Genomic DNA, 90,442 nt, shown 5'->3' with positions numbered 1-90,442 from the left:
AAGGCATCACCCAGCGGCTTCACGCTCTCGCCGAGTTCCGGATAGAAATGGCCGAGTACGATGCCGAGGGCGATGGCGGCAAGCACCTGCACGTAGGGCTTGGCGTAGAAGGCCTTGCGGGGCGCGGGACTCGCGCTGCGGACTTGTGGAGCTAACACCGTTTCTCTCCCTGACCGGATAGGGGGCGGGCTCTTCCTCCCTTCCCAGGCTTCTCCCATCGCGGCGCTCCGGTCGAACGCTGCTGCCATCTCGGGCGCAAGTGCCGTGCCAAATGGAGATCTGCGCCAATCATGCCTTTTCCCGATTTCTGTCATCTCGCGCCAGCGGCTATGTGCGGGTTTCCGCACTATCTGCCTTCACAATGGGCGGAATTCCGCACTAAGGTTCGCCAACGGTCGGGTCTGAACAAATCTCTGGCAGAAGACGGGATTGATAAGGGTAACTTGCAGTTCGCCTTTTGATGTTCCCTGGCAGATCGGCCGCCGGTCGACCTCTCTGGCGTGCGGTTTTGCTCGCACTTCTTGGTGGGACACTCGGTTTTGTCGTCTTCGCGACGGGCCGCATTGCACCAGAGCGGAGTATTCCCTACGCGACCGTGCTCTTGCCGCGCTCCTGCGGCAGCCGGAGTTTGGAAGGGGACGCCGAGAAGCAGAGACCGATTCCACTGACCCGCGACGGTGCGGTTCGGGAGATGCTTACAGTCCGAAGCACTGCCAAGGGAGCCGCGCTTACAAGCTTCGCGCCATCACTTCTACGTCATCACACTGAGGGAATGGCGGTTGCAGCGAGCAACGCCAGCGAGCCGATCAGCGTCGTCGGGCTGCTTACTACTTCAAGGCGATTGGTGAATGGCACAGCCATGCAACACGCTCTGCACGGTCAGCGCGCGCCAGGCACCGCAGAGATGCCGGGGGAGACATTTCTGCCGTTCGACATCAATCTGCTCGAAAATAAATGATGGAATTCTATCATTGGCGCCGAGTTTCTTTTCACAAATGAAAGAAAGCTCGATTGACTAGCAACCCTCATTCCAGTCTGCTCAATCAACGTGCGGTTGCGTCCGGCAGAAGCCTGGAACGGCGGCGCACTTCAGGAAGGAGAGTCAAGCCATGCTTCCGGTACCGCCTCGCTTTGCACCCTACACGACGGCGCCCCGATTTGATGTTCGGGCATTTTTCGCGCTTGCCCGTGACCAGGGCCTGAACCGCGCCCAACTCCGCGACCATCTTTTCAGCAATCCTGTTGCAGGCGGCATGCCGGCTGCGGAAGTCCGGTCTGCCGCCACCGAAGTCGCCGTCTCGATTATCTCTATCAACGCCTTGCAACGCTTCAATGCGTGGCCTCCCGCGCGCAAGCCAACTCGCCGATCACGCCGCGGCCGGCGGGGAGAAGACGCTGGTGCTGGTCAACGACGGCTCGGGCGACAATGCCATTTGCCGAGAGCGTTTACGCGCCGGACGACGTCGCAGGCGCAAATGCCGCGAGCATTGATTTCGCGGCGCGAGATCGAGGATGATATGCTAGACTTAGACAATACTCGCGAATCCGAACAAAGTGCCGGGGAGACACCGTCATGCTGCACATCGCTTCAGGACGCGAAAAGGGCTAACTCAAAGCCCGAGACGAACAACGCGGTCCCAATTGTGCCGTCACACGAGAGCGCGCTTACCGGGGTCTTCGAAATATCGAAAGTACTCGCCGCCCCCTCCCGGCTCGAAGTCACGTTGGCCAAGGTCGTCGATCTTCTGCGATCGTTTGTGCAGATGCGGTGCGGCATCATCTCTCTCCTCGACGGTGATGGCCAACTGGACATCACCGTAGGCGCCGGCTGGAGCGAGAGCTGCGATGAGCGCTGCCGGATGTACCTGCCGCGGAAGGCAATCGACCAGATTGTGACGACGGACACGCCCCTCGTCGCCGAGAACATAGCGGTGCATTCGGCCTTCAGTGCCGCCGACACGGACGTGCTCGGGGCCTCCGACACCATACGAGTGTCGTTCATCGGTGTTCCCATTCGCGTCGATGCGAACGTCGTGGGCACGCTGACCATCGACCGCGTGCTGGACGATGGGTCAAGATCTTGGCTCGATTACAACCTCCGTCTGCTACGCGTGATCGCCAACCTGGTGGGACAGACAGTGAAGTTGCATCGCTCATTCGCGTGCGACCGCGAGCAACCGATGGCGGAGAAGGAGCGGCTGCAAAAGCAATCCCGCGAGCTCAAGCATCCTGCGCGGGAGCGCAAGAAGGTTTACGTCAAGGGAATTATTGGCGACAGTCCGGCGCTACGCGGTCTGCTCGAGAAGGTCGCGGTGGTAGCCGAGGCGAAGATTACGGTTCTGTTGCGAGGCGAATCCGGTACCGGGAAGGAACTGATCGCCAAGGCCATTCACGAGTTGTCGCCGCGCGCCAAGCGGCCCTTCATCAAGCTCAATTGCGCGGCGCTGCCTGAGACAGTCCTGGAATCCGAATTGTTCGGTCATGAGAAGGGTGCCTTCACCAGCGCGTTCAATTCGCGCAAGGGGCGCTTTGAGCTCGCCGACAAGGGGACGTTGTTCCTGGACGAGATCGGCGAGATCTCGGCCTCGTTCCAGGCAAAGTTACTGCGCGTGCTGCAAGAGCAGGAGTTCGAGCGCGTCGGCGGCAACCAGACCATTAAGGTCGATGTTCGCGTGATTGCCGCCACGAACAAGAACCTGGAAGAGGCGGTTGCAAGGAACGAGTTCCGCGCCGACCTCTATTACCGCATCAGCGTGGTTCCCTTGCTGGTGCCGGCGTTACGCGAAAGGCGCAGTGATATTCCGCTCCTCGCGGCTGAGTTTCTCAAGAATTTCAACGATGAGAACGGCCGTACGCTGACCTTCGATCCGAGTGCGATTGAAGTACTGACGAACTGTGATTTTCCCGGCAACATTCGCGAGCTCGAAAATTGCGTGCACCGGACAGCGATCATGGCGGCGGGACCATCAATCGGGAGAAACGACTTTTCCTGCTGCCACGGCCAGTGCTTTTCCGTGGCGCTGTGCAAGAGCCGATCGGGCAAGATCGCGCAGCAACCGGAGCCGATCGTGACCACACCGCCGGCTGCGGCCGCTGGTTCTACCGCCGTTGCAATCCCGCCTGCCGTCGCTGGGCAGCCACCTCTAGCGTCTGCCGGCGCAGCCTACTCAGATGGTGCGAGGATGACCGATGCCGAGCGTGTCATCGCGGCCATGGAAAGATGTGGCTGGGTGCAGGCAAAGGCGGCGCGCCTGCTTGGACTGACGCCGCGCCAGATTGGCTACGTGCTGAGGAAATACGGCATCGAGATCAAGCGTCTGTGAAAGGACGACTGAGGCGAATAGCTGGGACAAATCAAGCGTTGGTGGTTTGGCGGGCCTTGGCCCGATGACGAGTGGATGCACCCCCCCCCCGCGTCGGCGCCAATTCGATCCGATGGAGGGCAGCCCGCCGGACCTCACGGCAGTCGGCGTCCCTAACAAAGGTGGCGTGAAGCAGCGCTGTGATCGCCGCTTTGTCGGCCATGTCGCTCTCGACCATCAGCTCATGCCGGATGCCCTCTGCGACTGGAAACGGAGAAGAATATGTCCGATGCAAAAATGCAAAGTGTGCTTTCGTCACTTTCGCAAGTGGCGAGACAGTTAGAGGCTCTGCCATCCGACCGACCAGCGCCGGATACAAGTTGCGTCAAACTAAACACGAATGAGAACCCATTTCCGTTGCCGACAATCATAATGCAAAGTGCGATTGCGGCTCTCGAACGGCAGTATCTATATCCAGAAGACGACAACATCAGCTTGAGGGAAGCAGCCGCCAATGCCTACGGCGTCTCCAAGGATCAGGTGATTGCCGGTAACGGATCGTCTGAACTGCTCGGGCTCATCTACAGAGCTTTCCTTGCCCCGGGCGACAGCGTGGCGATGATGTCGCCAGGTTTTTCGTTCAACCGCAAACTTGCCATGTTGCAGGGCGCTCAATTTCTCGAAATCGGATGCGGCGAAGCTCATTCCTTGCCGGTTGAGCAATTGCTTTTCGGCCCTGCAAAAGACGCCAAGTTCATTCTGTTGGCCAATCCGAACAATCCCACCGGAACGTTTGTTCCGGTGGCCGATATCGAACGCCTCCTAGCACAATCGGACCGCTTGATCGTCCTGGATGAGGCCTACGTCGACTTTGCACCTGACAATGGTCTGCGCCTCATCGATCGTTATTCGAACCTTCTGGTCTTAAGAACGTTTTCGAAAAGCTATGCCACCGCCGGCGTTCGCGTCGGTTTCGGTTTCGGTCACCCCGAAATTATTGGCAGGCTGCGCAACATCCAGAACGTCTTCAACATGAATGTGATTGGGCATGCGGTTGGTATCAGCATCCTTGCTCATCGCGACGCTTATGCAGACAACCACAAACACATCAAGCGTGAACGACAGCGGGTCACCTTGGCGCTGTTGCAACTTGGATTTTCAGTAGCACCATCCCATGCAAATTTCGTGTTAGCCCGTGCGCCAGCGGGACAGGACGGCTCATGGTGGCAGGCAGCCTTGGAAAGGCAAAAGATACTTGTGGCCTTTTTTCCTGATAAAGGTTTGGAAAATTACATCCGCGTCAGCATCGGCACAAAAGAACAGATGGATGCATTCCTTGCAGCCGCGAGAGATATTTCTGGAAGCTTAAAGATGCCAAGGTCCAGACGTTGGGCAGCATCAGGCTCTGCTTCCGCGCTACGCGGGCGATAATCCGAGCGATCACACACCTCTATATCTTTGAATTGCTTGATCATCGCAAGCAAGAGAACTTCCTGCGTTAAACTTGGAGAAATCGAGTGAGAAACGCCTTTCCTTCAACCCTGACCTTCGGCATCTTCGATCACCTGGACGAGGACGGCCGCGATATGGCCCGACAATACGCGGATCGCCTGATGCTGGCAGAGGCGTGCGATCACCTCGGTTTCTATGCATATCATCTGGCAGAGCATCACTGTACCCCGCATGGGAGAGGCCCATCGCCGAATCTGTTCTTATCGAGCGTCGCCCAGCGCACCCAGCGCCTTCGTGTCGGCCCGTTGGTAATGCTACTTGCCCTTTATCATCCGCTGCGTGCGTTCGAAGAGATCTGTATGCTTGACCAATTGAGTGGTGGCAGGCTCGAACTCGGTATAGGACGCGGCTCTTTTCCCACCGAATTGGGTTACTTCGGGATTGGTGCGGACGCGGCGCCAGGCCAGTATGCGGAAGCCAGCGAGATCCTTATTAATGCGATGAAGGGCGGCACGCTATCTTATCAAGGCCGCCATTTTGAACTGAATGGCGTTCCTTTGACGCTAAGACCTCATCAGCGGCCGCATCCGCCGACCTGGATCGCCACCAATCGACCCGAGCCGGCAAGCTGGGCCGCGGCTAATGGCGCAAATATCGCGTGTGTGGGACCTTCCTCTTCCGTTCGCAGAACTACTGATGCCTTCCGCGCCGGTCGAGAGCACAAAACCGAGGCGGACGAGCGAGCACCATTTCTTGGATTGCTCCGAATGGTAGTGATTGGGCGTTCTGAAGCAGATGCGTATTCGCTGGCGGCACCTGCTTACGAACGATGGCTTAAGAGCTTCAAATTCCTTTACGACCTCAATGCCATCCCGACTCCACCAAACCTGCCGCTGACCTTCGATGCAGCAATCGAGAGTGAATTGTGCGTAGTAGGATCGGCAGCTTCTGTGCGAAAAGCTCTGTTTGGTCAGTTGGAAGAGGCAGGTGCCAACTACCTTCTTTGTCAACTGGCATTTGGGGATCTGCCGCTAGATGCTTCCCTATACACCGCAACGACGATTCAATCCGAAATCATGGCTCAAGTCGGCTGACCATGAAATTTGCTGTCTGATTGGAGATCAAAATCGTTGTCGAAGCGCTCCATGGCGTTCCCTGTGCAGTCTGGGGACGACCCTGCGTATAATGCCGGGATTGATATGGTCATTGGGATGTTCGAGCGTGGTGTGGGAAAGGGGACGGGAAGGCAGCCGTCGCCCAGGCGCTGGAATCCACATACACCGATCACTTTCCGTTCTATCGTCAGGCGCACATCTGAAGCGGCAAGGAACAACTCGACCGCTGGACACTTGCCGACTGGGTCGTTAGTGCCGCCTAACACCACGGGATACGATCTGACGAGGAAACATGATACGCAGTCAAAAAGAGAAGATGCTCGCAGGCGAGTTGTATAATGCGGCGGATCCGGAGATCCAAGCTGACCTGCTGGCCACTGGGGCTTGGCTGAAGCGGTACAATGATACATTGGGCCAAACCGCCGAGCAGTGGCATGCGCTCTTGTCCGAGCGGCTAGCAGAGGTTGGGCCCGGAGCGGTCATCCGTCCGCCCTTTTACTGCGACTACGGCTTCAACATCCGGATCGGAGCCAGCGTCTACCTCAACTTCAATTGCGTCATCCTTGACGTAGTAGAAGTGACGATTGGCGAATTGACGGCAATCGGGCCTGCAGTGCAGATCTATACCGCCGATCATCCACATGATCCTGAGCAGCGGCAGGCTGGGCTGCAGGTCGGGCGTTCTGTCCGCATTGGCAGCCGTGTCTGGATCGGCGGTGGTGCAATCATTCTCCCGGGCGTCACGATTGGCGATGATGCGGTCGTGGGCGCTGGCAGCGTGGTCACGCGAGATGTTCCCGCAGGGGCAAAGGTCGTGGGAAGTCCGGCTCGGGTGGCCATGACGACCTTGCTGAGGACATAAGGAAGCGCTTCAACGTCGTTGAACTTTATGCCGCGAACTATGAGAGCGAGCCACAGCGCGATCACAGAGCAAACGAAGCCTGCTTGCAGCAGTTCCATCGCTGCGCTGTTCCTCAGCACGTGCGGCGACACTTGCTTGGACGCCAATGATGGACATCTCTCGCTGGCGACGCGCACCTGCTTGGCCAGGAGCGTCTGGACGCTGTCGGCGCTCAGCCGGCCTCGGTGCACGTTGGGGAACAACGCGCTCGCGCCGTGGCGTGCTGTCGCTTGAGCCATGCCTTGTGGGCGCCTGTGCTGCCTGCTTCATCGTTGGTGGCGGCCTCAGCGTCCGACGGCACGCCTGAAAGTCGATGGACAGTACCTCAGACAAGTCCGGCGAGACATCAGGTCTGGGAGGCGCCTGAAACGGTCGTATCGGGTTCCTCTTCGGGAATGTCGTCAAAGGAGGCGTAGTTGAGATTGTAAAGTTTGGAATAGAGCCCCCCAAGGGCCATTAGTTGGTCGTGGTTGCCGGTCCCAATGACTTGGCCATCCTGAAGCAGGATGATGCGGTCGGCACCCCGGATCGTGGCAAGGCGGTGGGCGATGACGAGGCCAGTGCGGCCTTCAAGCAGTTTTATCAGAGCCTTCTGAATCAGCATTTCCGTGTAGCTGTCGATGTTGGCGGTGGCCTCGTCGAGCACGAGGATCTTGGCGTCGGCAACGAGAGCACGGGCGAAACTGATAAGCTGGCGCTGGCCGAGAGAAAGGTTGCTGCCCCGTTCGCCGAGTTGGGCTTCATACCCGTTGGCAAGGCTCATGATGAAGTCGTGGGCGCCGACCGCCTTGGCGGCCTCGATCACCTTGTCGCGCGTGGCTTCCATCTTATGGTAGCGAATGTTCTCGAAGACCGTCCCGGTGAACAGGAACGGCTCCTGCAGCACCATGGCGACTTGGCGGCCGAGCGATTCCTGGGTGAGATCGCGCACATCATGTCCGCCGACCAGCACCTGGCCCTGCTGGACGTCATAGAAACGGTGGACGAGGGCCATCGCGCTCGACTTACCAGAACCCGTCGGCCCGACCAAGGCGACCGTCTCGCCGGGATTGGCCCGGAAGGAGACATTTTTCAGCACAGGATGGTTGGGATTGTAGCCGAAGGTGACGTTCCTGAATTCGACCGAGCCGTTCATTTCGGGCGAAAGCGCCCTCGCGTCCGGTCTGTCCTGGACGTCGATCTTGACGTCGAGCACATCGGTCAGGCGCTTTCCGGAGGCCATTGCGCGCTGCATGATCGAATACTGCAGAGTGAGCGAGCGGATAGGATCAAAGAAGCGCTGGATGTAGAATAGGAAGGCGACCAACACGCCGACGTCGATGCGGACATTCAGGACCATAGAGCCGCCGACGACGATGACGAGAGCCATCGCGAGACCGGTGAGGCTGTCGACGATCGGCACCATGACCTGTGCATATTTGGAAGCAATCAGGTGAGTCCTGAGATTGGCAAGGGCCTTGTCGTCATAGAGAATGAAATTGACCTGCTGGCGGTCCATGGACTGAACGGTGCGCACGCCGTGAATGGCTTCGGCCAGCGCGCCGTTGGCGACCGAATTGGTCTCGTGCGCAGCCATGAAGGCGTCGCGCGCACGCGGCAGCCAGAAGATGCGGACGATGAACAGGATCGGCAGGACCGAGAGCGTCAGGAGGCCGAGGCGGAAGTCGAGCCACAGCATCACGAAAACGATGCCGAAGAGAAGCGCAATATCGCCTACGGAATATAATGAGTTTTCGAGGAACTCGTGCATGGAGTTGACGTCGCCTTGCAGACGGGACATCAGGCGTCCAACCTCGGTCTTGTCCATGAAGGAGAGCGAAACCCTCTGCAGACGGGCGAACATGGCGCGGCGTATGTCGAAGAGGACATTCTCGGCCGTTTTCCCCACCACGGTTTCCTGTGTGTAGCCGGCGCCGAAATTGACCAAAATCGCGAGAAGCAACGCGCCGGACGCCGCCAGTAGGGCGGAGCGATCGATGCCTCCCTGAGTCATACTGTGGTCGATCGCGTAGCTGATGATCAATGGGATGAGAAGCTGCGTGCCGGTGAAGATCAGCAATGCGGAAACCGAGATGAATAGCTTGGCCTTGTAGGGACGCGCGAAAGCCCAAATGCGCCGGATCACGTTCTGGTCGAAAGCCCGGCCGAACATCTCCTCTTCGATACGGTGCGAGCCGACAACCGCGCGGGGAGGGCGTCTGCCGTCGTCACGGACGTTATTGCGTTCGGTTTCGAGTTCGTCGGCGTCCTCTTGGGCCATCAGCGCCCGTCCCCATACTCGATCATCATGTCATCACTCGGAGCGTATCTGCAGATCGTAAAGGGCCTTGTAGCGTTCTCGCTTCGCCAAAAGCTCTTCATGGGTGCCGCGCTCGACGATCTCGCCGTTGTCAATAAAGAGGATCTGGTCGGCGTGCATGAGCGAGCTCAGCCGGTGGGCGATGATGATTGTCACCCGCTCCTTAGCGAACCGCCGCATCGCCGCGCGGATGCGCTGCTCGGTGGCGGCATCGATCGCGGCGGTCGAGTCGTCGAAAACGACGACCGACGGGCGCAGCATCGTGGTGCGCGCAATCGTGAGACGCTGGCGCTGGCCGCCCGAGAGAGAGATGCCGCGTTCGCCCACGACCGTCTCGTAGCCTGCTGGTAGGCCTAGGATGTAGTTGTGCAGTTGGGCGGATTCGCTAGCGCGCTCAATCCGCTGTTCCTTCGCCCAGGGATCGCCATAAGCGATGTTGTTCTCGATCGTGGTGGTGAACAGGAATGCATCCTGCTGTACGACCGCGACCGCCTTGCGAAGAGTTGCTAGGGTGACCTTGCGAATGTCCTGCCCGTCAAAGGTGATGGCGCCCCCGGTGACGTCGTAGAAGCGGGGGATCAGGTGAGCCATCGTCGATTTGCCCGAACCCGGCGGACCGACGATCGCGATTGTCTCACCCCTACGGGCCTCAAAGTTGATGTTCTTCACAATCGCCCGGTTTTCGGTGCTGGGATATGCAAAGGAGACATTGTCGAAGCGCAGAGTGCCTTCGCTGATCTCGAGCGGTCTGGCGTCGGGAGCATCCCTGATTGTAATATCCTGGTCGAGGAGACCGAAAAGGCGCGAACCGCAAGTGGAAGCGCGGGCGAATGCATTGACCATCAGGCCAATCTGGCGCACGGGCATTTGCAGGATCGTCATGAAGGTCAGGAACGTGGCGAGCGTCCCGACGCTGATCTCGCCGGCGATGATTTTGTTGCCACCGATCCAGAGGACCAATCCCATGGCGAAAAAGAAGGACAAGGTCATCGCCGACGTGTTGGGCACGTAGATGTCAACGCGGTCGTGGGCGAGGTCGAGCGCGTTCTTCGAGGCGCGATCGAACTTCAGCATCTCATAAGCCTGTGCCGCAAAAGCGCGGACGACGCGGATGCCTCCGAGATTTTCCTCCATCACGCGGCTTAAGACCGAAAGCCGCTCCTGCAGATCGAGCCAGGTGGCTCGCAGCCTAAGCTGTGTGACGGACGAGCGCCAGCCGACGAAAGGTACGAAGCTAAGCGCAAGAAGACCGAGCACCGGGTCGGTGGAGATCAGCATGTAGGCGCCGATCCCGATCAGCATGGTGAGCAGCAGGGCGCGAACCAGGGCGGTGGAAAAATACATCCGCACGCCTTCGAGATCGAGCAGGCCGATGGTGATCAGATCGCCTGAATGCACCTGGTCGTGAAAGGAAAAGCTGAGACGCTGGATCTTCTCGTAGCAGGCGAGGCGCAGTTCATATGCGATGTGATGCCCGACCGCTTCGGCAAAATAGTTCTGCATCATCGTGAAAAGGCCGCGCAGCGCGCTGACCGCGAGCAGCAGGAGAGCCGAGATCCAGAGCGCTTGTTCTGCCGCGGCCCCCGTGGCACCGCCCCGAATGGCTATCTGGGTCTGGTCGACGGCCTCGCCGAGAAGCTTGGGAATGAGCAACTGGAGGATTACCGCTACCAGTGTCGAGCCGATGGCGAAGGCGACCTGCCACGGGTGCTGCAAATTCATACGGGTAATGCGCAGCAGCGTGCTCAAGCCCCGGCCACCCCACCTGCTTCCAAATGCGTGAACGAATTCAGAGGCTTCGTCGCGCTGCCAATAGCATCATTGCTCACGGGTGTGTTCCAGACTGAATTGCGCTTTCTGTACTCGCCGGGACGACTCACCATGAAACGCGCCCCCCACGTTCAATCCTGGCCACCATCTGCAGCAGTGCCTGCTGCGACGAGCCGAGCCGCGGCTACACCTGCCGGCATGTCAATGACCGTGATTGCGCTTTCTGCAAGGAAACGACGTTCGTTTTTGGTGAGCGTTGCCGCATCGATTACCGCAAAATGTGATCCTTCCGAGCGCTTCATGATCTGTCTGGCGTAGGTGCGCAGCATCTGATCGTTGAAGCGGCAGCCGACGAACAAGAAGCCACGGTTGATGCGCCGTTCCTTCACCACGTCAGGGATCGGCGTCTGGATGTCGATTTCGGTTAGGACTTCGACATAGTCGGAATCCGCGACGAGGAAATTTGCGGCCGGCCTAACACTGCCGTGAGGCGTATAGAGAATCGTCTTTGCCGCTGGCCCTGGGTCGAGTTCGTTCCCGGACAAGTCGTAGGTTTTGGTCCAAATGTTACCGATTTCGTTCGCCCGCGTGACGCCTTGTATCTCGATGACGTCCGCTCGGCCGGCCTCTGTGAGGGCGGTTCGCATGGCGCCGTCGTACCAGCTGTCGATGATGAGGGAGAGCGGCAGCTTTGCGAGCCAGGCGTGGAGGACGGTCGGCGCCGCCGGCGCTGCGAATATCTCCGCCATCCACGCTTGAAGCGTCCGGCGGTGCCGGCGCTGTTCGATGAACTGTGCGACCGACCACATATTGGTGCGAATCTTGGAAGGGGCTGGCGCGCGCGTGTTGAGCGCCGCGGCGACGGCTTCCGGGCTGTTCGGTACAGGCGTTTCCGCGGAGCTGAGCCTGAGGAGACCCGGACCGAGATATGGGATCACCGCATCGGCCGCGAGCGCTTCGTTCAGCAGGTCAAGCAGCTTTTCGGCAAAACTGTCCTGGAGGACGACGAGGTGGCGCGGGGTCAGGATCGTGTTCATGCTCGTTTCCTCTCGACGCCCTTATCAACCGGCAGCATCAGTCCTCGTCAGAAAGCTTCCTTGCCTCGACGGTGATCGGCAGACGCGTATGCCGCGGAAGGTCGGGTAGGAGGAGCCGCCAGCCGTTCCTGAGTGTTACGACCCCGCCCCACAAGTCTTCGTTCTCGAGCTTGATGATCGGCTCTTCGAGATCCTTCTTGGGGACATACGCCGACAAGCCGGCATCGGTCCTGCGGATCATTACTTTCATCTTGCTGCTCCTCGATTTGCAGTGCTTTCGGCCCCGCAGGGAGCCTCGACTTTGTCGAGGCTCATAAGTTCACGCGCTCGCATGCCGACGATCGTGCCGCGATCGACCCATTCGACCGCATAGATGAAGAACTGCTGGAGAAAGGTGCCAATGTCGCGCACATAACCCTCGTCGCCCTTCCGCACGAGGTTTTCGCCGATCTCCCTGCCAGGATAGGTGCCGTCATTCTTTATGTGGCGTGTGGCACGGACCCGCTCACCCGGCATAAATCGTGGAGGCTTGCGGATTTCGACCTCCTGTTCGCGTCCGAGCCACATGGCCGTTCCTTCTTTTCTCGAGGCTGCAGGTTGTGGAGTTCCAGGTGCCCCCGGAGGCGGGCCCGGCCGTGTCGGTACCGAATTCAGGCAGGAACGCAGGTCTTCGGCACCGGACATACCGAGGCGCATTGCTGCGTGTCGAAGGCCTCCTTGCATTCGGTGCACTTGTCCGGATCGATCACGTACCTCTCGCCCTTGAACTTGATCGCGACGGAGGGACATTCGAACTCGCAGGCGCCGCATTGGGTGCATTGGGATGCGATGATCTTGAAAGCCATTTTAACTCCTGGTTCGATTGGAATGAGACGGCTCAGGCCGTCGCCGCCAGCGGCTGGATCCCAAACTCGGCGGCGTAAAGCGCGCTGATTGCGGTCTCGATGTAGTCATGGCCATAAGCGTCGGTTGCTCGGATTCCAGCTTCCGCGAGCTGATCCTTGGGGCAATTTCCGATCTTGGCGCACAATACGACGTCTATGCCTTCCAACGCAGCGATAACGCCGTCGAGGGTGGCGTTATCGCCCCGGCCGCCGAGACAATACTGCTCGACCTTGCGATGCCCGACGAAGCTGATCCCTCTCGGCGAGACTTCATAAACCTGGAGTTCCTTCGCATGGCCGAAGTGTTCGTTGACGCGGCCGCCGCCCCTGGTGGCCACGGCGACGAGAAGGGACTTGCCGGAACCCGCTGTCTTGACCATTCCGATCGCCTCGCTCCTAGCCGCCACATGATCATGGCGCTCGCGCGCGACCACCTCTTGATAGGCTTCGCGCCTGCTGGAATCGTAGGTGACCTCGCCGGGAATGCTGTCGAGCGAGAATTCCTGGCCACGATCCTCGCCGAGCAGGCCGACCGCATCGGCCCGGCACTGCCGGCAGTGGCGCATCAATTTGGCGCCGCCTTCGAGACGATCCTGAAGAGTCTTCATCTCCATTGCATTTGGGCCGCGCTGCCCGATCAGGCCGAAGTGGGTACCGTGCGCCGGGTCGGAAATCAGCGGCATGACGTTATGCAGGAACGCGCCGCGCTCCTTGACCCATCTATTCACCTCGATCAGATGCTCGTCGTTCACGCCGGGGATCATCACCGAATTGATTTTGGTGAGGACGCCGCGCGCGGTCAGCATCTCCAGGCCCAGCATCTGCCGCTCGTGCAGGATCCGGGCGGCTTCGATGCCGACGTAGCGGCGATGGTCGTAAAAGATCCAAGGATAAATCTTTGCGCCGACTTCAGGGTCGACCATGTTGATGGTGATCGTCACGTGATCGACATTCATGTCGACGAGCTCGGCGACATGATCCGGCAGCGCCAGACCATTGGTGGAGATGCACAGCTTGATGTCGGGAATTTCCCCGGCAACTCGTTCGAACGTTGCCTTTGTCTTTTTCCAGTCGTAACAGGCATCGCCCGGTCCGGCGATGCCGAGTACGGAAAGCTGCGGCACCTCGTTGGCGACCGCGATCACCTTGCGTAGCGCCTGGTCGGGTGTCAGCTTTTCCGAAACGACCCCAGGCCGACTTTCGTTGGCGCAGTCATATTTGCGATTGCAGTAGTTGCACTGGACGTTGCAAGCCGGGGCGACCGCGACGTGCATGCGCGCGAAATAGTGATGCGCTTCTTCCGAAAAGCAGGGGTGATCCTTGATCTTCTCCCAGACAGCCGGATCGATGTCGTCCGGCTTTCCCGACAAGCCGCAGGTTGAAGATGCGCAGCCACCGGATTTCGCGGTCGCCAGCAACTGGTCGAAGGATGTCGTGCTGGTCAGGCCCTCAAGCGAAATTATCGGTGCGGACATCGAACGGCTCCGTTGCTGGTAACGTCGCAGTTCAAGGCGCAAGAGCTATGCCAGCTCAAAAGGCGGTTTTAGTTCACCAATTGGCTTTCCGTGTCGGATTCTGTCGGTTAGCTCCGGCACAATTTTGTCCGGCTTCCGACAGTGCACAAGCGAACCGCGTCGCGAAGGGAACCGCTTCTTGGGCACGCAGAATGTGAGGAAGACTACTCCGGCCTGACGTTTGACGTCATCAGGACGCCTAGAATTTCTTCACCTCGATACCATGCCGGCGCAGAGCGTAGCCGATCTGCCGCGGCGTGAGGCCGAGGATACGAGCCGCCTTGGCCTGCACCCAGCCGGCCTTCTCCATCGCGTCGGTCAGGCGGTCGCGTTCCGTCAGATGCGGGCCGATTGCGGGGCAAGCGGGATTGTTCGGATCGACGGCCGTGAGGGGCGATATCTCGCCTTCCGGGGCACCAATGCGCCGAACCGGCATCGTGTCAGGCTGGGAGAGCTCGTCGATGGCATTGCCGCCATGCGAACGGTCGGCTCCTTTCCAAAGGAGCGACGAAAGGCACTGGCTGTTCTTGCAGGCGAAATCCGATGGAGTGATCGTCTTTGAACGCGCAAGTGTAGCCGTCCTTTGCACGCAGTTTTCCAGCTCGCGGACATTGCCAGGGAAATAGCATTGCGAGATCAGATCAAGCGCCGATGGCGCGAAGGCGAGCTCGCGATGGTTCTCCTTGTTGAACCGGTCGAGGAAGGCGTTCGCAAGGCGTGGAATATCGCCGGCTCGCTCTCTGAGCGGGGGCAGGATGATTGGCACAACATTGATGCGGTAATATAGGTCGGCCCTGAACTCCCCCTTTACGACAGCCGTCTCGAGATCCTTGTTGGTGGCGCATATGAGCCGGACATCGACCTGAAGCGTTCTCGTGCCGCCCACTCGCTCCAGTTCGCCTTCCTGCAGGACGCGCAACAGCTTGGCTTGAAAGGCAGGCGAAATCTCGCCGATTTCATCAAGTAGCAGCGTTCCGCCATTTGCCAATTCGAATCGGCCGGCGCGCTGGGAGATAGCCCCGGTGAAGGCGCCCTTTTCGTGTCCAAACAGCTCGGATTCCAGAACGCTTTCAGACAGTGCGGCGCAGTTCAATTTGACGAAAGCCTTCTTGCCCCGAGGTGAAAGCTTATGGATGGCCTGGGCAAAGAATTCCTTGCCGGTGCCGCTTTCGCCCCGCAGAAGCACGGTGGAATTGGTCCTTGCCACGACCTTTACGGTTTCGAGCACCTGCTTGAGTGCAGGACTTTCTCCGATGATCCCGTCGATTTTGACATGCCGATGCCCGGCTGGGTCGGTACTCTTCTCGTCGGGCCATTTCTCCGGTCTCCGCTGCTCCTCGATGAACCGCTGTCGATCCATACTCAGGATGCGATGGAGACGAATGGTGCGGCCGACGAGGTCGGCGACCATGGTTAGGAAGCGTACGTCCTCGTCGCAGGGGGAGCTGGTCACGCCGTCACCGACACGGTCGATCGACAATGCCCCAAGGATCTCGTGCTCAGCCTTTACCGGGATACCGATGAAGGTAATTGGGACGGTGCCGCCGCTCGAAGACGGTTGAAGGTCAGCCTGAAATAGGTCGGACTTGCTAACATCCGGTATGACGAGCGGTGCCCCCGTAGCGACGATCTGGTCTATCGCGGCTTGCGGTATGACGCGGCCAATTCCTGATTGAAGTGGGTAGGAGCTGTCGGCGGTTGCAGTAATCTCCGGCTCCATTTTAGCGTCCAGGACGACGATTGTTCCATGACGCATTTGCACAAATGAGGAGAGGGTATTCACGACATTCGCAATCGTGATCTCAAGCCGGGTGGGGGCGGTCAGGATCTTCGATATCTCGTAGATTCCTCTGAGCGAGATATCCGCTTCGTGAATGGAGTTGATCCGTGGTTCAGGCAGGATGTTCCGAGGTCCTACCTCATCGACCCGATTTCGCAGCACGTGAGCCATGCAAACACCTCAGGGGTTGTCGTCCAGGGTGTGCTCCTCCCAAGCGCCGGTTTGTATTCGAATTCCGAAACCCACACTATTCACTAGCTTCTTTCTAATGTGAGAGGTCATTCTAGCAGCGGCTGACGTGCACGATTCACGCTTTTGAAACGATGCGTGCGCCGGTCATCCGAACTTGAAGAGGACACCGAAGCCGCCGCGTGGATAGTCCCACTCGATCTCGCCACTGGTCTCGCACAATATCCGGCAGGTGCCGCACTCCATGCAGCCGTCCGGGGTGATCTCCACTTGACCCTTGTCGTTCAGCTCATAGCATTTCGCCGGGCAGACGTGGGTCAGCGCGAGCAAGTTCGCGCTTGGCCTCTCGTGCGGTCGCACTTTGATATGCGGACGGCCAGGATCGACCAGGTAGCGGTTCTGGAAAAGCTTGTCCTCGACACGTGACTTCGTCACTGCGATCGTCATCTCGTCTCCCCCTCAGCGCCACGCGAATGCCAGGCGGACCGCGTCGCTGACCAGCCCCCAGCGCGAGCGCGCCTTGATGAAGGCGGCCGTGGTCGCCTTTTCCTTCTCGATCTTCGGCGTGCCGTCGACACGCATGAAGTTCTGCGCGGCTTGCGACATCAACCGGGGATAGGTCGTGAAGAAATTGCAGGAATTGGTGTGGAGCAAGGCCGGCATGTCTTTGTATTTCCTCAGGTCCTTGACCACGAAGGACTTGTCCAGCATGGCTTTGTAGAGGGCGAGGTTGCGTTTGGTCATAGGACCGTTGCGGCTCTTGAGCTTGACGATTGCCTCAGCCGCGATGCGGCCGGAGGTCATGGCGAGGTTCGAACCCTCGCGGTGAACGGCATTGTTCAGTTGCGCGGCATCGCCGACCACGACCCAACCATCGCCGAAGAGCTGCGGAATCGCCTTGTAGCCGCCTTCGGGAATGAGATGCGCGGCATATTCTTTCACCTCCGAGCCAGCGATCAGGGGCCGGATCGAAGGATGGTTTTTTAAGGCATCGAGCAGGACGTAAGGGCTCTCCATCATCACGGCGAAATCGGAGACGAGGCAGCCGATGCCCAGTGAGATCGACTCCTTGTTCGTGTAGAGGAAGCCGAGCCCGGCCATGCCGCGGGAGGTCGTGCCCACCGCCTCGATCACGCAGCCTTCATCGCCCTTGAGGCCGAACCGCTGCTCAATGACCTCTTCGGGCAGGAAATGCATTTCCTTGACAGCGAGCGCCACGGTTTGCGGCTTCGGCATCTCGCGCAGGCCGGCCCGCGTGCCAAGCAGCCCGGACACACCTTCTGCGAGCACGACCACGTCGGCGAAGATCGCTCCGCCGGCCCGGTCTGTGCGGACACCGACCACCCTGTCCTTGGCATCACGGACGAGTTCCGTCACGGTCGTCTCGCACAGAACCGTCGCGCCGGCCTCGCGCACCTTGCGCGAAAACCATTTATCGAACTGGGCACGGATGATCGTATAGCGGTTGGGCTTCGCCTCATTGAAGTCGTCCGACCGATAGTGAATCCCGGTGTGGGACGTTTCGTCCATCACCCAAAGCCGCTGTTCAACCAAATGCCGCTCGAGAGGTGCGTCATCCCGGAAATCCGGGATGATCTTCTCCAGCATGTTCGCATACATGATGGCACCCTGGACATTCTTGGAGCCGGGATATTCACCGCGCTCCAACTGCAGCACCTTCAGCCCGTGGCTTGCCATGGTGTAAGCAGCTGCGTTCCCGGACATGCCGGCTCCGATGACAATGGCGTCGAATTTTTCCTCGATCATGTCCATCTCCCTTAGCTCGCAAGCTTATCGCGATTGTGCGGCGACAGCCGCCGGGTGAAGGCTTCCGTCAGCGCGGGCAGGAAGCGGATCGCATCGGTGACGATCCCGAGGTGGGCGAAATCGAAAATCGGCGCGTTCGGGTCGGCGTTGATGGCCACGATGAGATCGGCCCCCTCGACGCCAACCCGGTGCTGGATCGCGCCGGAAATCCCCGCCGCTATGTAAAGCTTCGGCCGGATGGTCTTGCCAGTTTGGCCGATCTGCCGATCAGCCGACACCCAGCCCTTCTGGACCAGCGGGCGCGAACAGCCATATTCGGCGCCGATCGCTCGCGCGAGATTCTTCACAAGCTGCAAGTTCTCCGCCGCGCCGAGACCGAGACCTCCCGCAACCACGACGTCGGCATAGGCGAGATTGGCCGTTGCCGACTGGCTATCCGGCAGGAAACCGAGGACTTTGGTGACGATCTCGTCCTCGGTTATCGACAGCTTGTGCTGGATGACACGCCCAACCGGCTTATCCGCCCGCTGCGGCATGGGCATGACCCTCGGTCGCACTGTCGCCATCTGCGGCCGATAGTTGAGCGTATAGATCGTGCATAACAAGGAACCGCCGAAAGTCGGACGGGTCGCGGCGAGCGAACCGTCGGTATCCACGTCAAGTTCGGTGCAGTCGGCCGTGAGCCCTGTCTGCAAAGTCGTCGCCACGGAGCCGGCAAGATCCCTGCCGAGTGTGGTCGCACCGAGAAGAAGGATCTCGGGTTTGTGGGTAGCGACCAGATCCGTCATCGCCTTGGTGTAAGGCTCGTTCCGATAGTCGGCAAGCAGTGGCGCCTCGACGATGTAGACAATGTCGGCGCCATAAGCGAAGGCTTCGGCAATGGCGTTCCCGATGGCCTCTCCAGGCGGGCCGAGCACGACGCCAGCAAGCTGGACCTCAAGCTTGTCGGCCAGCTTGCGACCTTCGCCGAGCAGCTCGAATGATACCGAATGGACATGGCCGCGTTCGAGCTCGATGAAGACCCAGACGTGCCGGTAGTCCTTGAAATGGTCGGGCAGTTCCTTCTTTATGCCGGCACGGCCGGCGGCAGGGCGAGGGGTTTCTCGGTTCACGGTCGACATTGTCTGCTCCTGGTCCTCACGCGCCGCTGTTGAAGGCGAGCTCATGTTCCAGCGCCGGCTGGCGGGTGAAGATTGCGGCCATGAGTTCGTCAGCGGTATCGCGCAACGTCTTCTCTGCGGTGTCGATTTGCACCGCCTTTTCCGCCCGCGCAGCAGGAGCGAAAACGCGCTTGACGACCGTCGGCGAGCCGCGCAGGCCGCATCTGGTAAGGTCCTCAATGCCGGCGTCGGCCGCACTCCACTTCAAGACCCCGCTGCGCGCGGCGCCCAGGGCGTCCTCGATCGAGCCCCGGCGGATCTCGTTTGTGCCTTCCAGCATGGTGATGAGGCAAGGGAGCCTGCTCTTCAGCATCTGCGTGCCGCCTTCGGAGCGGCGCTCGACCTTGATCTCGCGCGCAGCGAGATCGATAGAGGCGATCTTCGCGACATAGGTGAGTTGCAAGAGATCAAGGCGCTTGGCTATGCCGGGCCCGACCTGGGCGGTGTCGCCATCGATCGTCTGCTTCCCGGCGAAGACGATGTCTGGCGCGCCGTACGTCTCGCCAACCTTTGCGATTGCCTGAGAAAGAGCGAAGGAAGTCGCCAGCGTGTCGGAGCCGGCAAAATAGCGGTCGGTCAAGAGCACCGCGCGGTCGGCGCCGTAACCTAGCGCCTTGCGCAGCGCGTCCTCTGCCATGGGCGGACCCATAGTGAGCACGGTGACCTCGCCACCATAGGCGTCGCGCAGTCTGAGTGCTTCTTCGAGGGCGAACAGGTCGTAAGGGTTGATGATGGTCGGCACACCCTGGCGCATGATCGTGTTCGTCACCGGATGGACCCGTATCTGTGCCGAGTCCGGCACCTGCTTGATGCAGATTACGATGTGCATTGGCGGTTTCTCCAGGCTCCTATCCGGATGCGGGCTTGGCAGTTCATCTCCTTGGTTGCATCATTCGTGCCAACTGTTTTGCGTGCTCCTTTTTCCAGAAATTCGATTGGTTGCTTCTGAGGGCGCCGTCGTGATGTTCGGATTTGTCGGCTTCTCGACATTGTCGCGTCGCAACCGTGTCGCGCTCATTCCTTTCCGAACCGCTTCAGTACGGAGTCGAACGGGACGAAGGCGCGGCCCGGCGTGGCTGGTTTGTTCGGATCGTGATCTTTGAGCACCTTGAAGACCCGGTGCTTGAGCGGCGAGGAAATCGCGAAGTCCTCGTAGGCGCGTTCCAGCGTGGCGCGCACCCGCGCGGCGATCACCTGGTCGGGCAGACCGGAGAAATCTTCTTCGGCAAGGTATTGGCCCACGCGCTTCATGATATGAAGCCGTGAGACATTCAGCACCTTCGGGTCATAGGAGACGCCAAGGACTGCGAAGAACTCCTCCGCAGCCGACAGGCCCTTCAGTCGTGCCAGGATGTCGGTGACATCGATGGGGCGGCTGTCAGCGGAACAATTCATTGCATTCTCCCTGGTCGGAAAACTGTGGTGTCGGTGCGTTCGTCGCAGGGCTGACCTGCGCGCAATCGGCGGTTGGAGGAATGAAATGGGATGAACCAGCGAGGCATGCCTCGGTGGTCATTTTATCGTAGAGTTCGACCAATTGAGTTGCAGTGACGGTCGATTTGATCTCGGCCGCCTTGCGGCGGACGCGGGCAACCATAGCGGCTGCCAGATCCGGGTCGAGATCGCGGCCGCTTTCGCTTAGCACATGGGCAATTGCCGTGGCGCCGGAATGCTTGCCGATGACGATACGCCGGCAGCGGCCCACGAGAGCCGGATCGAGCCCCTGATAGCTACGCGAGTCCTTCAGCAGCCCTGCGACGTGAATGCCGGATTCGTGGGTGAAAACATCGGCGCCGACGACCGGCTTGATGACTGCTGTCGGCCGGCGGGCGGCCCGCGCCACATGGGCGGCGAGGTCGGGCAATGCGGTCAGGTCGATGCCGGTATCTGCGCCGTCGAGGACGGCCATCGCGGTGGCTACTTCTTCCAGCGCGGCATTGCCGGCGCGCTCGCCGAGCCCAAGGACGGTGACGGAGGCATGGCGCGCACCGGCGCGGATGGCGGCCAGCGTGTTGGCGGTAGCGAGCCCGAGATCGTTGTGGCCATGAAATTCGAGGTCGATCGGAGACTGCGCCGCGACCCGGGCGACAATTTCGAAGGTCGAAAATGGGTCGAGAACGCCGACCGTGTCGGCCAGCCTGACGCGGCTTGCGCCGGCGCGCGCGGCCGTCTCGATGACGCGCGCGAGATGATCCCGATCGGCCCGCGAGGCGTCCTCGCAGCCCACGGCAACGAAAAAGCCGCGGGCGGCTGCGCGCCCGACCATATGCTCGATGATCTGGAGCGCTGCCGTCTGATCGAGGCCGAGCTTGGCGGCGAGTTGGATGTCCGATGCAGGCAGCGACAGGTTGACGGCGGGGACGCCGGTCTCGATTGCTGCCTCGAGATCCTGCGACGTCATCCGGCACCAGGCGGTGAGCCGAACCGGGAGACGCCTCGCGACCGCGGCGCGAATTGCTTCGATCTCATCGGCGCCCATGGCCGGCGTGCCGATCTCGATCTCCGGGACGCCGGCTGCGGCAAGAGACTCGGCCAGCTCCAGCTTTTCCGCCGTCGCAAAGGCGACGCCGGGAGCCTGCTCGCCATCGCGCAACGTCGTATCGTTGAGAAAGACCTGACGGTTCATGAGCGACTATCGGTTCTTCCGGCGCCGGGGCATAGACCCGATTGAAGGTCTTCGGCACTTAGCGTGCCGGTCCCAGAATTGCGAACGCCACGCAGCCTCTCCACGATTGCGGGCAAGACCTCGAGCACCCGGTCGACATCCTCTTCGCCGTTGTCGCGCGCGAAGGAAAAGCGGACTACCCCATGTGGCATTTTCATCGCCCTCAAGACATGGCTCGGCTCAAGGCAGCCGGAGCTACAGGCGGAGCCGGCCGAACAGGCGATGCCCACGCGGCTGAGGAGAGTTGGGATTGCATCGCCTTGGATATATTCGAAGGCGATGTTTGCGGTGTTCGGCAACCTCTCCAGCGGATCGCCGGTGACGAAGGTGTTCGGGATGCGCTGGAGAACCCCGTTCTCAAGGCGGTCGCGGAGCCACTTTACCCGTGTGGTCTCGTCGTTCATGAATTTCGAGGCGAGTTCTGCCGCCACGCCGAGCCCGACTATACCGGGCGTGTTCTCGGTGCCCGCGCGCCGGTCGTACTCTTGCTGCCCCCCCTTGATCAGCGAGCAGAAGCGTATGCCACGCTTTACATAAAGTGCTCCGATCCCTTTCGGGCCATGCAGCTTGTGGCCGGAAAGCGACAGCATGTCGATTGCGGTCGATTTCAGGTCCATTGGAAGCTTGCCGACCGCCTGCACGGCATCGGTATGAAAAAGGGCGCCAACTTCCTTGGCCATCTCAGCAAGTTGGGCCACGGGGAAGATCGTCCCGGTCTCGTTGTTCGCCCACATGATCGAGACGATTGCCACCTGTGGGGTGAGGGTGGCCCTGTACGCGTCGAGGTCGAGGCGGCCATGGCGATCCACTGGAATTCTGTGCACCTTGACGCCGCGCGTCTTCTCAAGATGCGCGCAGAGCATCAGCACGGCCGGATGCTCGACGGCGGAAGTCACGATCTCTGTTCGGTTAGGCATCTCCTCGAGCGCCGAAAGAATCGCTGCATTGTCGCTTTCCGTCCCGCCCGAGGTGAAAGTGATCTCATCGTCGAATTCCGCGCCGATCAGCGCTTGCAACTGCCGACGTCCCTTGCTCACCGCCGCACCAACTGAGGCGCCAAAACCGTGCGTCGACGAAGGGTTGCCGAACTGATTCGTAAAGAACGGCAACATCGCTTGAACGACCTCCGGATCGACCCGTGTCGTCGCGTTGTTGTCAAGATAGACAGTCCTCATGCGTGCGATCCTCAGTTGGCCGGAACGATGCGAAGAGCGAGGCCGCTCGCATTGAGCCTCCGGCTCATGCCGTTGCTGGTGACGCAGGCGCCCTGGCAGACGCCGACGGTTTGACGTAGGCTTGGTCGCCGCCGACATTCAAAATGCCCGCGCCAGCGTCTTCGATCAGTCAAATTTGCTGCAGCGCCGCTGCGGCCGAAGGTCTGGAATGCTGCGGCTTTGAACGTTTCCGTCACGGGATCGGTGCTGATCATTTTAAGCATTGCCGCAGGCGATCGCGCCGACCGAACAGGCTGCATTGGCCGTTTCCAGAACGCCGGCATTCTTCGGCCTGAAGGAGTATTCCTTGACCTTGTCGCTATAGTCCAACATGGCCTTCTCGATATCTGGGGCGATCAACTGAAGGACTTGCCGCAGCCGCACTTCCCCCGCGCGTTGGGGTTGTCGAAGACAAAGCCGGAGGATTCGAGTCCGGTGACGAAATCGACGGTCGTGCCGGCGACATGGGGTTGAGAGCCTGCGTCCACGAACATTTTGACCCCGTCGGTCTCGATGATCGCGTCGCCCTCGCGCGAGACGCTCTCCAGGCCCATTGAGTATTTGAAGCCGGCGCAGCCGCCGGCCTGGACCATGATGCGAAAGCCTTCCGCCGGCTCGCTGGCGCGGGAAAGAGCGGTCTTGACGGCCGCAACGGCGTTGTCGGTGAGCGTAATCATGGTTCGATTTCTCCTCATTCGGTTACGGTTTGCGGATCACCCCGCATGGACCGTGCCAATGGAAAAAACCGTTTCAAAACAGCGCGATCTCTCTAACACTGCGATGAATCTTTGTGCGCCATTGCTGGGAAGACGTCGGGCAGCCGACAAGTACTGTCGGGTTTGTCGAGTCCGCGACACGGGACTTCTCGGCCTGAGTTCCTGCTCCACTCTGACGTAAACCATTGAATAGCATGCACAAGATTTTTCTGACCTTGCTTCGGCGCAATTGGCACGACTTTTGAGGCTCCCTTTGGCGAGGCGGCAACAACCGCCGGCCGATAATCGTCCCGTGGGCGTCTTCTCGCGACGGATGGAACGAAGGAAGGAAAGCAACATGTCAGGTCTGGGTCAGATCCGCTTTCTATGGGAAAGCAGCACCGCCCGAGGAATCCGATTGCCCCATCGGCCGATTGGCGTCGACACCCACAATCGTTCACCACCCCCTGGTGGCCATTGACCGACTTGAGATGGGATTCGACCGGCATTTGCCGGTCAGTGTCATTGCGTTTCGCCGTCAAGCAGCACGCCCGGTTTCAAGGGGACGCCGACGGCGATGCGCACGCTCTCCAGCAACACCCTATTCCTGGGCGAGCACGCGATGGGGGAGTCGAGCATTTCGGCGCGCTCTGTCGGCTGAAGATCACCAGGCAGGGCAGCTGATCCTCAACAAGCGGGCGGATCAGTGACGCAAGTGTGCAGACAGAAGGCAGGCAGGTGGACGTCATGGACCAGCGCGTGAAACCCTCCCCGGCCGAAATCCGGCGGGCGCGGGAAGACATGCCGAATATACGCGAGCACGATCTCGCCGCCCAGTTGGGCATTTCGGAAGCGGAACTGGTCGCGGCGCATTGCGGTTCGGCGTGGTGCGCATCGAGCCGCGCGTCAATGACCTGCTGACCGGCCTCGAAGCGGTGGGCGAGGTGATGGCGCTGACCTGCAATGAAAGTGCCGTGCACGAGAAGATCGGCGTCTACGACAAGGTGCTCACCGGTAACCACCATGCCATGGTGCTCGGCGACGACATCGACCTGCGCATCTTCCCGAAAGTGTGGGCGTATGGCTTCGCCGTCGAGAAGCGCGATGGCGGCGACATCCGCCGCAGCCTGCAATTCTTCGATGCCACCGGCAAGGCGGTGCACAGGGTGCATCTCAGGCCCGCCTCCAACCTCTATGCCTACGAGAAGCTGGTGGCGGAACTCGAATCCTCAAACCAGGAGCCGATCGTGTCGGTTAAGGCGAGCGGAGTCGACGATGACGCTGCGATTCCGGACCAAGCCGCCATGGTCGAGGACCTGCGCGAGCAGTGGAGCGGGCTGACCGACGTGCATCAGTTCTTCGACATGTTGAAGACGCTGAACCTCAGCCGCTGCCAGGCGATGCGCCTGGTCGGCCAGGATTACGCCTGGCTGCTCCACAATGATGCTGTTGGCGCCATGTTCGAACACGCGGCCGATGGCGAGATGCCGATCATGTGCTTTGTCGGCAATCGTGGCTGCATCCAGATCCATTCCGGCCCGATCAAGTCGGTCAAGCCGATCGGGTCCAGGATCAATGTCCTCGACGAGACCTTCCACCTGCATCTCAGGACCCACCACATCCGCGAGGTCTGGGCCGTGCGCAAGCCGACCAGGGACGGCCACGTCACGTCACTCGAAGGCTATGGCGCCGACGGCAAGATGATCGTCCAGTTCTTCGGCACGCGCCAGGAAGGCGAACGCGAGCGCGGCGACTGGCGGTTCCTGGTCGAGAACCTGCCGCGCATCCCCAACCCGTCCGCCGCATGAGGTAAGTCCAATGCGTATTGCTTTTCATTTCCACTCAGTGCTCGCGCCGATGCTCGGCGTTCTGCTGTCCGCCGCTTCGCCCGCCGAGGCCAATGAGGGCGTAGCTGTTTTTTCCGATCCGTCACGGATCGCTGGATCGGCGGCTCCATCACCGAGATCGTCTACGCTTGGCGAGGAAAGTCATCTCATCGCTCGCAATTGGACGAGCTACTATCCGAAAGCCGCGCTGAAGGTGACCGATGTCGCCTATATGCGTCAGCTGTCGGCGCAGCGTGTTCTGTCGGTCAATCCGTCCAACATGTTGGCCTTGCACGGCAGCGGCGCGAAGGAAGCGGCCGATCTGTTGGCGAAATCGAAGGGGCCCTTCATCGAGCTGCCGGGGCACCACCGCCATAAAGGCATCCTTGAAAGATCCGCGTCGGAGGAAGGCAAGAGCGCCTCACACGGATCAGGAATGGGATCGACTTGGATCAAGAGGGGCTTTCGCCAGCGATACAAGGCCGCAAGGCTAGGTCTATGCTTCGCTCAAGCAGCGCCCCCAAAGTACTGACCTTGCTTGTGATCTGTACGAGGGTCCGGAGGCGCCACAGAGACGTCAGAGGCCACCCATCCGGCGATGGTGCTGTCGCCAGATCAAGAGCTGTTCTCACAAACAGGTCAAGTGCGAACAGAGGATGACGAAAAGGAGACGTTCATGACTGAAGCAACACTCGTTACAGGCAGCGGTGACGTGTCAAGCATCGCGGCTGTCCACCAATCGCCATCAATTGACGACAAACCCGCCACAGGCGCTCCGCACGGATACGCCCAAGAGGACGGGTTCATCCAAGACGCCTTGCGTCGAACCGCAGTCGCGGAACGATTCGATCTTTCTCTTGTGCTCGCGAGGTACCGGCGACAGCACGGCTTCTCACAAGCCGTCGCAGAGGACCATAGACGCGAACTCGTCCGTTTCTTGGCACTCTTCGCGACCGCCCGACAGTATGGCCGCTCATACGGGATGATGGGCGCAGTCGATGAATTGTGGCACATGTTCATCATCTTCACTAGAGACTACGCTCGATTTTGCGAAGAGGTGGCGGGCAGGTTCCTGCACCATATTCCCGAACCCGATGGCGTAGCTACGCAGGGTACCATCGACCGGTACCTCGCCTTCCTGGGGGACTACACAACGGTCTACGGGCAAGAGCCGCCCCCAGCGTATTGGCCCAACCCGAAGCGCTCACCCCACAACACAGATGCTTCCTGCGACGGCTGCAGCGGCTGCAACGCAGCATGCGTTAGCTGAAGCAACACTTTTTAGAAGGAGTGCGTCGAATTGCTCGGCCCCAGATCGGCCGAGCCTCTCGGCCGAATACTCAGCTGAGAACGAGGGGCACCGTGCATGGACCGCGTCAGCGCTGCTTCGCGATGTTCTTGCTACCCTTCCTGGAGCGACGAAGCTCGATTTGCCTCCAGGACTGTCGAGGGGATAGCGGAGTATAAGCATGGAGCGCCCGAGCTTTTTGAAGGCCTCGCATTTAAGCGCCTTTTACTCCAGCCTGTGGACGGGCCTGAACGAGGCGAATACCACGGCCGCCGTCGCCTTGCCCACCCACGCTGGCGGCTGTAGTAGTGTGCGTCGTTCTGTAAAAGCGTCATGGTGGGAGCGGGATCCTTTGCGATGAACCTGGCTCATGCCAGGTGAAGTCGGTGACGGTGCGAAGGCTGAGGATGAGCATCGAGCGTCCTCTCACCGTCATCAGCATGACATCACGTTCTGCGATGGTTGCTGAAGCGGCCTTCTCACGAAATTGAGCCGTTCAAAAAATTCGAGGGATTTGATGAACGCCACCACATTCAGCAGCCCCATTTTCGTGAAGGACGGGAATTGCATTGTGCGAGAAATTGTCAGCGTCGATGGCGCCATTGATTTTCTCGAAGAATGGCCCGAAAGTCGTCGAGATTTGATCCACAAGACTGCACTCAAAGCGTGCTACGATGCGCACGACGGTTACAAGCCGGTCAGCGTGGTCCGTCAGGCGTTCATCAGCTTCGCCAGGCGGGCTTGCATACTGGAAGACCCGGCTGCTGTAATGCGTTGGATCTCACCCCCTAAATCGGGCAGTGGAACGGAAGCGCTATAGGCTCATTCGATCAGCGGTGCCGCACCAGGTCGAAAATCCGCGAAACAGGGCAACCCGCGGCGGGCAGACTGTCCCGATCTATATCCGACGTCGGCAAACTTGGCCGAGAGGCGTTTTTTGGCGCGCCGGGAGTTGGGTGGAGGAAAAGGGATCGCCTGAAGGAAGTGCACGGCGTTGCCGATTGGCATCATATGGGCAGCTATGCCGGATGCAGCGGCACGCTCGACGGCGTTCGCGCTTGGGGCAACCAAGGCGACCAAGGCCGAAATCGAAGACTTCATCGGAAAGCACCGAAGCTAATCGTCGTCTCCGCCTTTGATCGCGATGAGACCGGCGACCTTCAGCCTGTCTTTGGGCCAGCCGAGCAGCAGACCGAGGATCGAGCCATAGGGACGGCGAAGGGCTAGCTGGGACATGCTGGCGTCATTGCTGGGTCGCGTGATGCCAACCCTTCCAGGCGAATAAGGGGACCCACAACACTCTTTGTCGGTGGCTACGTGTCGGACATGCAGTGACCGGCTGACCGTTGCTCGCTAGTCAGATGGCAAAAACATCTTCTCCTCCTTGGCAGCGGCCTTGAATGCCTTACGGGCTTCTTGCGTAGGCATCTCACCCTCAAGAGCGGCCATACAAACGCGCACCGCGTAATCCCACTTAGGCCCCTTGTTGCTCCACTTTAGGAGCTGCTCGGCGGCACCCTCGACGTGGCTGACCCCAAACCGAACTCCGGGGCGGTGGGTCCTAACGTAGACGGGAGGGTTGAACCAATGGAGAGCCATGAGGCTACTCTCGGCTGTCAAAGGCAACGAACAGGCCGCGGACGGTTGCAACCGTCACGACAACCTCGGTTGGTTCTTCGTCGCTTTCCAGCAGATATGGTGCAGCATCGCGAGCTTCTTTCATTGTAGCTTTGACCGATACAATGTCCTCATGATCCGCCCTGTCGAGAAGTAAGGCAACCACCTGCTCTGCCGTAGAAATTGGGCCGGCTTTACGGATGACGCTCATGCTACCCTCGTACCCAAAGGCGCCAACGGAATTCGATATTGCGCGTCTCGCGACAAGACATCAATCGATGATTGAAACCGTACGAAACCGGTCAAGGCGACCCAGCCCAGATATGCAGGGGGTGCTTGGTCGGAACTTTGATCGACGGGAGCCTAAATTAAATCCAGTGTCACCAAATAAGTTTTTAATGTTGAGTCTCTTCCAATCGCCGCGTCCTCAATTCACAATACACCGCTATTCTGGAAATTACCGCTCCTCAGGGATTTTCCAGATTGAAGTTTTGCGTTTCGTCATTGTAGGCAAACACTTCCCCATAGCGGCCCCAACTGATGATAGCCCTCAGCGTCTTTTCGGCTGCGTCCGGCGACATGTGGTCCTCGAGCTCGTCCGAGAACCGGCTCCAGGGCGCCCGGTGGGTTGGCCTCTCGTCCAGGATACGGCGTATGTGCGCGGCGAGAGCCACATAGGTCAGCAGGTGCTTTGCAAAGAGCTGCTTGCGTTCGTCGACGTCGGCTTGGGCGAAGCGCTTGCCTTCCGGGATCAGCCGGATGTCTCCCCCGACCAGTTCGGCGAACCGGAGCATCTGAAGCGTTTCGGCGACCGGGAACAGATCGTCGATCTCCATGTGCAGCGATGCCGCAATGACGGGAAGGTCGGCCTCCCCGGCGTAGGGCGCGCCGGCGACCGCTTCGAGCAAGCCGGACAGCAGGTTCGATGACACCCGCGGCAGGATGGTCCCGATGCCGGCCCCCGGAAACCGCTCGGCTCGCGTGCCCGACCCTTCCGCGGGGGGCTTGGCCGTCATCTCGACATAGATACGCTCCACGAGGTCGCGAAAACCAGGATCAAGACGATCGCGGGGCTGCGGCAGGTCGACCCTGATATCGTTGAGTATGCGTCCCGGATTGCTGCCGAAGACGAGAATCCGATCGCACATCAGAACCGCTTCCTCGATGTTGTGGGTGACCAGGATCACGCCCTTGATGGGAAGCTGCCCCTCCGACCAGAGGTCGAGGAAGTCGGTGCGCAGAGTCTCGGCGGTCAGCACGTCGAGCGCCGAGAACGGCTCGTCCATGAGGAGGATGTTGGGATTAACGACGAGCGCGCGGGCGAAACCGACGCGTTGGCGCATACCCCCCGACAACTCTCGCGGATAAGCTGATTCGAAGCCGTCGAGCCCGATCAGGTCAATGGCTTCGAGCGATCGGCGATGGATCTCCTCTCTTGGCAGGCCAAGCGCCTCGAGCCCGATTTCGACATTTTCGTGCACCGTCAGCCAGGGGAACAGCGCGAAACTCTGAAAGACCATGGCGATGCCGGAAGGGGGTTCGGTCACGGCCTGCCCCAGATAGCTGATCGAGCCGGCTGCGGGAAATGAAAGCCCCGCGATCAGTCTGAGCAGCGTCGACTTGCCAGATCCCGACCGGCCGAGCAGGCCGACGATTTCGCCTTCCTGAAGCTTCAGGTCGACTCCCTCGAGGACGAGCAGTTCGCCACCGTCAGGCTTGGGGAAAGATTTACGAACGGCCTGAATGTCGAGCAGTGGTGCAGTGTCCATGACGATCTCCCTTCAACCCAGCCGGAACTTGCGTGCGGCGTAGCGATAGAGCGGACGCCAGAACGCACGGTTGATGACGACGACGAAGGTGCTCATCACAGCGATGCCGAGCACGATGCGATGAAAGTCGCCCGCCTCGGTCGCCTCGGCGATATAGGCGCCGAGGCCGTGCGCCTTGAGCGTGGTATCGCCCCAGCTCGCGAACTCGGCGACGATGCTAGCGTTCCACGAACCGCCCGAGGCGGTAATGGCGCCGGTCATGTAGAATGGGAACACCGCCGGCAGTGCGATGCGGCGCCACCAGAGCCAGCCGCGGATGCGTAGGCTGGAGCCGATATCGCGCAGCTCGCTGGGGATCATCGAGGCGCCGGCGACAACATTGAACAGGATATACCACTGGGTGCCGAGGATCATGAGCGGGCTCAGCCAGACATCCGGATCGAGGTTCAGGGCGACGATGGCCCCAACAGCGAGCGGGAACATCAGATTGGCGGGGAAGGCTGCCATGAACTGGGCAATCGGCTGGGCAATCCGGGCGGCTTCGGGACGCAGGCCCACCCACACCCCGATTGGCACCCAGATGACACTGGCAAGGGCGATTAGAACGAAGACACGCACCATGGTCGCAAGGCCCAGGAGGGCAGCGGTTGCGACCTCCGAAAGCGTGACGCCGGTCAATATGAAGTCGGTGATCTTCCAGATGGCCGCACCCGTGACCAGCACAATCACCACGTACCACAGGCGGTCGAGCACGCGCGCGGTGCCCTCGGTCGCCTGGATGGCGCCAGCCCTGCCGATCGATACTGGAAAAGCCCTGTACGTCCAGCGCCACGACGCGGCCAGCGGCGCGGTCGCGAGTGACACGAGGCGGGAACGGCGCAACGTCGTCAGGACCCAGGAGCGTGGTGCGGCTGCGCCTGTCTCCTGTTCGAAGCGGAACCGGTCAGACCAGGCGACCAGAGGCCGAAACAGAAGCTGGTCGTAGATCAGAATTACCACGAGCATGGCGCCAATCGCCCAGCCGATGGCACCGAGCTCCCGCCGCTGGATGGCCAGCGCGATGTAGGAGCCGATTCCGGGCAGCGTGACGGTTGTGTCGCCGACGGTGATCGCCTCGGAGGCCACCACAAAGAACCATCCGCCCGACATCGACATCATCATGTTCCAGACGAGCGCGGGCATGGCGAATGGCGCCTCAAGTTTCCAGAAGCGCATCCAGGGATTGAGGCGGAAGGACCGCGAGGCTTCGGAGAGTTCCGAAGGGACGGTGCGCAGCGACTGGTAGAAGCTGAATGCCATGTTCCAGGCCTGGCTGGTGAAGATGGCGAAGATGGCGGCGAACTCTGCGCCCAGAACGCGTCCGGGCGTCAGCGACGTGAAGAAAACAACGGTGACCGAGATGAAGCCGAGAATCGGCACCGACTGGAGGATGTCCAGCAAGGGAACCAGGACGAGCTCGGCGCGGCGGCTCTTGGCCGCCCATGTCGCATAGGTGAAAGTGAAGAGAAGCGACAGCCCCATTGCCGCGAGCATGCGCAGCGAGGTGCGGAGCGCGTATTCCGGCAAGGCGGACGGGTCGAGACTGATCTGGACCAAGCCCGGCTCTGGCAGAGGCTGCACCAGCGCGCGGCTCCCCTCTGCCAGCAGGACCAGGGCGCCGAGCACAAGCAGAACTGCGACAATGTCCCAGATCGTCAGGGGACGTCGGCGCGACCCTTTAGGAATGTGGGTGAGCGGAGAGGTCATCGTGCCTCTCCCGCTGGTTTTCGCAGCTTCGATGGCAAGGGGCGGAGGGGACCCTGCGGTTCCGTGCAGAGAGAATCCGCCCACGGATTGGTGATATTCGTGATCATGCCCGGTCACACCCTGGTGCGGCAGGAGGCGCCGGGCGGAGGTCAAGACCTAGTCCCGGGTCGCCAGCAATAAAGGGAGCCCGCAACTCGCACCGTGAATCGCAAAGCCGCCCTGCCGCAACCGAAACGCACTAAAGCGGCGGCCGTGGAAGCCCTCTAACGTCCGACCGCTGTTCCCTGTCGCGGTAGTTGAGAAGGTTGACTAGATCGTCGGCTTCGTCGATGGACATGTCGATCAAAGGGACGCCTACCTCGACAACCGGCTGCCCGGTGAACACGTCGATGATGTCCCACGAGCCTTCGGGCGTCTTCTCAATGTCGTATCGTCGGGTCATGGGTGATTTCGAGAGCAGGATTTAGCGCGGTAGCCGCTTAACGTTCGAGTTTGGGACTGGCGCTGCTGGCCTGAGCTAAGTAGTGAACTAAGAGGGCTCGGCATTGTCGGGGCGACTTCCCTTTTGAAGTCGACAGATGATCTACCAACACGAACTACCCTCCTCCCAGCATGTGTCCAGCCCGATAGCGAGAATCGGCACCTTTGCGTGATCCATCCGACCGAGGTGAGGTCGACCCGGTCGCGGCAATCGCTGGCGCTGTCCTGGGTGTTACATGCCAGGACGCCTCGTTTACCGCGCGGCCGCCGACCATCGCCACCCACTAGCTCCTCGATCGAAAGGTTGTCCAGGAGACCCCGTCGACGCCGGTGCCAACACACTGTCCAGTTGCTCCGGCGTGTCGACCTCGATCTTGACCATTTGTCCACGCAATAGCACTCCCGCGGTCCATAGGCATATTGGCCTTTGGAAATAGCCCTACTCCCCTTCGCCAATTGGGTGTACTTGGATGGAGATGACACCGCGCTCAGGCATGGATGTGATCAACGCACCGACAATGATGGCCAATGCCGCGAGCATTCCTGGACCCGTCAGCCATTCGCCGAAGAACACCGCTGCGAAGAGGGCGGAAAAGAACGGCTCGCTCGATTCGATGACCTGCGTCTTGTAAGCCTCGATATGCTGAAGGGCGAGGATTGTGCAGTAGAAACCGCAGAACGACGGGATAATCCCCAGCGATAGCAAGGTTGGAAGCGTGTTCGCTGACGGGATTGGCGCGCCGCTCCAGGCATAGGGAACAGCGAGCATGACAAAGCCATAAGCCAGGAACCACCAGAAGGTTTCTAGCGACGAGCGAAGCTTGAAGAACTTCCAAGCGAAAATAAAGCTGGCGTAGCCTAGCCCTGCAATAAGGGCGAGGCTGACGCCGATAATGCTTCCAGCCATCATGCCGTCGCCGGCGATCAGGAAGTAGCCTCCAAGGACAACCATGGTCATGGCGAACGCCTTTCGCGTGGTCACCCTTTCCTTAAGTATGAGGATGTCGAGCGCGATTGCACCAAGGCCGCCAGTAAAAACAAGGATGGCAACAAGTGGGAGCGGCGCGTAGGCGAAAGCTTGGGTTTCGAAATGATAAAGCGTGAAGATGCCAAGCGTAGAGCAGACGGCGATCTTCCATGATCCGGTGAAAGCGGCGAGGAGTCGAACCAAGCCCCCAGACCTCAAAAGGATGACGATCGAGAGTAGCGAAAGCGCAATGCCGCAACGCCAGAATGCGACCGCAGTGGGGTCGAGCCCTTCATTAAAGGCGGACCGTGAAAGCACCCCGACGGTTCCATTGGACAGAGCTGCGAGGAGGGCGAAACCGGCTCCAAGGATCGACGACAGATAAGCATTCTTCATGGCTGTAACTTTGTTCCTATCATGTGCAAGCGGCAGGCTTCGCCGAATGCACGGAAGATCTCGACGCTGAGTGGATCCTCTTTGTGAAACCATTCAGGATGCCATTGCACGGCGGCGGCAAACGTCGCCGCGTCCTTTACGGATACGGCTTCGATGACGCCGTCCACGCATCGCGCATCAACCTCAAGGCCATCAGCCAAACGCGCGATCCCCTGCCGATGCAGGGTGTTGACCAGGACTGGATTCTGTTGCGAGTGACGGATGCACTGGGCGATGTAACCGTGGCCTTCGGCTAGGACTGCATGCGAGCGGGCGTATTGAAGGTCGCGCGGGATTGCAAGGTTTTCCACATGGGTGATCAGACCTTCACCTTCCGAAAGGTCACTTGAGAGGGTGCCACCAAGCGCAACATTGAGTTCCTGCAACCCACGGCAGATCCCTAACAGCGGAATGCCCGACGATAGAGCAATCTTGATCGCAGCAATGCTTGTCCGGTCCCGGTCGAGATCGAGCGTCTCTGGACAAGCTTCTGGCCCCCCATAAAGTGAGGGCGAGACATTCGACTCCGCCCCGGTCAGCAGCACCCCATTGAGGACCGAAAGGCAGGCTCGCAAATTCTCTTGCTCAAGTCCCCCTGGGATTACGAGCGGTAAAACACGCGCGGTCGAACGCAGGGCTTCGAGATAACGGACGCGCACGGTCTCATAGCCGACGCCGTCCACTGTCTGGCGGTTGGAAACGACACCAACGATCGCCGGACTGCTGTCTACCATCGCGACCACAATCAGGCGCCCTCAAGGGCTTGCCGGAGATCGGCGATGATATCGTCAATATGCTCAAGTCCGACGGAGATCCGGATTGTTCCATCGCGAACCCCGGCAGCAAGGCGCGCCTCGCGCGGGACCGAAGCATGTGTTGTCGAGGCTGGATGTGTGGCGAGCGTTCTCGCGTCGCCAATATTTGAGACGTGGTAGGCGAGTCGCAAGCGCTCGATAAAACGGCCCCCGGCCTCGATGCCTCCAGCGATCTCGAACACGATCATGGGGCCGCCATGATCGCCCATGTTCTGCACGGCGCGCTGCCGTTCAGCCGTTCCGCCAAAAGGCGGATAGGTCACGTCGACAACACCAGGATGCGCCTTGAGATAGTCGGCGAGCTGCCGGGCATTGGAGCAATGTCGTGGCATTCGCAGAGGTAGCGTTTCCAAGCCTTGGATGCAGAGAAAAGATGCGAACGGCGACGGGCAGGGTCCAAAGTCGCGCATGAGCGTGTTGCGCATCTTGAGCAGAAACGGGCTGGCCCCATAGGGGCCTGGCAGACCGCGCGCCGCATCGAGCCAGAGGATGTTGCCATGGGAGACATCAGGACGCGTCATCAACGGAAAGCGCTCGGAATAAGCAGCCCAGTCGAAGGTGCCGCCGTCGACGACAATGCCGCCAATCGTGGTGCCGTGGCCGCAAATATATTTGGAAGTGGACTGCACGGTTAGATGTGCGCCAAGCTTAAGAGGGCATGAAATGAGGGGGGTCATCGTGTTGTCGATGATCAGCGGAATCCCGACTTCATGCGCGATCGCCCCCACTTCGACGATCGGGAAGGGGCTGAGCTTCGGATTGGGAAGCCCTTCCGCAAACCAACAGCGCGTGCGGTGGTCCGAGGCTTCGCGGAAGCGCTCGGGATCGCTCGGATCGACGAAGCGCGTTTCAATCCCAAGCCGCTGAAACGTGCTGGCGAGCAGATTGATTGTCCCGCCATACAGGTGCGCGGAGCTCACGATATTGTCCCCGGTAACGGCAATGTTCAGGATCGCAAGCATTATCGCGGCCTGTCCCGAGGAGGTTGCCAAGGCGGCGACGCCACCCTCGAGAGCCGCGACACGTTGTTCGAATATATCCGTCGTCGGGTTCATCAACCGCGAATAGGTGCGCCCCTGCCGGCGGAGATCGAAGACGTCCGATGCGTGGTCAATGGATTCGAACGCATAGGCGTTCGAGAGATAGATCGGGACAGTCGTCGCCAGGGTCGCCGGATCACAGCGATAGCCCCCATGCAGAACTGTCGTTTCCGCATGAAGGGCCGGCGTTGGCTCCAATCGTGTTGCAGGGCCATCTTTTTGGATTTTGGTCAACTTCGAGTGCTCCGGAGACACATTCTTCTCGATGGTAGCGTTCAGGCCCGCAATCCCACGCTTGCGGCGAAGCGCTTCCGGTTCTGATCGCGGATCAGCTTCAGGATCGAAGGCTCGCCATTTGGGCCAGACTGGAAGATCCCGCCCGCTTCGGAACAGTGCGCCGCATAGACGGGGTCCCTCATGCGGATCGCATGTGCTTCGGGCAAGCGCCAGAGCGGGGTCGCTGGATCGAGATGATGATCGAGATGATAGTTGTCGCCGTTGATCGCGGTCAGCCACTTCTCGATATGACGGCTGCGGCGATTCCGGGTCATTTCCAGATCCACGGTTCGGCGGTCAATGGAGCTGCAATGCTCAGACATCTCGATGAACCAGCCGATGATGTGAAACGAGGTGAGGTACGGAACAACCCAGAGAAGGACAAGCTCCTGGAAGGAGCCGTAGGCCAGAGCTAGCGTTACGACACAAGCCCAGAACGCGTAAAAGCCCCAGCAATCGAACACGTAACGCCATGTCTCTTCGCGTTTCACCCGCGTTGAGCTCTCCTTGCGAGAGAGGGTGTCTAGGATCATCCGGTATCTGTTGCGGAGCAGATACTTCAGATATGCGTAGGTTTTCGATCCAAGCAGCGGCAAGATGATGATCTTCCAAACGAAGGAGCGGTCCGTTTGGGGTGTGAAGACACCTTCCGCGATGAAAAACCCGAGGTCAGGATCGGCATCTGCTCTCCCGAGGTAGGGGTGATGGCTGTGGACGTGGGACTCCTTGTAGGCGAAGTGGCGTTGAAACAGGGGCCAAGCCGTCAGCAGCGTGCCGAGCAGGAAGTTCAGCCCACGATTCTTTGTCAGCACACCGTGCGCACAATCGTGCAAAATGGTGGAGATGCCTCGCTGACGCGCTCCGATGACTATCACAGCCAGGGGATAGAACCACCAGCTTGCTCCGATGACCAGCCACGCGAAGGCGGCGATCACCGCATAGTCCTTTATGATGTAAAGAGGCCCATGCCAATTGTCAGTCTCAAGTGCCTTGATCTCGTGAGTAATGGATCGATCGAAGCGGTAGTGGATGTAGCGCCTTGGTGCTTCGATGCCGTGATACTGGGGCTGTACATGAGCGTTCATGAAAACACCTTTTGCCGAGAATTGCAGGGCCACTCGGCGGTATAGTCGCCGACGAAGCGGTCAATGAGATCAGCTTTGACGTTTGGCATGACAATCGCATGAGCACAGTTGCCATGACATGCGAGCTGGTATTCGTTAACGAGCCTCTCGGACGGTTTCGGAAACACAACCGTCAAGGAGCACGGATTGAGCAATACCGGTACACTGGCTGAGCGTAGTGCTCCCGCAAAGCCATCCGCACGCTCGATGCAGGTTCGGGCAAAATGACGGAAACCGGCGATACCGAGGCGCGTCAGCCGGTTCCATATCGCGAGAACGGCGTGGCCGTTTCGCGATCCCATCAAGGTAGTATCATCAGAGCGCAAGTAGCTCACGGTGGAGGCCACTCGACGGACATGTTCGCGTCGGACTACGAGGACGCCGCAGGGCATCGGCGTGCCGATCATCTTGTGACCCGAGGTTGACATACTATCGATGCCGTGCCGGAAGGAGGGACGGATACCACTCGGTAAGCCATCGACGAAGGGAAGGACCATTGCATTCAGGGCGCCATCGACGTGGACGAAGCGCCGACTGGGATCGATCCCGACTTGGTCCAGAACGCTGATGCAGGACGCGATATCATCGTGCGCCCCTTTCATGGTCGTTCCACAGGTCAATGCGAGAATGACGCAGCGATGGCGATTTGCCTGGACAACCTCCCGCAAAGCATCCGGACAGATGGCGCCGGTATGGTCGGCCTCGCACGTCAAAGCCTCGACCCGGAGGATTTTCGCCGCCTTTGGAACCGAATAATGCGCCTCTGTGGAGTGTATCAGAACCGGATTACCAAGAGTCTCTCGCGCAAGATATAGGGCCCACAGATTGCCCTCAGTTCCGCTCGCACCCACAGCTCCCCAGTATTCTTCTGGATCGGCACATTCCCAGACCCGAGCGAACCAGTCGACCACCTCGCGCTCTACGCCACAGACCTCAGTCGCATAGTGTGAACCGACATAAGGGTCTCCCAAGTTATTGATAAAAAACTTTCCGAACTGAGAGATTGGCCAAGCATCAAAGTCGAGATTGTACGGATATCCCAAGTGTTTTGCGCGCCTATCGGCGAATTTATTGCTAAGTTTATCCAGAGTCGCATTGATAACGGCCGGTGTACTGAGACGAGTGTCCAATATATCGCACGTAATCTTCACGCATATGCTCCGCTATAGCCGCCCAGGGAAACGGCAGGCAGGGTGACTCAAGACCCGCTCCTATCAGCCCGCCGCCACCCCGCCTCCGGCTCGGCGTCACTGATCCGGTAGGCCGGGTGGCGACTTCGGCGAGATAGCTGTCCACGGCCGTTGGGGCATCGGTGCTCCGGGAACGACGGAATTGTCACCACGACGAGAATATCGGTTCGGCAACTCCTGACGCCTCGCGACGAGGAAGCCTCAAAAATCATGCCGACATCGCACTAAGAAGCTCAAAAAGAGCGTTCCCTGTATTATTCAATGACTTAACTAGGTGCGGGAGGTCGAATAGTCCTGCGTCGCGGACCCGACAAAGCGACCGTAAATGTCGGTTGTCAGACGTTGTCCTGGGAATGCTGAATAGGTGCTTATTAACGGCGGCGAGCGAGGCATCGGTTTCGAGCAGCCGTTGCGGCCACAGTCTTCCAGTCGGTCAAGGGGCGGTCCAGACCCCACCTTGATCGCGCACAGCACCCTTTCCATTTCGACAATTGCGGCGGCACCAAGCGCGAAGGCTATTGGTTCCGCGCCAAGAACGCGATCTCGCCTGCCGCCTCCGTGGGGGTTTCTACCGCAAACCTACTTGTGTCCGAAGCTGAACAAGAATGTCGCAAGCCCGGCCAAAAGGTCGCTAGGGCCGGGCCACCGCTTATCGAGCAAGCTGTGTAACGCAGACGGAGCGCCGAGTCGGCACGCAACTTGCTTCGATGATTTCGACGCGCGAGATCGGCCTCGCCGTCGTTACGCTCGGCGGCGGCGCACGGCCGGAAGACAGCTTCGACCATTGGTCGGCATCACCCGGATGCTCGCCTGTCGGCGCCGCTGACGGCCAGCGCCGCGAAGCCGCCTATGGTGAGCATCCCTGCATTCCCTTGCGCGTGATCATAGAGGTCTTCCGAGTATTTGCTGGCTTCGAAGCCAAGACGCAACGGCTCAGGGCACTTGTCCGACGCGCCCTGTCCAAACGACAATCTTAGAAGGTGGCTTCGCTGCGACTAGCCGCCAAGGAGGATGGCAGCATGACAAAGATCGCCTTCATCGGACTCGGTTCGATGGGCGGGCCCATGGCCCGAAATCTTCTCAAGCGCAGCTTTGAAGTTCAGGGCTTCGATATCGCCGCAAAGAGCCTCGCGGATCTACAAGCGGCGGGAGGCACGCCGGCCGCGTCGGCTGCCGGAGCCTGCGCGGGTGCGAATTTTGTCTTGCTTATGGTGGTCGATGCGACGCAGGCGCAAACGGTGCTCTTCACCGATGGAGCGCTTGCGGCAGCGCCTTCTGACGCGACCGTCTGTCTGATGGCGACCTGTCCGCCGAAATCGGTCGAATCTATCGCCGCGCGCGTTACCGCGACCGGGCGAGGATTCATCGACGCGCCGGTCTCGGGCGGCACTGCTGGGGCAATAGCCGGGACGCTGACGATCATGGCGGCTGCGCCGCAGAGCATCTTCGAGCCAGCCCAGCCGATCTTCAAGGGGATGGGGTGACAAGGTCTTCCACATAGGCGAGCGCCCCGGGCAGGGGGCAGTCGTCAACCAGCTCCTCTGCGGCGTTCACATCCGCTGTAGCGGCCGAGGCCTTTTCGCTCGCTGAGAAGGCGGGTGTCGACGCTGCGGGCATGCTCGACATTCTATCGGGCACATCAGCCTCGAGTTGGATGCTGAAAGATCGCGGGCCGCGCATGATCATGGACAACCCGGAGGCCTTCACCACAGTCGATATTTTCGTCAAGGATCTCGGCATCGTGCTCGAGGCGGGCCGAGAAACCAAGGCGGCGCTGCCGTTCGCCGCTCTAGCCCACCAGCTCTTCCTTTCCGTTTCCGGCCGCGGCGACGGCCAAGTCGACGACAGCCAGGTGATCCGCGCCTATCGCGCGTTCAACGGTGAGTAAGAGCGATCAATCAGCCCGGTACAGCCGTTCGTCTGTACGCAGCCTCGGGCTGGGAGAAGGGTCAGGTCGAGAACAAGGTCGGGCTGGTGCGCTTCTTCACGCCGTGGCTGCGCTTCAACACCCACGAGAAGCTGAACGCCTGCCTGCATGACAAGTGTATCGCCTACGCCAAGACGCATAGTTACGTAGAGCAGCCGGAACGTACGATCTCGAACGTGTTCGAGGAGTGGCGCGGCAAGCTGGTTGAATACCGCAGTTCCTTCGACGGGTTCCATACGATGCCGGTCTCGATCTAAAAGGCCGGCGAGGCGCCGGTGCTGGGTCATGCCCGATCGGAAAGCCGCGGAAGAGACAGTAGCCGCGATCCAGGCGGCTATGCGATTGGCGAGACGAAGCCTGCAACCGCCAAAGTAAACGTGCGCAGGATCGCGCCGCGCGGCTGATGCGATTGCATCTCTCGCCGCACAGCGCTGAGGGCTTCGTCTGTCAGGCGGTCTAGGTTTCGCGCTTCGGGCCGAGCACGAACACTGTCAGGACGGCGAGGAACGTGGCAGCCGCGCTGTAGGCAAAGACGCTAGCAACGCCGGCATTATCCACCAGTAGTCCGCCGAAAATCGCGCCGGCTGCGATGGCCAACTGGAACGTTACGGTCATTAGCGCACCGGCGCTTTCGGCCTGCTCGGGAGCGGCGCGCAGCACCATCCACGTCTGTAACCCCACCGGCACCGCGCCGAAGGCAAAGCCCCATACGGCAACCGCAATAGCCGAGGCCGAGGCCGATGCTCCCACCGTCAGCAGCGAGACAGCGGCTATCGCTATGAGCAGGGGCGGCAGAGCCGCGACTGCCTTGAGGCTGTGCTTGCCCAGGAATGCGCCGGCCAAATTACCGAAGAAACCGCCGATGCCAGAAGCGAGCAAGACCAGCGAGATCGTCTCGATATCGAGCGCGGGAACCTTCTCGAGAAAGGCACGGATGTAGGTGAAGCTGGCGAAGTGCCCAGAAGCGACCAGCAGGACGACCAAATACGCGATCCTGGTCGTTGGATTCTTGGCCGCATCCAGCAGACTGCGGAATGTAGCCACTTCAATCGGAGGCAGCGTCGGAATGGTTATGAGTTGGACCAGCAATGTAATGGCATTAACGAATACGGCGATCATGAAGGCGGCTCGCCATCCCCAGATCTCTCCGACATAAGCGCCGACAGGAGGCGCGCAAACGATAGCGACGGAAACGCCGGTGATGATGATCGACATGGCGCGCGGCAGGAGGTGACTTGGAACGAGCCGCATCGCCAGCGCTGCCGAAATCGACCAGAAGCCTCCGAGCGCTATGCCGAGCACGACACGTGCCGTCAGGAAAACTGGCAGTGACCAGGCGACCTCCGCCAGAACGTTGGACAGGATCTGCAGCAGCGTCATCGCCCATATGACGATCTTGCGGTCCAGGCGCCTTGTAATGATGGCCATCGTCGGCGCCGAGATCGCCCCGGCGATTGCGGTCGCTGTCAGCGCCTGGCCAGCCGCACCCTTGGTGATACCGAGATCATGCGCGAGTGGCGTCAGCACGCTGGCAGGCAGAAACTCTGCCGTCACCAGTCCGAAGGTGCCCAATGCAAGCGAAATGACCGCACCCCATGCGGGACAAGACCCTTGATCGGGCTTTTCTGGGTCGTGCAGAGCAGCGTCCGTGAAGCCTGTCGCCGATTCGGCCATGAATAAGCTCTTCAGTTTGAATGCGCTGCAACATGGGGGTGGATGGGTCGACCCGCATTAAAGCCAGAAGCGCCGCCTTTCCCGGCGGCGCTCAGCGACATGTTGTGACAGTGCGGCGTGCAATATCGATGCCGTTTCCTTGGGTCGGAGACGCTGTCGTCGAGGACGGGACAATGTCCTGACGTTCGGCGGGAACGCTCGGTCACCAGAACCGAGAAATGTCCGAAGCTGAACAAGAATGTCGCAAGCCCGACCAAAAGGCCGCCAAGGCTCGGCCACCGTTACCGGGCAAGTGGTGCAACGCAAACGGTGCGCTAACCGGCACGCAACTTGCTCCGACAGTTTTGTCAGGGTGGCGAGCAGTGCGTGATGGAGCTCAGCGGATTGACCAATCTGTACGGCGCCTGATCCGGGACGTGTCCCGTGCTGGCAACCGACCTTGTGACCAGCCGTGCGATCCAATCGAGCGCAAGAACGCCTGACGTTCAGGAGAAACCAAATGACGATTAATGCGGTTCCAGATCATGTCCCGCCCGAAATGGTGAGGGACTTCAGTCTGTTTACGTCGCCTGGCATGGCGCCGACGCCCAACGGAGATCCGCACGCAGCTGTCGCTTGCGTCCATGCCGGGCCGCCGATCTTTTATTCGCCCTACAACACGCGCGATGGCCGGGGTACCTGGGTCATCACTCGCGCCGCAGACCAGCGCCGTGTGCTGCAGGACGCCGAAACCTTTTCCAGCCATCGCAGCATCTTCTCATCCGCGCTGGGCGAAAACTGGCCGATGATCCCGCTTGAACTCGATCCACCGGCCCATGGCGTCTTTCGCTCACTGCTCAATCCGCTGCTTTCGCCAAAGCGGTTGGTGGTATTGGAGCCGAAGGTCCGCGAGCGAGCGATCACGCTGATCCTTAGGATCGCCGCATCGGGCACAAGCTGCGACGTCATGAAGGATTTTGCCTTTCCTTTCACGGTCAGCATCTTCCTTCGCCTTCTGGGGCTTCCGGATCACCGACTCGATACATTTGTCGGCTGGGCGAAAGATCTGCTCCACGGCGACAATGTGAAGCGACCGGCGGCGGCCCGGACGATTGTGGCCTTCATCGACGAACTTGCAACCAAGCGCCGCAAGGAACCGGTCGACGATTTCATGACTTTCATCGTCCAGGCACAGGTCGAGGGCCGCCGGCTGACCGAGGAGGAAGTCCGTGGTATCGGCGTACTCGTGTTCATTGCGGGCCTCGACACGGTCGCGGCAGCTATAGGCTTTGGCTTGGCTTATCTCGCGCGCAACATCAAAGATCAAGATTTGCTGCGGCGCGAACCGGACCGGATCGTGCTCGCAGCCGAAGAATTGCTGCGCGCCTATCCAAGCGTTCAGATAATCCGAGTGGCAACCAAAGATATAGACTTCGAAGGCGCGCCGATCCGCAAGGGGGACTATGTTTCCTGCGCCGCGATGATTGCCAATCGTGACCCAGCGGAATTCGAATGCCCCAACACGGTCGATCTGGCGCGAGAGGACAACCGCCACGCCGCCTTTGGCTTTGGTCCCCATCGTTGCCTTGGCTCACACCTTGCCCGGCGGGAGATTGTCATTGGCCTGGAGGAGTGGCTGGCGCGCATCCCGGCTTTCCGGATCCAGAACGCTACGGCACCCATTACCTCCGGCGGCCATCTATTCGGGATCGAAAATCTGATCCTGGACTGGTCCTGACCAAGCCCGTCTCGAGCCGGGGCACAGACATTGGAGGTAGCGCTATGCGCATTATTGTTCACAAAGCCAAATGCCAGGGTCACGCGCGATGCTCGGCGCAAGCGCCGGACGTCTTCAAGCTTGATGACGAGGGCTACATCCTGCCCGGTGACATTGAGGTTGCGGAGGGGGAGCAACTGCTTGCGTCACGCGGTGCGCGATCCTGCCCCGAACGTGCGCTAGAACTCGACCCTACACCCGCTGCGCGGGTTGTACCGGACGCCATTGAACCCAGAGTCTGGCGGGCTTGAATGGGGATCGACCCTGTGGCCGCATACTGAAAGACGGCAGGCGGCCTCTGTCCCACCTCCTCCTCGTCGAACTGCGCAGGAGGCATCTGCGGCGTCGAGGTGCTCCCATGATGCGCGACCGGCGGGCGGGGCTTTGCGAAACATCTTTTCCCTATCAGCGAACTTGCGGCAGAGACGATGGACCAGGCAAAAATTAACGAATTACTCGACCGTGAGGCGATCCGCGACTGCCTCTATCGATACTGCCGGGGGATAGACCGCGCGGATGCGGCGGCGTTGCGCAGCGTGTACTGGCCCGATGCGCATGACACTCACGGGCCCTATTGCGGCTCGGCAGAAGGCTTCATCCGGTTTGCGCTCGGTGTCTTCAAGACCGAGCCTCGCAACATCCATCAGATCACGAACATCCTGATCGAATTCATCAGCTCGGCAACGGCCGCGGTCGAGAGCTATTTCACCGCGCTGCAACACGGACCTGACAAAGACGGAGAAGTACGCCAGACGCTCCTCTGCGGCCGCTACTGCGATCTGTTTCAGAAGAGGGAAGGGGAATGGCGGATTGCCGAACGGACGGTGGTCTACGATTGGCTCGAGGAGCAGATCCCACCAGCGGTCCTTGAGGCAGAACGGTTCGGCCCGCGACAGCCGATTGGAGCACCTCATCCGCACGATCCGGTCTACGCGCTCGGGAAGCGTCGCATTCCTTTTTCGCCATGATGCCTTCAGAGATTTCGAAGGGAGATCCGCGTCGGCCGAGGGGACAAGAGACTATGACAACTTTGCAATGTTACAGCGCGCCCGGCGAGAGCCTGCCCGGTGAAGATGCGGCCGGTAGGATTGCCTTTCCGCCCGCGAAGGCTTGACCGTGACAGCGATCAGCTCTGTCGCCACGAGCCTGCTGACGACGCCGGTGTGCATCGATTTGCGGGATTCCGGCAGAGCCGTTCATCAAGGTAAGCGCCTGTCCTCGGCGGGTCCCTCACCAGCTTCGACTGCCAAATCGAGAGTTGGACCGCTGCCGAAACGCACGACGTCTATCTGGGGTCGCAACTGTCTGTCACCCGGGCGTGCTGCTTTACCTCATTCCGCCGCCCAACGGGTGACGGGCTGAGATCGCTGAGGCTCGTCGCGGAGAAGCTCATGAAGCAGGCAGGACGCATCGTCATCATTACAGGCGCCGCAGGCGGGATCGGCCGAGCCCTGGTCGATATTCTTGCCGGGGACGGACACACTGTTGTTGCGGTGGACCTTCCGGGCAGCGGCGTCGTTGAATTGGCTCGTGGTCTCGGCTACCCGCATCTCGGCCTCGAGTGCGATGTCTCGCGAGAGGAGGATATTCTCGCGCTTTACGGCCGGGTCGAAGCACAGTTCGCTGAGATCGGCGTCCTCATCAACAACGCAGCGGTGGGACCCACCATGGCTGCGACTGTCGACACCGGCGTCGACGCCTTCCGACGCCGCCTGGCAGTAAACCTAATTGGGCCGTTCGTCATGGCTCGCGAAGCGGCGAGACGCATGAGGCGAGGCGGTGCCATCGTCAACGTCGCTTCCATGGCAGGCATGGTCGGCAATCCCAGGCGCAATGCCTACGCAGCCTCGAAGGCAGGCCTGATCTCGTTGACGAGGTCGCTTGCATGCGAGTGGGCGTCTCGTGGCATCCGCGTGACGGCGGTAGCGCCGGGCTACGTGCGCACGCCGATGGTCGCAGAACTGGAACGCGCGGGCAAAGTGGACCTCGCCGCGGTGCGCCGCCGTGTGCCGATGGGGCGCTTGGCGCGGCCCGACGAGATCGCCCGCCCCGTGCGTTTTCTGGCCAGCACGCAGGCGCGCTACATCACAGGATCGGTGCTCGCGGTCGACGGCGGCTGGATGTCATTCAACCAGCCGGGGGATGCGCACCCACCGGTGGATGGGACGCCCCGAGCCGAACTCTCTTGTCCGGCCGAACGCACCAACGCGCGAATCGTGCTCGTCACGGGCGGCGCGAACGGCATAGGCGCGGCCGTCGTTCGCCGCTTTGCCGCCAACGGCGATACCGTCGTGATTGCTGATAGAGATGGCGCTGCAGCGGCAGAGCTCGCTGGATTGCTCGACGGCAGGACCCCGGCCAAATCCGTGGACGTGGCCGTTGAGAGCGAGGTGGTGGCGCTGTTCGAGGAGCTGCGGGGACGTTTCGGGCGCATCGATGTCCTTGTCAACGGTGCCTCGGGGATCGAACAAGCACCGGAACAGATCGAACACGTTCTGGAGGTCAATCTCACCGGAGCCTTCACCTGTGCGCGCGAGGCGATCAAGGCGATGGGCCCTGGCGGCGTGATCCTCAACCTCGGATCGATCAACAGCTTTCTGCCGTTCGCGCCGCGCCATGCCTACGGCGCCTCCAAGGCGGGGATGGACATTCTGACCCGATGCATGGCCGCCGAACTCGGACCGGTGGGGATTCGAACAGCCACCGTCGCTCCCGGCTACATCCGCACGCCTGCACTTGCTCAGTTGGCGAAAGCCGGCCGCATCGACTCGACAGCAATCGGACGACGCATCCCTACGAGCACGACGGGACGGCCAGAAGACGTCGCAGATGCAGCGTTCTTCCTTGCTTCGTCTGACGCCTCATACATCAACGGCTCGATCCTCTACGTGGACGGCGGCTGGACCTCGTTCGGTGATGCGGGAAACGCCTGTGAACTCTATGACGAATGTTTTGCGGAGGCCGTGGGTTGATTATCGACCAATCGCCAGCCGACGGGCTGCGGCTCATCGAAGCCGAGGACGTCCAGGGCTTCAGGCTTCGGCTGCGCGCGCGCCCGCAACGCTTCCTGCAATCGAGCATGTCATCTTCGGCCATGACGAAAACGTCCTCATCGCGGTCGAAGCGGTTCCAACCGCTCGGGGCGGGCCTGCAACCGCCGAATGGCGAGCGGTTTGCCGCAAGACTACGCCGCCGCCAAGGGCTGGATCGACGCTGCGGCCAATGCCTTCTGTGCGCATGCCGGGCGCTGCCCCCTGACCGGCAAACTCCCTCTGTAAACAAGGAAGCACCATGGAATTCGCGACCTTCATCCTGGCCGCCCAGCGCGGCTATCATCAATCGTCCGATAGCGTCATCCGCAACTCCATTGAACAGGCTGTTGTGTCCGAGCAGGCTGGCTTCGATACCGCGTGGTTCGCGGAGCACCACTTCAACAATTACAGCCTGATTCCCTCGCCCTTGATGATGGTGGCGCACTGCGCCGGCGTGACGAGCACCATTCGTCTTGGCACCGCCGTCTGTGTGCTGCCGCTATATCAACCGCAGCGCCTGCTTTCCGAGATCGGCTTCGCCGACATCGTTGCGAACGGCCGTCTCGAGCTCGGCGTCGGCTTGGGATACCAGCAATTCGAGTTCGAGCGCTTCGGTGTAAATGTCGATGAGGCGCCGGCCGTCTTCTCGGAATACCTGGACATCCTTCTGAAAGGCCTCAACCAAGACATCTTCGAGCACGACGGCCAGTATGAGAACATACCCCCGACGGCGATTTCGGTGCGCACCGTCCAGAAGCCGACACCGCCGATCTGGATCGCCGGCGGGTCGGCGCGCATGCGACGGGCCTATCGTGAGGGACACAATTTCTTTGTCACAGCATTCCACGACGGCTTGGAGACTTTGAGCACGCTGCGCGAATCCATCAAGAGGGCGGCGGCTTCCGCAGGTAAGAATGTGACGGACGCCAAGATATCGCTGCTGCGCTGCTGCTATGCCAGCGACGACGAGGCAGAGATCAACAGCTATCTCGACAATGCCCGCTTCCAGCGCCGGCTGTCTGAAGCACTGCATCAGCGCCGCCAGCAGAGCCTGGACGGCTATCTGCTGCAGGAAACGCCGACGCAGCAGGATCTGTCATTCGAGACCATGCGCGCGAACCTGCCGATCGGCGGCGTGAATCGCGTGATTGATCGCCTATTGGAAGAGGTGGATATCTTGAAACCGGACCAGATCGCAATTCAGACCCAATTGGGGGATTTCGACCAAAAGACGATGCTGCGCCAGATCGAGCTCTGGGGAGACAAGATCATCCCGGCGGTCAACAAGTCGCTCGCTCATGCGAGGGTTTGAAATCCGCAACGGCTTGAACTCTCACCTCGGCTGGCTGGTCGTTTCGAAAGGCAGAAGCGCGCGGTCAACAGCAGGGACGGAGCCGAGGTCGCTCGCAGCGACAGGTTCAGGGGACCTATGTCGAAGGTCTGTCAAACGAATGCCTTGCCTCGGCTTCCATCGCCGTTGCTACGGCCTCCGGCCGGAACACAGCGTTCACCGTGCCGCACGCACAGTGACGACGCGGCTTCAGCATGGCGGCGGCACGACGTGCGCCCAGCAGCTGCAAGAAAGCTCGCTGCGTTGGAGAATTCCCGATGAGCGGTTTCATCACCCGCGACGGCTCCAGATGGATACCGGAGTGTCTCACCGCTATAGACGGCACGACCCGCATCGGCTGCGGCCGCTGCCTCAAGGTCTGCTCGCGCGAGGTCATGCATCTTTACGGCATCGATGACGCGGGTGAAATCCTCGGCGCCTGCGACGGCGAGGACGATGACTTCGACGGCGAGCTCAATCGCATGATCATGGTCGTCGACCAAGCCGGCCGTTGCATTGGCTGCGGGGCCTGCGCCCGCGTCTGCCCGAAGAACTGCCAGACGCATGTTGAGGCCGACAAGGTCGCTGCATGATGTGGCAGACAAACCAGGAGAACGCCACCATATTCGCCAATCACAATTGCCGGCTCAGCGCCTGCCGATGGCCGCGCATCGAGCTGGAGAGGAGGTTCGACCAGCATGTGCTTGCCTGCGTGCTTTCGCGTGCGCTCGAGGAGGTCGAGGCCGGCGAGGCGACGGCGACAGAGGCGACCGGCCTTTCGCGCGCCGAGCTGCGCGACGTCTTGCCCCGCGGTTTCCCCGCTGCTGCTGTCAACGCCTTCGCCTTCGAAGAGGTGAGCGACCCCGAGCCAGAGATGGAGGAAGAACTTCTGCACGGCCTGCTGCTGGCGCATGCCCGGCCGGGTGACCCGACGAGCGCCCGCTTCGCCAAGATCATCGCGCGGCGTGCCATGCGCGATGACCATCTCTGGCAGGACCTTGGCCTTTTCAATCGCACCGAGCTCAGCCGCCTGCTTGCCACGCATTTTCCGACGCTGGCGGCCGGCAACACCCAAAACATGAAATGGAAGAAGTACTTTTACCGCAAGCTCTGCGAGGCTGAAGGTTTTTCGCTGTGCACCGCGCCCAGTTGCCGGGCATGCAATGATTTCGAAAGCTGCTTCGGCCCGGAGGAAGGCGAAAGTCGCCTCACGCAGACCAAGAACGGGATCGCGTTGGATTAAGGGCCGCTTTCGTCAGCGTTACGAGGCCTTCAGGCCTTCATCGCCGTTGAGCCATAAGCGCTTTTCCCGGCGCCGCTGTATGGAGGAGGGGATGTTCATCGCCTCGCGATATTTTGTAACGGTGCGGCGAGCAACATCGATACCGGTTTCCTTGAGCCGGACAGCAATGTCATCGTCGGAAAGCACGTCATCAAGCGATTCTTCGGCGACTATCGCCTTGATCCGATGGCGGACAGCTTCGGCGGAGTGCGCGTCACCGCCTTCGCAGGAGGCGATCGCGACAGTGAAAAAATACTTCAGTTCGAACACCCCGCGTGGGGTAAGCATGTACTTGTTCGACGTCACCCGGCTTACCGTCGACTCGTGCACGTTGATCGCGTCAGCGACAGTCCTGAGATTGAGAGGCCTCAGGTGGGCGACGCCATGTTCCAAAAATGCCTCCTGCTGGCGCACGATTTCAGTCGCAACCTTGAGGATCGTCTTGGCGCGCTGATCGAGGCTGCGGATTAGCCAGTTCGCGTTTTGCAAGCATTCGTTGAGAAATGCCTGATCTTTCGAATTCTGGACCGTGTGGCGCGAGACTTCGGCGAAGTAGGTTTGGTTGATCAGCAGCTTGGGTAGCGTGTCCGGATCAAGTTCGATTTGCCATCCGCCGCCGGGCGAGGGCATGACCCAGACGTCGGGTATGATTGATTCCGACGCTCCGGATTGGAATCGGTTTCCAGGCTTGGGATCGAGCGCACGGATTTCCTGCAACATGTCGAGAAGGTCTTCTTCATCGACACCGCAACGCTGCTTTAATGGCTGAAAATCGCGTCGCGCAAGCATTTCAAGATTGGCAACCAAAGTTGCCATCGCCGGGTCGAACCGGTCTCGCTGGCGCAACTGGATCTCAAGGCATTCGCTGAGCGTCCGCGCGAAGATTCCCGGTGGATCAAAGTGCTGCAGGGTTCCGAGAACCCGTTCCACATCAGCCTCCCGGATGTTTAGGCTCTCTGCCAGCTCCAAAAGGTTTGCCCGAAGATAGCCAGTGTCTTCCAGATGAGCGGCAAGCTGGCCAGCAATCAGCCGCTCCTGTGGTGTGAGCGCAGTGAGGGCGATCTGGCGAGCGACATGGTCGTGCAATGTTTCGGTGAGGGCGACAAACTCGTCGAAGGCAGGGCGATTGCCCGGCGGGTTGTTGGCTGTGTTACGAAGTGATTTTCTTTCCCCGAGCCGTTCGGGGGATCCGGCCATGGTCGGCCTGGCAACGTCGTTTTCGCGTGCGCCGATGTACTGATCCTCCCCCGAATTCGGCAAAACGTCGCCAAAAGCCTCGCCATCGTTTGAAGCAGGCTCCAAAAGCGGATTCTTCTCGAGTTCCTGCTCCACGAACTGATGCAGTTCGGCATGCGCCAGTTGCAGCAAGCGTATCGACTCAATGAGTTGAGGCGAGGCGACCATAGATTGCTTCTGGCGCTGAAGCAGGCTTGCTGATGATTGCATGGTGAGCTCGATAATCCTGTCGAGGAGGCTCTTGGCCGTGCGTAATGGGAACTAGGTCAAGCGGCGGCCTTCAGCGTTTCAAGAACGTTCTGCGGGGATGAGACGCCATAGGGGTCGGTCTCGCAGTTGTCGGAAAAACCTTCCTCCTCGAACCACCGCTCCACCACACCATTGTTGATCAGGGCGGCGTAGCGCCAGGAGCGCATACCGAAGCCGAGATTGTCCTTGGCGACCAGCATGCCCATTTTGCGCGTGAACTCGCCTGACCCATCCGGGATGAGCTCGACCTTCTGCAGAGCCAAGGACTTCCCCCACGCATTCATGACGAAGGCATCGTTGACGGAGACGCAGTAGATCGCGTCAATTCCCTGCTTCTCAAACTCGTCATAGAGCTCTTCGAAATTGGGCAGTTGGTAGGTCGAGCAGGTCGGGGTGAAGGCGCCAGGCAGCGAGAACAGTATGACGCGCTTGCCGGCAAAGTAGTCGTCGGATGTTCTTTCTTCCCAGCGATATGGATTTGGCCCCTGGACTGACTCGTCGCGAACACGCGTGAGAAAGGTAACGAAGGGAACCTTCTTTTGAACGGTCATCAACTTGCTCCTCTAGAAAAAACTGGCGCACTGGATTTCAGCTGGGGCTGGCGCAATAGCGAGCTACGGCCCGCGTGCCAGGCATGAGATGAGGTCCTCGCGGCTCTCAACCTCCTTTTTCCATCCGGATGTATGAGAACGTCCTGGCTCCTGGTCTTCGTTGCCCGAACGCCATCGATATGAGTGAGCTGGAAGCCTCCGAGCGGCTTGGGCAATCTTTCTACGGCTATGGCGCCGGAAGCGGCATCGATCACCCGCTGCTCGTGCCCTGGAAAAAGTGATAGCACCCGGAAGCAGCCAGTATCGAAATAAGCGTGTGAAGCCGCAAATGTGTTTTCACACAAGAGACCCGCGTCACTGAACTGGTTCAGCGTATCGTCGAGACTTGCCAGTGACGCGCTGACCTTGGCTTGGGCGACCCTTTGATGGGGCTCTTGGGCGCTCACATGCTGATCAGAGCCGGTAAACGGCAATTGCGCGAGTGCCACATGTTGGCGTGTCGGCATCGGACCAGCCATGCTCAAAGCAGCTATCAAGCACGGATCTCTGAAGCAGACGATGTCCCGATCTTCAGCGGGAATGGGCACCGTCGCCTCGGGCGATCGTATGGAGCTTCGCGTATCGGCCATGGTTCGGTAGTTGCTTTCTTCGTGCTTTGATGGGCTCTAAACCACGAGGAGCAAGCGGCATGCCATTTCAAATGAAGTGCTTTTGAGCGACCCGTTTTAGCTTCGGGAGGACTCCGTCTTCGCCAAGTCCGGGCGCGCGCTATAACCGCTTGTCACCACACTGAACAAAGGTGCTGTAGGTTCGCATATTCAGCGCTGGCTCGGGAGAGCCGAACCGGACAGACCGAGCCGCACTACCGCACACCGGCGGGCACAGCAGCGATTGCATAGCGTCTGCCGCTAGCATGTTCTTGCGTGCGCAGGTACGGCTATCGTGAAGGCACGCCCGTCGCAACGACCATGATTGCGCGCTCTTCAGCAAGCGCTCTGGTCCGGATTCGATGAGGATAGAATTCGGCTCGGGTGCGACGTTTACATGCTTGAGGTTCATTTGGTCCCCCCGAGCGTGTCTATCGGCAACCTTCTTATGTCCGAAACTGGACAAGAATGTCGCAAGCCCGACCGAAAGGCCGCCAAGGCCGGCCACCGGTTAGCAGGCAAACGATGTAACACAAACGGAGCGCCAATCCGGCACGCAAATTGCTCCGACTATCTTGTCAGTGGGACGTCAGCAATGCGTCGCGGAGCTCAGCGGCGCCGTGTGATGCAGGATCGCGTTGATCTTCCGCTCAACTCAACTCGCAATAGGATGTTGCTATGACCGATATCGTTCCCTTTGCCTGGCAGGCACTGTGTCGGCATTTCAAAAACGATGATTTGACGGGTCTCGCTAGCTCGCGCAGAAAGTTTGCTCCATATCTCCTGCCGGACCTTCAAACCGTGATTGAAGATCAGACTGCACCTCTGTCTCCCAAGCTCGTCGGCGTCCACCAGCGGCACGAGTTCGACGCCATGAAGCTGTCGGACATGGTCATTCGCGAGGGAGAAGCCGTCGTTGCGCTGACACCCTTGCAATATCAGGACATCGATATCGGCGAAGATGTGCCTTATGCGTCTCTGCACAATGGCCTATGGTTATTCCATGTCGGCGAAGAGCCTGTCGCGATCTTGCTTTCGCAGTTTTTTGACTACTTTGGCGGGCGAACGGTTCAAGTGGAAATCGCTTATCTGCATGGCGAGCAGGCATCCGCTTTCTCACGCAAATTTCTCGGCAAGATCCAGGCGGCAGGCGAAAGCTCACGATACTACCGCAACAAGGTTCTCTCTTTCGAACCCGATGCACGAAACTCCGGCATGCCGGGAACGATGCGGGTTCATCGCCTTCCTGCCGTACCCCGGAATGACGTGGTGCTTTCCGAGGCAACTATGGCGCGTCTTGATGCTCACATCTTCGATTTTGATCGACACCGAGAGGGGCTAAAGCGCCTCTGCCAATCGACGCAAAAGGGTGTTCTACTTTACGGGCCACCTGGCACAGGCAAGACGCACGTCATCCGTTATGTTTCTGCCAACCTACCCGGACGCACTACCGTTCTGGTTACGGCTGAGCAGACAATTGCGATCGGGTTCTACATCGCGCTGGCCCGCACCCTGCAGCCGAGCATCGTCGTGCTTGAGGACGTTGACCTGGTGGGCCGGTCGCGAGAAAATACTTATGGCCAAAAAGCCGAACGCCTCCTCAACCGTCTGTTGAACGAGATGGATGGTCTTGAACCAGATGCAGATATCCTCTTCATCCTGACGACGAACCGGCCGGAGGACATTGAGGACGCGCTCGCCTCGCGCCCCGGCCGCGTGGACGAAGCAATTGAGATCCCGCTTCCCGACGCCGGTTGCCGCGAGCGGCTGATCGCGCTGTATGGTCGTGCGCTCGTCTTCGAGGACGGAGCAGTGGCGGATGCCGTCGCGCGCTCGGAGGACAGCAGCGCGGCTTATGTCAAGGAGATGGTCCGTCGTCTGGCTCAACGGAGCCTCGCGCGCGATGGCGGTGATGTCGTCTCGCGCGAGGATGTGGAGATGGTCTTCGGCGACACCCGAGCATTGTCCAGCCGTCTCAACAGACGCCTTGTCGGCCTCAGCGAGAAAGCCTCAAGAAGACAAAATCCCGAAGAAGATGAATGTGACTGCTGCGACTAAAGTTCTGCGGTCCGAGTTCGCGTTGCGCTGATTTTATGCTGCGCTCTAATCAGCGCGCATGTAGCACCAAGGGCGTCCCTCTGCCATGCCTGGTCCGCTCGATGCGGGCCAGGAACGCATGATGTGTGGACGAAAAGCGCGCTTGGCCGTTTGGATGGCGCGAGCACTCCCGCCCCACCCCGATCCGCCGCACCCATTCTTCCGATCAGCGGGTTTGAGCCGCCATGTCGTTTTTGGATGTCATCTTTCGACCCTTCGAGACTTCGAGACGCTTATCTGCCCGCTGGAAACTACGCGCCGTTGCTGGCGACAGGCCCCTTGGCGCTGCTTCCGCATTTCGCACGCATGTTCCGCGGCGTGCTGGCAGCCATCGCCGTCTTCATAATGGCGGTCGAAGGAATCAACCTCGCGGTAATCTGGGGTATCTCGGGTCATCGTGGACGGGGTGAGCGCGAAGGGCGCCGGGATTGAGCACCGGCACATAGTCCAGCCGAGCCTTCGACGCGGTCACCGGATCGGTGATCTGCTGCAGCGCCCGGAGGCCGGAACGGCGCACGGCGTTTTCCTCGCGCACCGTCGTCAGCGCCTCGATGATCGGCGACACGCCATAAAGGTCGCCCTCGTAGCGCCGCCAGTTGAAGGTGTCGCTTTGCTCGAAGCCCGGATGTCATTGACGGGCAGGTCGAATTCGCTATTCAAGGCAGGCGCGGCGGGCCTTAAGGAGATCGATGTGACAATGACGGAAAGCCTGCCCGGTACCTTGAAGAGACGCAGCAAACAGGCTGCAAAGCGGCTGCTCGGCTACGACTCCCGCAACTGGCTGCGCATCAGGCAGATCGAGGCATTCACCGCGTTCCTTGAAGCGGACGGCCGGAAATCTTCCCCTGTGATCGAGGTTTCGCCCGGCTGGAACCGCTACTGGAAGACGATGTGCTCCAACTATACGTCGGTCGATTTTCCCGAATTCGACATCTGCAAGGACCGCACCGAGAAGCAATATGCGATCGTCATCGCCGATCAGGTGCTGGAGCATGTGCAGCGGCCGCTGGCCGCGGCTGAGAATATCCACGCCATGACAAGGCCGGGCGGCTGGGCGATGGTGGCGACGCCGTTCCTGTTCAGGGTGCATGCCCGGCCGCACGATTACAACCGCTGGACCCCCGCCGGCCTGAAGCAGCTGCTGGTCGAAAGCGGCTTTCCGGAAGCCGGCATAGAGGCGTTCAGCTGGGGCAACAAAGCCTGCGCAAAGGCCCATATCGGCGGCCCAGTACGCTCCTACGGCATGTGGCGCGACCTCTCCAACGACGAGGAATACCCGCTGATGGTCTGGGCGTTCGCGCGCAAGCCGGGGTGACAGCCAATCTCCCCCCTTGAGGGTGAGTGTCGCCGAAGGCGACAGAGGGGGGCCGTGCGACCTTGCGCGACCTCCTATCACCGACAGGGAGGCTGGCGCTCCACGCGAGACGACCCCTCTGGCCTGCCGGCCATCTCCCCTCAAAGAGGTCTTTGCACAGAAGCCGAACGGTGATTCTGTGGTGATGGTCGAAGCAGGGAGTTCGGGATGGCGGATCGTGTTTTGGGTCAGTTGAGTCTGGCGGACGGTCTTGCGGCGTCGGATAAGACGATTTTCGACCTGGTATCGAAGGAACTGGACTGGGCACCGATCCGAACATTGCTGGATCATCGCAGCGGTCCCGGCTCGGGCAACACCAGTATCCGGCGGAACCACTGGTGCGCTGTCTTTTGCTGGGCATGTGGCATGGGCTGAGCGATCCGGCGCTTGAGGCGCAGATCCGTGACCGGTTGTCGTTCCGCCGCTTTGCCGGTTTCAGCCTTTCGGATCGCACGCCCGACCATTCGACACTGTGGCGCTTGCGCGAAGAGCTGACGCGCGAACGGCTGATCGACAAGGTGTTCGAGGAGATCAACCGTCAACTGGAGAGAAGGGCCTGATCGTCAAGCGCGGCACGCTGATCGATGCCACGTTCGTGCAGGCGGGCAGCTGTGCGCCCAAGCAGCCGAAGAAAGGCCACCAAGGCCCGATCAAGCCGGCGGCCGACAAGGATGCGTGCTGGGGCAAGAAGGGCAGGAAGAGCACCTTCGGCTACAAGATGCACATCGGCGTCGACCAGGAACACACCTTGATCGGGCGTGTCGAGGCGAGCGACGCCTCGGTCACCGACACCGAACCGGCCGACGCCCTGATCAGCGGCGATGAAAAGGCGGCCTATGGCGATCAGGCCTATTATACCCACGCCAGGCATGCCCGGCTGGTCGGCGCAGGCATCAAGGACCGCCTGATGCGGCGGCCCAACAAGCACCATCCCGAGTTGCCGCCTCGCCACAAACTGCGGAACCGGATGATCGCCAAGGTGCGGGGCGGCGGTCGAGCTGCCTTTCGCCGTGTTCAAGGAACGCTACGGCATGCGGCGCTTGCGCTTCTTCAACCTCGCCACCAACCGCACGCAGTGCATGCTAGCCGCCTGCGCCTACAATCTGCGGACCATGATCGGCGCCCTCTATCCGATGAGAGGCGGGCAGGAGTCTGTCCAAAATCCGGAGGATCGGCCGCCTGAACCGGAAAATGCCTCGCAAGGCCGCCGAAACCGTCCGCAGGCCTTCAAAAAGGCCCATCAACCCACCAAACGAAACTTCGCTCCCCGTGCAAAGCTCTCTCCAAAGCAGGTGTGGCTCGCCATAGGCCGGGAAGGATTGGCTTCCGAAATCCGACGGTACGCCCATTCGCATCGTCCGCTTCACCGAAAGCCTGCTCAATGAGAACGTCGAAACTCGCATCGTGGAGGGCGTGTCCGTAAAGGTCTTCGGGATCGCCAAGACGATAGCGGATTGCTTCCGCTATCGCAATCGGCCTGTCGGTCGCGATCAAGGGGCTCCAGGAAGCGCTACGCCAACGCAAGTCCACTCCCGCTGAAATGGCCCGACAGGCTGAGAAGGGCGGTGTTGCCACCGTGATCCGGCCCTATCTCGAAGCGCTCACCGCCAATGGCTAAGGAGATCAAGAATATCGGCGCTTCGGTGCACGCTCGCCTGCTGCTGCTTGCCAAGGCAAGCGGCCAGAGTTTCGAACTGGTGCTGACCGCTTCGCCCTTGAGCGGCCATTGTTCCGGCTCAGCCCGGTCACGCCATGCCGACCGCTTCGTGCTCAGGGGCGCGATTTCTGATGATGAGCTGGTTCGATGATCCGCATCGCGGCACGCGCGACCTTGACCTGTTGGGCTTCGGTGACCCGAGCCCGAAACCGATGCTCGCGACGTTTCGAGAAATCCTGGCACAGGCCGCAGACGATGGCGTGGAATTCGATGTCGACGCACTTCGCGTCGATCGTATTCGAGAAGAGCTAGAATATGGCGGGCTGCGGCTGCGGACCATAGCCTCTATCAGCGGTGCCCGGATCAGCCTGACGATCGACATTGGTGAAGGCCATGATTATGCCAGAAGTTGCGTCGGCACGCCGAGCACCGGACCGGCCTCAGCAAGACGCTGGTCCAGAGTGTGGACCGTGGCGCCATGTTCCGACGCTGTCGCGAGATGCAGCGCGTCGCCGGCGCGCAGCCTGAGCATGTGCTGATCGACGAACCTCGCTGCCGCCCGGAAATGCCTGCCCGTGACCAGCAGCACGGTGAAGCTCTCGGCGACCAGATTGTTGAACATCGCGAGCGCCGACGCACGCTGCTCCAGGTCGATCTGCCCGGTCCGTAGCTTGATCGCCATGGCAGAGGACATCTCGGTGATCGTCCAGTCGCTGATAAGAAGCTGCGCCGGATCCTGGTCCGCGAGCCAGACCTGCGCGCGCGGGGTCATCGCTTCATTGGAGAGTGCCGCGACGATCAGCGACGTGTCGAGATAGAGCATCAGTAGCGATCGCCATCTCGCATCGACCGCACCAGATTGGCGGCACCCTCCGCCTGCGGTGGCATGGTTGCCGTTAGGGATCGGAGCAGGGCCGCATCGATCCGTATGCGTGGCCTAGTCACCGCTGTGAGGCGCGCGACCGGCTTGCCACGCCGGGTGATGTCGATCGAATCCCCAGCCTCAACTCGGTCGACGAGTTCGCTCAGATGTGCCTTGGCGTCCGCCAGATTGATTGCGTCCATGTCACGCTCCTGACCATGTAGATGGTCATATAGCATAGGAGGTTTAAGAATCCAATGGGAGGGTTTCATGCGACGCGTTCTTAGCCGGAGCAGTCCCCCTCCCGCCAGCGCGCCGATCTCCCGCGAGACGTTGGCGCGCGTCGGCAAAGCTGCAAATCTCGACCTTGTATTTGCGAAGAATTGCGCGGCCGTGCGACTTTACAGTGCGGAAGCCTGACACGCATTGCTTATTTCCAGTCGATCACCCGTGGCGAGCTTTCGCAGTCCTTCTGGAACGAAGTAAGCAGTGACTTGATAGGTTCGCTTCGTTCCCAAGAGTTCATTGCATCGGGACTGCGCTGCCCGACGCGCCCTTCACTTATGACACGACGATCGAGGCCGCCGCACTGCTAATCAAGGATAAGCGCTCGCAGTAGACATCATGCCGGCGTTCGCTGGCGACGACGAAGGGGAGGAACCCGAAATTGGTTCGCCAAGGTTCATGCGTTCGTGTGAATGCGCGAGCCTGCCGGCTATGCCTAGTGCCCAAAGGCAGGTGTCTTTACGATGGGAGGCTACGAGTCTATATTGTTCTTTATAAGGAGAATAATTATGGGCGCACTCGCTCGCACCTACACCCCTGCAGAGGCAGCCGCCGTAAGCGGAATCGGCATCAAGGCCGTTCACAACGCGATCGACAAACGCATTGTCGACACCGTGCCAAGCGCCGTCCGACGCGCCGGCGGGATCGTCCGACGGGCACTGACCGGTGACGATTTGTTGCGGCTCAAGCTCTGGTACGGCGTGGGTGCGACACTCCCCGCTGATCGCCGCCGCCGCCTGTTCGAGGAAATCAAAGCTGCCCCAACTGCCAAGACGGTAAGGGCTGACGACCTGCTGATAATCGACGTCGCCGAGGCGCGCAAACAGCTGAAGGCCCGCATCGTCGATCTCGATGAAGCAGAGGCTGCAATTGGTCGCGTTAAGGGAGTTATGGGCGGAGAGCCGGTCTTCAGAGGAACCCGCATCCCTGTGCGGATGATCGCGGCGATGCTGGCGCAGGGCGCAGACGAAGCGGAGGTTCTTGAGGGGTATCCCAAGCTAACGTCGCGGATGATCGATCTCGCCAGGATCTGGGGTGCCGCTCACCCGGTGCGCGGGCGGCCCAAGAAGCTCTCCGAGCAGGGCGTGAAAATAAAGTCGTTGAAGCGCATGGTCTTGAAGGGCGATCCACGTCAGTCGACCAGACGCGTGTAACCTCGTGAGATTTCTGATCGATGAGTGCTTGCCACGTCCCTCGTTGCGGTAGCGCAGGAACGCGGACATGAAGCAAGCCACGTCAACTGGCTCGGGCTGAGCGGCGAAACCGACTGGGGCTTTGATGCCCCGCATCATCGAGGGGGATTTCACCTTTGTCACAAACAATGCCAAGGACTTCAGAAAGCTCTATGCCAAAGAGCCGGGTCACGCCGGCCTCGTCATCGTCGTCCCTCAGGTCGCTCCCGATAAACAGAGGGAGCTCTTGGATAGTCTTCTCGCCGACCTCGGACCGGAGGAATTTCTCATCAATGAGATCATTGAAATAGAGATCGAGAACGGCGTTGCCGTCGTCACGCGATACGATCTGCCTCTGCCTGGCAGCGGGGCCGATTAGAGACTGATAGCTTGCTTCTCTTGTCGCGGCGAAAATGCGTCCTTCTTTGAAGAAGGCAGCTTCATCGATCATCGAGATCCTGCAACAACGAGGCGGCCAGGGCCTCTTCGGCGATGGCCACGCGATGCTCTCGCATCGCGAGCGTCAGCGCTCCGTCCCATGATGCTTCGACCGGATTTCCTCCAAGCGGGTGTGTCAGGCCTGACGCCGTCCGCACGGCGGCAATATAGTCCAGGGCGCCGAAGCGCCATGGTTCCGCACCGTGTTCTCGCATGACTTGGTTGCCGATACGCAATCCGGGCCAGTCGAAATCGCCGTGATAGCGGAGGCGCGCGCCCGCCAGTGCGAGTTGAGCCAGAACGCATCGTTGCGCGGCGGCTGGCATCCCGTCGGTGCAGACCAGCGGGGCGCAGCCAGCCGCCCATCGGTCCGCGGCGATGGCGAGCAGGTTGGGATTTTCGCACACGTAAACGTCGCGGCCTGCTACATCCCATCGCGGCGGCGAGCGCAGCAGCGATCGCAGCGATGCATAGGCCGGTTCTCCCAGGGGCCAACGATCGCTCTCGGTCCCGTTTGTCGGCAGGTTCAGGAAGAGGGCAGGGCGTGCCAGCTCGTTGACCAGAACGCCTGCTCTGGCCCATGTCTCGCGTATCCGCTCCGCGCTGGCGGCCGGTTCCAGAACGACGTCCCCTCTCGATTTCCGTACCGTCTCGCCATCTTCGTCGGCAATGGGTGCTGCAGCGTCAAGAGCGGGCGTGGCGGTCTGGCGCAAGACCGCCAGCACGAGTGCCGCGGCCCCGCGACCGTTGTCAAGCGCATGGGCATCGCCCAGCACGTCCGCGGCCAATTGCGACCGCGTGATGCCTTTTGCCGGCAGGCGCCTCAGCACCTCTTCGGCACACCGGCAAAGCTTCGCTGCAGCGATCGCATCCTGCCGAGCGAGCCTCTTGAGCAGGCCGATGCCCTCCGGTGTCAGGAGCAGGCGGGCCAAGCCGGGATGGCTGCAACCGTTGACGACGCCCGACCACAATCCTTGCAATCGAAGGCGCACCCCGGCGAGATGAAGGATGGGGCCGTCGAGCTTTTCCAAGGCATCGCGCAGGGACGTGGCGATGCCGGCGCGCCGCAGGTCGGCATCGACGCGGTGAACGTCGATCTGCAGGGATTTGGAGCGGCGCTGCGCGCGGCCGAGCAGCGCGGCCAGTGACGCGTGCTCCTCTGCACTGAGTCCGACGACACGAATGTGATCGACGGCGCCTTCGAGCGGCGCGCGCTCGAAACGTTGACGCAGCCGCTTGCGCAAAGAGGCAAGATGGTCACCGCCGAGCAGGCGCTGAAGACGCGGGTCGACTTGATTGCTCATGCCGGCGCAAATCTGCGATCGGGATCGGGCTCGGGCTTCTTCTCTCGTCCGTCCCAGGTCCATCGCGAGACGAATACGGCATCGATGCCTTCGCGCCGCTGCAACTGGCAGATGGCGACACCCGGCAGTTCGGCATAACAAGCCCACTCGCGTTCGCTGGTGATGACGAAGTCCAGATCGAACTCGCGGATCAGCCCCATGCAATGCGCTCGCGCTGTATCATCGATGCCGGCAAAGGCTTCGTCGAGCAGCATCAGCCGTGGGGCCAAGGCATAGCTGCTCTGGCTGTAGAAGCTGGCGACTGCGGCAAAGAGCGGCACCGTGAGGCCGAGCGCCCGCTCGCCGCTCGAAGCGGGTCCGGAAAGCTTGCGCCAATGGCCGTCCTGCCAGCGTTCGACGCGGAAGCGGTGCCAATGGCGATAATCCAGGGCGCGGGCGAGCTGGTCGAGCAAGGTGCCGCCGCTGTCTTTTGCACCGCTGGAATCAGCGCGCTCCCGCTCGGCGGAGATGCGCTGCTGCAGCATCGCCCCGACGACGCGCCGGTCGTCTGCCGACCAAAGGTCCGCGCTGGTGTTGAGCAGGCGCTTGCGCGCCATGTCGAGGCCCACCGGCGCGCCTTCCTCTTCGGACAGCGGCTGCCACAACAGGCGATAGCGCACGCCGGTGGAGGTCGGACGCTTGTGCAGTTCGCAGTTGATGGCATCGACCTGGCGTTCGGCGGCCTGCAGCAAGCGCTGGATTTCCGCGGCGATTTCGGCCTGCAGATGGTTCTCCAGAACGGTGCGTTCGTTCGCGCTGAGCAGTTCGCCGCGCTGGGCGATCTCTTCGGCCAGCCGCATGGCGAGGCGGTCCGGCCGTTCGCGCCGGTTCTGATAGACGATATCCACCCTGAAACCCCAGTCGCTGGGGTCGGCCTGGGCCTGGTGGCCCAACGCGCCGAGTGCGCGCTGCAGCTCGGTCAGCTCTTCGGCTATCTGCCGCTGGACGCGCGCCCACGCCTCGTCGTCGTCCTTGAGGTTCGACAACTCCTGTTCCGCGCGTCTGGCCAGCGTCAGCGCGGGGTCGATCGTCCACCGGCTGCCGATGTCAGGCAGTTCGATATACGGCAGCCCTGCCGACAGCAGGCCGGTGCCTGCAAACTGCTGCAATCTGGAGATCGTCTGGGCGCGTGCTTCGCCGCGTTCCTGAAGGACGACGTTCGCTGTCTCGGCCTGTTGCCCGGCGACCGCGCGTGCCTCACCCGCTTTGCGCAGTGTATCGCCGGCGAGCTTTAGCACGGCTTCGCCGGTTTCGACGGCGCGGCGGGCATCGGTCAGCCCTCGCTGCAGTTCCTCGACCTTGGCGCCGACCGTTTCCCGCAGCAGCTCGAGCCGAGCAGTAGCGTCTTCCGTTTCAATGCGGGCTGCCACGAGTTCCTCTTCGCGCTGCTGCACGTCGCTGTGCGCCTCACGCTCGCGGGCAAGCTGCCGTTGCGACTCGGGCAGTGCCAGACAAAACTCGTGAGCTGCTTGCTCGAGCCGGGCCTGGGCGTCGCGATAATGATCCAGCGCCGTTTCGACGGCAGGCAGTGCATCGGGCGTTTCGGGCAGGCGCAGGTCCATGGCATCCACGGCGCGCTGTTCACGCAAGACCTTGAGCGCCTGTTCGGCCTCGCGACACCGTGTGTCTGCTTCGGTCAGCTTTTCGCTGGCGAGACGCGCGGCGTGGGCGGCTGCGGTGGCGGCCAAATGAGCGCCCCGCAATATCTCGTCGGAAGGCGCAAGGCGCCATTCTTCGTCGGCCTGTTCGCGATCCACCGCGAGCTGCTCCGCTTTGAACCGCACGGCCGTCAATTCATTGGAGAGTTGCGCAAGGCGGCCAGCAATCTCGGCCAACCGCCGCTCGCGGGCTGCGGCGCGGGCCGCGTGGCCGATGTAGACCGCCTCCGGCTTGCCCCACGCGCCGGACAGCGTGCCGAGGCGAAAGCGGCCGTCGGGGGCGATCCAGGCCTCGCTGTCGATCGGATCGTCATCCGCACAGGCGATGCCCGACAGCACCCGCTCGACGATATTGGCCGGCACGGCGCAGCCGGCCGGCACGGTGGCTTCCAGCCAGTCGACGAGCGACGGAGAATGCTTTTGCCGCTCCATCACCTGGGTGTCGTATGGCAACGCGCCGCCGTCGCCGGCCTGGAGGCGTCCGTCAGGCGATATCCAGGCGTCGAGCAACCCGGCGGCTTCGAGTGCGGCTTCAAGGCCGGCGCGTTGCGGGGCAGCCACCGCGTCGCGAAAGTCGATCACTTGCCAGAGAGGCGCACCCTGACGCGCGTCCCGGACAGAGGCGTCGCGCGTGTAGGGCAGGGGCGGCGCCATGTCGTCGCCAGCTTCCAGGCGTCCGCGTTCGTCTTCGAGGATGCCGTATTCCATCTCCAGCGCCTGTCGCTGGCCGTCGAGCGCCACGCGATGCTGTGTCAGAGAGAGACTGGCTGCTTGATACCCCGATTGCAGGAGGTGGCGGGCAGGGTTGTCGCCTTGCAGCGACGCTGTCCATTCCGCCAGGGCCGTCAGTGCCGCGGGCCTGCTGTCGGGATCGATCTGCAATTGCTTCAGGCCGATGAAATGGCGGTCCCAGCTTTCCACCAGGTCCCGGCCTTGCCGTTCGACCTCGGCGTCAGCTCGGGTCCGACGCTCGGCAGCCTCTTCGGCTTCGACCTGCCGTTCATCCCGGATTTCGCGGCGTCGCATGTAGGCGGCGTCGGCCTGAGCGACTTCGCCGTGGCGGCGACGCAGCAACGCGATCTGTTCACGCCGGCCGGCAACGACGTTGCGAAGCTCGGCGCAGGCCCTGTCGAGAGCATCCTGCGTCAGTTCGGCCAGCGCGGAAGCCTCCATTTTGGCGAGGAGGTTTCCGGCGTGCTGGCCGGCGATGCCCGCCGCATCGGCGTGAACGGCGCTTTCCCGGCGCAGATCGACCAATGCGCGTTCCGCCTGCTCCACGCGTCGGGTTGCGCGTCCGGCTTCTTCGGTGCTGAGCTCAAGTCGTCGGCCCGCCTCTTCGACGGCCAATGTGGCCCTCTGCATCGCCTGCAGTCGCGCCGCGCTCTCCTTTTCGGCATTCTCGAGGCGATTGGCGTCCTGCATCGTCGGGTCGGAGCGCAGGGTGTCGAGCCGCGCACGCCCGCGCGCCAGAGCGATCTCGGCACTATCGTAAGCTGTCCGCTCCAGCGCTTCCTGCCTTTGCGCTTCGTCGAAGCGAGCCTGGGCCTCACCTCGTGCTCGGCTGGCATTGTCGAATTCCGTCTGGGCCTGGCGCAACAAGCGTGCCTGCCGGCGGGTCTGCGTGCCAGCATAGACGCGATAACGCTCCTCGAAACGGCCGACGGCCTTGGCCAGGGCTTGATATTCGTCGAGCTGACGGCGGTCTTCCTCCAGCTGTCCGAGCGCTTCAGCGACGTCGCCAAGCAATTCGGGCGCCAGCGGCGGCAGGGCCTCGGTCAGGGCATTCGAAAGCGCGGTTTCGTCCGGCTTTCTGGAAAGCTGGGGCTGGCGAAGCTGGATCAGCGTGTCCATCAACGCGTCGTAGCGCTTGGCGCCCAGATGGAACAGGCGCTCGTCGACGGCGCGACGGTAGCCGGCCGCGGTGTCGAACACCTGGCCACGGCCATCGAGCGCGTCGCGCAGGCGCTCCTTGGTGTGCACTACCCGCTGCGGACTCATCAACCACAGATCGCGGTTGATACGCGGCGCTTCGTCGGTGTCTTCCAGCAGGAAGAACCAACTGTCGACCTGCGGACGAGCCGCTGTCGCAAAAAGGCCGGCGCCGAGCGAAAGAAAACGTGGCGTGCCGTCTTCCGCAACGCGACCAAACTCGATCCACGCATAGCCGATGCGCCGGTCGTGGCTGTTCATCAGCAGGTTCCAGGCCATCTTCTTGCCGCCGTCGCCATCGGGCTCGACGCGCGAAGACTTGAGCTGTGCGTCGAACAGCAGCGGCAGTGTGAGCGACAACACCTTGGACTTGCCCGTGCCGTTATTGCCGCGCAGCAACAGATGACCGTCGCGGAACCAGAATTCCTCGCTGTCGTAGTGAAAGAGCTCCACCAAGCCCAGGCGCAGAGGTTGCCAGCGCTGCCGCGTGGGCATCGGCAAAGGCGGTTTTTCCGGCGTCGAGGCGAGCAGGTTCAAGCGGTCGTTCATGTCGGTTCGAACCGAAAGCCGACGTCTGCTGTCGGTGCATTGCGAGTTTCGCGGATCTCAGCTTCACCCAACGCGAAGCGCGCGAGCGCCGGCAGTGGATGTACGGCACCGGCTTCCCGCACCGCCAGCTGCAGTTTTTCCAATCGCTCGATCGCGATGGCGGCGAGTTCGCGTTCGGCGCCTGGCTCGCGTGCCGATTTGCGCCAGTAACGGCCGTACTGCGCCTTGGCCTCGTGCAGGAAGCCGGCAATATCATGCTCGTGGATATCCCGGGCGAAGGCCTGCGCCGTGTCGCCGCCATCGGCTCGCCGCTGCCTTTGCCCGGCGGCCAGATACTCTGCGACAAGCAGTGTTACATGGGCGTCGGTGCCTTCGGCCGGCATTGCCACGTCGGTCAGCAGACCGGCCTCGTCGACCAGCGCCAGCCCTTCCGCGCGCTGTTCCGCCACCAGGCCGGCGGCGTCGCACAGGCGAGCGGCCATCGCTCCGCGCTGGTTGAAGAAGTACGCACGGGCTTCCGGGTCCAACGTCTCGACATAGACAACCGGATCGTCGAGAAGCCGGCGTGCGAGCTGGTGGCGCAGCGCCGTGCGCCGACCTTCCTCGCTGTCCGCCACATGTTCGCCGACCAGGGCGCACAGCCGCTCTTCGAGCGTTGCCGGCGCCTCTTCCGGCGTCCAGGTGGAGGGGCCACGCACCGACGCCAGCATGCCGGCAAGCATGCGGCGCTGCACGTCGTAGAGCGCATCCGCCTGATCGCCTCCGGCCTGCACGAACGTGTCTTCGTCGCCGGCCACGCGGTGCAACACTCCGAGGCTCAGCAATGTCCGGCACACCGAAACGAGTTCGCGCCGCTCGTGTTGCGCCTCGAGCGCGAAGGTGAAGTCGAGCGTCGGCTCGGCGGCGAGTTCAAGCAGCCTCTCTCCCAGCAGGCGCAAAGTGATCTGCGGGTCGGCGCGTTCGAGAACCGCGCAGGCCAGGCAAAGCAGCACGTAGCGCCGGCGATCGTAGCCAGGGATGCCGCGCATGGCGTCGGTCAGGTTTCCGGGCCGCTTGTAGAGGCGCGCGCCCTCCCGCTCGACCTGCAGTATCCAGCCCGTCTCGCGAGAAAACCATTCGCGCAATGCTTCGGCCTGGCGGCGTATGGCGGCGAAATCCTCATGCGCCGGGCCTATCAACGGCGTCATCAGCAGGGCGCGCACGCAGACGCAAAACTCCTCGCGCTGGAAGCGCTGCTGCAGGAGGCCGATGCCGCGACTGTCGTTGGAACCATTCGCCGCCTTCATCGACCGTCCTGCAAGGGGGTGATGGTGATCAGATGGTCGCGCCCGGCAAAGACCCCATGCGGCGTGTCGATCGTGGCGCGGCTGTCGGGGGCAAGCGGCTTCAGGTGGATGTGCAGCAAGCCGTCGCTGGTCTGACGTTCCACCGGCGTCTCCGGCCCGGCTTGTTCGGCCAGTGTCTCCCCGAGCAGGCCAAGGAACAGACCGAAGGCATGCATGTCGAGTTCCCCCAGATCCGAAAGCCGCGCCGGGCGGCTAGTGGCGAGACGCTTGCGCGCCGCTTCCACCTGCTGTGATTCCTCCGCGAGCTGAAGCGCCAGGAACGCGCGCTCTTCGGCGCGGTCTCGCACGCGCGGCAGCGGTCCGCGCGGGGCCGCTTCGCCATATTCGCGCAAACGCGGGTGAATCCTGAGCGGCGGGGCGTCGGCCCAGGAGGTGCTGGCCGGCAGCTCTTCCGCGCTGGCGTTGAGCGAGAAATGCCGCGCCGGATTGAGAGCGAAGGCAGCCCGCGCAAGCCGGTGCGCCTCGCCGTTGTCTGCGCAGGCGGCAAACCAGCCGGCGAGCAGGCGGAAGTCGGCAGAGCGATCGCTGCGGCCGCTGCGCCGCTCGTTGAGCGCAGCGATAGCAGCCAGAAGCTGGGGGATGGCCGATCGTGCCCGCGCCCGCAACAGCTCGGCTTGCGGCGGCTCGTGGCCGGTGCTGAGAAACCAGCCGCGCAGACCCTTCCAGCGTTCTCGCCAGGCTTGCAGGTAGGCTTTCCGCGCATCGGCCTGATCCTGCGCGCCGCCGGGAGCCGCGTCCCGCGATTCGCGCTCGGCCACCTGTCCAAGCAGGGCGTCGATGCCCTGCTCCAAAGCCAGGATGAGGCGTGCGATGGTGTCGGAACGGCGCACCAGATCACCCATGAAGCGCTCCAGATAGTCGATCAGCCGCTTCTTGTAGTTTGCGACCGCCCCTGCATCGGCTTGCTGCAGCTCGATGCTGCGCGCGACGCCGGCCATGAACGCCTGCGCGTTCTCGGCCAGACTTTCGAAGACACGCACAAGGTCCCGCAGTGTTTCATGGATCTTGGCCGCGTCGGGTTCGGTTGCTTCGGCCAGCGCCTGAAGTGCCTGCAGTCGGCTCGCTATGTCCTCGAGCGCCACCGTTTGCAGCTCAGCGCGGCGCTGCAAGGTCTGTACAAACACCGCCAAGGCCGATTCCACGGCCTCGCCGCCCTGCGACAGCCGGTAGAGGAAGCGCGCGCGATAGAAGTCGCTGAGGCTGGAAACCCGCGCGGTATCCGGATGCGATTCGAGATTGCCCCATTCCGCAAGCTGGCCGAGCGCCGTGTTGACTTCCTCGATGCGTGGCGGCCCGTCCGGCCACCGAGCTTCGGCAAGCACTTCGTCCGACCTCAACTGCAAACGATATTGCCGCTTGGCCGCCGCGAAGACATCCATGATGCAGCGGTAGAATGCGGCCTTCTCGGCGCTCACGTGACGAAATAGATCCGCCGGGTCATTCGCAATGTACATAGGCAATCGCTGCCTCCCCAAACTTTCTTTGAATGTATTCGCTTTGTTCTCGCGTCCCGTCAAGACGGGGTGTTGATCATTGAGCACATGCGCCTCGGGCGCGCCTTCTATGCACTCAGTCAGAACATTTTCTCAGTAGGATCAAGGGGTGGCATTGTCAGAAACCAGTTGATCGGCCCACCAAATGTCGACCGATCCTATCGATAGTCTGCGACGGCAACGAATCCGCGAACTACGAAATTATCGATGAAATCAAAGCCCGAATTTTTGACGGTATGTCTGACGGTAGATGTTTCGAGCGAAAAAGAAATTGCTTCGCGAAATCAATTGGTTATCATGAGTTTAAGGTAACCGGGTTCCTGCTTACCTCAAAGCGCCGCACAGATACATCCAAGCGCTTCTTCTGGGTCAGGCCACGCCCGCTGCGGCGGCGAGCCTGTATGTGAGGCCACCGCTCGCTTGCTCAATCCCACTAATACGGTTACTTCGATCCAGAGCTCGTTCCCAGCCACGGCAGCTCCTGACCGATAGGCAGGACGACTCGATTGCCCCCCTATGGTGCCGATATTATTGAAAAAGTCGTGGTACGGTCTCCGGACGGCGATTGGCCCTGACGTTGCCCCCAGTTTCTATCCAGTTCTGAGTTCGTTTCCGGCGTTGGTTTTGCCCTGCTGGGCGGGTGAAGCGACGGGCGCTTGCGCGGAGCCGTTGGCGTAGCGCAGCGCGAGCGACCGTCGCGGGGTGAAGGTGCTGGCGAAGTCGTCCGGCGTCTGCCAGGCGATCTGCGAGTGCGGCCGCGCAGTGTTGTAATCGGAGTGTGGCCAGGTCAGGCCGCGATCGCGTCGGGGAGGTAGCGCAGATGCACCGGCAGCTTGGCGGCGATCTCCGCGTCCGTGAGCCAGTTTTGAGCATCTTCAGTACCGTGCCTTGCCGGCCTCCGTAAAAGAGCACGGCGATCGTGTGCCGGCCACGATAGTCGTCATGCGTGCTCGACCAAATGTGCTCGAGGCGCTCCGCGCGTGTCATCGCCTTCACGGGCCTGGACTCGCGCTCGATGATCGCCGCCTTCTGCGATCGGGGGAACCCCGCTCGAACAGGCCGCAATAACCGTGGAAATGGCGGACGCGCCCATCGATCGTCAGCGTGAAGAAGATGCTGGTGATCGAGCCGGTGAGGAACTCGCGCACGGCGAACATGTCGTGGCGCATCCAGAGCGGCGGCAGGATTTCCTGCATGTAGTCATGTCCCGGATCGGGCGAAATCCCTTCGCCCGCATAGAGCGGGCCGGCATCGTCGTGCCAGCGATTCGGGCGCTGGGCATGACGATCGAACATGCGGAACATCTGATGCCGGTCGGCGACGCCTTGATAAATCTTGCGGATCGGGGGTGGAGAGGTTCATGGCGGGCTCCTTGAGCCTCGTCGGGCTGGAGGGCGGCTCATCCTCTCGATGTCACTATCATCTTCAGCCCTTCTGGACCCTTCCCCGCGGCCGCCTCTCGTCCCGCAATCTCTTTTCTCATTTCTCTGATTTCACAAATTACGGTTTGTCCCTTCCGTTCCTGGACAGAAGCCATCCGCGAATTTCATCGGCGCCGTGAACCCACAAGGCCCGGCCTAGCCAGCACAAAAACAGCACGATCACAAGACCGGTACTCATCGCAGAAAGCGGAATGTCGGGCTTCAATGCCATTAGAACCCCGAGAGACACCGCAAAGGTGATAAAGTAAATAGACATAATTAGTAAGCTGAATGAACCGACAAACAACCAAAATGTCGATACAACACGTTGAATTCCTGATGGTGGCCTGCGCGAGTCGTCAAATTTGGAAACTGTCTTTCTCTTCATTTCAACAAAAATGATTCGAACTACATTCTTGACGATCCGGCCGGCTTCATGAACCCTCGGATCGGTCAAAACAAACGCGGCCCCTTTTATCGCTGTTATTGATAAATGGGGCAATAACCGCAATAAGAAGCAGCCATTGGAGTGTTTCCGGAGATTTCTCGATCAGTTGCTCAGACAATTTCATGATTTCCATATCGGTTCCTCCTTGGAGTATGTGCTAACGACCGCGTTGAACGCAGTCGACAGCGGCCTTTTGCGCCGCATGTGTTTGTTCGTCACCTCGGCCAGGCTGGGCCGCCCACCCGCAATAATCCTCGTTTCGACCATTGCCGTATCATCCGCGCTTCCCCCTTCCAGAAGTCGACCTACCGCAGGAAACGTTTCTCGTCCGCCTCGGTCCTCTCCATGCCCTGAAGCCGAAAGATTTCTTCAACCGGGACGATGTCCTTATGGACGTTCTGCACGCCACCCTCGGTGACGATGCGGCGAAAGGCGTCCTGCATGGCGGTCGTGGCGGCGCGGATGCCGTAGTTGCCGTAGATCACCATGCGGATATTGCCGAGCGCATTTATGCGGGTTGCGTCGAGATCCGGATAGGCATTCGGCACTATGGTGAGCGGCACATGGCCATCCCAGGCCCGCGCGAAGCTTTCGATCTCGGACGGATCCTTTTTCTTCGAATGGATCAGGATCATGTCGGCCCCGGCCTGCACATAGGCCCTGGCGCGCTTCAGCGCCTCCTCTTCGCCGAGACCGGCGATCAGCGCTTCTGTCCGGGCGATGACGAGGAAGTTAGGGTCGGTGCGGGTGCTGATGGCCGCCTCGATCTTGCCCTGAAACTCCTCGACCCGAAGGAGTTCCTGGCGGCCGCCGGCGGCGAGGCTGGTGACCTTCGGGAAGGTCTTGTCTTCGATGACAACCGCCGAGGCGCCGGCGCGTTCATATTCGGAGATGGCATGGATGACATTGATCGCATTGCCGTAGCCTGTGTCGATATCGGCGACGATCGGCAGCGACGACCGGCCGGCGATCGCCCGCAGCATGTCGAGGTGCTGCGTCATCGAGATGAGGCTCATGTCCCCCAGACCGTAGAGGGCGGAGAGCTCGAAGCCTGAGGCCCAGATCCCGTCGAACCCGGCTTCCTCGGCCAAGACGGCCGAAAGCGGGCTATGGGCCGCCATGATGTGGACGAGGCCGAGTTCGGCCATGCGGTCACGCAGTTGCTTCGCTTTGCTCATACGTCTTCTCGCTTTCGGACAGGGCGGTGCAGGCGGCGAGAATGCGGCCACAGGCGCGCTTCAACTCGTCCTCTGATGCGGCATAGGAAATGCGGATATAGGGTGAGGCCATGAAGCCGCTGCCGGGCACGACCGCGACGCCGAACTCTTCCAGCAGATGCATGGCGAAATCCAAGTCGTTCTCGATCACCTTGCCCTTGCCGGTCACTTTGCCGATGACACCGACGCAGGAGACGAAGACATAGAAGGCGCCGTCCGGCACGCGACACTTCAGGCCCTCTGCTTGATTGATCTGCTCGACGACGAGATCGCGGCGCTTGCGGAAGGCGGATACGAAATCGACGATGTGGTCCTGGTTGCCCGCAATGGCCTCGATCGCCGCATATTGCGAGATCGAACTGGTGTGCGACGACGTCTGGCCCTCGATCGTGTTCATGGCCTTGATGAGGTCTTTCGGACCGGCCCCGTAGCCAAGGCGCCAGCCCGTCATGGCGCTGGACTTGGAAACGCCGTTGACCGTCAGCACCCTGTCGATGAGGTCCGGCGCGGCCTCGGCCATCGTCGCGAAAGGCACGTCATAGACGAGCTTTTCATAGATATCGTCGGAAAGGACGTGGACATGGCTGTGTCGGCGCAGGACCTCGGCCAGAGCGGCCAGATCGGCCTTGGAATAGACCGCGCCGGTGGGATTGTTCGGCGAATTCAGCATCAGCCATTTGGTGCGCGGCGTGATAGCCGTTTCCAGGTGTTCCGGCTTCAGCTTGAAACCCGACCGCTCGTGGCAGGCGACGAGCACCGGTTGGCCGCCGGCGAGCCGCACCATGTCCGGATAAGACACCCAGCAGGGCGTGGGGACGATGACCTCGTCCCCGGCATCGAGGGTGGCGAAGAGGCCGTTGAAGACGATCTGCTTGGCGCCACAGCCGACGGTGATCTGGTCGATGTCATAATCGAGCCCGTTGTCGCGCGAGAGCTTCTCCCGAATCGCCTCGCGCAGCGGCTTGACGCCGGCGACCGGCGTATAGCGCGTCTTGCCATCGAGGATGGCGGCGATGCCGGCCTGCTGGACGGATTCTGGCGTGTCGAAGTCCGGTTCGCCCTGGCTCAGTGTGACGATATCGACGCCTTGTTCGCGCAAGGCGCTCGCCTTGGCGGTCATGGCTTTTGTCTGGGAGGGGCGGACGGCCTGCAGTCTTTTGGCGAGTAGCGGCAATGGACTTTCCTCAAAGCAGGGGAGTTTATGCCCAGAGCTAGATGAGGCGCCCTTAGCTCGCCAGTTTTGGCATCGCGAAAAGCGGCCAAAAGGATCGCGTTTTGCGATGTTGCGGTCAGCAATTATTTCCCGGTGTTCTCCTCCTCGGTCTTTTTCCGGCAAAGCCTAATGAGCCAACGGCAGAAGGCGCGGGCGAGATCCGGATTGCCACTGCGATCGACCGCATAGGCCCGGTACTGCATGCCGCTCGGCGCGCGCGAGCCGGGCAGCACGTCCAGGAGGCCCTGCCTGATCAGATCCGCGACGATGATATTGGGTGTGACCAGCAAGGTCTGACCGGTCGTTACCGCCGACAGGGCCAGGTAGTGGTGGTCGTAGCGTGCCCCGGAGATGATGTCCGACGTCTTCAGGTCCATGCCGCGAAGCCAGGTCGGCAGGATGTCCGGCCGCGACGTGACGGCAATCACCGGTGTGGTGCGCAGCGCTTCGAGCCCGCGGCCGGCGACACAGTCGGGCGCCCCGACGCAGACGAGTTGTTCGTCGTAGAAATCCCATCGATCTCCCGGTTCGGTCAGCGTCAGGTCTCGGGTCAGAAGCACGTCGAAGCTGTCGGTTGAGGCGGGGGCCGACAGGGTGCTGATGACGTCGACCGTGACGCCGCCCATTTCCTTCGAGAAGTCGTTCAAATTGGGAATGAGCAGCGTATAGGCAAAGGTCGAGAGCGAGGTCCTGACGACGAGCCGCTTGGCATCTTTCCCGTCACCGCGGCGCATCCGCTTTGCCGTAAAGAAAATCGTGTCGAGCGGCTCGGCAACGGCATCGGCGAATAGCCGCCCGAAATCCGTCAACTGACTCTGGCGTCCGTGCCGTTCGAGCAGCTTGGCGCCGAAATACTCTTCCAATACCGCGAGGTGGCGGCTCACCGAGCTCTGGGTGATGCCAAGGGTTTTCGAAGCCCGGGTGACGCTGTTGTCGCGTGCGACCTGCAGGAAAGCCCGAACAGCATTGAGCGAAAGATCTTTGCCGTCTGACATGGTCGGTTTTAGCCGCCTTCCTGGATTCATCCAAAGGAGCGTGTTTGTTATCGCATTATTCGATGATTGTCATGCTGTTGTAGCAATCAGAGTGAGTACTCCCGCTCGTTCTCGCCGGGCACCGAGAAGTGCCGATGGCCGTAAACAAAGAGATCCCACAGCCCGAAGCGACATCGTGCTTCGCGAAGCTACACAGGAGCCAGGTACTCACATGTTTTCGATAACGCGACGCAATCTATTGGTAGCCGGGGCGGCAAGCAGTCTTCTGGCAATGACTGGAGTACCTTCAGCGAAGGCCCAGGGCGCCGCTCGCCGGACACTTAGAATCGGCATGTCCGGCTTCCCTCCCGCCGTCGAGCCTGTTTTGTACGCTCACACCGCGACACGGCGCCTAGCGCCGCAGATGTTCGACACATTGCTCGCCTTCGACCAGACGTCCGCTATGACGTTACGTCCGGCCCTTGCGGAGCGTTGGGAACGGGTGAACGCCAAGTCAGTTCGTCTTTTCCTGCGCAAGGGTGTGAAGTTCCATGATGACGGTGAGTTCACCGCTGAGGATGTCGCCTTCACTTTAAGTCCTGAGCACCTGCTTGGGCCAGACATGGCAGGAAAGGTCACCGCCATGGAGACTCTGGACACCATCGAAAAGGTCGAGATCATCGACAGCCACACCGTCATCGTTCATGCCAAAGGCGATGATGCATTGCTCGAGAAACGGCTGGCCTCGTGGGGCTCGGAAATCGTCAGCAAGCGTGCTTTCGGAGCGGCGGGTTCCTGGGATGCCTGGACGGCTGCGCCGGTCGGAACGGGCCCGTACCGGATCGTCAGCCAATCTCTTGATGTCGAAGTCGTTCTGGCTGCTCACGATGACTACTGGGGTGGGCTGCCGCCCTTAGAAGGGATTCATTTCAGGATCATCCCGGAACTGGCTTCACGGGTGAACGCGCTCATCGCAGGCGAAGTGGACTTCATCACGGATCTCTCTCCCGACATGTTCTCGGAGATCGAGAAGCACCCCGAACTCGAAGTCTCCGGCGGCCCCGTTCAGAATATCCGCGCACTGAATATCGATACGACCGGTCCGATCCTCGGCAAGGTAGGCGTGCGCCGCGCCCTCAGCCTCGCGATCGACAGAGAGGCTATCGTCCAGGCGCTCTGGCAAGACAAGCTGCTCATTCCCAACGGCTACCAACTCCCCAGCTTCGGCGATGCGTATATCGAGGACTTCCCCGGTCTCGCATACGACCCCGACTTGGCGCGTCAACTCCTACGCGAGAGCGGCTACAATGGTGAAACAATCACCTACCGATTGCTCAACAACTATTATCCCAATCAGGTGGCCGGCGCTCAGGTCATGGTCGAGATGTGGCGGGCCGTCGGCATCAATGTCGAACTCCAGATGATGGAGAACTTCGCCCAGATCGGGAGCAAGCCGATAAACGCAATCTTCGACAGTTCAAACACCGCTACCTTCCCGGACCCGCTCGGCCACGCTTGGCGCGTCTTCGGATCATCTGGGGGGAACGTCAAAGAGGGTATCTGGAGCAATGAAGAATATTTCGGACTTGGCGAAAAGCTCAAGGAAACCGCCGATCCACAGGCGCGCCGGTCGATCATCCGCCGGATGCTCGAGATCGTCGACCGGGAAGATCCACCTTGCGTGATCCTCCACGGTTCCGGTCAGTTCTATGGCAAGCGCAAGGATATCGCCTGGGTCCCGGGGCAGACACTCGACCTGAACTTCGGTCCCTTCAACGCCGCCCACACGCAAAACTGATGACCACGCGAGCAGGGACGGCGATGGCAAATCTCGCCGGCACCGCACCAGCATCCGCTTTGCCGGCGGCTTGGTCGTCGCAACCGTTGCTCACGATCGAAGGCCTCACCGTCGACTTCAGCGGCGTCCAGGTAATTCGGGGGATCGACCTCACGGTCGCACGGGGCGAGTCAATCGGCATTGTAGGCGAATCAGGTAGCGGCAAGTCCGTTACCTGGCTTGCCGCGCTCGGGCTTCTGCCTCGCACGGCTACCGTGTCGGGAAGCATTCGGCTGGACGGGGAAGAACTACGTGGCGCAGCAGCGATGCGGCTCGACCGGATCAGGGGCGGACGCGTGGCGATGATCTTCCAGGATCCGTCGAGCGCGCTCAATCCTGTCATCCGAATTGGTCGGCAGGTTGGCGAAGTTCTCGCTCGACATCAGGGGCTGTCAGGATCGAGCATCCGGGCCGAGGCAAAACGTCTTTTTGAGCTCGTTGGCCTGCCGGACGCGGGACGTCGCTTCGACGCCTATCCCCATGAACTGTCCGGCGGTCAGAACCAGCGGGTCATGATCGCCACGGCGCTCGCCGGGAAGCCGGACGTCCTGGTTGCCGACGAGCCGACCACCGCGCTCGACGCGACAATCCAGGCCCAGATACTGGACCTCTTGACCACCGTTCGGCGCGAGACGGGCATGGCTCTTGTTCTCATCAGCCACGATCTCGGCGTCGTTTCCGAAACCTGCGAACGCATTATGGTCATGTATGGCGGCCTCGTCGTCGAGACGGCGCCGTCAGAATCGATTTTTGCAAGTCCGCGGCATCCCTATACGCAGGGGCTTCTTGCGGCCTTGCCGCCTTTCGAAGGCGCGTTGCGACGGCTCATTCCCATCGAGGGGCAGGTGCCGGAGCCGGCAACCATGCCTCCGGGGTGCCCGTTTGCGCCCCGTTGTCCGCAACGTATGGCGGTTTGTGAAGTAACCATTCCGCCACTCGCGCAAACCGAAGCCGGCCGCTTCTCCGCCTGCATAGCAGGGCCCGCCACGGAGGCCCAGCAGCCCTTAAAACTCAAGACAAGCGTGCTGGCATGACTGCAAGCATTCTTGACCTGCACGGCATTTCGCGCAGCTATTCGACGCGGCAGGGTCTCTTCGGAAAAAAAGTGCCTGTCCATGCTGTCGATGAAGTCTCACTGTCTCTGAAAGAGGGGCAGACGCTGGCTCTCGTCGGCGAATCCGGTTCGGGAAAATCAACCACAGGACGGATCGCGCTCGGCCTTGAACGGCCGAACAGCGGATATGTGCTCTTCCGCGGTACTGAACTGCCGGCCGCCGATACACCAGCGTGGCGCCGTATGCGAGCGCAAATGCAAATGATCTACCAGGATCCGCTCGCTGCGCTGGACCGCCGACTGTCGATCATTGATCAGGTCCGGGAACCACTGGACATCCATGACATCGGGTCTGCATCGAAGCGTAACAACAAAGCGCTGGCTATGCTCGACGCGGTTGGCCTGAATGCGAGTCATGCCACGAGCCTGCCTTATCAACTGTCGGGTGGGCAGCGTCAGCGTGCTGTTCTTGCTCGGGCGCTGATCATGCAACCGGCGTTGCTGGTCTGCGACGAGCCGGTCTCGGCTCTCGACGTTTCGATCCAGGCCCAGGTCGTGAACGTCCTCATGGACCTTCAGAAGGAATTGCGTCTCAGTCTCCTCTTCATCAGTCATGATCTGAAAGTGGTTCGCCAGGTCAGTCAGCGTATGGCTGTGATGTATCTCGGCCGTATCGTCGAATTTGGCGAGACACATCTTCTGCTCTCGAGCCCCACCCACCCCTATACTAAGGCGCTTGTCTCAGCGGTACCTGTTGCAGGCCGGCGCACCCGCGAGCGCATCATACTCAAAGGTGAACCACCCAACCCTGCAGCCCGTCCGACCGGCTGCGCGTTCCACCCTCGCTGTGCCATCGCGCGGCCGGAGTGCGTGAGGGTCTCCCCCACATTCTCAACTCTGCCGGACGGACGCTCCGTTGCCTGTCATGCCGTGCATACCAACCCGCCGACCAAGGAGGTTGGATCCTGATGTTTCGGTTTTTTGCTATCCGTGTCTTACGTGCCGTTCTGACAGTCGCGCTGGTGGTCACGTTCGCCTTCATCGTGCTCAGGCTCTCGGGAGATCCGGCCCGCAGCATCATGGGGGACGACGCCTCGCCCGAGGCCATGGCCGCCTTTCGCCGGGAGTGGGATCTGGATCAGCCACTTTGGATGCAGTATCTCCATTACTTCGCAGCAATCTTTCAAGGCGAGTTCGGCCGTTCGATGCGTGGAGGCGGGCCCGCGCTTGATCTTGTCCTGGGACGTATCCCGGCGACCCTCATGCTGACCCTGCCTGCGCTCCTGATGAAGTTGGCGATTGGCATTCCAGCCGGTATCTATGCCGCTTTGCATAGGGACAGCGCCATTGACCGCGCCGTCATGGTCACGGCGGTCGCAGGTTATACGGTACCAAGCTTTGTCCTCGGCCTCGTATTGGTTCAAGTCCTTGCAATCTGGTTTGCCTGGCTGCCGACCGGCGGCACCGGCAGTTTGCAGCATCTCATCCTGCCGATCATCACTCTAGGCGTTGGCGGCGCCGCGGTGCTTGCCCGATTCGTTCGAAGTGCAATGCTGGAGGTGCTGGGGCAGCCCTACATCCGTACCGCCAGCGCAAAGGGAATCCCCTGGGCCGCGGTTGTGCGTGGTCACGCGCTGCCGAACGCCGCGATTCCAACCGTTACCATTGTCGGCTTCATGGTTGGCAATCTGATTGCGGGTTCGGTTGTGGTCGAGAGCGTGTTCTCCTGGCCGGGTGTCGGCAATCTGCTGGTCGTGTCGGTGACAGCCCGCGATCTGGCGGTCGTGCAATGCATTCTCCTGCTGGTCGCCGTCGCAATGGTGCTTTCCAATCTCATCGTGGACTTCCTCTACGGCTTCCTCGACCCGCGCCTGGCCGAAGCCAACTCCTCCGGAGGACACTGAGAATGAACATGATGGAAAAAGTGAGCGAAACGGCAGCTGGCACGCGGAAGAACACCGAACACCAACCAATCCCATTCACCGTCATCGCCAGCCTGCTCTGGATTGTTTTTGTCATTGGTATAGCGCTGCTCGCCGATCAAATCGCTCCGTACCGATACACCGCTCTTGATCTGCCAAACCGGTTGGCTTCGCCATTCCATCCGCAGCATCTGCTTGGAACGGACGAACTGGGACGCGATATTCTATCGCGATTGATCGTGTCCGTTCGTATCTCAGTTCTGGTCGCTCTGGCGGCAACGCTGATTTCGGCGTGCTTCGGCACGACCATGGGCTTTGCGGCGGCCCACTTTCGAGGTCGGGTCGAACAGTTCATCCTGATGCTCGCTGACTTCCAGGCAGCCATGCCATTCCTCATCCTTTCCCTGTCGGTCCTTGCGTTTTTCGGGAACGCTTTGCCGTTGTTCATTGGACTGATGGGGCTTTACGGCTGGGAGCGCTATGCCCGTATCGCACGCGGGCTTGCGATCGCCGCCAGTGCGCAAGGCTACGCCGGCGCCGCCCGTCAATTGGGTGCGAGCCCAATGCAGGTATATCTGCGGCACATCCTCCCGAATATCTCATCGACGCTCATTGTTTCCATGACACTGACCTTCCCGGAGATCATCCTCATGGAAAGCAGCCTGTCCTTTCTGGGCCTTGGCGTTCAGCCCCCGATGACGAGCCTCGGAAACATGCTCGGCTATGGCCGGGAGTATATGACACGTGCGCCATGGATCATGTTTGCGCCAGCTGCGCTGATCGTTACGACGACCCTCTCCATCAGCCTGTTGGGCGACTGGCTGCGCGACCGGTTGGACAAGGGACTGCAGTAACGTGGGAACGCAGCGAAGGCTGCCGCCTCATCAGGGACAAGAGGATCAAACAGATGCAAGGTTTCACAAATGAAACGATTGTATTGGAGCGTGGGGCAATCGGTTGCTCGAACGAAACGACGGAAATTGAGCCCGGCATGGTGCTCCCATATGAGTGGCCCTGGTATGTCCGCGGTCTCGGAGCGTTCATGTTGGAAAATCAATTCATTATCGGCGCCGAGTCTTCCGAACCATTCTGGTCTTTGTCGCGTGACCTCGCGATATGCGACTGCTGCGAAATGGCGTCTTTGTCAACGTGAACTGCGAGATACACGGTATGCGCTTCCTCATCGTCAGTTTCGACGGCCTGCGCCCTGACCTAGTCGCACCCGACCTGACGCCGAACCTCTGCCGTCTACAGGCCCAAGGCATCACTCTGTCGAACCATCGCACGGTCTATCCAAGCGAAACCCGCTCGGCCTTTCCCAGCTTGGTGACCGGTTCGACCACGAGCCGGCACGGCATGGTTGGGAACATATATGTCGACCGTTCAGTCACTCCGTCCCGCTACATCGACACAGCAGACGCGGTTCTCCTGCGCAAGCTTGACCTGGAAAGCGGTGGGCGGCTGATGTCCACACAGACACTGGGGGAAATCCTCGCTTCGGCCGGTCGGAGTCTTGCCGTCTTGGCCACCAACTCGCCCGGCACAACGCGCTTTTTCCACCACAAGGCGGAGGATTTCGGGCATGTTCGGCTCTCGGGGCATTTCCGCGAGGCCTGCACGCCGGACGATCTGCTGGCTGAAGCCGAAGAGCTTGTGGGGCCGTTGCCGCCGAAACCGCCCAGCACTAAGCCTGACAAGGCCGGCCAAGACTGGATCACTTCAGCATTTCTCGATGTCATTTGGCCGAAATATCGGTCGGACGTCACGGTCCTCTCCTACGGCGAGCCAGACCTCAGCTCGCACTTCCACGGCACAGGCGCTGAGGTGACTCGGGCCATCATCGCGCATTGCGACCGCCAGTTTGGCCGGGTGCTCGACTGGTGGGAAGCGGAGGGACGTGCTGAAGGCGTACAGATCATCGCGATCTCCGACCACGGACACATCACGGGTCATACCCAGGTTTCGGTCGTCGAGCGCCTGCGCGATGCGGGCTACCGACCCGGTACGGCACCCGCACCGGATGTCGATGTCGTGGTGGTGCCCGGGCAGGTCGGCGCGCTCTATCTCCCTGACCCAAGCGACGAACGGATCGCTCGGATCGTGGCCACGATCACCGGCGAGCCGTGGTGCGGGCCGGTCTTTACCCGCGCTAAGAATGATATCGAGGGCATCGCCCTCGGCAGTCTCGGCAGCCACCTTGTTTTCATCGATCATGTCCGCGCGCCGGACGTGTCCTTTTGCTTCCGCGCGAATGACAGTGTCGATCCATTCGGCCTTGTCGGCGGCACGTTCTACGAAAACAGCCGCCGTGCAGGCCTCGGCGTTCATGGTGGTCTTCATCCTAGGGAACTGGTCGCCCTCGGTGTTGTTGCCGGTTCGGCTTTCCCCGGGCAGGGGGCCGTTTCCGTGGTCCCATCTGGGATCTGCGATTTCGCACCGACCATTCTGCACCTCTTGGAGATAGCGCAGCCGGAAAGCATGACCGGCCGGGTTCTGACCGAAGTTGTGGAGCCAGGTCAGAAGGCCGCCCCCGAAAGTCGCAGTGAAGCTTTTGATGCGGGGCTTGGCCGTTTCAGGCAGGTTCTTCGGCGTGTCCAGGTCGGAGCCTCGACCTACATCGAGAGCGGAACGGCGGAATGGTAGGGCCACATGTTTGGGCGGAGGCAAGCCTTCGACGAAGGAAAAGGCGACCATGAGCGTGATGCGCCGATGCCTGTTGCGCCTTTCCAACGCGACAACCACTCGTATGCCATGTTCCAGCTCGGCTTGGACGCATGCGCGCTGAGGCCAATGGGCAGGTTCCACTCCACTCCACCCAGATATCGTCGAAAGCTTCTCTTTGACGTCGCTGAGATAGATTGAGATGGAAAGGAGATTCTACTTGCCAGTCCCTTGTTCCTGCAACTATCGATCCAGCCCTGTTTGCTCGGCGATGTCGCCGTTGTATACGCCGGCGGTCGCGACCGCTGTCAGCGGGACCAAAAGCCGATCCCGAGCTTCTCCCCCGGGGCCACACCTGGGACACGCTGGATTTTCCATTGGATTGCCATTTTTCTTTCTCCGTTTCGTACCGACACTACGTTTCGGCGACCTCCTGAAGGCGCTCTACAAGAAGCCTGTTTTCGTCGAACGTCCGCGCAGCAATACGCAGGTACCGAGTTCCATTGCTGAGCGTTTTAGCCCCGCTGTGGCGAATCAGGACCCGATGGTGCGCAAGGAGCTTTTCCGCGAGCGCGGCTCCATCTGGCCAATCATCTGGAAGGCGGCAGAAGACGAAGTTTGCATCGGGCCGAAGTACATGCATATCAGGGATCTTTGCGAGTTCTGAATAGAGCTGGTCGCGATCCCGGCGCACCTGAGTCCAGCTTTCCTCCGCTTCGCGCTGGTAGCTCGGCAGAGCGTGGAGGAAAAACTCTCCTAAAGTACTTACATTCCAAGCTGGCAAATTTCTCCGCACGGATGATATCAGCTTTTGATCGCTTGCGAGCATGTAACCGAGACGTAGTCCGCAAACGCCGAATATCTTCCCGAGGCTTTTGAATATCACCAGGTTTGGATATTCTTGGACTCTGTCCTCGATACTTCCGGATGCACCCTCTGGGGTGAATTCGACGAACGATTCATCGACGATGATTCGAATATTTCGCGCTAAAAGTATTTTTGTGAGGTCGAGAAGCTCCTGCCGCAAAACTCCCCTAGAGGTTGGATTGTTCGGCGAAATGACAACGACCGCGTCGGCGTTATGCGCTATTGCATGCCAGGCGAACTTCTCGACATCGAGCTCGAAGTCCGGAGCAGGTAAAGGAAACCGCGCCAGTCGTTCGGGCGACACCACCTGCTCGTATGGATTGAAGGTCGGTGTCGGAACGGCTAAGCGCCAGTTTAGCGCTTGGATGCTCGCATGAATCAGTTCCGCAACGCCATTGCCAACAGCGAGGTTCCGCGGATCTTGGGAAATCAAGCTGCCCAACTGCTCAGCAAGATGTGGCTGCGGTGACGGATAGCAACTGATGAGCTCGGGAAGCCGCTCGCCAAGCGCGGTATAGAAACCATGGGGCGGAAAGTATAGATTTACCAGCAGAACATGATCGGTGATACCATAGCGCCAATATCCGCCGGGAAAATCATGAACGAGTGAACGACTGAGGGGCTCGCTAGGCAAAGGTGTAGGTTGCATAATCTAGGCCTCCATATCTATCCAATTTTGGTTCGGTCCAGATTGACCGACCCGTCCACGCATGGGTGTGATAGAGTGTGATGACTTTCCCAGCTACGCGATCCAGCACAGGTTTTAAGGATCTCGCCCCAGCGTTCGCAGCCGATTGGCTCGGGACATCGTGGTAGGACCTCCACATGTCCAAGTAGGTGGCCGCCCTCCTCGCCTCATAATGCGGCATGGCAATCGAAAGCACTTGCCGAATCCGCCCGGTTTAGTGTGCACTATCTGATCCGACATTCCCTTGCTCGGTTCGATTGCGTAACCATGCAAACCCCGTTGGGCCAACATGCCGGTGAGCTTCCCGCCCCGACATCTGCAACGACTGCGCCCGGTCGTCTTGCCAGGATGAAAGAGGAGATCACATCGAGCGCTACCGCCGCATAAAGAGGGCAGCTAACATAGTGTTCGGCGACAGCGCCTAGATCGCCCATTTGCGAGCCCCTTTACCGTGAGGTGAGAGACGGACTGCTTCGGCTGGCTACCCCGCAGAAAAGCCGCGATAAGCTAGGAATATTGATGCCACGACCGCGAAGACGGTGACCGCTGCATACATTGTGCGATTCATACTTGGCACGGCGATGGGCAGCACGTGCAGAACTGCAAGCAACAAGAAGAGTCCGCATGTAGCAGTGTTCCACAGTGGGACAGGAATCCACGCTGAGATAAGCATAAGAACTGCCATGAGCGGAACGTCGTAAGAAAGCGGAACGCCGGTGAAATACCCTTTTGCGGACATCCCGAAATTGCTGAAATAACTCAATCGCAAAGCACCAGCGAGTATTAGAGCGAGCCCCGTTACAAACGGCAAGACACCGCCTGTTCCGATTTGCATTAGTACCGCAGCCGGAATGACGGCGCCGTACAGGAGGTCAGCAAATCCATCCAGACTCTTCCCCATATTGGCCGTCTCTGCCGACCGGTTTTTCGTTCGCTTCGCGACCACTCCGTCGAAATGGTCTGCTAAGACCGCCCAGAGCGCTGCCGCGATGGCAAGCTCCGGTTTGCCCGATTGCGCAAAATAGAGCGCGGTTCCTGATGCCAGGAGGCCAAGCATCGTGATCTGGTTCGCGCGGTCTGAGAGATAGATGAACATTGGAAGCCCTCCGATCCTATCTCGACACGATTTGATGCCGGAAAAGGGGATCCGCATAAGGTGAAAATATGTCTTCTGCAGTTCTTAGATCGGCCTCGCTGTCTATCTCGTACCATCGCAGCTCATCGCAGCGGGCAGCCGCAAGCCGGAGGCCGCGGCTTTCGATGAGATGAGCAAGAAGCTCCTCCATGTAAGCCTTGATCGCACCGGAACCGATGAGATCATCAAGGGCAGGCACGATTATCGTGCGCAGCGTGGCGTCGGAGAAGCGAATGAGATTCATTGTCTTGAAGAGAGGCGGGCCGCCGGAAACTAGGTCCGCAGCTGTTTGTGTAAGCCGAACCTCGGAAATAAATCCGCCTTCGGACAAGATTACTGCAGAGCCCTCCATCGACCGATGGAAAGGCGCTACTGCGGCTGAATTCGCCGCGTCATCTATTGTCAAGCGCCGAAGCGCGTCCTCCTCAAAGAAGACGTCGCCCTCGAGAAGATAGCAGTCTCCCGATAGTAACGCGTCGCGTGCCAGCCAGAGCGAATAGGCGCTGCCCGTGCGGTCGAAGACCGTCGACTCGACATAATTGATATCGAGCCCACCGAAGCGTCGGCCGCAGGAATATTGGATCGCGTCTTTGCGATAGCCGACGACGATCGTCACCTCCCGCACGCCGACTGCCTCGAGGTTCCGCAAGGCGTTGTGAAGGATCGGCGTGCCATTGACTTCGACCAGCGGCTTCGGCCTCAGATCGGTGAGCGGACGCAGGCGCGAGCCAAACCCGGCGGCAAGAATCACCGCCTTTCTCGGAGCAATTGCAGTCATGGGTCTAAGCCTTTTTGGTTGCTGCGACGATTCCTTCGGTTCCAGGCGTTAAGGACGCTGACCACACGCTCAAGGCCCGGCTCGAGTTGCTCCGGCGGAATGCCATAGGAGAGCCTGAGCCCCATGGGATCGCCGAAGGCAGTGCCTGACACGCCGGCCACGCCGGCCTGCGCGAGCAGTGCGGCCACGATGTCGTCGGCCGTCCTGGCGCGACCATTGGCGAGCGTCGGCCGCAACAGGCCGGACAGATCGAGATAGAAATAGATCCCGCCCTGTGCTTCAGGTATCGGCACGCGCCGCAGCTCGGAGAGGGCGGTGAGCCCAGCCTGCCGCGCCGCCGTCAATTGACCCTTGAGCCGGGCTTCAAAGGCGCCATCTCCCTCACGGAGGTGGTGCAGCACGGCGTGCTGGGCAACGACATTCGGGTTCGATGTCGTGTGCGACTGAAGCGCCTTGACAGCCGAGATCAGTTCCTTCGGCGCAGCGAGATACCCGATGCGCCAGCCGGTGAGGGCCAGGCTTTTGGAGAAGGCATTGACGATCACCGTCCGAGCTCGGACCTCCGGGGCCAGTGACACGACCGGATGATGCCGATGGCCATCATGGGTGAAGGGGCCGTAACATTCATCGAAGATGATCCAGAGGTCCCGATCCATCGCCAGCTGGGCGATGCCCGAAAGAGTCTCCGCGTCGTAGACGGCGCCGCTGGGGTTGGCGGGCGTGTTGACGACGATGGCCCGGGTCATCGGCGTGATGACGCGTTGGATGTCGTCGATCTGTGGAACGTAGCCGTTTCCTCGCGTGTCGATATGGACTGGGGTGCCGCCGGCGATCTGGACCTGCGCTGGGAATGTCGTCCAGTAGGGTGCGGGAATGATGACCTGGTCGCCGGGATTGATCAGCGTCATCGCCACGTTGAAAAGAGCCTGCTTGGCGCCGTTCGTCACGGCGAGCTCGTCGGCCCGCCAGAGCTGCCCTGTCTCGACCGATACCTTCCGTGCCAGCGCCTCGCGCAACTCCATCAAACCGATGGTGTCAGTGTAGCGGTTCAGGCCTTGTCGAATCGCCTCGATCGCTCCGTCCCGGATCGTCGGTGCCAGATCGCTCCAGATCTCGCCGGCCGTGAGATCAACAATCTCTATCCCGGCATCAGCAGCCGCCTTTGCTGCAGCGCGCGCTGCTGCCGTGCCGCTTGAGCCGAACAAGCTCATCCGTCGCGCAAGCATGTGCACCCTCCGCAACCAAGTTTGGTTGGTTCTTTCAATGCCTGGGGCTGTGTGATGTGCTTCGGCAGATACCGCCCTTCCGCCTGAGCCAGTTCGTCGTAGCCGATCAGGCTGAACAACTCGTCGAGGCCGGCAACCTGGTCCTCGATCCCGGCGATGCTTTCTTCCGACCAGATGCGGACGCAGATGTCTCGCATGCCAGCGATCGCCGCCCGCATCGAATGGTTGGCCCAGATGACGGCCGAAATGCCGGCGCCACGATAGACCGAAGCCGGTGTTTTGTAGTATTTGGTGGGGACGATGACGACCGGCAGCTTGTTGTTCCATTCCTTGGCGAAGGTCAGGATCTCGTCTGCGACGGCCTCGCGGGAGTGGATGAGAATTGCGTCGGCGCCGGCTTCTGCATAAGCTTCGGCCCGGGACAGCGCCTCATCGAGACCGTGACCGGCGATCAGCGCCTCGATCCGCGCGACGACGACGAAATCCGGTCCCGTCGTGTCTTTCACGGCCTTGAGCCGGCCGCAGAATTCGTCAATGTCAGCGAGCAGATGCCGATCGCCGACGAAGGAGTTCATTTTCGGGAATCCCTTGTCTTCAAGGCAGACGCCGCTGGCGCCTCGTTGCTCAAGCTTCCGCGCGACCAAGCGAGCATTGTTGAAATTTCCGAAGCCGCTGTCACCGTCGACAAGAACAGGGACGTGCGTCGCATCGACCATGCGCTCGACGACGTCGACGACTTGCGTCCAGCTCGCTTCGTTGGCGTCCCGATAGCCAAGCGCCGAGGCGATGGAAAGACCAGAGGCCCAGAGCCCGCGAAAGCCGGCACGCTCGGCAATCGCTGCTGAAAGCCCATCATGCGCTTCCATCAAAAATGTCAGGTCGTTGGAAAGAATGAGCTCGCGAAGGGTCGTCGATGACGCCGTCACCGGCAAGACTTCCGCCCCGAACGAAATCGCCTTGCTCATTGTATGACCTCCTCCATAAACTCAGGTCCAATGAACTCGGTGAAACGGGACGATTACTCATCGTCGCCCTGACCTCGCTGCAGAAAAGTCCTTTGGCCTACACATGCACAATGGTCGTGAGATCCGCTGGAAGCGGCTCTGTGCCGGAGCGCATGTTACAGTTCAAGTGGCAAGAACCATGCCAGCTAAAAAGCCGTTGTTATTGCAATAGGTTGGCTTTGCGCGGCTGGTCCGTTTGTTAGCGACGATACAATTCTGTCGGGATCGCGACAGTGGACAAGCTACCTGATTTGCGCGGTCCTTTTACGTGGATATGTTCGTTAGAAATTTTGGAGACTACCTCTGATTCCGTATAATGTGAGGAGTCTTTGTAGTGTTATTCGGCTTTTTTTGCCAAATTCGCACAAGATTGCAGTGTGGAACGTCAGTCTACAGATCTGTTCCTGCAGAGAGGGCACCGTGCGAACCTTGTGCTCTGGCAGCCCAGGGGTATTGCGCCTGTTCATCGGCTAACAGCTTCATCATGACGTCACCTCGGAGGACGAGAAAAGATTGTTGAGGCACGGGTACGAGCTGCCTCGGTGGTTCGTTCGATCGAAAGCACTGTGTGAGGAGAAAGCTCTCCATCATGCAAGGCGAGAAGGTGCTGGCCTACTTCCTTGTCCGCTGCCGTGAGCCGATGATTCAGGCGAAGAAAGTCCATCCAGGTCGGCGTGCGGAATGTCTCTGTCCAAAGTGAAGGCGTTTGAAGGTTGCGCTGGAGCGTCCAGTTTCGTGCACCGGCACGGCTAAGAGCGTGGCGCTTTGCGCGCATGCAGCCGAGAAAGGCGTCGATATTCTTATCGGATATAAGATACTCGACCTTGGCAACGATCGGGCCACTCCTGGGCTTCAGATCGAGTGCCAGTTCCGGTGCCCGAAAATCCGAACTTTCTTGATCTGATTCTTCCCAAGGACGTATGGGCAAAACTATCCCCACCGCCGCAACCAGCAACAGAGCCCCTGCGGCACCCATCAATGCCCAGGTCAACGAGTAGTTCTGGGCGACAGAACCCCAAATCCAGCTGCCGGCAGCCATACCGCCAGCGCTCAAGGCGTAGTAGATCGAGAGCGTGCGGCCGACAACCCACCTTGGGCTTGCCAGCTGCACCGATACGTCAATGCCCGTCCAGGTGATAAGCCAACCCGCGCCACCGAGTGCTAGCGAAATGGCCGCCACAGCGACCGACGATGTAAATGCAAGGGAAAGGCAACATGTTGCACAAGCGACAGAGGCAAACGCCACCAGCCTGTTTTGAGACGTGATCCGCCTCAGGAAGCCGTTGCTCATGCCCGCGATGAAAGCACCCATGCCGAAGCCGGCCAGCAGAATGCCGTAGACGATTGGCCCGCTTTTCAACTGATCCCGGACGACGAGAGGGAGCAGCGCGAGGATGGAGATGCTGGCCAACCCGAAAAGGGTTGCACGGGCGATCGCCGCCCTGATCTCCAAGGACATCGCCGTGAAGCGGACTCCGTCGTGAATCGCCGTCGCCATTCTCTCGCGAGGGAGAGGCGAAGAGCGAACTTTCCATTTGGTGCGCCATATTGCGCTTAGCGGCGCCAGATCACTCAGCGCGGCCAAGGCGAAAGCGGCCAGGGGTCCAAAGAATGCCAGGATTACGCCCCCCAAAGCCGGACCAACGCTACGCACAATGTTGTACCCGACAGACAAAAGCGTCACCGCAGCCGGAATGTCGCGCTTGTGAAGGATATCGCCAACGGAAGCATGCCAGGCCGGATCATTCAAAGCGAATCCGCAGCCGGCCAGGAAACCCAGTCCGAGTATCAGCCAAGGATGGACAAATCCTAGACCCACCGAAATCATCAGCGTCGTTGATGCCAATGCTATCAAGCAGTGCCCCGTAAACATCACCCATCGGCGGCTGAAGTTATCGGCGATGGCGCCGGCGAGAATTGAGAGGAGGAACACCGGTAATGTGGATGCGGCCTGAACGAGTGCGACCATCAGGTCGGAAGCCGAAATGGTGACCATGAGCCAACTGATGGCAACTGTTTGCACGAGCCATCCGAGGCTGGATATCTGTGTAGATATCCAGATCGAACGAAACACCTGGTTCCGAAGCGGGACAAGCGTCGTTGGAACGGACGGATGAGGATCTTCGTGCTGCATACGTATTTTACCTTCAACGAGCCGATTATTCAATTCACGGCTGCCACTACTGCCAGTTTGTTCTTGCGATGTTGAGCAATGGGTCAGTACTTCCAGGCATGACCGAGTACCCGCTTCCGCATGCTCTAAAGTTCACCCTTGGAGTCGACATTTCGGTTTAGGATGACGCGCTCAATCCCGAGTTCTTAGTAGCAGAGATCAGAGTCGGAAGTGCCGCCTTGAGCCATAGCGGACTGCGCGGGGCGAATCTCAGTTTTGATGAGCGCGAATTTCCTGCCTCCTTTGCGGTCGCGCGCCCCGGCTGCGGCGTGTCCGGCCAACCTCGTCGACGCTCAGCACGACCGGAATCTTGCGCGGTTCGCGCGCGTAACGGATCCTCTCCCGAATCATCGACTTCCCCTGCGTCACGTCGTACCAGAACCGGAGGGCGCACACGACCTGGTTCAGTGCCGGCCATGAGATGCCGATGGAGACCAGATCTATACCTTGGCAGGTGCGCACGTCCTCCAGTCGAGCCGGCCCGGCGAACGGTGCAAAAATGTTCCGATCATGCGTCGATGAAGAGGGCTCATCTCGGCCATTGGCCGATCTCCTGTCTGAGAGGTGAATGCCCACGATCTTTTTCAGCCAGGAGGCGCCTTAGTCGACTCGCCCTTCACGCCCCTGCTAGCGGCTTCGTTCTTGGTCAACGTATCCTAATCGCGTACCAAGAGTTCGTGCTCATCCAGTTGATGAGCGCTGGTTCCGGTTGTCTGAACAGTTTCCCGCGAATGATAAGTGGCGTTCCGCCGGGTTTCGTTCATTCGATTGCGCCGGGTGTTGGGTGTGACGCAGGGAGGGCGATAGCCCGACCGTAGTCGCATCCAACACCCGGCGGCGGAAAACTCATGCCGCCGCCATGAAGGGCGTCGGATCGAAGTAGGCCTCGTCGGGCGTGCGCCGGTCAAGGCTGGAATGGGGGCGCAGTCGATTATAAAAATCCAGATATCGGCCAAGCGAGGCGCGCGCCACGCCGACGCTGTCGTAGGCATGCAGATAGACTTCTTCATACTTGACCGATTTCCAGATGCGCTCGACGAAGACATTGTCGCGCCATGCGCCCTTACCATCCATGCTGATCGCGATTTCGTTGGCGATCAGAACGTCGGTGAAGGGCTCGCTGGTGAACTGGCTACCCTGATCGGTGTTGAAAATGCCGGGCGCGCCATATTTTGTCAGGGCTTCCTCCAGCGCCCCGACACAGAAGTCCGCTTCCATCGTGATCGACACGCGATAGCTGAGCACGCGCCGGCTGAACCAGTCGACGACGGCGGCCAGATAGACAAAGCCGCGCGCCATCGGGAGTGGAGTAAGAAGCGCGGATGCGCTTCTCCTCCCCGAACCGTACGTGCACCTTTCAGCGCATACGGCTCTCTATTCAATCTTGGCCCATGGCCATAGCAACATCATGATAGTTTGAGGTGACGGTGCTGCGAGATTCGCTCCGGAAGATGTATGGATTGGCCTCCGGATTCCGCCACCGGAACTGCGCCTTGGGACTGGATACCATTCGGCGCAGCGCCTTGCCGACGCGGTCTCCACGGTCACTTCGTTCATAAACAAGCCAGGTCTTTGCCTTGCCTGCCTCCGGCGCTCGATACCAGCTCCGCATCAATGGCTTGATGCGTGACCGATATTTT

The 90,442-nt window shown here is 60.6% G+C and carries 78 protein-coding genes and 10 pseudogenes; 32 read left to right on the top strand and 56 right to left on the bottom strand.

Features of this window, described 5'->3' with window-relative positions:
* Positions 1-218, bottom strand: a pseudogene (locus IQ26_RS41550) (hypothetical protein); the annotation flags it as partial.
* A 554-nt stretch (positions 219-772) separates the two neighbouring features.
* On the opposite strand from IQ26_RS41550, the gene IQ26_RS23880 reads away from it, so the two are divergent.
* The 5 genes from IQ26_RS23880 (at position 773) to IQ26_RS23860 (ending at position 6,731) form a co-directional block, all read left to right on the top strand.
* Positions 773-958, top strand: a complete 186-nt coding sequence (locus IQ26_RS23880; protein WP_145720770.1) for a hypothetical protein — start codon at positions 773-775, stop codon at positions 956-958.
* Between the two features lie 559 nt (positions 959-1,517).
* Positions 1,518-3,323 (top strand): nif-specific transcriptional activator NifA, encoded by a 1,806-nt coding sequence (gene nifA, locus IQ26_RS23875; protein WP_145720778.1) that lies wholly within the window; start codon positions 1,518-1,520, stop codon positions 3,321-3,323.
* 261 nt (positions 3,324-3,584) lie between these two features.
* Positions 3,585-4,733 carry a histidinol-phosphate transaminase gene (hisC, locus tag IQ26_RS23870; protein WP_145720769.1) on the top strand — a complete coding sequence of 383 codons (1,149 nt, stop codon included), beginning with the start codon at positions 3,585-3,587 and terminating at the stop codon, positions 4,731-4,733.
* 86 nt (positions 4,734-4,819) lie between these two features.
* Entirely contained in the window at positions 4,820-5,848 is a 1,029-nt protein-coding gene (locus IQ26_RS23865) for an LLM class flavin-dependent oxidoreductase (protein WP_145720768.1), read from the top strand.
* A 313-nt stretch (positions 5,849-6,161) separates the two neighbouring features.
* Entirely contained in the window at positions 6,162-6,731 is a 570-nt protein-coding gene (locus IQ26_RS23860; protein ID WP_145720767.1) for a sugar O-acetyltransferase, read from the top strand.
* A gap of 385 nt (positions 6,732-7,116) precedes the next feature.
* On the opposite strand, the gene IQ26_RS23850 is transcribed toward IQ26_RS23860, so the two are convergent.
* The 18 genes and pseudogenes from IQ26_RS23850 to IQ26_RS23770 form a co-directional block, all read right to left on the bottom strand.
* Positions 7,117-9,030 carry an ABC transporter ATP-binding protein gene (locus IQ26_RS23850; RefSeq protein ID WP_145720766.1) on the bottom strand — a complete coding sequence of 638 codons (1,914 nt, stop codon included), beginning with the start codon at positions 9,028-9,030 and terminating at the stop codon, positions 7,117-7,119.
* Positions 9,030-10,898: pseudogene (locus IQ26_RS23845) on the bottom strand (ABC transporter ATP-binding protein). The gene IQ26_RS23850 and the pseudogene IQ26_RS23845 overlap by 1 nt, the downstream one beginning before the upstream one ends.
* 72 nt (positions 10,899-10,970) lie before the next feature.
* Entirely contained in the window at positions 10,971-11,876 is a 906-nt protein-coding gene (locus IQ26_RS23840) for an SIR2 family NAD-dependent protein deacylase (RefSeq protein WP_145720765.1), read from the bottom strand.
* Positions 11,877-11,913: 37 nt separating this feature from the next.
* Positions 11,914-12,126, bottom strand: coding sequence for a putative nitrogen fixation protein NifT (nifT, locus tag IQ26_RS23835; protein WP_095492470.1), 213 nt, complete (start codon positions 12,124-12,126; stop codon positions 11,914-11,916).
* Positions 12,123-12,443 (bottom strand): nitrogen fixation protein NifZ, encoded by a 321-nt coding sequence (locus IQ26_RS23830; protein WP_145720764.1) that lies wholly within the window; start codon positions 12,441-12,443, stop codon positions 12,123-12,125. Before IQ26_RS23830 ends, nifT begins: the two co-directional genes overlap by 4 nt.
* 83 nt (positions 12,444-12,526) lie before the next feature.
* The gene (locus IQ26_RS23825; protein WP_095492468.1) at positions 12,527-12,721 is read right to left on the bottom strand and encodes a 4Fe-4S binding protein; all 195 of its coding nucleotides are present in this window, start codon (positions 12,719-12,721) and stop codon (positions 12,527-12,529) included.
* Positions 12,722-12,753: 32 nt separating this feature from the next.
* Positions 12,754-14,235: a nitrogenase cofactor biosynthesis protein NifB gene (gene nifB / locus IQ26_RS23820; protein ID WP_145720763.1), complete on the bottom strand. Its 1,482-nt coding sequence runs from the start codon at positions 14,233-14,235 to the stop codon at positions 12,754-12,756.
* Between the two features lie 238 nt (positions 14,236-14,473).
* Positions 14,474-16,225, bottom strand: a complete 1,752-nt coding sequence (gene nifA / locus IQ26_RS23815; RefSeq protein WP_145720762.1) for a nif-specific transcriptional activator NifA — start codon at positions 16,223-16,225, stop codon at positions 14,474-14,476.
* A gap of 165 nt (positions 16,226-16,390) precedes the next feature.
* Entirely contained in the window at positions 16,391-16,690 is a 300-nt protein-coding gene (locus IQ26_RS23810) for a ferredoxin family protein (RefSeq protein WP_145720761.1), read from the bottom strand.
* Positions 16,691-16,702: 12 nt separating this feature from the next.
* Positions 16,703-18,010, bottom strand: coding sequence for an FAD-dependent oxidoreductase (locus tag IQ26_RS23805; protein WP_145720760.1), 1,308 nt, complete (start codon positions 18,008-18,010; stop codon positions 16,703-16,705).
* An 11-nt stretch (positions 18,011-18,021) separates the two neighbouring features.
* On the bottom strand, positions 18,022-19,131 hold the full coding sequence (locus IQ26_RS23800) for an electron transfer flavoprotein subunit alpha/FixB family protein (RefSeq protein ID WP_145720759.1): 1,110 nt from the start codon (positions 19,129-19,131) through the stop codon (positions 18,022-18,024).
* Between the two features lie 16 nt (positions 19,132-19,147).
* Positions 19,148-19,999 (bottom strand): electron transfer flavoprotein subunit beta/FixA family protein, encoded by an 852-nt coding sequence (locus tag IQ26_RS23795; RefSeq protein ID WP_145720758.1) that lies wholly within the window; start codon positions 19,997-19,999, stop codon positions 19,148-19,150.
* A 185-nt stretch (positions 20,000-20,184) separates the two neighbouring features.
* Positions 20,185-20,565 carry a nitrogenase stabilizing/protective protein NifW gene (gene nifW, locus IQ26_RS23790; protein ID WP_145720757.1) on the bottom strand — a complete coding sequence of 127 codons (381 nt, stop codon included), beginning with the start codon at positions 20,563-20,565 and terminating at the stop codon, positions 20,185-20,187.
* Positions 20,549-21,796 (bottom strand): homocitrate synthase, encoded by a 1,248-nt coding sequence (nifV, locus tag IQ26_RS23785; protein ID WP_145720756.1) that lies wholly within the window; start codon positions 21,794-21,796, stop codon positions 20,549-20,551. The genes nifW and nifV overlap by 17 nt, the downstream gene beginning before the upstream one ends.
* Positions 21,793-23,010 (bottom strand): cysteine desulfurase NifS, encoded by a 1,218-nt coding sequence (gene nifS, locus IQ26_RS23780; protein WP_145720755.1) that lies wholly within the window; start codon positions 23,008-23,010, stop codon positions 21,793-21,795. Before nifS ends, nifV begins: the two co-directional genes overlap by 4 nt.
* Positions 23,011-23,021: 11 nt before the next feature.
* A complete protein-coding gene (locus tag IQ26_RS23775) occupies positions 23,022-23,264 on the bottom strand; it encodes a hypothetical protein (protein ID WP_145720754.1) in 243 nt (80 codons plus the stop codon).
* A gap of 1 nt (position 23,265) precedes the next feature.
* On the bottom strand, positions 23,266-23,382 hold the full coding sequence (locus tag IQ26_RS39975) for an iron-sulfur cluster assembly scaffold protein (RefSeq protein ID WP_208760202.1): 117 nt from the start codon (positions 23,380-23,382) through the stop codon (positions 23,266-23,268).
* A 23-nt stretch (positions 23,383-23,405) separates the two neighbouring features.
* Entirely contained in the window at positions 23,406-23,726 is a 321-nt protein-coding gene (locus IQ26_RS23770) for a HesB/IscA family protein (RefSeq protein ID WP_145720753.1), read from the bottom strand.
* A gap of 765 nt (positions 23,727-24,491) precedes the next feature.
* Between IQ26_RS23770 and IQ26_RS23760 the strand changes: the two are divergent.
* The 3 genes and pseudogenes from IQ26_RS23760 (at position 24,492) to IQ26_RS23750 (ending at position 27,678) form a co-directional block, all read left to right on the top strand.
* Positions 24,492-25,552: pseudogene (locus IQ26_RS23760) on the top strand (hemin-degrading factor).
* 10 nt (positions 25,553-25,562) lie between these two features.
* Positions 25,563-26,102, top strand: a complete 540-nt coding sequence (locus IQ26_RS23755; protein WP_145720752.1) for a TroA family protein — start codon at positions 25,563-25,565, stop codon at positions 26,100-26,102.
* A gap of 1,273 nt (positions 26,103-27,375) precedes the next feature.
* Entirely contained in the window at positions 27,376-27,678 is a 303-nt protein-coding gene (locus IQ26_RS23750; RefSeq protein WP_145720751.1) for a DUF982 domain-containing protein, read from the top strand.
* 2 nt (positions 27,679-27,680) lie between these two features.
* Here the strand turns inward: IQ26_RS23750 and IQ26_RS39205 are convergent, their stop codons facing one another.
* The 11 genes from IQ26_RS39205 to IQ26_RS23695 all read right to left on the bottom strand — a co-directional run bounded on the left by IQ26_RS39205 (position 27,681) and on the right by IQ26_RS23695 (position 38,278).
* The gene (locus IQ26_RS39205) at positions 27,681-27,959 is read right to left on the bottom strand and encodes a hypothetical protein (RefSeq protein ID WP_156090949.1); all 279 of its coding nucleotides are present in this window, start codon (positions 27,957-27,959) and stop codon (positions 27,681-27,683) included.
* Positions 27,960-28,211: 252 nt separating this feature from the next.
* A complete protein-coding gene (locus tag IQ26_RS23740) occupies positions 28,212-28,457 on the bottom strand; it encodes a DUF982 domain-containing protein (RefSeq protein WP_145720750.1) in 246 nt (81 codons plus the stop codon).
* 4 nt (positions 28,458-28,461) lie between these two features.
* Positions 28,462-28,686, bottom strand: coding sequence for a hypothetical protein (locus IQ26_RS23735; RefSeq protein WP_145720749.1), 225 nt, complete (start codon positions 28,684-28,686; stop codon positions 28,462-28,464).
* A gap of 256 nt (positions 28,687-28,942) precedes the next feature.
* Positions 28,943-30,244, bottom strand: a complete 1,302-nt coding sequence (locus IQ26_RS23730; RefSeq protein ID WP_145720748.1) for an ABC transporter ATP-binding protein — start codon at positions 30,242-30,244, stop codon at positions 28,943-28,945.
* Between the two features lie 12 nt (positions 30,245-30,256).
* Entirely contained in the window at positions 30,257-31,990 is a 1,734-nt protein-coding gene (locus IQ26_RS23725) for an ABC transporter permease (protein WP_145720747.1), read from the bottom strand.
* A 238-nt stretch (positions 31,991-32,228) separates the two neighbouring features.
* Entirely contained in the window at positions 32,229-32,432 is a 204-nt protein-coding gene (locus tag IQ26_RS23720; protein WP_145720746.1) for a hypothetical protein, read from the bottom strand.
* 477 nt (positions 32,433-32,909) lie between these two features.
* The gene (locus IQ26_RS23715) at positions 32,910-33,833 is read right to left on the bottom strand and encodes a DMT family transporter (RefSeq protein WP_162458055.1); all 924 of its coding nucleotides are present in this window, start codon (positions 33,831-33,833) and stop codon (positions 32,910-32,912) included.
* Positions 33,830-34,606: a gamma-glutamyl-gamma-aminobutyrate hydrolase family protein gene (locus IQ26_RS23710; protein WP_145720744.1), complete on the bottom strand. Its 777-nt coding sequence runs from the start codon at positions 34,604-34,606 to the stop codon at positions 33,830-33,832. Before IQ26_RS23710 ends, IQ26_RS23715 begins: the two co-directional genes overlap by 4 nt.
* An 11-nt stretch (positions 34,607-34,617) precedes the next feature.
* Positions 34,618-35,961, bottom strand: a complete 1,344-nt coding sequence (locus IQ26_RS23705; protein ID WP_407660275.1) for an O-acetylhomoserine aminocarboxypropyltransferase/cysteine synthase family protein — start codon at positions 35,959-35,961, stop codon at positions 34,618-34,620.
* Positions 35,962-36,002: 41 nt separating this feature from the next.
* Complete coding sequence (locus IQ26_RS23700; RefSeq protein WP_145720743.1) at positions 36,003-37,088, bottom strand: fatty acid desaturase family protein; 1,086 nt, start codon at positions 37,086-37,088, stop codon at positions 36,003-36,005.
* A complete protein-coding gene (locus tag IQ26_RS23695; RefSeq protein WP_240547203.1) occupies positions 37,085-38,278 on the bottom strand; it encodes a histidine decarboxylase in 1,194 nt (397 codons plus the stop codon). Before IQ26_RS23695 ends, IQ26_RS23700 begins: the two co-directional genes overlap by 4 nt.
* Positions 38,279-39,024: 746 nt before the next feature.
* On the opposite strand from IQ26_RS23695, the gene IQ26_RS23690 reads away from it, so the two are divergent.
* From IQ26_RS23690 to IQ26_RS23680, 3 genes and pseudogenes are all read left to right on the top strand, one after another.
* Positions 39,025-39,294, top strand: a complete 270-nt coding sequence (locus tag IQ26_RS23690; protein WP_145720741.1) for a hypothetical protein — start codon at positions 39,025-39,027, stop codon at positions 39,292-39,294.
* A gap of 42 nt (positions 39,295-39,336) precedes the next feature.
* A pseudogene (locus tag IQ26_RS23685) lies at positions 39,337-40,205 on the top strand (NAD(P)-dependent oxidoreductase).
* A gap of 86 nt (positions 40,206-40,291) precedes the next feature.
* Entirely contained in the window at positions 40,292-40,501 is a 210-nt protein-coding gene (locus IQ26_RS23680) for a hypothetical protein (RefSeq protein WP_145720740.1), read from the top strand.
* 199 nt (positions 40,502-40,700) lie between these two features.
* Here the strand turns inward: IQ26_RS23680 and IQ26_RS23675 are convergent, their stop codons facing one another.
* Positions 40,701-41,918: an MFS transporter gene (locus tag IQ26_RS23675; RefSeq protein WP_145720739.1), complete on the bottom strand. Its 1,218-nt coding sequence runs from the start codon at positions 41,916-41,918 to the stop codon at positions 40,701-40,703.
* 499 nt (positions 41,919-42,417) lie between these two features.
* Here IQ26_RS23675 and IQ26_RS23670 point away from each other — a divergent pair, with 499 nt between their 5' ends.
* The 7 genes from IQ26_RS23670 (at position 42,418) to IQ26_RS23640 (ending at position 49,279) form a co-directional block, all read left to right on the top strand.
* A complete protein-coding gene (locus IQ26_RS23670) occupies positions 42,418-43,635 on the top strand; it encodes a cytochrome P450 (protein WP_145720738.1) in 1,218 nt (405 codons plus the stop codon).
* A gap of 44 nt (positions 43,636-43,679) precedes the next feature.
* On the top strand, positions 43,680-43,925 hold the full coding sequence (locus IQ26_RS23665; RefSeq protein ID WP_145720737.1) for a ferredoxin: 246 nt from the start codon (positions 43,680-43,682) through the stop codon (positions 43,923-43,925).
* Between the two features lie 177 nt (positions 43,926-44,102).
* Positions 44,103-44,642: a nuclear transport factor 2 family protein gene (locus IQ26_RS23660; protein ID WP_145720736.1), complete on the top strand. Its 540-nt coding sequence runs from the start codon at positions 44,103-44,105 to the stop codon at positions 44,640-44,642.
* A gap of 423 nt (positions 44,643-45,065) precedes the next feature.
* Positions 45,066-46,646 (top strand): SDR family oxidoreductase, encoded by a 1,581-nt coding sequence (locus IQ26_RS23655; RefSeq protein WP_145720735.1) that lies wholly within the window; start codon positions 45,066-45,068, stop codon positions 46,644-46,646.
* A 319-nt stretch (positions 46,647-46,965) separates the two neighbouring features.
* Positions 46,966-48,018, top strand: a complete 1,053-nt coding sequence (locus IQ26_RS23650) for an LLM class flavin-dependent oxidoreductase (RefSeq protein ID WP_145720734.1) — start codon at positions 46,966-46,968, stop codon at positions 48,016-48,018.
* 296 nt (positions 48,019-48,314) lie between these two features.
* Positions 48,315-48,629: a ferredoxin III, nif-specific gene (gene fdxB / locus IQ26_RS23645; protein ID WP_145720733.1), complete on the top strand. Its 315-nt coding sequence runs from the start codon at positions 48,315-48,317 to the stop codon at positions 48,627-48,629.
* The gene (locus tag IQ26_RS23640) at positions 48,626-49,279 is read left to right on the top strand and encodes a nitrogen fixation protein NifQ (protein WP_145720732.1); all 654 of its coding nucleotides are present in this window, start codon (positions 48,626-48,628) and stop codon (positions 49,277-49,279) included. The genes fdxB and IQ26_RS23640 overlap by 4 nt, the downstream gene beginning before the upstream one ends.
* Positions 49,280-49,297: 18 nt before the next feature.
* Here IQ26_RS23640 and rpoN read toward each other — a convergent pair whose 3' ends face one another.
* The 3 genes and pseudogenes from rpoN to IQ26_RS41545 all read right to left on the bottom strand — a co-directional run.
* Positions 49,298-50,764 carry an RNA polymerase factor sigma-54 gene (gene rpoN / locus IQ26_RS23635; protein ID WP_145720731.1) on the bottom strand — a complete coding sequence of 489 codons (1,467 nt, stop codon included), beginning with the start codon at positions 50,762-50,764 and terminating at the stop codon, positions 49,298-49,300.
* Positions 50,765-50,820: 56 nt separating this feature from the next.
* Positions 50,821-51,354: a peroxiredoxin gene (locus IQ26_RS23630; protein ID WP_145720730.1), complete on the bottom strand. Its 534-nt coding sequence runs from the start codon at positions 51,352-51,354 to the stop codon at positions 50,821-50,823.
* Positions 51,355-51,665: 311 nt separating this feature from the next.
* Positions 51,666-51,860: pseudogene (locus IQ26_RS41545) on the bottom strand (transcriptional repressor); the annotation flags it as partial.
* 819 nt (positions 51,861-52,679) lie between these two features.
* On the opposite strand from IQ26_RS41545, the gene IQ26_RS39785 reads away from it, so the two are divergent.
* Complete coding sequence (locus IQ26_RS39785) at positions 52,680-54,059, top strand: AAA family ATPase (RefSeq protein ID WP_167522706.1); 1,380 nt, start codon at positions 52,680-52,682, stop codon at positions 54,057-54,059.
* Positions 54,060-54,459: 400 nt separating this feature from the next.
* On the opposite strand, the gene IQ26_RS23610 is transcribed toward IQ26_RS39785, so the two are convergent.
* Positions 54,460-54,663 (bottom strand): hypothetical protein, encoded by a 204-nt coding sequence (locus IQ26_RS23610; RefSeq protein WP_240547202.1) that lies wholly within the window; start codon positions 54,661-54,663, stop codon positions 54,460-54,462.
* Between the two features lie 132 nt (positions 54,664-54,795).
* On the opposite strand from IQ26_RS23610, the gene IQ26_RS23605 reads away from it, so the two are divergent.
* From IQ26_RS23605 to IQ26_RS23585, 6 genes and pseudogenes are all read left to right on the top strand, one after another.
* Positions 54,796-55,413, top strand: a complete 618-nt coding sequence (locus IQ26_RS23605) for a methyltransferase domain-containing protein (RefSeq protein WP_145720775.1) — start codon at positions 54,796-54,798, stop codon at positions 55,411-55,413.
* A 207-nt stretch (positions 55,414-55,620) separates the two neighbouring features.
* On the top strand, positions 55,621-55,827 hold the full coding sequence (locus tag IQ26_RS39510) for a hypothetical protein (RefSeq protein ID WP_162458053.1): 207 nt from the start codon (positions 55,621-55,623) through the stop codon (positions 55,825-55,827).
* Positions 55,791-56,012, top strand: coding sequence for a transposase (locus IQ26_RS23600; protein ID WP_162458052.1), 222 nt, complete (start codon positions 55,791-55,793; stop codon positions 56,010-56,012). Before IQ26_RS39510 ends, IQ26_RS23600 begins: the two co-directional genes overlap by 37 nt.
* Complete coding sequence (locus IQ26_RS23595; protein WP_145720728.1) at positions 55,925-56,635, top strand: transposase; 711 nt, start codon at positions 55,925-55,927, stop codon at positions 56,633-56,635. The genes IQ26_RS23600 and IQ26_RS23595 overlap by 88 nt, the downstream gene beginning before the upstream one ends.
* Positions 56,636-56,735: 100 nt before the next feature.
* Positions 56,736-57,070, top strand: a pseudogene (locus IQ26_RS40525) (type IV toxin-antitoxin system AbiEi family antitoxin domain-containing protein); the annotation flags it as partial.
* Positions 57,063-57,501: pseudogene (locus IQ26_RS23585) on the top strand (nucleotidyl transferase AbiEii/AbiGii toxin family protein); the annotation flags it as partial. The pseudogenes IQ26_RS40525 and IQ26_RS23585, both read left to right, overlap by 8 nt.
* A gap of 5 nt (positions 57,502-57,506) precedes the next feature.
* On the opposite strand, the gene IQ26_RS23580 reads toward IQ26_RS23585, so the two are convergent.
* Both IQ26_RS23580 and IQ26_RS23575 read right to left on the bottom strand, forming a co-directional pair.
* Positions 57,507-57,932, bottom strand: coding sequence for a type II toxin-antitoxin system VapC family toxin (locus IQ26_RS23580; protein ID WP_145720727.1), 426 nt, complete (start codon positions 57,930-57,932; stop codon positions 57,507-57,509).
* Positions 57,932-58,174 (bottom strand): type II toxin-antitoxin system Phd/YefM family antitoxin, encoded by a 243-nt coding sequence (locus IQ26_RS23575; protein ID WP_145720726.1) that lies wholly within the window; start codon positions 58,172-58,174, stop codon positions 57,932-57,934. Before IQ26_RS23575 ends, IQ26_RS23580 begins: the two co-directional genes overlap by 1 nt.
* Before the next feature lie 591 nt (positions 58,175-58,765).
* Here IQ26_RS23575 and IQ26_RS23570 point away from each other — a divergent pair.
* A complete protein-coding gene (locus IQ26_RS23570; protein WP_145720725.1) occupies positions 58,766-59,410 on the top strand; it encodes a DUF433 domain-containing protein in 645 nt (214 codons plus the stop codon).
* A gap of 82 nt (positions 59,411-59,492) precedes the next feature.
* Here IQ26_RS23570 and IQ26_RS39200 read toward each other — a convergent pair whose 3' ends face one another.
* The 10 genes and pseudogenes from IQ26_RS39200 to IQ26_RS23525 form a co-directional block, all read right to left on the bottom strand.
* The gene (locus tag IQ26_RS39200; RefSeq protein ID WP_156090948.1) at positions 59,493-59,879 is read right to left on the bottom strand and encodes a hypothetical protein; all 387 of its coding nucleotides are present in this window, start codon (positions 59,877-59,879) and stop codon (positions 59,493-59,495) included.
* Positions 59,869-61,110, bottom strand: a complete 1,242-nt coding sequence (locus IQ26_RS23560) for a TIGR02679 family protein (protein WP_240547201.1) — start codon at positions 61,108-61,110, stop codon at positions 59,869-59,871. Before IQ26_RS23560 ends, IQ26_RS39200 begins: the two co-directional genes overlap by 11 nt.
* 56 nt (positions 61,111-61,166) lie before the next feature.
* A complete protein-coding gene (locus IQ26_RS23555) occupies positions 61,167-65,345 on the bottom strand; it encodes a TIGR02680 family protein (RefSeq protein WP_145720723.1) in 4,179 nt (1,392 codons plus the stop codon).
* Positions 65,342-66,631, bottom strand: a complete 1,290-nt coding sequence (locus IQ26_RS23550; RefSeq protein WP_145720722.1) for a TIGR02678 family protein — start codon at positions 66,629-66,631, stop codon at positions 65,342-65,344. Before IQ26_RS23550 ends, IQ26_RS23555 begins: the two co-directional genes overlap by 4 nt.
* Positions 66,628-68,106, bottom strand: coding sequence for a TIGR02677 family protein (locus IQ26_RS23545; protein ID WP_240547200.1), 1,479 nt, complete (start codon positions 68,104-68,106; stop codon positions 66,628-66,630). Before IQ26_RS23545 ends, IQ26_RS23550 begins: the two co-directional genes overlap by 4 nt.
* Before the next feature lie 865 nt (positions 68,107-68,971).
* Positions 68,972-69,488 (bottom strand): annotated as a pseudogene (locus tag IQ26_RS23540) (DUF1419 domain-containing protein).
* A 551-nt stretch (positions 69,489-70,039) separates the two neighbouring features.
* Complete coding sequence (locus tag IQ26_RS39195; RefSeq protein ID WP_156090947.1) at positions 70,040-70,186, bottom strand: hypothetical protein; 147 nt, start codon at positions 70,184-70,186, stop codon at positions 70,040-70,042.
* A gap of 172 nt (positions 70,187-70,358) precedes the next feature.
* The gene (locus IQ26_RS23535; protein WP_145720720.1) at positions 70,359-71,231 is read right to left on the bottom strand and encodes an isocitrate lyase/phosphoenolpyruvate mutase family protein; all 873 of its coding nucleotides are present in this window, start codon (positions 71,229-71,231) and stop codon (positions 70,359-70,361) included.
* A complete protein-coding gene (locus tag IQ26_RS23530; protein WP_145720773.1) occupies positions 71,206-72,390 on the bottom strand; it encodes a pyridoxal phosphate-dependent aminotransferase in 1,185 nt (394 codons plus the stop codon). The genes IQ26_RS23535 and IQ26_RS23530 overlap by 26 nt, the downstream gene beginning before the upstream one ends.
* A 176-nt stretch (positions 72,391-72,566) precedes the next feature.
* Positions 72,567-73,478, bottom strand: coding sequence for a LysR family transcriptional regulator (locus IQ26_RS23525; protein ID WP_145720719.1), 912 nt, complete (start codon positions 73,476-73,478; stop codon positions 72,567-72,569).
* A gap of 403 nt (positions 73,479-73,881) precedes the next feature.
* On the opposite strand from IQ26_RS23525, the gene IQ26_RS23520 reads away from it, so the two are divergent.
* The 6 genes from IQ26_RS23520 to IQ26_RS23495 all read left to right on the top strand — a co-directional run bounded on the left by IQ26_RS23520 (position 73,882) and on the right by IQ26_RS23495 (position 80,913).
* Positions 73,882-75,255 carry an ABC transporter substrate-binding protein gene (locus IQ26_RS23520; RefSeq protein WP_240547199.1) on the top strand — a complete coding sequence of 458 codons (1,374 nt, stop codon included), beginning with the start codon at positions 73,882-73,884 and terminating at the stop codon, positions 75,253-75,255.
* A 23-nt stretch (positions 75,256-75,278) separates the two neighbouring features.
* Positions 75,279-76,328: an ABC transporter ATP-binding protein gene (locus IQ26_RS23515; RefSeq protein ID WP_145720717.1), complete on the top strand. Its 1,050-nt coding sequence runs from the start codon at positions 75,279-75,281 to the stop codon at positions 76,326-76,328.
* The gene (locus tag IQ26_RS23510) at positions 76,325-77,317 is read left to right on the top strand and encodes an ABC transporter ATP-binding protein (RefSeq protein WP_145720716.1); all 993 of its coding nucleotides are present in this window, start codon (positions 76,325-76,327) and stop codon (positions 77,315-77,317) included. The genes IQ26_RS23515 and IQ26_RS23510 overlap by 4 nt, the downstream gene beginning before the upstream one ends.
* Entirely contained in the window at positions 77,317-78,252 is a 936-nt protein-coding gene (locus tag IQ26_RS23505; protein ID WP_162458056.1) for an ABC transporter permease, read from the top strand. The genes IQ26_RS23510 and IQ26_RS23505 overlap by 1 nt, the downstream gene beginning before the upstream one ends.
* Before the next feature lie 8 nt (positions 78,253-78,260).
* Positions 78,261-79,124, top strand: a complete 864-nt coding sequence (locus IQ26_RS23500) for an ABC transporter permease (protein ID WP_145720771.1) — start codon at positions 78,261-78,263, stop codon at positions 79,122-79,124.
* A gap of 262 nt (positions 79,125-79,386) precedes the next feature.
* Entirely contained in the window at positions 79,387-80,913 is a 1,527-nt protein-coding gene (locus IQ26_RS23495) for an alkaline phosphatase family protein (protein WP_338101635.1), read from the top strand.
* Between the two features lie 433 nt (positions 80,914-81,346).
* Here the strand turns inward: IQ26_RS23495 and IQ26_RS23490 are convergent, their stop codons facing one another.
* From IQ26_RS23490 to IQ26_RS23450, 9 genes and pseudogenes are all read right to left on the bottom strand, one after another.
* Entirely contained in the window at positions 81,347-82,447 is a 1,101-nt protein-coding gene (locus IQ26_RS23490) for a pyridoxal phosphate-dependent aminotransferase (protein WP_145720714.1), read from the bottom strand.
* Positions 82,448-82,967: 520 nt separating this feature from the next.
* Positions 82,968-83,582 carry a CDP-alcohol phosphatidyltransferase family protein gene (locus tag IQ26_RS23485; RefSeq protein WP_145720713.1) on the bottom strand — a complete coding sequence of 205 codons (615 nt, stop codon included), beginning with the start codon at positions 83,580-83,582 and terminating at the stop codon, positions 82,968-82,970.
* 16 nt (positions 83,583-83,598) lie between these two features.
* A complete protein-coding gene (locus tag IQ26_RS23480) occupies positions 83,599-84,399 on the bottom strand; it encodes a phosphocholine cytidylyltransferase family protein (protein ID WP_145720712.1) in 801 nt (266 codons plus the stop codon).
* Positions 84,396-85,625 carry an aminotransferase class I/II-fold pyridoxal phosphate-dependent enzyme gene (locus IQ26_RS23475; RefSeq protein WP_145720711.1) on the bottom strand — a complete coding sequence of 410 codons (1,230 nt, stop codon included), beginning with the start codon at positions 85,623-85,625 and terminating at the stop codon, positions 84,396-84,398. The genes IQ26_RS23480 and IQ26_RS23475 overlap by 4 nt, the downstream gene beginning before the upstream one ends.
* Complete coding sequence (aepX, locus tag IQ26_RS23470; protein ID WP_240547198.1) at positions 85,607-86,590, bottom strand: phosphoenolpyruvate mutase; 984 nt, start codon at positions 86,588-86,590, stop codon at positions 85,607-85,609. Before aepX ends, IQ26_RS23475 begins: the two co-directional genes overlap by 19 nt.
* Positions 86,591-87,119: 529 nt before the next feature.
* A complete protein-coding gene (locus IQ26_RS23465) occupies positions 87,120-88,763 on the bottom strand; it encodes an MFS transporter (RefSeq protein ID WP_145720710.1) in 1,644 nt (547 codons plus the stop codon).
* Positions 88,764-89,012: 249 nt separating this feature from the next.
* A complete protein-coding gene (locus IQ26_RS41830) occupies positions 89,013-89,378 on the bottom strand; it encodes a hypothetical protein (protein WP_208760201.1) in 366 nt (121 codons plus the stop codon).
* A 270-nt stretch (positions 89,379-89,648) separates the two neighbouring features.
* Positions 89,649-90,116 (bottom strand): annotated as a pseudogene (locus IQ26_RS23455) (transposase); the annotation flags it as partial.
* A 64-nt stretch (positions 90,117-90,180) separates the two neighbouring features.
* Positions 90,181-90,442, bottom strand: a pseudogene (locus IQ26_RS23450) (group II intron reverse transcriptase/maturase); the annotation flags it as partial.

Source organism: Mesorhizobium tianshanense, assembly GCF_007830515.1.
Lineage (GTDB): Bacteria > Pseudomonadota > Alphaproteobacteria > Rhizobiales > Rhizobiaceae > Mesorhizobium > Mesorhizobium tianshanense.
Note: the sequence above shows the minus strand (reverse complement) of the source record. Positions and strands in the feature narration are given on the sequence as shown.

Coding starts and splice junctions, on each gene's coding strand:
- IQ26_RS39200 (WP_156090948.1), bottom strand. CDS start 59,879: ATGATCGATGAAGCTGCCTTCTTCAAAGAAGGACGCATTTTCGCCGCG.
- IQ26_RS23735 (WP_145720749.1), bottom strand. CDS start 28,686: ATGAGCGTCATCCGTAAAGCCGGCCCAATTTCTACGGCAGAGCAGGTG.
- IQ26_RS23755 (WP_145720752.1), top strand. CDS start 25,563: ATGCGTATTGCTTTTCATTTCCACTCAGTGCTCGCGCCGATGCTCGGC.
- IQ26_RS23840 (WP_145720765.1), bottom strand. CDS start 11,876: ATGAACACGATCCTGACCCCGCGCCACCTCGTCGTCCTCCAGGACAGT.
- IQ26_RS23725 (WP_145720747.1), bottom strand. CDS start 31,990: ATGACCTCTCCGCTCACCCACATTCCTAAAGGGTCGCGCCGACGTCCC.
- aepX (WP_240547198.1), bottom strand. CDS start 86,590: ATGAGCAAGGCGATTTCGTTCGGGGCGGAAGTCTTGCCGGTGACGGCG.
- nifA (WP_145720778.1), top strand. CDS start 1,518: ATGCTAGACTTAGACAATACTCGCGAATCCGAACAAAGTGCCGGGGAG.
- IQ26_RS23670 (WP_145720738.1), top strand. CDS start 42,418: ATGACGATTAATGCGGTTCCAGATCATGTCCCGCCCGAAATGGTGAGG.
- IQ26_RS23880 (WP_145720770.1), top strand. CDS start 773: ATGGCGGTTGCAGCGAGCAACGCCAGCGAGCCGATCAGCGTCGTCGGG.
- IQ26_RS39195 (WP_156090947.1), bottom strand. CDS start 70,186: ATGGAAATCATGAAATTGTCTGAGCAACTGATCGAGAAATCTCCGGAA.
- IQ26_RS39785 (WP_167522706.1), top strand. CDS start 52,680: ATGACCGATATCGTTCCCTTTGCCTGGCAGGCACTGTGTCGGCATTTC.
- rpoN (WP_145720731.1), bottom strand. CDS start 50,764: ATGCAATCATCAGCAAGCCTGCTTCAGCGCCAGAAGCAATCTATGGTC.
- IQ26_RS23465 (WP_145720710.1), bottom strand. CDS start 88,763: ATGCAGCACGAAGATCCTCATCCGTCCGTTCCAACGACGCTTGTCCCG.
- IQ26_RS23580 (WP_145720727.1), bottom strand. CDS start 57,932: ATGCTCTATCTCGACACGTCGCTGATCGTCGCGGCACTCTCCAATGAA.
- IQ26_RS23495 (WP_338101635.1), top strand. CDS start 79,387: ATGCGACTGCTGCGAAATGGCGTCTTTGTCAACGTGAACTGCGAGATA.
- IQ26_RS23700 (WP_145720743.1), bottom strand. CDS start 37,088: ATGAACGCTCATGTACAGCCCCAGTATCACGGCATCGAAGCACCAAGG.
- IQ26_RS23605 (WP_145720775.1), top strand. CDS start 54,796: ATGACGGAAAGCCTGCCCGGTACCTTGAAGAGACGCAGCAAACAGGCT.
- IQ26_RS39510 (WP_162458053.1), top strand. CDS start 55,621: ATGGCGGATCGTGTTTTGGGTCAGTTGAGTCTGGCGGACGGTCTTGCG.
- IQ26_RS23850 (WP_145720766.1), bottom strand. CDS start 9,030: ATGGCCCAAGAGGACGCCGACGAACTCGAAACCGAACGCAATAACGTC.
- IQ26_RS23770 (WP_145720753.1), bottom strand. CDS start 23,726: ATGATTACGCTCACCGACAACGCCGTTGCGGCCGTCAAGACCGCTCTT.
- IQ26_RS23510 (WP_145720716.1), top strand. CDS start 76,325: ATGACTGCAAGCATTCTTGACCTGCACGGCATTTCGCGCAGCTATTCG.
- IQ26_RS23520 (WP_240547199.1), top strand. CDS start 73,882: ATGTTCGACACATTGCTCGCCTTCGACCAGACGTCCGCTATGACGTTA.
- IQ26_RS23485 (WP_145720713.1), bottom strand. CDS start 83,582: ATGTTCATCTATCTCTCAGACCGCGCGAACCAGATCACGATGCTTGGC.
- IQ26_RS23825 (WP_095492468.1), bottom strand. CDS start 12,721: ATGGCTTTCAAGATCATCGCATCCCAATGCACCCAATGCGGCGCCTGC.
- IQ26_RS23740 (WP_145720750.1), bottom strand. CDS start 28,457: ATGGCTCTCCATTGGTTCAACCCTCCCGTCTACGTTAGGACCCACCGC.
- IQ26_RS23505 (WP_162458056.1), top strand. CDS start 77,317: ATGTTTCGGTTTTTTGCTATCCGTGTCTTACGTGCCGTTCTGACAGTC.
- nifA (WP_145720762.1), bottom strand. CDS start 16,225: ATGGCTCACGTGCTGCGAAATCGGGTCGATGAGGTAGGACCTCGGAAC.
- IQ26_RS23810 (WP_145720761.1), bottom strand. CDS start 16,690: ATGACGATCGCAGTGACGAAGTCACGTGTCGAGGACAAGCTTTTCCAG.
- IQ26_RS23640 (WP_145720732.1), top strand. CDS start 48,626: ATGATGTGGCAGACAAACCAGGAGAACGCCACCATATTCGCCAATCAC.
- IQ26_RS23650 (WP_145720734.1), top strand. CDS start 46,966: ATGGAATTCGCGACCTTCATCCTGGCCGCCCAGCGCGGCTATCATCAA.
- IQ26_RS23830 (WP_145720764.1), bottom strand. CDS start 12,443: ATGTGGCTCGGACGCGAACAGGAGGTCGAAATCCGCAAGCCTCCACGA.
- IQ26_RS23775 (WP_145720754.1), bottom strand. CDS start 23,264: ATGATCAGCACCGATCCCGTGACGGAAACGTTCAAAGCCGCAGCATTC.
- IQ26_RS23555 (WP_145720723.1), bottom strand. CDS start 65,345: ATGAACGACCGCTTGAACCTGCTCGCCTCGACGCCGGAAAAACCGCCT.
- IQ26_RS23795 (WP_145720758.1), bottom strand. CDS start 19,999: ATGCACATCGTAATCTGCATCAAGCAGGTGCCGGACTCGGCACAGATA.
- IQ26_RS23675 (WP_145720739.1), bottom strand. CDS start 41,918: ATGGCCGAATCGGCGACAGGCTTCACGGACGCTGCTCTGCACGACCCA.
- nifB (WP_145720763.1), bottom strand. CDS start 14,235: ATGTCCGCACCGATAATTTCGCTTGAGGGCCTGACCAGCACGACATCC.
- IQ26_RS23530 (WP_145720773.1), bottom strand. CDS start 72,390: ATGACCGCCAAGGCGAGCGCCTTGCGCGAACAAGGCGTCGATATCGTC.
- IQ26_RS23660 (WP_145720736.1), top strand. CDS start 44,103: ATGGACCAGGCAAAAATTAACGAATTACTCGACCGTGAGGCGATCCGC.
- fdxB (WP_145720733.1), top strand. CDS start 48,315: ATGAGCGGTTTCATCACCCGCGACGGCTCCAGATGGATACCGGAGTGT.
- IQ26_RS23480 (WP_145720712.1), bottom strand. CDS start 84,399: ATGACTGCAATTGCTCCGAGAAAGGCGGTGATTCTTGCCGCCGGGTTT.
- IQ26_RS39975 (WP_208760202.1), bottom strand. CDS start 23,382: ATGTTGGACTATAGCGACAAGGTCAAGGAATACTCCTTCAGGCCGAAG.
- nifS (WP_145720755.1), bottom strand. CDS start 23,010: ATGAGGACTGTCTATCTTGACAACAACGCGACGACACGGGTCGATCCG.
- IQ26_RS23800 (WP_145720759.1), bottom strand. CDS start 19,131: ATGTCGACCGTGAACCGAGAAACCCCTCGCCCTGCCGCCGGCCGTGCC.
- IQ26_RS23710 (WP_145720744.1), bottom strand. CDS start 34,606: ATGGTAGACAGCAGTCCGGCGATCGTTGGTGTCGTTTCCAACCGCCAG.
- IQ26_RS23525 (WP_145720719.1), bottom strand. CDS start 73,478: ATGTCAGACGGCAAAGATCTTTCGCTCAATGCTGTTCGGGCTTTCCTG.
- nifT (WP_095492470.1), bottom strand. CDS start 12,126: ATGAAAGTAATGATCCGCAGGACCGATGCCGGCTTGTCGGCGTATGTC.
- IQ26_RS23715 (WP_162458055.1), bottom strand. CDS start 33,833: ATGAAGAATGCTTATCTGTCGTCGATCCTTGGAGCCGGTTTCGCCCTC.
- IQ26_RS23535 (WP_145720720.1), bottom strand. CDS start 71,231: ATGAGCAAAGCGAAGCAACTGCGTGACCGCATGGCCGAACTCGGCCTC.
- IQ26_RS39205 (WP_156090949.1), bottom strand. CDS start 27,959: ATGAAGTCTTCGATTTCGGCCTTGGTCGCCTTGGTTGCCCCAAGCGCG.
- IQ26_RS23690 (WP_145720741.1), top strand. CDS start 39,025: ATGATTTCGACGCGCGAGATCGGCCTCGCCGTCGTTACGCTCGGCGGC.
- IQ26_RS23860 (WP_145720767.1), top strand. CDS start 6,162: ATGATACGCAGTCAAAAAGAGAAGATGCTCGCAGGCGAGTTGTATAAT.
- nifW (WP_145720757.1), bottom strand. CDS start 20,565: ATGAATTGTTCCGCTGACAGCCGCCCCATCGATGTCACCGACATCCTG.
- IQ26_RS23805 (WP_145720760.1), bottom strand. CDS start 18,010: ATGATCGAGGAAAAATTCGACGCCATTGTCATCGGAGCCGGCATGTCC.
- hisC (WP_145720769.1), top strand. CDS start 3,585: ATGTCCGATGCAAAAATGCAAAGTGTGCTTTCGTCACTTTCGCAAGTG.
- IQ26_RS23490 (WP_145720714.1), bottom strand. CDS start 82,447: ATGCAACCTACACCTTTGCCTAGCGAGCCCCTCAGTCGTTCACTCGTT.
- IQ26_RS23550 (WP_145720722.1), bottom strand. CDS start 66,631: ATGAAGGCGGCGAATGGTTCCAACGACAGTCGCGGCATCGGCCTCCTG.
- IQ26_RS23575 (WP_145720726.1), bottom strand. CDS start 58,174: ATGGACGCAATCAATCTGGCGGACGCCAAGGCACATCTGAGCGAACTC.
- IQ26_RS23500 (WP_145720771.1), top strand. CDS start 78,261: ATGATGGAAAAAGTGAGCGAAACGGCAGCTGGCACGCGGAAGAACACC.
- IQ26_RS23515 (WP_145720717.1), top strand. CDS start 75,279: ATGGCAAATCTCGCCGGCACCGCACCAGCATCCGCTTTGCCGGCGGCT.
- IQ26_RS23570 (WP_145720725.1), top strand. CDS start 58,766: ATGGGCGCACTCGCTCGCACCTACACCCCTGCAGAGGCAGCCGCCGTA.
- IQ26_RS23475 (WP_145720711.1), bottom strand. CDS start 85,625: ATGCTTGCGCGACGGATGAGCTTGTTCGGCTCAAGCGGCACGGCAGCA.
- IQ26_RS23750 (WP_145720751.1), top strand. CDS start 27,376: ATGAACGCCACCACATTCAGCAGCCCCATTTTCGTGAAGGACGGGAAT.
- IQ26_RS23665 (WP_145720737.1), top strand. CDS start 43,680: ATGCGCATTATTGTTCACAAAGCCAAATGCCAGGGTCACGCGCGATGC.
- nifV (WP_145720756.1), bottom strand. CDS start 21,796: ATGAACCGTCAGGTCTTTCTCAACGATACGACGTTGCGCGATGGCGAG.
- IQ26_RS23655 (WP_145720735.1), top strand. CDS start 45,066: ATGAAGCAGGCAGGACGCATCGTCATCATTACAGGCGCCGCAGGCGGG.
- IQ26_RS23730 (WP_145720748.1), bottom strand. CDS start 30,244: ATGGACACTGCACCACTGCTCGACATTCAGGCCGTTCGTAAATCTTTC.
- IQ26_RS23720 (WP_145720746.1), bottom strand. CDS start 32,432: ATGACCCGACGATACGACATTGAGAAGACGCCCGAAGGCTCGTGGGAC.
- IQ26_RS23630 (WP_145720730.1), bottom strand. CDS start 51,354: ATGACCGTTCAAAAGAAGGTTCCCTTCGTTACCTTTCTCACGCGTGTT.